At 70.6% G+C, this 112,166-nt stretch carries 107 protein-coding genes, 1 tRNA gene and 4 pseudogenes (2 of these 112 running past the window's edge); 63 read left to right on the top strand and 49 right to left on the bottom strand.

All coding sequences use genetic code 11. From position 1 onward, the window contains the following. Positions 1–1,002, bottom strand: the 5' portion of a protein-coding gene (gene selD / locus ACQEXA_RS47740; RefSeq protein ID WP_432924335.1) for a selenide, water dikinase SelD. Its footprint begins 21 nt before the window's first position; the window shows 1,002 of its 1,023 coding nt (coding positions 1–1,002); the start codon lies at positions 1,000–1,002; the stop codon falls past the left edge of the window. A 209-nt stretch (positions 1,003–1,211) separates the two neighbouring features. Between selD and ACQEXA_RS47735 the strand changes: the two genes are divergently transcribed. From ACQEXA_RS47735 to ACQEXA_RS47705, 7 genes and pseudogenes are all read left to right on the top strand, one after another. Continuing rightward, positions 1,212–1,304 (top strand) — tRNA-Sec (locus ACQEXA_RS47735). A 78-nt stretch (positions 1,305–1,382) separates the two neighbouring features. Next, the gene (locus ACQEXA_RS47730) at positions 1,383–1,556 is read left to right on the top strand and encodes a hypothetical protein (protein WP_432924337.1); all 174 of its coding nucleotides are present in this window, start codon (positions 1,383–1,385) and stop codon (positions 1,554–1,556) included. Between the two features lie 434 nt (positions 1,557–1,990). Then, positions 1,991–2,299, top strand: a complete 309-nt coding sequence (locus tag ACQEXA_RS47725) for a hypothetical protein (RefSeq protein ID WP_433132987.1) — start codon at positions 1,991–1,993, stop codon at positions 2,297–2,299. A 200-nt stretch (positions 2,300–2,499) separates the two neighbouring features. Further along, positions 2,500–2,661 (top strand): annotated as a pseudogene (locus tag ACQEXA_RS47720) (WhiB family transcriptional regulator); the annotation flags it as partial. A 226-nt stretch (positions 2,662–2,887) separates the two neighbouring features. Next, positions 2,888–3,817 (top strand): helix-turn-helix domain-containing protein, encoded by a 930-nt coding sequence (locus ACQEXA_RS47715; protein WP_432924341.1) that lies wholly within the window; start codon positions 2,888–2,890, stop codon positions 3,815–3,817. An 80-nt stretch (positions 3,818–3,897) separates the two neighbouring features. Next, a complete protein-coding gene (locus ACQEXA_RS47710; protein WP_432924342.1) occupies positions 3,898–4,059 on the top strand; it encodes a hypothetical protein in 162 nt (53 codons plus the stop codon). Then, entirely contained in the window at positions 4,056–4,664 is a 609-nt protein-coding gene (locus ACQEXA_RS47705) for a hypothetical protein (RefSeq protein WP_432924344.1), read from the top strand. The genes ACQEXA_RS47710 and ACQEXA_RS47705 overlap by 4 nt, the downstream gene beginning before the upstream one ends. 52 nt (positions 4,665–4,716) lie before the next feature. On the opposite strand, the pseudogene ACQEXA_RS47700 reads toward ACQEXA_RS47705, so the two are convergent. The 3 genes and pseudogenes from ACQEXA_RS47700 to ACQEXA_RS47690 form a co-directional block, all read right to left on the bottom strand. Further along, positions 4,717–4,830 (bottom strand): annotated as a pseudogene (locus tag ACQEXA_RS47700) (DUF6233 domain-containing protein); the annotation flags it as partial. 336 nt (positions 4,831–5,166) lie between these two features. After that, positions 5,167–5,421, bottom strand: a complete 255-nt coding sequence (locus ACQEXA_RS47695; protein WP_432924346.1) for a GntR family transcriptional regulator — start codon at positions 5,419–5,421, stop codon at positions 5,167–5,169. 203 nt (positions 5,422–5,624) lie between these two features. Further along, a complete protein-coding gene (locus ACQEXA_RS47690; protein ID WP_433132985.1) occupies positions 5,625–5,759 on the bottom strand; it encodes a hypothetical protein in 135 nt (44 codons plus the stop codon). A gap of 473 nt (positions 5,760–6,232) precedes the next feature. Between ACQEXA_RS47690 and ACQEXA_RS47685 the strand changes: the two genes are divergently transcribed. After that, positions 6,233–6,712: a hypothetical protein gene (locus ACQEXA_RS47685; RefSeq protein ID WP_432924349.1), complete on the top strand. Its 480-nt coding sequence runs from the start codon at positions 6,233–6,235 to the stop codon at positions 6,710–6,712. 450 nt (positions 6,713–7,162) lie between these two features. Here ACQEXA_RS47685 and selB read toward each other — a convergent pair whose 3' ends face one another. The 6 genes from selB to ACQEXA_RS47655 form a co-directional block, all read right to left on the bottom strand. Further along, positions 7,163–8,995, bottom strand: coding sequence for a selenocysteine-specific translation elongation factor (gene selB, locus ACQEXA_RS47680; protein WP_433134769.1), 1,833 nt, complete (start codon positions 8,993–8,995; stop codon positions 7,163–7,165). Further along, complete coding sequence (selA, locus tag ACQEXA_RS47675) at positions 8,995–10,383, bottom strand: L-seryl-tRNA(Sec) selenium transferase (RefSeq protein WP_432924351.1); 1,389 nt, start codon at positions 10,381–10,383, stop codon at positions 8,995–8,997. Before selA ends, selB begins: the two co-directional genes overlap by 1 nt. Before the next feature lie 108 nt (positions 10,384–10,491). Next, positions 10,492–10,842 (bottom strand): ANTAR domain-containing protein, encoded by a 351-nt coding sequence (locus ACQEXA_RS47670; protein ID WP_432924353.1) that lies wholly within the window; start codon positions 10,840–10,842, stop codon positions 10,492–10,494. Between the two features lie 183 nt (positions 10,843–11,025). Then, positions 11,026–11,718: a hypothetical protein gene (locus ACQEXA_RS47665; protein ID WP_432924355.1), complete on the bottom strand. Its 693-nt coding sequence runs from the start codon at positions 11,716–11,718 to the stop codon at positions 11,026–11,028. Positions 11,719–11,925: 207 nt separating this feature from the next. Continuing rightward, on the bottom strand, positions 11,926–12,294 hold the full coding sequence (locus ACQEXA_RS47660; protein ID WP_432924357.1) for a DUF6343 family protein: 369 nt from the start codon (positions 12,292–12,294) through the stop codon (positions 11,926–11,928). A gap of 360 nt (positions 12,295–12,654) precedes the next feature. Beyond that, positions 12,655–13,245, bottom strand: a complete 591-nt coding sequence (locus tag ACQEXA_RS47655) for a hemerythrin domain-containing protein (protein WP_433132983.1) — start codon at positions 13,243–13,245, stop codon at positions 12,655–12,657. A 1,305-nt stretch (positions 13,246–14,550) separates the two neighbouring features. Between ACQEXA_RS47655 and ACQEXA_RS47650 the strand changes: the two genes are divergently transcribed. Genes ACQEXA_RS47650 through sbnA form a run of 5 tightly spaced genes read left to right on the top strand, consistent with a single transcriptional unit; the run spans position 14,551 to position 23,628 of the window. Next, positions 14,551–17,154 (top strand): Pls/PosA family non-ribosomal peptide synthetase, encoded by a 2,604-nt coding sequence (locus tag ACQEXA_RS47650; RefSeq protein WP_432924361.1) that lies wholly within the window; start codon positions 14,551–14,553, stop codon positions 17,152–17,154. 13 nt (positions 17,155–17,167) lie between these two features. Beyond that, positions 17,168–20,440: a non-ribosomal peptide synthetase gene (locus ACQEXA_RS47645; RefSeq protein WP_433132981.1), complete on the top strand. Its 3,273-nt coding sequence runs from the start codon at positions 17,168–17,170 to the stop codon at positions 20,438–20,440. Positions 20,441–20,481: 41 nt separating this feature from the next. Further along, positions 20,482–21,489 carry a TauD/TfdA family dioxygenase gene (locus ACQEXA_RS47640; RefSeq protein WP_432924365.1) on the top strand — a complete coding sequence of 336 codons (1,008 nt, stop codon included), beginning with the start codon at positions 20,482–20,484 and terminating at the stop codon, positions 21,487–21,489. After that, the gene (gene sbnB, locus ACQEXA_RS47635; protein WP_432924367.1) at positions 21,486–22,565 is read left to right on the top strand and encodes a 2,3-diaminopropionate biosynthesis protein SbnB; all 1,080 of its coding nucleotides are present in this window, start codon (positions 21,486–21,488) and stop codon (positions 22,563–22,565) included. The genes ACQEXA_RS47640 and sbnB overlap by 4 nt, the downstream gene beginning before the upstream one ends. A 37-nt stretch (positions 22,566–22,602) precedes the next feature. Further along, positions 22,603–23,628, top strand: a complete 1,026-nt coding sequence (gene sbnA, locus ACQEXA_RS47630; protein ID WP_432924369.1) for a 2,3-diaminopropionate biosynthesis protein SbnA — start codon at positions 22,603–22,605, stop codon at positions 23,626–23,628. Positions 23,629–23,703: 75 nt separating this feature from the next. Here sbnA and ACQEXA_RS47625 read toward each other — a convergent pair whose 3' ends face one another. Then, positions 23,704–24,456: a helix-turn-helix domain-containing protein gene (locus ACQEXA_RS47625; RefSeq protein WP_432924371.1), complete on the bottom strand. Its 753-nt coding sequence runs from the start codon at positions 24,454–24,456 to the stop codon at positions 23,704–23,706. A gap of 244 nt (positions 24,457–24,700) precedes the next feature. Here ACQEXA_RS47625 and ACQEXA_RS47620 point away from each other — a divergent pair, with 244 nt between their 5' ends. From ACQEXA_RS47620 to ACQEXA_RS47610, 3 genes are read left to right on the top strand one after another with little or no spacing between them, the layout of a single operon-like run. Then, complete coding sequence (locus ACQEXA_RS47620; protein WP_432938920.1) at positions 24,701–25,369, top strand: DUF4097 family beta strand repeat-containing protein; 669 nt, start codon at positions 24,701–24,703, stop codon at positions 25,367–25,369. Between the two features lie 15 nt (positions 25,370–25,384). Next, positions 25,385–26,347, top strand: coding sequence for an ATP-binding cassette domain-containing protein (locus ACQEXA_RS47615; protein ID WP_432924373.1), 963 nt, complete (start codon positions 25,385–25,387; stop codon positions 26,345–26,347). Beyond that, positions 26,344–27,135: an ABC transporter permease gene (locus ACQEXA_RS47610; RefSeq protein WP_433132979.1), complete on the top strand. Its 792-nt coding sequence runs from the start codon at positions 26,344–26,346 to the stop codon at positions 27,133–27,135. The genes ACQEXA_RS47615 and ACQEXA_RS47610 overlap by 4 nt, the downstream gene beginning before the upstream one ends. Here the strand turns inward: ACQEXA_RS47610 and ACQEXA_RS47605 are convergent. Further along, positions 27,116–27,256 carry a hypothetical protein gene (locus tag ACQEXA_RS47605; protein WP_359392689.1) on the bottom strand — a complete coding sequence of 47 codons (141 nt, stop codon included), beginning with the start codon at positions 27,254–27,256 and terminating at the stop codon, positions 27,116–27,118. The genes ACQEXA_RS47610 and ACQEXA_RS47605 overlap by 20 nt on opposite strands. 34 nt (positions 27,257–27,290) lie before the next feature. Beyond that, on the bottom strand, positions 27,291–28,451 hold the full coding sequence (locus ACQEXA_RS47600; protein ID WP_432924377.1) for a glutathione-independent formaldehyde dehydrogenase: 1,161 nt from the start codon (positions 28,449–28,451) through the stop codon (positions 27,291–27,293). 295 nt (positions 28,452–28,746) lie between these two features. Here ACQEXA_RS47600 and ACQEXA_RS47595 point away from each other — a divergent pair. Then, positions 28,747–29,603: pseudogene (locus ACQEXA_RS47595) on the top strand (alpha/beta fold hydrolase). A gap of 141 nt (positions 29,604–29,744) precedes the next feature. Here the strand turns inward: ACQEXA_RS47595 and ACQEXA_RS47590 are convergent. Next, complete coding sequence (locus tag ACQEXA_RS47590; RefSeq protein WP_432924379.1) at positions 29,745–30,545, bottom strand: DUF429 domain-containing protein; 801 nt, start codon at positions 30,543–30,545, stop codon at positions 29,745–29,747. Between the two features lie 121 nt (positions 30,546–30,666). Between ACQEXA_RS47590 and ACQEXA_RS47585 the strand changes: the two genes are divergently transcribed. Next, positions 30,667–31,503 (top strand): DUF1206 domain-containing protein, encoded by an 837-nt coding sequence (locus ACQEXA_RS47585; RefSeq protein ID WP_433132977.1) that lies wholly within the window; start codon positions 30,667–30,669, stop codon positions 31,501–31,503. A gap of 485 nt (positions 31,504–31,988) precedes the next feature. Then, positions 31,989–32,822 (top strand): LuxR C-terminal-related transcriptional regulator, encoded by an 834-nt coding sequence (locus ACQEXA_RS47580; RefSeq protein ID WP_433134767.1) that lies wholly within the window; start codon positions 31,989–31,991, stop codon positions 32,820–32,822. A gap of 39 nt (positions 32,823–32,861) precedes the next feature. Here ACQEXA_RS47580 and ACQEXA_RS47575 read toward each other — a convergent pair whose 3' ends face one another. Continuing rightward, the gene (locus ACQEXA_RS47575) at positions 32,862–34,913 is read right to left on the bottom strand and encodes a SpoIIE family protein phosphatase (protein WP_432924385.1); all 2,052 of its coding nucleotides are present in this window, start codon (positions 34,911–34,913) and stop codon (positions 32,862–32,864) included. 599 nt (positions 34,914–35,512) lie between these two features. On the opposite strand from ACQEXA_RS47575, the gene ACQEXA_RS47570 reads away from it, so the two are divergent. The 4 genes from ACQEXA_RS47570 (at position 35,513) to ACQEXA_RS47555 (ending at position 38,976) form a co-directional block, all read left to right on the top strand. After that, a complete protein-coding gene (locus ACQEXA_RS47570) occupies positions 35,513–36,694 on the top strand; it encodes a PP2C family protein-serine/threonine phosphatase (protein WP_433132975.1) in 1,182 nt (393 codons plus the stop codon). 261 nt (positions 36,695–36,955) lie between these two features. Next, positions 36,956–37,615 carry a phosphoribosyltransferase gene (locus tag ACQEXA_RS47565; RefSeq protein WP_432924391.1) on the top strand — a complete coding sequence of 220 codons (660 nt, stop codon included), beginning with the start codon at positions 36,956–36,958 and terminating at the stop codon, positions 37,613–37,615. A gap of 105 nt (positions 37,616–37,720) precedes the next feature. Further along, a complete protein-coding gene (locus ACQEXA_RS47560) occupies positions 37,721–38,398 on the top strand; it encodes a dienelactone hydrolase family protein (RefSeq protein WP_359392675.1) in 678 nt (225 codons plus the stop codon). Between the two features lie 128 nt (positions 38,399–38,526). Beyond that, the gene (locus ACQEXA_RS47555; protein ID WP_432924393.1) at positions 38,527–38,976 is read left to right on the top strand and encodes an SPW repeat protein; all 450 of its coding nucleotides are present in this window, start codon (positions 38,527–38,529) and stop codon (positions 38,974–38,976) included. Between the two features lie 68 nt (positions 38,977–39,044). On the opposite strand, the gene ACQEXA_RS47550 is transcribed toward ACQEXA_RS47555, so the two are convergent. Further along, positions 39,045–40,169, bottom strand: a complete 1,125-nt coding sequence (locus ACQEXA_RS47550; RefSeq protein ID WP_432924395.1) for an MGDG synthase family glycosyltransferase — start codon at positions 40,167–40,169, stop codon at positions 39,045–39,047. A gap of 309 nt (positions 40,170–40,478) precedes the next feature. On the opposite strand from ACQEXA_RS47550, the gene ACQEXA_RS47545 reads away from it, so the two are divergent. From ACQEXA_RS47545 to ACQEXA_RS47535, 3 genes are read left to right on the top strand one after another with little or no spacing between them, the layout of a single operon-like run. Then, positions 40,479–41,318, top strand: a complete 840-nt coding sequence (locus ACQEXA_RS47545; protein ID WP_432924397.1) for an SDR family NAD(P)-dependent oxidoreductase — start codon at positions 40,479–40,481, stop codon at positions 41,316–41,318. A 7-nt stretch (positions 41,319–41,325) separates the two neighbouring features. After that, the gene (locus ACQEXA_RS47540) at positions 41,326–42,252 is read left to right on the top strand and encodes a DMT family transporter (RefSeq protein WP_432924399.1); all 927 of its coding nucleotides are present in this window, start codon (positions 41,326–41,328) and stop codon (positions 42,250–42,252) included. 45 nt (positions 42,253–42,297) lie between these two features. Next, the gene (locus ACQEXA_RS47535) at positions 42,298–43,128 is read left to right on the top strand and encodes a polysaccharide deacetylase family protein (RefSeq protein ID WP_432924401.1); all 831 of its coding nucleotides are present in this window, start codon (positions 42,298–42,300) and stop codon (positions 43,126–43,128) included. Positions 43,129–43,345: 217 nt separating this feature from the next. Here ACQEXA_RS47535 and ACQEXA_RS47530 read toward each other — a convergent pair whose 3' ends face one another. Beyond that, positions 43,346–43,924, bottom strand: a complete 579-nt coding sequence (locus ACQEXA_RS47530; RefSeq protein ID WP_359392665.1) for a TetR/AcrR family transcriptional regulator — start codon at positions 43,922–43,924, stop codon at positions 43,346–43,348. A 269-nt stretch (positions 43,925–44,193) separates the two neighbouring features. Between ACQEXA_RS47530 and ACQEXA_RS47525 the strand changes: the two genes are divergently transcribed. Genes ACQEXA_RS47525 through ACQEXA_RS47510 form a run of 4 tightly spaced genes read left to right on the top strand, consistent with a single transcriptional unit; the run spans position 44,194 to position 49,025 of the window. Continuing rightward, on the top strand, positions 44,194–44,766 hold the full coding sequence (locus ACQEXA_RS47525; RefSeq protein ID WP_432924403.1) for a (2Fe-2S)-binding protein: 573 nt from the start codon (positions 44,194–44,196) through the stop codon (positions 44,764–44,766). After that, a complete protein-coding gene (locus ACQEXA_RS47520; RefSeq protein ID WP_433132973.1) occupies positions 44,763–45,755 on the top strand; it encodes an FAD binding domain-containing protein in 993 nt (330 codons plus the stop codon). The genes ACQEXA_RS47525 and ACQEXA_RS47520 overlap by 4 nt, the downstream gene beginning before the upstream one ends. After that, entirely contained in the window at positions 45,752–47,890 is a 2,139-nt protein-coding gene (locus ACQEXA_RS47515) for a xanthine dehydrogenase family protein molybdopterin-binding subunit (protein ID WP_432924407.1), read from the top strand. Before ACQEXA_RS47520 ends, ACQEXA_RS47515 begins: the two co-directional genes overlap by 4 nt. Next, positions 47,883–49,025: an XdhC family protein gene (locus ACQEXA_RS47510; RefSeq protein WP_432924409.1), complete on the top strand. Its 1,143-nt coding sequence runs from the start codon at positions 47,883–47,885 to the stop codon at positions 49,023–49,025. Before ACQEXA_RS47515 ends, ACQEXA_RS47510 begins: the two co-directional genes overlap by 8 nt. 634 nt (positions 49,026–49,659) lie before the next feature. On the opposite strand, the gene ACQEXA_RS47505 is transcribed toward ACQEXA_RS47510, so the two are convergent. Further along, a complete protein-coding gene (locus tag ACQEXA_RS47505) occupies positions 49,660–49,953 on the bottom strand; it encodes a hypothetical protein (protein ID WP_432924411.1) in 294 nt (97 codons plus the stop codon). Between the two features lie 360 nt (positions 49,954–50,313). Here ACQEXA_RS47505 and ACQEXA_RS47500 point away from each other — a divergent pair, with 360 nt between their 5' ends. The 4 genes from ACQEXA_RS47500 (at position 50,314) to ACQEXA_RS47485 (ending at position 56,997) form a co-directional block, all read left to right on the top strand. Beyond that, positions 50,314–50,532, top strand: coding sequence for a hypothetical protein (locus ACQEXA_RS47500; protein ID WP_359392653.1), 219 nt, complete (start codon positions 50,314–50,316; stop codon positions 50,530–50,532). Between the two features lie 262 nt (positions 50,533–50,794). Beyond that, entirely contained in the window at positions 50,795–53,164 is a 2,370-nt protein-coding gene (locus ACQEXA_RS47495; protein WP_432924413.1) for an FUSC family protein, read from the top strand. A gap of 309 nt (positions 53,165–53,473) precedes the next feature. Further along, positions 53,474–54,343: a DMT family transporter gene (locus ACQEXA_RS47490; RefSeq protein WP_432924415.1), complete on the top strand. Its 870-nt coding sequence runs from the start codon at positions 53,474–53,476 to the stop codon at positions 54,341–54,343. Positions 54,344–54,576: 233 nt separating this feature from the next. Next, positions 54,577–56,997 (top strand): SpoIIE family protein phosphatase, encoded by a 2,421-nt coding sequence (locus tag ACQEXA_RS47485; protein ID WP_432924417.1) that lies wholly within the window; start codon positions 54,577–54,579, stop codon positions 56,995–56,997. A 75-nt stretch (positions 56,998–57,072) separates the two neighbouring features. Here the strand turns inward: ACQEXA_RS47485 and ACQEXA_RS47480 are convergent, their stop codons facing one another. Next, positions 57,073–59,148, bottom strand: a complete 2,076-nt coding sequence (locus tag ACQEXA_RS47480) for a SpoIIE family protein phosphatase (protein WP_433134765.1) — start codon at positions 59,146–59,148, stop codon at positions 57,073–57,075. A gap of 481 nt (positions 59,149–59,629) precedes the next feature. On the opposite strand from ACQEXA_RS47480, the gene ACQEXA_RS47475 reads away from it, so the two are divergent. Further along, the gene (locus ACQEXA_RS47475; protein ID WP_432924419.1) at positions 59,630–60,592 is read left to right on the top strand and encodes an NAD-dependent epimerase/dehydratase family protein; all 963 of its coding nucleotides are present in this window, start codon (positions 59,630–59,632) and stop codon (positions 60,590–60,592) included. A gap of 85 nt (positions 60,593–60,677) precedes the next feature. Here the strand turns inward: ACQEXA_RS47475 and ACQEXA_RS47470 are convergent, their stop codons facing one another. After that, a complete protein-coding gene (locus tag ACQEXA_RS47470) occupies positions 60,678–60,851 on the bottom strand; it encodes a hypothetical protein (RefSeq protein WP_432924421.1) in 174 nt (57 codons plus the stop codon). A 36-nt stretch (positions 60,852–60,887) separates the two neighbouring features. Next, entirely contained in the window at positions 60,888–61,418 is a 531-nt protein-coding gene (locus tag ACQEXA_RS47465; RefSeq protein ID WP_432924423.1) for a hypothetical protein, read from the bottom strand. Between the two features lie 286 nt (positions 61,419–61,704). On the opposite strand from ACQEXA_RS47465, the gene ACQEXA_RS47460 reads away from it, so the two are divergent. The 4 genes from ACQEXA_RS47460 (at position 61,705) to ACQEXA_RS47445 (ending at position 64,359) form a co-directional block, all read left to right on the top strand. Next, positions 61,705–61,899, top strand: a complete 195-nt coding sequence (locus ACQEXA_RS47460; protein WP_359392639.1) for a DUF2795 domain-containing protein — start codon at positions 61,705–61,707, stop codon at positions 61,897–61,899. A gap of 193 nt (positions 61,900–62,092) precedes the next feature. Further along, entirely contained in the window at positions 62,093–62,950 is an 858-nt protein-coding gene (locus ACQEXA_RS47455; protein ID WP_432924425.1) for a fructosamine kinase family protein, read from the top strand. A gap of 78 nt (positions 62,951–63,028) precedes the next feature. Then, on the top strand, positions 63,029–63,823 hold the full coding sequence (locus ACQEXA_RS47450; RefSeq protein WP_432924427.1) for an N-formylglutamate amidohydrolase: 795 nt from the start codon (positions 63,029–63,031) through the stop codon (positions 63,821–63,823). Positions 63,824–64,146: 323 nt separating this feature from the next. After that, complete coding sequence (locus ACQEXA_RS47445) at positions 64,147–64,359, top strand: hypothetical protein (protein ID WP_432924429.1); 213 nt, start codon at positions 64,147–64,149, stop codon at positions 64,357–64,359. A gap of 90 nt (positions 64,360–64,449) precedes the next feature. Here ACQEXA_RS47445 and ACQEXA_RS47440 read toward each other — a convergent pair whose 3' ends face one another. The 3 genes from ACQEXA_RS47440 to ACQEXA_RS47430 form a co-directional block, all read right to left on the bottom strand. Beyond that, positions 64,450–64,716, bottom strand: coding sequence for a DUF5133 domain-containing protein (locus ACQEXA_RS47440; protein WP_432924431.1), 267 nt, complete (start codon positions 64,714–64,716; stop codon positions 64,450–64,452). 131 nt (positions 64,717–64,847) lie between these two features. Beyond that, positions 64,848–65,288 (bottom strand): Lrp/AsnC family transcriptional regulator, encoded by a 441-nt coding sequence (locus tag ACQEXA_RS47435; protein WP_359392628.1) that lies wholly within the window; start codon positions 65,286–65,288, stop codon positions 64,848–64,850. Between the two features lie 43 nt (positions 65,289–65,331). After that, positions 65,332–66,681, bottom strand: coding sequence for a transaminase (locus ACQEXA_RS47430; protein ID WP_432924433.1), 1,350 nt, complete (start codon positions 66,679–66,681; stop codon positions 65,332–65,334). A gap of 305 nt (positions 66,682–66,986) precedes the next feature. Here ACQEXA_RS47430 and ACQEXA_RS47425 point away from each other — a divergent pair, with 305 nt between their 5' ends. After that, positions 66,987–68,189 (top strand): hypothetical protein, encoded by a 1,203-nt coding sequence (locus tag ACQEXA_RS47425; protein WP_432924435.1) that lies wholly within the window; start codon positions 66,987–66,989, stop codon positions 68,187–68,189. A gap of 775 nt (positions 68,190–68,964) precedes the next feature. Then, complete coding sequence (locus ACQEXA_RS47420) at positions 68,965–69,303, top strand: anti-sigma factor antagonist (RefSeq protein ID WP_432938925.1); 339 nt, start codon at positions 68,965–68,967, stop codon at positions 69,301–69,303. Between the two features lie 277 nt (positions 69,304–69,580). On the opposite strand, the gene ACQEXA_RS47415 is transcribed toward ACQEXA_RS47420, so the two are convergent. Further along, the gene (locus ACQEXA_RS47415; protein ID WP_432924437.1) at positions 69,581–70,012 is read right to left on the bottom strand and encodes a MarR family winged helix-turn-helix transcriptional regulator; all 432 of its coding nucleotides are present in this window, start codon (positions 70,010–70,012) and stop codon (positions 69,581–69,583) included. Positions 70,013–70,210: 198 nt separating this feature from the next. Between ACQEXA_RS47415 and ACQEXA_RS47410 the strand changes: the two genes are divergently transcribed. From ACQEXA_RS47410 to ACQEXA_RS47385, 6 genes are all read left to right on the top strand, one after another. After that, entirely contained in the window at positions 70,211–71,377 is a 1,167-nt protein-coding gene (locus tag ACQEXA_RS47410; protein WP_432924439.1) for a PP2C family protein-serine/threonine phosphatase, read from the top strand. 210 nt (positions 71,378–71,587) lie between these two features. Continuing rightward, positions 71,588–72,487: an STAS domain-containing protein gene (locus ACQEXA_RS47405; protein ID WP_433132971.1), complete on the top strand. Its 900-nt coding sequence runs from the start codon at positions 71,588–71,590 to the stop codon at positions 72,485–72,487. Further along, the gene (locus tag ACQEXA_RS47400; RefSeq protein ID WP_432924443.1) at positions 72,484–72,903 is read left to right on the top strand and encodes an STAS domain-containing protein; all 420 of its coding nucleotides are present in this window, start codon (positions 72,484–72,486) and stop codon (positions 72,901–72,903) included. Before ACQEXA_RS47405 ends, ACQEXA_RS47400 begins: the two co-directional genes overlap by 4 nt. A gap of 47 nt (positions 72,904–72,950) precedes the next feature. After that, entirely contained in the window at positions 72,951–73,343 is a 393-nt protein-coding gene (locus tag ACQEXA_RS47395) for an anti-sigma regulatory factor (RefSeq protein WP_359392868.1), read from the top strand. Next, positions 73,343–74,413, top strand: a complete 1,071-nt coding sequence (locus ACQEXA_RS47390) for a SpoIIE family protein phosphatase (protein WP_432924445.1) — start codon at positions 73,343–73,345, stop codon at positions 74,411–74,413. The genes ACQEXA_RS47395 and ACQEXA_RS47390 overlap by 1 nt, the downstream gene beginning before the upstream one ends. Then, positions 74,410–76,167 carry a PP2C family protein-serine/threonine phosphatase gene (locus tag ACQEXA_RS47385; RefSeq protein ID WP_432924447.1) on the top strand — a complete coding sequence of 586 codons (1,758 nt, stop codon included), beginning with the start codon at positions 74,410–74,412 and terminating at the stop codon, positions 76,165–76,167. The genes ACQEXA_RS47390 and ACQEXA_RS47385 overlap by 4 nt, the downstream gene beginning before the upstream one ends. A gap of 50 nt (positions 76,168–76,217) precedes the next feature. On the opposite strand, the gene ACQEXA_RS47380 is transcribed toward ACQEXA_RS47385, so the two are convergent. Next, the gene (locus tag ACQEXA_RS47380; RefSeq protein ID WP_432924449.1) at positions 76,218–76,688 is read right to left on the bottom strand and encodes a MarR family winged helix-turn-helix transcriptional regulator; all 471 of its coding nucleotides are present in this window, start codon (positions 76,686–76,688) and stop codon (positions 76,218–76,220) included. Positions 76,689–76,991: 303 nt separating this feature from the next. Between ACQEXA_RS47380 and ACQEXA_RS47375 the strand changes: the two genes are divergently transcribed. Continuing rightward, a complete protein-coding gene (locus ACQEXA_RS47375) occupies positions 76,992–77,426 on the top strand; it encodes an ATP-binding protein (RefSeq protein WP_432924451.1) in 435 nt (144 codons plus the stop codon). Positions 77,427–77,441: 15 nt separating this feature from the next. On the opposite strand, the gene ACQEXA_RS47370 is transcribed toward ACQEXA_RS47375, so the two are convergent. The 8 genes from ACQEXA_RS47370 to ACQEXA_RS47335 form a co-directional block, all read right to left on the bottom strand. Further along, positions 77,442–77,687 carry a hypothetical protein gene (locus tag ACQEXA_RS47370; RefSeq protein WP_359392606.1) on the bottom strand — a complete coding sequence of 82 codons (246 nt, stop codon included), beginning with the start codon at positions 77,685–77,687 and terminating at the stop codon, positions 77,442–77,444. A gap of 152 nt (positions 77,688–77,839) precedes the next feature. After that, complete coding sequence (locus ACQEXA_RS47365) at positions 77,840–78,343, bottom strand: ATP-binding protein (RefSeq protein ID WP_432924453.1); 504 nt, start codon at positions 78,341–78,343, stop codon at positions 77,840–77,842. A gap of 17 nt (positions 78,344–78,360) precedes the next feature. Then, the gene (locus ACQEXA_RS47360; protein WP_433132969.1) at positions 78,361–78,735 is read right to left on the bottom strand and encodes an STAS domain-containing protein; all 375 of its coding nucleotides are present in this window, start codon (positions 78,733–78,735) and stop codon (positions 78,361–78,363) included. Between the two features lie 367 nt (positions 78,736–79,102). Next, a complete protein-coding gene (locus ACQEXA_RS47355; RefSeq protein ID WP_433132967.1) occupies positions 79,103–79,468 on the bottom strand; it encodes a PRC-barrel domain containing protein in 366 nt (121 codons plus the stop codon). A gap of 87 nt (positions 79,469–79,555) precedes the next feature. Further along, positions 79,556–79,942, bottom strand: a complete 387-nt coding sequence (locus ACQEXA_RS47350) for an STAS domain-containing protein (RefSeq protein WP_432924457.1) — start codon at positions 79,940–79,942, stop codon at positions 79,556–79,558. After that, on the bottom strand, positions 79,939–81,045 hold the full coding sequence (locus ACQEXA_RS47345) for a cobalamin B12-binding domain-containing protein (RefSeq protein WP_432924459.1): 1,107 nt from the start codon (positions 81,043–81,045) through the stop codon (positions 79,939–79,941). The genes ACQEXA_RS47350 and ACQEXA_RS47345 overlap by 4 nt, the downstream gene beginning before the upstream one ends. Then, positions 81,042–82,706, bottom strand: a complete 1,665-nt coding sequence (locus tag ACQEXA_RS47340; RefSeq protein WP_432924461.1) for a SpoIIE family protein phosphatase — start codon at positions 82,704–82,706, stop codon at positions 81,042–81,044. The genes ACQEXA_RS47345 and ACQEXA_RS47340 overlap by 4 nt, the downstream gene beginning before the upstream one ends. Positions 82,707–82,842: 136 nt before the next feature. After that, positions 82,843–83,316, bottom strand: coding sequence for a hypothetical protein (locus tag ACQEXA_RS47335; RefSeq protein WP_359392593.1), 474 nt, complete (start codon positions 83,314–83,316; stop codon positions 82,843–82,845). Between the two features lie 348 nt (positions 83,317–83,664). Here ACQEXA_RS47335 and ACQEXA_RS47330 point away from each other — a divergent pair, with 348 nt between their 5' ends. Then, entirely contained in the window at positions 83,665–83,895 is a 231-nt protein-coding gene (locus ACQEXA_RS47330) for a DUF397 domain-containing protein (RefSeq protein WP_359392591.1), read from the top strand. A 98-nt stretch (positions 83,896–83,993) separates the two neighbouring features. Beyond that, positions 83,994–84,914, top strand: a complete 921-nt coding sequence (locus tag ACQEXA_RS47325) for a helix-turn-helix domain-containing protein (RefSeq protein ID WP_432924464.1) — start codon at positions 83,994–83,996, stop codon at positions 84,912–84,914. 55 nt (positions 84,915–84,969) lie between these two features. Here the strand turns inward: ACQEXA_RS47325 and ACQEXA_RS47320 are convergent, their stop codons facing one another. Beyond that, positions 84,970–85,788 (bottom strand): SAM-dependent methyltransferase, encoded by an 819-nt coding sequence (locus ACQEXA_RS47320; protein WP_432924466.1) that lies wholly within the window; start codon positions 85,786–85,788, stop codon positions 84,970–84,972. Positions 85,789–86,017: 229 nt separating this feature from the next. Here ACQEXA_RS47320 and ACQEXA_RS47315 point away from each other — a divergent pair, with 229 nt between their 5' ends. Continuing rightward, the gene (locus ACQEXA_RS47315) at positions 86,018–86,839 is read left to right on the top strand and encodes a transposase family protein (RefSeq protein WP_433132965.1); all 822 of its coding nucleotides are present in this window, start codon (positions 86,018–86,020) and stop codon (positions 86,837–86,839) included. Positions 86,840–86,954: 115 nt separating this feature from the next. Here ACQEXA_RS47315 and ACQEXA_RS47310 read toward each other — a convergent pair whose 3' ends face one another. Beyond that, a complete protein-coding gene (locus ACQEXA_RS47310; protein WP_433132963.1) occupies positions 86,955–87,713 on the bottom strand; it encodes a transposase in 759 nt (252 codons plus the stop codon). Between the two features lie 138 nt (positions 87,714–87,851). On the opposite strand from ACQEXA_RS47310, the gene ACQEXA_RS47305 reads away from it, so the two are divergent. After that, a complete protein-coding gene (locus ACQEXA_RS47305) occupies positions 87,852–88,883 on the top strand; it encodes a hypothetical protein (RefSeq protein WP_433132961.1) in 1,032 nt (343 codons plus the stop codon). Between the two features lie 127 nt (positions 88,884–89,010). On the opposite strand, the gene ACQEXA_RS47300 is transcribed toward ACQEXA_RS47305, so the two are convergent. After that, complete coding sequence (locus tag ACQEXA_RS47300; RefSeq protein ID WP_433134763.1) at positions 89,011–90,417, bottom strand: IS1380 family transposase; 1,407 nt, start codon at positions 90,415–90,417, stop codon at positions 89,011–89,013. A gap of 237 nt (positions 90,418–90,654) precedes the next feature. Between ACQEXA_RS47300 and ACQEXA_RS47295 the strand changes: the two genes are divergently transcribed. The 3 genes from ACQEXA_RS47295 (at position 90,655) to ACQEXA_RS47285 (ending at position 92,822) form a co-directional block, all read left to right on the top strand. Further along, positions 90,655–91,677 (top strand): zinc ribbon domain-containing protein, encoded by a 1,023-nt coding sequence (locus ACQEXA_RS47295; protein WP_432924474.1) that lies wholly within the window; start codon positions 90,655–90,657, stop codon positions 91,675–91,677. 303 nt (positions 91,678–91,980) lie between these two features. Beyond that, entirely contained in the window at positions 91,981–92,361 is a 381-nt protein-coding gene (locus ACQEXA_RS47290; RefSeq protein ID WP_432924476.1) for a DoxX family protein, read from the top strand. Next, complete coding sequence (locus ACQEXA_RS47285; protein ID WP_433132959.1) at positions 92,358–92,822, top strand: peroxiredoxin; 465 nt, start codon at positions 92,358–92,360, stop codon at positions 92,820–92,822. The genes ACQEXA_RS47290 and ACQEXA_RS47285 overlap by 4 nt, the downstream gene beginning before the upstream one ends. A gap of 153 nt (positions 92,823–92,975) precedes the next feature. Here ACQEXA_RS47285 and ACQEXA_RS47280 read toward each other — a convergent pair whose 3' ends face one another. The 6 genes from ACQEXA_RS47280 to ACQEXA_RS47255 form a co-directional block, all read right to left on the bottom strand. Further along, positions 92,976–93,491: a YceI family protein gene (locus ACQEXA_RS47280; protein ID WP_432924480.1), complete on the bottom strand. Its 516-nt coding sequence runs from the start codon at positions 93,489–93,491 to the stop codon at positions 92,976–92,978. Between the two features lie 295 nt (positions 93,492–93,786). Continuing rightward, the gene (locus tag ACQEXA_RS47275; RefSeq protein WP_432924484.1) at positions 93,787–94,437 is read right to left on the bottom strand and encodes a DUF4360 domain-containing protein; all 651 of its coding nucleotides are present in this window, start codon (positions 94,435–94,437) and stop codon (positions 93,787–93,789) included. 535 nt (positions 94,438–94,972) lie between these two features. Next, positions 94,973–95,644 (bottom strand): hypothetical protein, encoded by a 672-nt coding sequence (locus ACQEXA_RS47270; RefSeq protein ID WP_432924486.1) that lies wholly within the window; start codon positions 95,642–95,644, stop codon positions 94,973–94,975. Between the two features lie 152 nt (positions 95,645–95,796). Then, positions 95,797–97,680, bottom strand: coding sequence for a hypothetical protein (locus ACQEXA_RS47265; RefSeq protein ID WP_432924488.1), 1,884 nt, complete (start codon positions 97,678–97,680; stop codon positions 95,797–95,799). An 80-nt stretch (positions 97,681–97,760) separates the two neighbouring features. Further along, entirely contained in the window at positions 97,761–97,979 is a 219-nt protein-coding gene (locus ACQEXA_RS47260) for a hypothetical protein (protein WP_432924490.1), read from the bottom strand. 207 nt (positions 97,980–98,186) lie between these two features. Further along, positions 98,187–98,405 (bottom strand): hypothetical protein, encoded by a 219-nt coding sequence (locus tag ACQEXA_RS47255; RefSeq protein WP_432938929.1) that lies wholly within the window; start codon positions 98,403–98,405, stop codon positions 98,187–98,189. A 227-nt stretch (positions 98,406–98,632) separates the two neighbouring features. On the opposite strand from ACQEXA_RS47255, the gene ACQEXA_RS47250 reads away from it, so the two are divergent. Both ACQEXA_RS47250 and ACQEXA_RS47245 read left to right on the top strand, forming a co-directional pair. Next, entirely contained in the window at positions 98,633–99,025 is a 393-nt protein-coding gene (locus tag ACQEXA_RS47250) for a helix-turn-helix domain-containing protein (protein ID WP_359399728.1), read from the top strand. 151 nt (positions 99,026–99,176) lie between these two features. Then, positions 99,177–99,437, top strand: coding sequence for a hypothetical protein (locus ACQEXA_RS47245; protein ID WP_359399725.1), 261 nt, complete (start codon positions 99,177–99,179; stop codon positions 99,435–99,437). A gap of 60 nt (positions 99,438–99,497) precedes the next feature. Here ACQEXA_RS47245 and ACQEXA_RS47240 read toward each other — a convergent pair whose 3' ends face one another. Continuing rightward, positions 99,498–100,028 carry a hypothetical protein gene (locus tag ACQEXA_RS47240; RefSeq protein WP_359399722.1) on the bottom strand — a complete coding sequence of 177 codons (531 nt, stop codon included), beginning with the start codon at positions 100,026–100,028 and terminating at the stop codon, positions 99,498–99,500. A gap of 241 nt (positions 100,029–100,269) precedes the next feature. On the opposite strand from ACQEXA_RS47240, the gene ACQEXA_RS47235 reads away from it, so the two are divergent. Then, on the top strand, positions 100,270–100,770 hold the full coding sequence (locus tag ACQEXA_RS47235; RefSeq protein ID WP_432924493.1) for a hypothetical protein: 501 nt from the start codon (positions 100,270–100,272) through the stop codon (positions 100,768–100,770). Between the two features lie 281 nt (positions 100,771–101,051). Here the strand turns inward: ACQEXA_RS47235 and ACQEXA_RS47230 are convergent, their stop codons facing one another. After that, positions 101,052–101,987: a LysR family transcriptional regulator gene (locus ACQEXA_RS47230; RefSeq protein WP_432924495.1), complete on the bottom strand. Its 936-nt coding sequence runs from the start codon at positions 101,985–101,987 to the stop codon at positions 101,052–101,054. 136 nt (positions 101,988–102,123) lie between these two features. Between ACQEXA_RS47230 and ACQEXA_RS47225 the strand changes: the two genes are divergently transcribed. Then, the gene (locus ACQEXA_RS47225) at positions 102,124–102,339 is read left to right on the top strand and encodes a hypothetical protein (RefSeq protein ID WP_359399713.1); all 216 of its coding nucleotides are present in this window, start codon (positions 102,124–102,126) and stop codon (positions 102,337–102,339) included. A 136-nt stretch (positions 102,340–102,475) separates the two neighbouring features. Next, positions 102,476–104,209 carry a phospholipid carrier-dependent glycosyltransferase gene (locus ACQEXA_RS47220; protein WP_433132957.1) on the top strand — a complete coding sequence of 578 codons (1,734 nt, stop codon included), beginning with the start codon at positions 102,476–102,478 and terminating at the stop codon, positions 104,207–104,209. 1 nt (position 104,210) lies between these two features. Here the strand turns inward: ACQEXA_RS47220 and ACQEXA_RS47215 are convergent, their stop codons facing one another. Beyond that, positions 104,211–105,635 (bottom strand): M1 family metallopeptidase, encoded by a 1,425-nt coding sequence (locus ACQEXA_RS47215; RefSeq protein WP_433132955.1) that lies wholly within the window; start codon positions 105,633–105,635, stop codon positions 104,211–104,213. Between the two features lie 162 nt (positions 105,636–105,797). Here ACQEXA_RS47215 and ACQEXA_RS47210 point away from each other — a divergent pair, with 162 nt between their 5' ends. Then, positions 105,798–106,694, top strand: a complete 897-nt coding sequence (locus tag ACQEXA_RS47210; RefSeq protein WP_432924501.1) for a Gfo/Idh/MocA family protein — start codon at positions 105,798–105,800, stop codon at positions 106,692–106,694. A gap of 148 nt (positions 106,695–106,842) precedes the next feature. Further along, positions 106,843–107,809 (top strand): annotated as a pseudogene (locus ACQEXA_RS47205) (ATP-dependent DNA ligase). A gap of 48 nt (positions 107,810–107,857) precedes the next feature. Here the strand turns inward: ACQEXA_RS47205 and ACQEXA_RS47200 are convergent. The 3 genes from ACQEXA_RS47200 to ACQEXA_RS47190 form a co-directional block, all read right to left on the bottom strand. Beyond that, positions 107,858–108,229, bottom strand: a complete 372-nt coding sequence (locus tag ACQEXA_RS47200; RefSeq protein ID WP_433132953.1) for a DUF6479 family protein — start codon at positions 108,227–108,229, stop codon at positions 107,858–107,860. Between the two features lie 127 nt (positions 108,230–108,356). Continuing rightward, complete coding sequence (locus ACQEXA_RS47195; protein ID WP_433132951.1) at positions 108,357–109,664, bottom strand: MFS transporter; 1,308 nt, start codon at positions 109,662–109,664, stop codon at positions 108,357–108,359. Between the two features lie 328 nt (positions 109,665–109,992). Then, the gene (locus tag ACQEXA_RS47190) at positions 109,993–110,736 is read right to left on the bottom strand and encodes a cache domain-containing protein (RefSeq protein ID WP_432938931.1); all 744 of its coding nucleotides are present in this window, start codon (positions 110,734–110,736) and stop codon (positions 109,993–109,995) included. A 506-nt stretch (positions 110,737–111,242) separates the two neighbouring features. On the opposite strand from ACQEXA_RS47190, the gene ACQEXA_RS47185 reads away from it, so the two are divergent. Further along, positions 111,243–112,166: the 5' portion of an ABC transporter substrate-binding protein gene (locus ACQEXA_RS47185; protein ID WP_432924506.1), read on the top strand. The gene runs 276 nt beyond the window's last position; 924 of the gene's 1,200 nt are visible here — the first part of the coding sequence; its start codon is at positions 111,243–111,245; the stop codon falls past the right edge of the window.

Raw genomic sequence — 112,166 nt, 5'->3', positions numbered from 1 at the left:
CGACCCGCGCCGGACCAGTTCCCCGACCACCGGCGCCCCGGGCACCTCCCCGGCCACCAGCAACCCGCCGGAGGTCTGCGCGTCGGCAAGGAGGAGCCGGGTGTCGGCGTCCGTACCCCCGAAGTCCGTGAACGGGGTCACCCATTCGAGGTTCCGCTTGGTGCCGCCGCTCACGTACCCGTCCCGTACGGCCTCCCGTGCGCCGTCCAGATACGGAACGGCGGCCGTGTCCACCACTGCGGTCACCCCCGATGCCCGCGCCAGCTTGTGCAGATGGCCGAGGAGCCCGAATCCCGTGACATCGGTGGCGCACACCGACCCGGCCGCCAGAGCCGCGGCCGCGGCATCGCGGTTGAGGGTCACCATGGTGGCGATCGCCTGCTCGAACCGCTCCCCCGTGGCCTTGTGCCGGTTGTTGAGCACGCCCAGGCCCAAGGGCTTGGTGAGCGACAGCGGCGTTCCGGGCCGGCCCGCGTCGTTGCGCAGCAGCCGCGCGGGGTCCGCCAGTCCCGTCACGGCCATGCCGTACTTGGGCTCCGGGTCGTCGACGCTGTGCCCGCCGCCCACATGGCAGCCGGCCTCGGTGGCCACGTCCAGACCGCCGCGCAGCACCTCGCGGGCCAGGTCGAAGGAGAGCACGTCGCGGGGCCAGGCAAGAAGATTGACGGCGAGCACAGGGCGGCCGCCCATCGCGTACACATCGGAGAGGGCGTTGGCGGCGGCGATGCGGCCCCAGTCGTACGGGTCGTCCACGACGGGGGTGAAGAAGTCGGCCGTGGACACCACCGCTTGGGCGGGGGCACCTTTCTGGGCGGGCAGGGCGACGACGGCCGCGTCGTCGCCGGTGGCCAGACCGACGAGAAGCGGCGTGTCGCCCGAGGCGGGCGAGAGAGTCAGTCCGCCGAGCACGTCCTCCAGCTCACCGGGCGGGATCTTGCAGGCGCACCCGCCTCCGTGGGCGAACTGCGTGAGCCGTACGGGTGTTTCGCGCGTGGTGGTCATTGCGGGGTCTCCAGGAGGGGGTGTCGGGTGCGGCCGCACAGCTGTGCGCCGTGCGTGGAGGGGGATCGCCGTACGGCCTCGTCGAACCTGTCGCGATCCGGTCCCGTCCGGGATCTCGGCCCGGTCTTGTCCGGGATCGCACGGCCGTGTCGACTCGGCGGTGTGGCCGACGAGTGCTGCGGAGCCTTTCGGGTAGCCTCACCAGCGGTGGAGGCGTGTGGGTGCCTGGTGGCCCTCCCGGTCTTCAAAACCGAGGTGCCCGAGGATCTCGGGCAGGCGGGTTCGATTCCCGTCCGCCTCCGCTCTCTAGCCGCAACAATGCAAAGCCCGGCCAAACATGGGCCCAACGAGACTGCCTCCACTCCCCTACCCTCCCCCTCATGGCGAGCATCAGACCGCGTAAACGCAAGGACGGAACCGCGATCTACCAAGTCCGCTGGCTCCAAGGCGGCCGAGGCGGCGACTGGGAGGGCGAGAAGTTCGGCGACGAGGAGTCGGCCGAGCAGTTCAAGAGACTCGTCGACGCACACGGCCAGCAGTGGCCGCCCGGATAGGTCAAGGGCAAGGGCTTCGTCGAGGAGCCGGTCCAGCCGGGCGATATGCCTCTCGCCGACTGGGCGCACCGCTGCATCGATCGCCTTACCGGCATCGCCGAGCGGACCCGCGGGGACTACCACCGCGACGTGGACAACCATTTCTCGATCATCCGCCACACCGAGCCCGCTGGCCGCGTTGTCGACGCCACCATCTGCAATCTGACTGCGGATGACGTACAGGACTGGGTGCGCGCGGAAGAGGCCGGCGAGCGCGATGCGGACGACCCGCAGAAGTGGAAGCGGCGCAAGTCGCGCCCGAAGAGCATCGCGAACCGTCATGGGCTGCTGTCGAGAATCGTTCAGGTGGCCGTCGAGGCTGAGCCGCCGCTGCGGTCCAAGAGCTGCTGCCGAGGGACGCGGCTGCCCCGAGTCGACGATGGCATCGATGAAGAATGTGCTTCCCCGAGCACGACGAGTACGCGCGTATCGCAGCCGAGATCGCGGATCCTCATGCCCGGGACCTCGCGGACTGGCTCGTCGGCACCGGAATGCGGTGGGGCGAGGCAACAGCGCTTCAAGTCACGGACGTCAACCTGCACCGGAACACCGTGAGCGTGCAGCGCGCTTGGAAGCGGGAAGCACCCGGCGAGGGAGGACCGTCGTATTTCCTCGGCCCGCTGAAGACCAGGTTCCGCGAGCAGGCGAAGAGGATCACCACGAACTCCGTGGAGAACGGGCAGGGCGACAAGCCTCTGTCATAGCGCACCGCCGACTGCATCGCCCACTTCGAGGGCCTCGGCGTCACCGTCGAGCAGTTCGAGGACAACCGCAACCGGCCCTCGGGCAAGTGGACGAACCTCGATCTCGGGCAGCTCCAGATCATCGCCGAGTCGGTCCGCCGCGGTGAGGTCACGGTCGACGAGGAGTTCCCGCAGCAGCGCGTCACGGTCGGCGAGATCCCGCCGTTTGCCACGGCTGGCCGCTACAGCAGCAGTGCGGACAATGGGCCCTTGAAACCCGGCAACAGTGGGGCGTGTGGGGCGGTCTGAGCGAGAACCAGCGCCGCAAGATCCTGAAGCGGCGCGGCGTCCGCCTCCTCGAGGCCCCGGACGGCAGCGGATGACCGACGGCGGCAGCGCTCGCCGCGCCCGGACGCCGCCCTCCTCGACGTCACGGCGAACAAGCACACCGACGCCGATCTGAAGGAGCACCGGCGCCGCAAGGAGCAGGCCCGCCGCGACGAGTACGTCCGCTAGCCGCCCACCGTCCGGGGCGGCCGTACAGCGGGCGCCCCGGGCCGACCGGACCTTGCCAGATCGGTTCCGCAACATCACTAGAGAAGCCTCGAGTTGAGCACTGACGACCGCGTGCAGTCCGTCCGCAACGCGTGGACCAACGCCCTACGGGCCGAGGTGCTGCGCGTCGGCCGGACCATCCCCGAGGTCGCGCGCGCCGCCGCGGTCGGCATGTGGATCGCGACGTACACCGACGCCGACGGCTCCAACGCGTTCCCCGCACGGGACACCCTCGCCACCCTGTCCGGCCGCTCACAGGAGACCGTCACACGCGCCGTCAAGGTGCTCATGGGGGTTGGGCTGCTTACCCGGAAGCGCCGGTCGAACGCGTCCACGGTCTACCAGTTGCTCATCCCCACCGGCCGCCCTGACTGGGCGGCTCACATCCATCACATGACCGACACCCGGCAGCGCCGCGCCCGCCAATTGGAGAAGGAGCGGCTCGTCGCCGCACTCACCCGGACAGCGTCCGCGGACGCCTTCCGGACAGCGTCCGCGGCGGGGGTCTACCAAGTACCCCCTACCTACGGTAGGGACCCACTCCCTGAGCACGACTCGGCTGATCACTCACCCAAGCCACAGACGCACGCCGGCGAGGCAGCGAAAGACGACGAGTCCTCGAGGGGTGAAGGCCCGGCGGACACCGCGCCGGCCGAGCAGCCCGCAGCCGCGCCCGCGTTCGGCCGCTGCCGCGAATGCCACATCCCCCTCATCCGCCCCGTCCGCGACCTCTGCCACGGATGCGAGCGCGCCCACACCGACCACGAGAGGCACAGCGCATGGCCGCATACCACCGCCTCATGGCCGAGCAGTGGCCCACCGGCACATTCGGCGACGCTCTGCCGCCTAAACCGCCACCACCCGAACCGCTGCACTACGTCCCCAGATGGACACCCGACGAGCAAGCCCAACACCGCGCCGACCTCGAACACGCCCTCGACGGGTGGCACTGGGACAACGACCCCCGACACCTCCGCCTCATGACCGACCATCCAGACCAGACAGCCGCATGACCGCCGCCGCACCCGGTTACGGCCGCCCACGCGCACAGAGAGGAACAACACGTGATCGCTGTCCTCGCGTTCGTCGCCGTCGTCATCCTCACGGCCGGCATGCCCCTCGCCGCCCCGGCCGTACGCCGCCGTATCGGTCCCTCGTGGGCCCGAGGCCCCATCCGCGCCCGCATCTACTCCCGCTTCCGCACCCGGAAGGACACCACCACATGAGCGACGTCTGCACTGCCACGCTCGCCGCCGGGGACCGCGAACCGCTCCGCTGCACCCGCCCGGCCGGGCACCCGACCAACCACGTCGGGCCCAAGCTGGGACCGGAGGGGTCCACGTGTTGGTACGACCAGGCGATCGGCGCCACTCCGCACAAGAAGCCGAAGAGCGCCGACCGCCACACGGTCGACACTATCGACAGCGACGCCCTCGACGCCCTGTACGACCGGCTGGAGCGTGCTGGTCACGCCGTCCGCGAGAACTACCGAGCCTGCGAATCCCTGCTCGAGCAGCTCGAAACGGAAACCAGGGCCAAGCATCGGGCCGTTGCCGCCCGGGACATGGCCGATGAGGGCATGGAAGCAGCCCGGAACCGTGCCGAGCAGGCCGAGGTCGAGCTCGAGCGCATTCGGGACCTGCTCCGCTCGGAGAACGACCGCGCCAACAAGGCCATCAAGCGGGAGGCCGTCCTCGAGGGGGAGATCGAGGCGCAGCGGGCCGTCATCGCCCGCGTGCGGCGCTTCGCTTTGCGGTGGGCCACCCTCCGCACCCACGACAGCGCCGAACTGCGCGCCGAACTCAACGTCACCGAGCAGCCCACCACCTGAGCGGCCTCGCGCGGCCGCGCGAGGCGCGCATGTCCCCGCTCGGCGCTGTGGGTCAGTCGAGGATTCCGAGCTCCGTGTCGGGCCGGCAGAACGGGCACGCCTCCACGGCAAGGTCCAGCAGCGCGACCTGCGCGTCGCGCGCATCGATCGGCTGCGCCGCACCCGGATGCGGGCAATCGTCCCATGTGGATCAGGACGCGCTCTGGGCCTACCACCTGCGTCCGCTGCTCAATCGTGAACCCGGTCGATCCGTCCTTCCCGGCGGCCCGTGCGGTGAGCAAGGCCCGCCCGGACCGGACTGCCCGGACGGATACTCACTACAGGCGCCGAGCTGGGACCCTGACGCCCTGGTCTGCCGGCGGAACGGCGCGCCCGATCCCAGCCCGAGCAACGGCAACGGCGGTCTGTTGTCGATCGGCCTCATTCCACCCCGCCGCGAGTACGCATGACGTCGCCTCCTTCCGCCTTCGCGTGGAAGGAGGCGCTTTCGTCATGTCCGGAGTCACTCGGGCGGCGGCAGGGCGATCACGAACACGCCCTTGCCCTGCACGCCCTGCACCAATCCCTCGGCCGCAAGTAGCTCGAGCGCGCTCTTGATGGTCCGCCGCGACACCACGCCTCCAGTCTCGGCCTCCAGCTCGGACTGGGAAGGAAGACGCCGGCCCACCGGGATCTCGCCGCGCCGGATGCGGTCGCGCAGCACGTTGGCGAGCTGCGCGTACATCGGCGTCATGGCGTCCCGGTCAAGCTCGATCATGCATCGACCGTAAGAGGACAGCCTAGCCTGGCATAGATCTACCTAGTCCGTCTGAGGACGTGCTAAGAGGTACTAAGTTGGCGTATGGTCACAGCATGTGAAAGCCCCCTCGGCCTGGCACGGCCTCGGGGGCATGGCGCCGACTGGTTGGAGTCGACATGCCAGAGCGTACAGACACCGCCCCACCTGGGGGGAGAGCAGCGCTACCCCTTCCGGGCGTAGGCGACCTGAGCGAGCAGCAGCAGCGCGGTGCCGAGTGCGTCTGGTGCAGGATCACCCTCACCGCCGAGACGGCCGTCGACCTCGGCGAGCGCCGCATCCGGGTTGGGGGCAGTCATGTCACCGCGTTCCCACGTGGCTGCCGCCCCTGCACCGCAGACGCCGCATACCGCGCACTCTTCGACCACACGCAGGTGAACCGGTGCGAGCACTGCGCCGACGACGCCGGCAGCTGCGAGACGCATATCGCGCTGCGCCGCCTGATCCGGGAGGGCCGCCGATGAACATCTGCGCACGCTGCGACAAGCCGATCAAGCCCGGCGAGGAGCGCACAACCGAGGCCATGCCCGGGGCGAGCGCCGCCGGGGCTGACGTCCAAATGCACACGGATTGCGAGCGCCCTCCCGTCGTGGCGCGCCCTCGAACCTACCTCCCGCAAGATCGAAAACCCTTTCCCCACGTGCGGCCAGTTGGCCGGTCACGTTCCGTGACGAGTTCTTGATCAAGATGTTGCCCCTGCGGCCAGCCGCAGAACGTATTGTTTCCGCTGCCCATACCGTGCCGGCAGTACACCATCTCAGGAGTTGTCGCTGTGAGTTCTGCTGTGCCTGTCGACGGACGTTCCGACTTCGACTTCATCTTCGGCCGCTGGCGGGTACGCAACCGCAAGCTGGTGGACGTCACCGACCTCGCCTGCGAGCAGTGGACCGAGTTCGACGCTACGGCGACCGCGGAGCCGATCCTCGGCGGGCTGGGGCACGTTGACCGCATCTGGACCGATTCCTTCGAGGGATTCACGCTGCGGCAGTTCGACCCGGATGCAAAGGTATGGCGGATCTGGTGGGCCTCCAGCGGTCGGCCGGGGCACCTGGACCCGTACGTCGAGGGCTCCTTCACCGACGGCGTCGGTCAGTTCTTCTGCGACGACGTCCTCGGCGGGCACAAGGTCAAGGTCCGCTTCCAGTGGACCGCCCATAATCCGGATGCCCCGCGCTGGGAGCAGGCGTTCTCGTACGACGGTGGAACCACCTGGCGCACCAACTGGATCATGGATCTCACGCGGGTCGCATAGGCAACTCTTCACACCCAGTAACCATCCGCGGCCAGATGCTTCCCCGCTAACTGGCCGCCGATAGGGAATTTCAACTGGCCGCTGTCACACGAAGTCGGCGAACGGGGCACCGATGTGCTTTCCCGCGACGGCGTGAGGGTTCCGTGTAGGTGAGCGATGCCAGCGGCGGACGGCCGCGGGCTCAACGTCGAGCGGGTAAGCGGGGGTTGCCCTCCCCCTCGATGAACGGCCCAGCCCGTCATGTCCCCCAAGCGATGGGTGATGGGTCGCGGCGCCCCCGCCTCACGCGGGGGCGCTGTCGTTTGCGGTCTATTGCACTCACCCGCCGGGAGACATGGGGGACCGCCTCGCCGACGCTTGGCCGCGGCCAAACGGAGCCAGACTCAGCAGCGTTGAGCGTCAGCGAGCGACATCGAATGTCACCTATTTGCCCTGATTCTCGGAGTCTTCTCAGGTCGCAATAGGGTCAATAGACGGGTTCGATTCCCGTCCGCCTCCGCTCCCCGCATCGGAACGGCACCGCCTCCGCTGGTCGTCCACTCGCTCCGTGTATCCCCTGGCGTCCAAGAATTCGAGCAGCGGCACGGCGACCCGGCGAGTGGTGTCCAGGGCCCGGCGGGCCTCGCTGAGCGTGAACGGCTGCGGCAGCCGCCGCAACACCGCCGCGGCCTGGTCGCCCGCTTCCGGAAGCAGCACGATCCCGTCGGTCACCATGAGCAGCGCTCCCGCGGCGACCGCGGCGGCCAACGCCTTTCGGTTGAGCCCCAGTTCCTTCAGCCGATCCGCCTCCGGCGCCCGGAACGGAGCCTGCGACAGGTCGCACCGTACCGCCTCGACGGCTGCCGCCAAGGGCGGCGGGAGGGTCGGTCTGAGACTGCTGGGCCCGTACAACCTGCCTTGCCTACACACCAGTTCGGATGGGCCCGGCAGGCCGGCGAGCGCGTCGACCAGGGACCGGTCTGGCAGCCCGAGCAGCCTGCGTGCCGCCTCGGCCGGCAGGCCCGGTTCCAGCGGGTGCTGCTCGGCGTACCGCTCCGCTTCCGCCCCGAGGCGCTCGCGCAGTTCCGCCCAGTGGACCTCGTCGGCCAGCCAGTCCCCCGCCACGGGCATGGTGGGCACCGGCACCCCCATCGCCGACAGCTCGGAACTGCGGACGAGTCGCCGCCGCCGCAGTTCTCCGGCGCCGTCCGGCCGGCCGGTCATGTCGGCCAGCTCGGCCGCCCTGGCCCGCCCCGCGCCACGGCGGGTCAGCCGCGGCGGCTGCACATCCAGCACCGTCACGCCGCAGGGCATACGCCGGCCGCCCGGCTCCCGCAGGACCGCCCGGTCTCCTACGCGCAAAGGCAGTGCCTGGCGCAGCGTCAGTCTGGCGGTGTCCTCGCCCAGCGGACGGACGGCCGCCACGACGGCGCAGGTGCCGATGTGCAGAACGACCGTGCGGGGCAGCTCGCGGGCCGGTTCACCGGCGATCCGGACGTCGATCACCTCGGTGACCAGCCAGCGGTCCGGTGTCAGCAGAACCTGCCCCCGGCGCACGGCGCCGTCCACGGAGCCGTGGAGGTTCACCGCCACCCGTGCCACTGCGCGGACGTCGGCCCGCTCCTCGTGCAGGCACTGCAGACCACGCACCCTCAGGACGGCCGATCCGTCCCCCGTCACCAGTCGGTCGCCTACGCGCAGCGTGCCCGCGCCGAGCGTGCCGGTCACCACGGTGCCGTGGCCGCGTACCGTGAAGGCGCGATCCAGCCACAGGCGCACGTCCGCATCGGCGGGCGGCTCGGGCAGCGAGCGGGCCAACCGGTCCAGCTCTGTGCGCAGTTCGTCCAGTCCGGCGCCGGTCACCGCGCTCACCGCGACGGACGGCACCTTGCCCAGGGACGTGTCGGCGATGCGCTCGACGGCGTCGGCTCGCACGGGCTCGGGGTCCGCCAGGTCGGAGCGGGTCACCGCCAGCACGGCGTGCCGCACCCCGAGCGCGTCGAGGACCGCGAGGTGCTCCTGCGACTGTGGCTGCCAGCCCTGGTCGGCGGCCACCACGAACAGCACGGCGGGCACGGGGCCCACGCCGGCCAGCATGGTCGCCACGAACTTCTCGTGGCCGGGTACGTCGACGACGGCGATGTGCTCCTCGTCCGGGCCGAGCCGGGTCCACACGAACCCGAGGTCAAGGGTCAGGCCCCTGCGCCGCTCCTCCTTCAAGCGGTCGGGTTCCATCCCGGTGAGCGCACGGACCAGGGCGGACTTTCCGTGGTCGACGTGCCCGGCGGTGGCCAGGACCCGCATCACGCCTGCCTCTCCGCGGTCGCCCGCACAGCCTCGGCGAGCCGTTCGTCGTCCTCGGGGGGCACGGCCCTCAGGTCGAGCAGGCACCGCCCCGCCTCCAGGCGACCGACCACGGGGGTGGCGCCGGTACGCAGGACGGCGGCGTAGGGCTCCGGCAAGGAGACCGCGGCGCTCGGCAGGGTCACACCGGGCGCACCGCCACCGCCCACCGTGGCCAGGCTCTCGACGGCCCGTGCGTCGATGCCGTCGCGGCTCAGAGCAGCCACGAGCCGGTCGGCACGGCGCACGAGCCCGCCCGGGTCGGCGGCCAGAGCGGTGGCCGTCGGGGGCGGCGGGCCGGTGAGTGTCGCCTCCAGCGCGGCCAGGGTCAGCTTGTCCACGCGCAGGGCGCGCGCCAGTGGATGGCGCGACACCGTGCGGACCAACTCCTCTTCGCCCAGCAGCAGTCCGCACTGGGGCCCGCCGAGGAGTTTGTCGCCGCTCGCGGTGACGAGTGAGGCACCGGCCCGCAGTTGGGTCTCGGCGTCGGGCTCCTCGGGCAGCGATGGATGGGGAGCGAGCAGGCCAGAGCCGATGTCGGCCACGACCGGGGCGCCCAGCGCCGCGAGTTCGCCCACGTCGGCGGCCCGGGTGAACCCGGTGATACGGAAGTTGGAGGGATGCACCTTCAGCACGAAACCCGTCTCCGGGCCGATCGCGGCGGCGTAGTCGGCCGCTGTGGTGCGGTTGGTGGTGCCGACCTCGCGGAGCCGCGCCCCGGTGGACACCAGCAGGTCCGGCAGCCGGAAACCGTCCCCGATCTCCACCATCTCGCCCCGGCTGATGACGATCTCCTTGCCGGCGGCGAGCGCGGTGGCCACCAGCACGAGAGCGGCGGCGCCGTTGTTGACGACATGCGCGGCGGCCGCGGACGGCACCCGGTCGCACAGTGCTCTCAATGCCGTACGACCGCGGCGGGCCCGTACGCCGGTCGGCAGGTCCAGCTCGACGTCCGTGGGCCCGGCGGCCTCCTGAACCGCCTGCCGGGCCGCGGCCGACAGAGACGCCCGGCCGAGGTTGGTGTGGAGCACGACGCCGGTGGCATTGATCACCGGCCGCAGCCCGCCGGGGGTACGGGGCAGCAGGGCGACCGCCGCGTCCTCCACCTGCTCGGGCGGGATGCGACCCTCCCGTGCCTGTTCCTGCGCCTGCCGGACCGCCGTCTTCACCAGGTTCGATCCCAGCCGGACCACCGCCTGCGACAGCCGCGGATCACGCAGCACGGCGTCGGTGCGGGGGATCCGCCGCCGCACGTCGGCGTGTTCGTGACGCCGGGTGGGAGTGGCGGTGTCGGATGCGGCCGCCGTCGCCTCGTCCCCGGTCCTCACCTGTGTGACCCGCTGCTCCATGCAGCCCCTCCACTCCGGCACGGCCGTTCCCTGTGCGGGGACACCTCATCGTCTCTCAGTGCCCGCGAGCGGCCGTTCGACACGCCGGGACCCCGAGGGTCGGCAAGGTCAGCGCTCGGTGCCGGAGGAGATCCGGTATCGGTCGAGGGCCCGCCTCAACTCGTCCCGTTCCTCCTGCGGCAGTTCGCCGCCTTGGGCGAACGCGAGGAGGTGTTCCGCGACGAGCCGGAGCTTGGTGTTGGTGCGCTGGGACACGTCCCTCAGGACCCGCCAGGCCTCTTCGGGCGAGATCTTCCCCAGGACGACGACGACACCGATGGCCTGGTCGACGAGGGCGTGCGAGGTGACGGCGTGCCGCAGTTGTTCGACCTCCGTCCGCATCCGCTCGCACTCCCCCGCCAGACCGGGGGCCTGGAGTGAATGCTGCGGCCGGTGTGTGAACCGTGCGAAGAAGGCCATGAGTCACCTGGCTGAGCGAAGGAGGCGTGTCGGGCACCATGCCCCGGTTTCTCCTCTCCACCTTCTCGCAGGTGGCCCGCGAACACGACCCAAGCTTGCGCTACGTCTGTTTCTCGCCGGAGCAATCCGGGGCATTTCCCGCTGTCGATCAAGCACGAAGGGGGGCCGCGGGACTCCGTCGGGTCAGCGTTCTGCCGACGCGGCGCCGCGCAGTGTGTCGTTCTGGCGCTTCAGGGCCACCGTGGTGGTGACGCGCACGACGCACGGCCTCCGGGGAGTCGAGCCGAACCCGAACCGGACGGGCGGTTCGACCGGCGCGAGGAGCCCGAGGTCCTCCCCCTCGTACCGCGCGTGGGCCGCGACGACGGGATGCAGGTCCTTCGCGCCGTACCACTCGTACCGGCCGGCGCCCGCGCTGCCGCAGATCCGCACACCCGGCAGTGCCCGGGCGAGCACCGCCATACAGGAGATCCATCCCGGACGGGCCGCCAGCGGGGCGGGCACGGCTCTGAGCAGGAATCCAGGGAGGCCTCTGCGACCCGTGGTGAAGCGCAGGGTCAGGGTGGACGCCTCGACCGCCCAGTCCTGCTCTGCGACATCCACCCTGACGGGCACGACCCTCACCTCGTCGAAGGCATAGGTACCGGCGACGAACGTCGCGATCAGCGGGGTCGGGGCCAGCAGAACGCGGTGCCCGTCCGGCCGCTCGAGCATCACATCGGCGAATGGGCCGAACGGCGCCCGTGGCCAGTACCCAACTACCGCGCGTGTACCGGACGACGTGCCGATCCCCGCGATCCAGCCGTCGAAGCGCAGTCGTGTACGACCGGCGGACCGCCTGCTCACCCTGGTCGTCACCGGCGGGCCGACGCCCATCACGGTTGCGCCTCACACGCCCGGTGCGCCGACGCCCATGATGGCTGCCCCTCATACGCCCGGTGCGCCGGCGGACGGCCCGGTGCCGACACGCCGTCGGGACGTGAATGTGCGTGCACGGCCAGGCGCGCCGCTCTGCGCGCCGGCCCGGTGGGGTCTCCGGTCCTTCTCCGGTGCCCGTCCACCGTCGAGGTCGTGGCCGTCCGGTCAGCCGTGGCCGACCCGTTCACGCCGCAGGCGGCGTCCCACGACCCATAGATCCAACACCGCCGCCACCGCCAGGGCCGTACAGATCGCAGCGAGCACGATCAGCACCCCGCGCCCCGGGGACGAGCCGGCCGAGGACTCGACGGCCCACCACCAGAGCAGGGCGGCCCCCACGGCGAAAACGGCCAGGAAGACACCACTGAGCGCCTCACGCAGGCGCAGCGCGCTGCGGGCGGTGCGCGGCTCCGACCCCGTTCTCACCGGACGTCGCGCGGCCCTCGACGAGGATCTCGGCACCGGACCGGGACCGGCGGGCGGGTGAGTCCGCTCGGCGGCGTGCCGGGCACGGCCGCCTGGTTCATCGCTCATGACACACTCCGCTGCACGTCACTTGTGTGCACGTTGCTCGTGCTCAACGTTGCCGGCGGAACCACCGCGCCACGGCGGACGGCGTCCCGCGCGGCACCGGACACCCGTGTTGCAGACGCAGTACGGGTCGGCCTCCTCGGCCACACCGACCGTCCAGCAGCCCGGTGTGCCGACGGCTTCGGCTTCGGCACACCCGCCTGGCTTGTGGAGCCACGGGGCGTCACGGGCTGTGGCGAGACCGCGGTACGCCGTCCCGCAGGTCCACCCCTCACCAGGTCTGCCCTTGATCATGCTGATCGCCTCCTGCTCGCTCCGGAGCCCCCTCGGCCTGCCGCAGCGGGCAGCGCCGGGCACGCCGCTTCAGGTGCTGCGGGAGGAGCGAGTGGTGAGTGCGTCCTTCACCCGGTCGATCATCGAAGCGAAGGGGCCGGTCATCCACTGGGCGGCGCGCGAACCGGCCGCGCTCGGGTGCGGATGGGTGGGTGCCATCTTCTCGGCGGCTTTCAGCCTGGTGCCCATCCTCTTGAGCCGGTCCTCGTCGCAGGCCGCCCGCACGGCAGGGAACTCCTCCTGCTCCTCGTGCTCCGCGTGGTCGATCACCGACTGTTCGAAGGCGGCGAACTCCGCGTCGAACTCGGAACTGCCGACATCCATCTTCTCCAGCCGGGCGAGCACTTTGTTGGCCTCGGCCTCCTCGTCGTTGCGGGCTTCCGCCTCGGCCTCTCCGGCGGTCTTCTCCGTCACCGGCCGCAGGATCATCTCCTCGGCGGTCTCATGGACCGCAAGCAGAGCCCTCAGCTCGTCGAAGTACTCCTGCTTCTGCTCACCCTGCGAACTCTTCACCTCGCCGAACAGATCACGGATCCGGGCATGCTGCTCCAGCAGGATGCGCACCACGTCGCCCTCAGGGAGCTTCGCGGCTTCCTCGCGTTCCTTCGTCGCACTTCCCACGGTGCCGGCCTCCTCATCGTGCCGAAGGTAGGTTCACGGCCGAGTACCCCACCGGATCGGGTCGTAAGGCAAAAAACGGGACGCCCGGCTTGTCAACTCGTGACGCGTGCCGGAGGCGACCGCCTGGGACCTCCCCCGCCCCACCGACGGCGGCCCCGCCCGGGGAGGGCGCCTCGGTCCGTACGCTCACGGACAGCACCTCATGCGCTCCTGAGCAAGACACACCCCTGGTCCGCGCCTGAGGGCCAGCCGCACCGACGGTGCCGGCGTGCGGCGACCGGTCCTGGATCATCCGAGAGGGGAGGCCGGCCCCTGCGGGCGGACGTCCGCGCAAGGAAGATCCTCCCGCCGACCCAGGGGCGGTCGCCGCACCCGTCGAGAACGCCCGGACCGCTCGGGACGGGCGCGCGCCGGCGTGGTCCCGGCGCCCCGCCGCTCACCGTTACACCCCCGGCCGCCACGCAGGGGCGTATCTTGCACACCCCACCGCGTTGTCGATAGCCTAGAAAGCTTTCCAGGCCATGGGTCTGGGCCGAATAACGGCCATCCGCGCCGGGAATGAAAAGACTGCCATGTGTGCCGGGACCATGATGGGTACGGCGCTCTGGTGGGAGCCACGGGGACGCCTCGTGCCGGGTGCTGAATCCGGGAAGGACGGCGTGAGGCGCGCCGATTCGCCGTCGGAGAGGACCGCTGTTTACCCCTCCCTTCACCGCCGAAAACCTGGACGGACGCGGAATCCGCTTCTTCCCGCATGGAACGAGGAAAACGGGTCGCGATCGCGGGAGTCGCTGCTGTGCGTCCCGTCCGGGTCATCGCCGACGACCTGAGTGAATTCGCCGTACGCGAGTGCCTGCTCAGACCTTCGGCACAGACGGCGTCACAAAAGCACAGCCTTCGCCGGGATGCGCGGCCATCGCAACCTGCGCAGCACATGTACACGGCACACGCAACCGATGCGGCCCGGACACCGGATCTCCCCCGGAAACCGCCGTGGCACCGAACCGGACGTCGCGGACGGGATCGAGCCCTCGTCCTCACGGGTGAACCTCCGTCCGGGTGACTTGTCGGCCCACCCGCGGAAGAAGAAATCCCGCCGGTCCGGGCGCGCCGGGCGGGACGTTGCGACGCGAGCCGAGTGGCAACCCGACGGTTGGCGAATAAAACTGAAAGGCGTGGTTTCGTGATCAGGTGAGAGTGCGCGACTTCGTGGCTTCTGGCTCTCTCGGCTCGGACTTGGCCGAGCCCGAGGCACCGGAGCGTCCACTGGCCGATGGTTGCCGAAATCTGTTTCGAGGAGCTCGAATGGCGGAGAAGTCTGCCGAGGTCACGATGTGCGAACCCGACGAACCAGCGGTCGCCGTGTCCGATGACGCCGCCTCGGCCACGCAGGACACGGAGAGGAAGTTCGCCGAAGTACTCGCCGATCTCGTGAGCAGCGAACAGGTTTCGAGCGACAGTCACTTCTTCAACGATCTCGGCGCCAACTCGATGGTCATGGCTCAGTTCTGCGCACGGATCAGAAAGCGGCCGGATCTGCCGTCCGCCTCCATGAAGGACATTTACCGGTACCCCACGACCCGAAGCCTCGCCGCGGCTCTCCTGGACGGCCATCCCGCTTCTGGCGCGGTATCGCAGCCGACAACCCCGTCGGTGGCCGTGATGTCGGAGACGAAGGCGCCCTCGGCCGGCACCTCGGCCTATGTCCTGTGCGGAACACTCCAGCTGCTGGTGTTCCTGGTGTATTCCTTCGTCACCGGGTTGGTCGCCGCCCGAGGCTATGAGTGGGTTTCCACCGGTTCCGGACTCTTCGACACGTACGCGCGGTCTTTCGTGTTCGGCGGCATCAGCTTCGTCGTGGTGTGCACGTTCCCGGTCGTGGCCAAATGGATCCTCATCGGACGCTGGAAGCCCCGCGAGTTCCCGATCTGGAGTCCGGCCTATCTGCGATTCTGGATCGTCAAGGTACTGCTCCACGCCAACCCGATGATTCTCTTCATCGGGAATCCGCTGTACGTGCTGTACCTGCGGGCGCTCGGCGCGCGGATCGGCAAGGGGGTCACGATCCTCTCCCGCCACGTCCCGGTCTGCACCGACCTGCTCACGATCGGCGCCGGCACGGTCATCCGCAAGGACTCGCACTTCCTCTGTTACCGGGCGCACGCCGGCCAGATCCAGACCGGCCGGGTCACGCTCGGCCGGGACGTGTTCATCGGCGAGAAGACCGTGCTCGACATCGACACCACGATGGGTGACGGAGCGCAGCTCGGACATGCATCGGCTCTGTACCGCGGCCAGGTGATTCCGGACGGCGAACGCCACCACGGGGTCCCGGCACAGCCGACGGAGATCGACTATGTGAGGGTCGAGCCGGCCCGGTGCGGCACACTGCGCCGGACCAGCTTCGGCTTCGCCACCCTGCTTCAGCTGTTCTTCCTGTACATCCCGCTGGCTGTCGGCGGCGTGTACATGCTGTTCGTGGAGGTTCCTGCGGTGGGCGACCGACTGGACCCGGACACGGACGGATTCACGCCGTCGGAATTCCTGATCGACGCGTTGACGCTGTCCGCCGTGCTGATCTTCGGCTTCCTGGTCGTGGGCCTCGCCGGTCTGTACACCCTCCCACGCCTGGTGGGTCTTGCCGTCAAGCCCGACAAGGTCTATCCGCTCTACGGCTTCCAGTACGCCGCGCACCAGGCGGTCTCCCGCATCACGAACATCAAGTTCTTCGCCTGGCTCTTCGGTGACAGCTCCTACATCGTCCCCTATCTTCGCGGCCTGGGATACGACTTGTCATCGGTGGAGCAGACCGGTTCCAACTTCGGCACGGATGTGCACCACGAGTCCCCGTATCTCGTTTCCGTCGGCAGGGGAACGATGGTGGCCGACGGGCTTTCCGTCATCAATGCGGATTACTCGAGTACGTCCTTCAAGGTGTCCCGGGTGTCGATCGGAGCGCACAACTTCGTGGGAAACCACATCGCTTATCCCGTGGGTGGCAGGACCGGTGAGAACTGCCTACTGGCAACGAAGGTGATGGTTCCCCTCGACGGTGAAATCCGCGAAGGGGTCGGGCTGCTCGGCTCGCCGCCCTTCGAGATTCCCCGGTCGGTGGAGCGCGACTCCCGCTTCGACCATCTGCGGACCGGGGACGAACTACATCGCAACCTGTCCTCGAAAAATCGCTACAACCTCCGCTCGATGGCTTTCCACCTGCTCCTGCGGTGGCTGCACACCTTCTTCCTGACGGCGCTCGCACTTGCTTCTGTCGGCATGTACGGCGTCATCGGACATGTGGTGATCGCCGCATACCTGGCGATCACGCTCGGATTCACCGCCCTCTATTTCACCCTTCTGGAGCGCTGCCTCACTTCATTCCGCTCGCTGCGCCCCCAGTTGTGCTCCATCTACGACCCGTACTTCTGGTGGCACGAGCGCCTGTGGAAGGTTCCGGACGAATACCTCAACGTCTTCAACGGCACCCCCTTCAAGAACGTCATCTGGCGACTGCTCGGTGTCCGCATCGGCCGCAGGGTCTTCGACGACGGCTGCCATGTGACCGAGCGGACGCTCACCTCCATCGGCGACGACTGCACGCTCAACGCCGGGACGAAGATCCAGTGCCACTCCCAGGAGGACGGCACCTTCAAGTCCGACCACATCACGGTCGGTGCGGGTTGCACCCTCGGAGTCGGCGCACTGGTGCACTACGGCGTGACCATGGGCGACGGCGCCGCACTGGCCCCTGACTCCTTCCTCATGAAGGGCGAGGAAGTCCCCTCGAACGCACGGTGGGGCGGAAACCCCGCCGTCGAGATGACGCATGCCCCCGCAGGAATCCGTGGCATCGCATCGGCATCGCCGGCACTGACGTCCACGGCGGACGACCCCGCCGTGGCAGGGAAATGAGGAAGCCCCTCCGATGGGAGTGCACGTGCAGACTGACCGGGAGTTCTGGAGCGGTGTGCTGACCGCCGGTGGCTTCACCGCGGTTCCGCGATGGGTGGCGGAGCCGGTGGCGGGGGTCGCCGAGTACGAGGCGCCGGTGCCGGACGACGTGGCGGCCGAGGTGCGGGACCTGGCGCGGCACCTTCAGGTGCCGCTGAGCGCCGTCCTGCTGGCCGCGCACGCCAAGGTGCTCGCCGCGCTCTCGGGTGAGCGGGACGTGGTGACGGGTTACCACGTCGCCGGGACGGGGCGCGGGCCGCTGCCGTGCCGTCTGACGGTCCCGTCCGGGTCGTGGCGCCTGCTGGTGTCGAGCGCGCATCACATCGAGTCGGAGTTGCTCGCGCACCGCGAGTACCCGGTGGACGAACTGCGCCGGGAGTCGGGGACGACCGGGCCGTCGTACGAGGTCGTGTTCGACCCCGCGGGAGGTGAGGGCGGCCTGGTCGACGACGCGGCGCTGGACGTGGGCTGGTGTGACCGGGACGGGCGGCCGGTGCTGCGGCTGCGGTACCGCACGCAGGTGCTGGACGCCGAGTCCGCGGACCGCATCTGCGGCTACCACCTGACCGCGCTGGCCTTGATGACGGCAGATCCGGACGCCGACCACACCCGTCAGAGCCTGCTGTCGGCCGAAGAGGTGCATGACCAGCTCGAGGGGCTCGCGGGACCCCGGCGGGACCTGCCTCGGATGCGGGCACACGAGCTGTTCGAGCAGCGGGCGCGGGAGCATCCGGAGGCCGTCGCTGCCGTGCACGGCGATCGGGCGTGGACGTACGGGGAGCTCAATGCGCGCGCGAACCGGCTGGCGCGGGCGTTGCTGGCGCAGGGCCTCGACCGGGAAGCCGTGGTGGCGGTGGTCACCGAACGCAATCTCGACTGGCTCACCGCGGTGCTGGCGGTGTTCAAGGCCGGAGGCGTCTACCTGCCGATCGAGCCGCATTTCCCGGCCGGCCGTATCTCGGCGACCCTGTCCCGTGCCGGGTGCAAGCTGGTGCTCACCGAGCCCGGCAGTACGAAGAACCTCGACGAGGCCCTGGCCACCCTGCCGGGGATCGAGCGGCTTCCGATCGAGGCGGCGTGCGCGGACGGCCACGGCGACACTGATCCCGGGGTGGAGGTCGAGGCCGATCAGCTCGCCTACATCTACTTCACCTCCGGCTCGACCGGCGAGCCGAAGGGGGCGATGTGCGAACACGCGGGCATGCTCAACCATCTGTTCGCCAAGATCGACGACTTGGGCATCGATCGGGGGCAGGTGGTCGCCCAGACCGCCCCCCAGTGTTTCGACATCTCACTGTGGCAGTTGCTGGCCCCCCTGCTGGTGGGCGGGCAGACCCTGCTGGTCGAGCAGGCGGCGATCGTCGACGTGGAGCGGTTCGTCGACACCGTCGTCCGCGGCCGCGCCGCAGTGGTCCAGGTCGTGCCCTCCTACCTGGAGGTCGTGGTGTCGTACCTGGAGCAGCACCCACGCGCCCTGCCCGATCTGAGGTGTGTGTCGGTGACCGGCGAGGCGTTGAAGCACGAGCTGATCGAGCGCTGGTTCAGGCTCCAGCCGCGGATCAAGCTGGTCAACGCCTACGGACTGACCGAGACCTCGGACGACACCAATCACGAGATCATGGAGGGCGTGCCGGACGGCGACCGGGTGCTGCTCGGACATGCGGTCAACAACGTGCGCGTCTACGTCGTCGACGAGCAGCTGTCCCTGGTGCCGCTGGGCGCTCCCGGGCTGATCGCGTTCTCCGGGGTGTGCGTCGGGCGCGGCTACATCAATGATCCCGAACGCACCCGTGCCGCCTACCTGGAGGACCCGTACCGGCCGGGCGAGCGGCTCTACCTGGGGGGTGACTGGGGGCGCTGGCACCCGGGCGGCAAGCTGGAGTTCCTCGGCCGCCGGGACAGCCAGATCAAGATCCGTGGTTTCCGTATCGAGATCGGGGAGATCGAGAACACCCTGCTGCGGGTTCACGGGGTGCGAGACGGTGCGGTCGTCGTCGCCGAACGGGCCGGCGACAGCAAGCACCTCATCGCGTTCTACACCGGCCGGCGCCTGCAGGTGGAGGAACTGCGCCAGGCGCTCGGTGCCGCGCTGCCGGGCTACATGGTCCCCTCCGCCTTTCACTGGCAGCAGGGCCTGCCGCTGACCGGCAACGGGAAGGTCGACAGGAAGGCCCTGACCGCGCTGGCCGAACAGGCCGGGACGGGACCGGGCCGCGACACCGGCGGGGAGCAGCATCACCTGCCCCGTACCCCGACCGAGCGGAAGCTGGCGGCCGCCTGGGCCGAGCTGCTCGGCATCCCCGAGCACCACATCGGCAGGCAGGACCACTTCTTCGACTCCGGCGGCACCTCGCTGTCGGCCGTGAAGCTCACCATCGCACTGGACCGTGCGGTCTCCCTCAAGGACATCACCCGCAATCCTGTGCTCGCCGATCTCGCCGCGCTGCTCGACGGCACGGCCCAGCAGCAGGCGGAGCTCTTGCAGCCCCTGTCCGTGCAGGACGGCGTACCCGAGTCCGCCCTCGTGTGCTTCCCGTACGCGGGCGGCAACGCTGTCAACTACCGGCTGATGGCGCGTGCCCTGACGGGCAGCGGGACCTCGGTCTACGCCGTGGACCTGCCCGGTCACGACCTGGCCGCCCACGACGAGCCGTTCGCGCCGATGACGCAGGTCGCGGAGCAGGTCGTCACCGAGATCGTGCGGCGCGGGCTGACCAGGGTGGTCCTCTGGGGCCACTCCTCAGGAGCCGCGCCGGCCCTGGAGACGGCGCGCAGACTGCGGCAACGGGGAATCGACGTCCCGCGGGTGTTCATCGGCGCCCAGATGCTCGGCACCGCCGCCGACCGGCGTGCCGCGGTCACCGAACTCACGCGGCGGAGCAGCGCCGAGATCGCCGCAGACCTCACCACGGACAGCGGCTACACCGAGCTGGGTGAGCTGAGCGCCCAGCACGCCGAGCATCTCGGTGCCGCCTACCGGCACGACTGCGTGTCCGCCCACCGCTATTTCGCCGACGCCCTCGAAAGACCGCCGGCCGTGAGGCTCTCCGTTCCGGTCACCGTGGTCATCGCCGCGGACGACCCCTACACGACCGGATTCCGCGACCGGTACCGCGACTGGGAGCACCTGGCCGACCACGTGGACCTGCACGAACTCGCCGACGGCGGCCACTACTTCCTCCGCACCAGGCCGAACGAAGCAGCACAGGCCGTCCTGGGAACAGCCGAACTACTCGCGTCCTCTTGAGCCTCCACGAGCCTCCTGAGCGGCAACCGAAAGGAAAGCAGATGTCGTCCTCCTCATCCCTGGCCCCCGTGCTCGAGGTGGAGCTGGAACCGGACAAGCCTCCGATCATCCGTGTGGAAACCCCCGCAGATGCCTCCGGCTGGGCTGCCGAGTACCGCAACACCCTGCGCGCGCAGATCACCGAACACGGGGCGGTCCTCGTCCGTGGGCTGGGGCTGCGGGACGCGGATCAGGTCCGCGCCGTCTTCGCGGCACTGGCCGGTGACCTCATGACCGAGACGGAGGCCTTCGCACCGCGCACGTCCTACGGCCCCGGGCTGTACTCCTCCGCCACCTGGCCGGCCAACCAGCCGATGTGCATGCACCACGAACTGAGCTACACGCTGGAGGTTCCCGGCCTGATGCTGTTCGCGTGCCTGACCGCGCCCGGCGAGGGCGGGGCGACCGCGGTGGCGGACGCGGAGCGAGTACTGCAGGCGCTGCCCAGCGCGGTCACGGAGCGGTTCGAACGTGAGGGCTGGCTCCTGACGCGCTCCTACAATGAAGAGATCGGGGCTTCGCTGGAGGAGTCGTTCGGCACCGGGGACCCCGAAGCCATCGAGCGCTACTGCGGCGCACACGGCATCGACTTCGAGTGGCAGTCCGACGGCTCCCTGCGCACCCGGCAGGTCCGCAGTGCCGTGGTCCGGCACCCCCTCACCGGGCGCCGCTGCTGGTTCAACCAGATCGCCTTCCTCAACGAGTGGACGCTCGCCCCGGAGGTCCGCGAGTACCTGGTCGACATCTACGGCCAGGACGGGCTGCCGTTCAACACCCGCTTCGGGGACGGCACCCCGGTCGGCGAGGACATCGTCCGCATGCTCAACGAAACCTACGAGGAGCACACGCGACGTGAGCCCTGGCAGGACGGCGACCTGATGCTCGTCGACAACGTACGCACCGCACACAGCAGAGAGGCATTCAGCGGAGAGCGCGAGGTGCTGGTCGCCATGGCCGACCCCCGGCGCCTGACCGACGGATACCCGACCCCGGAGGCGAGCCGGCGATGACCCGCACACCCTCCCCCGCCACCCAGCAGTCCACCTCGAACGGGGCCCCGGCGCCGACCTTCGCGGTCATCCCTGGCGCCCAGGTGCAGCAGGCGCTCCGTGGACGCGAGAAGCAGATCATGGAACTGATCGAGATCGCCTACCGGCTGCACGGCGCGGGGGACTCGGTCAATCCGCCGTCGTACTTCCTGCGCTTCCCCGACCGCCCCACGTCCCGGATCATCGCCCTGCCGGCCTCCATCGGCGGGTCGGTGCACGTGGACGGCCTGAAATGGATCTCCAGCTTTCCGTCCAACGTGGAAGCCGGACTGCCCAGGGCCTCCGCGGTGCTCATCCTCAACGACCATGACACCGGGTACCCCTTCGCCTGCATGGAGAGCTCCATCATCAGCGCCACCAGGACCGCGGCGTCCGCCGCGCTGGCGGCCGACTGGCTCAGCCGCGGCAGACCACGCCCCGCCCGGGTCGGATTCATCGGCACCGGTCTGATCGCCCGCTACATCCACACCTTCCTGACCGGCACCGGCTGGACGTTCGAGAGCGTCGGCGTACACGACCTCTCCGCGGACAGCACCGCCGGCTTCTGCGGCTATCTGCGGCAGGCGGACAGCGCGGAGGACACCGGTCGGGTCACCGTCCACGACACCGCCGAGGAGCTGATCCGCTCCAGCGACTTGGTGGTCTTCGCCACCATCGCCGGAAAGCCCCACATCACCGACCCGGCCTGGTTCAGCCACCATCCCGTGGTCCTGCACGTGTCCCTACGGGACCTCGCCCCCGAGATCCTGCTCGAGTCGGCCAACTTCGTCGACGACGTCGAGCACTGCCTCAAAGCCGACACCTCCCCCCACCTGGTCGAGCAGCTCACCGGGAACCGCGACTTCCTGGACGGAACCCTCAACGACGTCATGACCGGGCGCGTGACCCCCCCAGCCGACCGGCCAGTGGTCTTCTCGCCGTTCGGGCTGGGCGTTCTCGACCTGGCAGTCGGCAAGTACGTCTACGACGAAGTCGCGCTGGCCGGACACCTCCACCTCATCGACCACTTCTTCCACGAGCTGCGCCGATACGGCTGAACGCCTGTCCCCTCGGCTCCGGCACCAGGAGGCCACCGTGCCCGTCATCTCCGCTCCCTATGCCTTCAACGAAAGCCAGCTCTACGTCGACCTCGAGTCGATCTTCGGGCGCTCCCTCTACCTGAAGTGCGAGGGTTTCAACTTCGCCGGCTCGATCAAACTGAAGGCCGCGATCGAGATGGTGGAGACCGCCGAGCAGGACGGAATACTGAAGCCGGACTCGGTACTGGTCGAGTCGTCCTCGGGAAACCTGGGCGTTGCGCTCAGCATGATCGCCGCCAGCAAGGGCTACCGGTTTCTGTGCGTGACGGACTCCCGCTGCAACCTGTCCACCCGACTGCTCATGGAGGCTCTCGGCAGCGAGGTCCACATCATCGCCGATCTGGACGCCAACGGAGGCTTCCTCGGCGCCCGCATCGACTACGTACGCGCGCTGTGCGAATCCGACGACCGGTACGTGTGGCTCAGTCAGTACACGAACCCCGGCAACTGGCAGGCGCACTATCGCAGGACCGCCCCGGAGATCGCCCAGAACTTCCCGCGGCTGGACGTGCTGTTCATCGGTGCGGGCACGACCGGGACCCTGATGGGCTGCGCCCGGTTCTTCCGGCACTGGCACCGGCCGGTGCGGATCGTCGCGGTCGACAGCGTCGGCTCGGTGAGCTTCGGCGGCGAGCCGGGCCGCCGGATGATTCCCGGCCTCGGCATGAGCATGCCCCCGCCCCTGCTCGACGAATCCTACGTGGACGAGGTCATCAGGGTCGAGGAGGCGGACACCATCCGGACCTGCCACCGCCTGGCCAGACGCGGGTTCCTGTTCGGCGGCTCCACCGGGACGGTGGTCAGCGGCGCGATGGACTGGCTGGCCCGGCACGACTCACGCCGTCTCACCGCGGTCGCCATCGCCCCGGACCTCGGTGAGCGCTACCTCGACACCCTCTACCAGGCCAACTGGCTGGAGGACCTGTACGGCGAGCACATACTCGACTCCGAGGAGATCACCGCCGGCTCCCGCAGAGCCGAGCCGAGGCCACGGGCGTCAGGGCGCCGGCGCAAGCACTAGACGCCGTCCTGGTCGGTGCGGCGGCCGTGGCAGATGGACGCGTCGGCGACGCCGACGAAGGCGAGGGGCTGTCCATCAGCGATCCGAACTCGGCTCCGCCGCGCCGCCCGAGGTCGATTCGGGTTTCGTGTGGAGGACTTCGCGCGCCTGCTCCGCGGCGCGGGTGATGCTCTCGGAGACGAAGTCAAGGAAGCGTGCGATGTTCTCGAGGCGGGTGCCGGCCGGGGTGCCCGGGCCGAAGATGTCGACGCCTTGCCGTGCTGTTTCGACGAGCTGGGCGGTGCTGCGGGCGCTGGCCATCATCGACTGGTACCAGATGTCGTCGTCGACGATGTAGCGCTCGCGGCGGCGTTCGTCGCGTTCCCGGCGGATCATGCCCTGCTCGTCGAGGAACGCGACCGCCTTGGAGACGGACGCCGGGCTGACCTGGAGACGCTGGACGAGTTCGGACGCGGTGACGCTGCCCGTGTCGCTGAGGCAGATGCAGGCCATCACCCGGGCCATCATCTTGGGCGTGCCGGACTGTATGAGGACGGTGGTGAACACCTCCTCGTACTCGCGCACCGCCTCGGCGTCACGCCCGTAGGGCTGCGGGGGCGTCGTCGAGTCCCGGGGCGCGGTCTGTCTGCGGCGGTGGGCGCGGTGTTCGGTGGCGCGGTGAGCGAGGTCGGCGCGGTAGCCGGCGGGGCCGCCGTTGCGCATGACCTCGCGGGTGATGGTCGAGGTCGGGCGGTCGAGGCGTCTGGCGATCTCCGCGTAGGCGAGGCCGTCGGCCAGTCCCAGCGCGATCTGCTGGCGTTCCTGCTGGGTGAGTCTGCCTCCCGGCATCGCGGGTCTCCTTCGTGGTCCGTGGTGACTCCACTATAGCGTTCACTTTCCATCCATTGCAACGACCAAAGTGAGGGTTGTTGCATTAGATTCCGAACCATTGCAACGATTTCTAGGCCTTCACTTGCATTGATGTCATTCTTACGCAACAGATGCGTTGCCACTTCAGTGAATGCAACGTAGCGTTTCTGGCGTCGGAAACAGCGGTCCAAAGGAGCGCACGATGCAGAAGAAGGAGAGCACCATGCAGAGGTTCGACACCCCCGCCCCGGTCTCGGCCGTCCTCGACATCCCCGCGGGACACATCCGGTTCATCGCCGCCGACCGGGCCGACTCCATGGTCGAGATCCTGCCCGCGGACGCCTCCAAGAGCCGCGACGTGAAGGCGGCGGAGCAGACCACGGTCGAATACGGCGACGGTGTTCTGCGGATCGAGGCCTCACCGGCGAAGAACCGGATCCTCGGCGCCTCCGGATCCGTCGAGGTGACCGTCCATCTGCCCGCCGGCTCCCGTGTCGAGGCGAAGGCGGCCGCCGCCGAGTTCCGGGGCGTCGGACGGCTCGGCGACGTCGACTACGAGGGCGCGCAGGGCTCGGTCAAGCTCGACGAGACCGCGAACGCCCGCCTCACCCTTCAGGCCGGCGACGTCTCGGTCGGTCGCCTGGGCGGCCCCGCGGAGATCAGCACCCAGAAGGGCGACATCCACATCGCCGAGGCCGTGCGCGGCACCGTCACCCTGCGCACCGAGCACGGCGAGATCTCGATCGGCGCCGCCCCCGGGGTCTCCGCCTCCCTGGACGCCGGCACCGCCTACGGCCGGATCCACAACGCGCTGAAGAACGCCGAAGGCACCGCCGGCCTGGACATCCACGCGACCACCGCCCACGGCGACATCACCGCCCGCAGCCTGTAAAAGGGAGAGCTCCTCATGACCAACCCGGCCATCGCGGCGAACGGGCTGCGCAAGTCCTACGGCGACAAGGTCGTGCTCGACGGCGTCGACCTGACCGTCCCGGAAGGAACGATCTTCTGCTTGCTCGGCCCGAACGGTGCCGGCAAGACCACCGCCGTCAAGATCCTCTCCACCCTCATCTCCCCCGACCCCACCAGTGGCCGGATCCACGTCGGCGGCCACGACCTCGCCACCGACGCGCAGGCCGCGCGCGCCGCGATCGGCGTCACCGGACAGTTCTCCGCCGTCGACGGTCTGATCACCGGCGAGGAGAACATGCTCCTCATGGCGGACCTGCACCACCTGTCCAAGCGCGAGGGGCGGCAGGTCACCGCAGAACTGCTGGAACGGTTCGACCTCACCGAGGCCGCGAAGAAGCCCGCCTCCACCTACTCCGGCGGCATGAAGCGCCGCCTCGACATCGCCATGACCCTGGTCGGCAAACCGCGGATCATCTTCCTCGACGAGCCGACCACCGGCCTCGACCCGCGCTCCCGGCACACCATGTGGCGGATCATCCGCGAGCTCGTCTCCGGCGGCACCACGGTCTTCCTCACCACCCAGTACCTGGAGGAGGCCGACGAACTCGCCGACCGCATCGCCGTGCTCAACGACGGCAGGATCGCCGCCGAGGGCACCGCCGAGGAGCTGAAGCGGCTCATCCCCGGCGGACACGTCCGGCTCCGCTTCACCGACCCGGCCGCCTACCAGTCCGCCGCCCTGACCCTGCCCCCCGTCACCCGGGACGACGAGGCACTCGCGCTGCAGATCCCCAGCGACGGCAGCCAGCGCGAGCTGCGCTCCATCCTCGACCGGCTGGACTCCGCCGGCATCGAGGCCGACGAGCTGACCGTGCACACCCCCGACCTCGACGACGTCTTCTTCGCCCTGACCGGCGGCGCCGGCGTCCCCCACCAGTCCAAGGAGGCTGTCCGATGAGCTCTCTCGCCCTCGCCGTACGCGACTGCTCCACGATGCTGCGCCGCAACCTCCTGCACGCCCGGCGCTATCCGTCCATGACGCTGAACCTGCTGCTCACCCCGATCATGCTGCTGCTGCTCTTCGTCTACATCTTCGGCGACACCATGAGCGCGGGCATCGGCGGCGGTGGTCCGGACCGCTCCCAGTACATCGCCTACATCGTCCCGGGACTGCTGCTGATGACCGTCGGCAGCACCGTGGTCGGCACCGCGGTGTCCGTCTCCAACGACATGACCGAGGGCATCATCGCCCGCTTCCGCACGATGGCGATCCACCGCGGTTCCGTGATCGTCGGACATGTCATCGGCAGCGTGCTGCAGTCGATCATCAGCGTGGTCCTCGTCGGCGCCGTCGCCGTGGCCATCGGCTTCCGCTCCACCGATGCCACTGCCCTGGAGTGGCTCGCGGCGTTCGGACTGCTCGTGCTCTTCGCCATGGCGCTCACCTGGATCGCCGTCGGCATGGGCCTGGTCAGCCCGAACGCCGAGGCCGCCGGCAACAACGCCATGCCGCTGATCCTGCTGCCGCTCCTGTCCAGCGCCTTCGTCCCCATCGACGCGATGCCGGGCTGGTTCCAGCCGATCGCCCAGTACCAGCCGTTCACGCCCACCATCGAGACCCTGCGCGGCCTGCTGCTCGGCACCGGGATCGGCAACAACGGATGGCTCGCCGTCGTCTGGTGCCTGGGCCTCACGGTGCTCGGCTACCTCTGGTCGACCTCGAAGTTCAACCACGACCCGAAGTAACCGCCATGACAACGCGGGCCGCCTCCCGCACCTCGTACCACCCCAGGGCGGCGTACACCGACACCGCGTCGGAGTACGCCGCCCCGTTCGTGCGCCAGGAGGGCAGCCCGAGCGCGGTCACGCGGACCGCTCCCCGAGCCGCCGATGCCGGCCCGTCAGCCGGAGCCGTTGGGATGCAGGACCACCTTGGTCCAGCCGTTGTCACGGTGGTCGAAGTGCTCGTAGCCCGTCGGTGCCTCGTCGAGCCGGAGTTCGTGGGAGACCACCCAGCCCAGCTCGGCCTTGCCGCCCGCGATCAAGTCGCGCAGAGCCCGGTTGTACTTCTTGACCGGGGCCTGCCCAGTGCCCATCTTCTGACCCTTGAACCACATCAGGCCGTAGTCGGTGGGTATCTTGCCCTGAGCTTCCAGCTCGTTCTGCGCCTCGGCCCCGCCCGGGTCCTCGGGGATGAACACGCCGACCACTCCGATGGCGCCGGTGAACCGCACCGCGTTGATGAGCCCGTTGAGAGTGAGGGACGCGTCCTCGTGGCCCTGTGTGTCGTGCGCCTGGTACCCGACGCACTCGCAGCCGTTGTCGGCGCCCAGGCCAAGGGTGGCGTCCTTGATGACCTCGACCGGGTCCTGCTCGGCGAAGTTGATCGGGATGGCACCGATCTCCTCGGCCTTGCGCAGCCGGTCCTCATGGAAGTCGACCACCCAGACCCGGCCGGCACCCTTGAGGATCGCCGAGTACGCGGCCATCAGCCCTACGGGACCAGCGCCGTAGACGACGGTCTGGTCCCCGGGCTTGACCTCGGCCATCTCGGTGGCGTGGTAGCCCGTGGGGAAGATGTCCGCGAGCATCACGTAGTCCTTCTGGCGTTCGGCCGCGTCCTCACCCAGGCGAAGGGCGTTGAAGTCCCCGTAGGGCACACGGAGGTACTCGGCCTGACCTCCCTGGTAGGGACCCATGTCCGCGAACCCGAACGCGGCACCGGCCGCGGACGGGTCCGGCTGCATGGTCAGACAGTAGTTCGTCAGGCCTCGTTCGCAGTTCTTGCAGAACCCGCAGGCGATGTTGAACGGCAGGACGACGTACTCGCCGACCTGGACCTTGCGGACCGCCAGCCCGACCTCGACCACCTGACCCAGGTTCTCGTGTCCGAAGACCCTCCCGGGCTCGAGCGAGGTCCGGCCCTCGTACATGTGCAGATCCGAACCGCAGATGTTGGTAGTGGTGATCTTCACCAGGATGTCGCAGGGGTGTTCGATCTTGGCATCCGGCACGTCCTTGACGGCGACGTTCCGGGGTCCTTCGTATACCGCTGCCTTCATGGTGTCTCTCCCAAGCTGCAAGGAGGGGGCGCGGACTTGTGGCCTGCTGGGGCCGGTCGCCCTCGGCGGCGGCGCTCCCGTCCCACGGACCGCGCCAGGACCCGCCGGGTACCCGATCGGCCGCGCTCCCACACGCCGCCGCGGGGCCATCACCGGCCCGGCGCACCGGGCGCGCATCGGGCCGCAGACCGCCTGTGTCAGCGCCCCATGGCCGCCCGGGTCGGCGTCCTGCTCGCCGCGCACGCCGGCGAAAACCCATTGCCGCCGTCCGGGCGCCGCTGAGAGTGTCGGGGCCATGCCCACCTTCTCCGCGCACGACGGGACCAGGCTCGCGTACCACGTGTCCGGAGACGGCGTCCCCGTGGTGTGCCTGCCCGGCGGCCCCCAGGACTCCGCATACCTCGGCGACCTCGGAGGCCTGTCCGCGCACCGGCAGCTGATCATGCTGGACATCCGGGGAACCGGCGGGTCGGCGACCCCCGAGGACCCCGTCTCCTACCGCTGCGACCGGCTCGTCGACGATGTGGAGGCGCTGCGCCGGCACCTCGGCCTGGAGCGGATGGATCTGCTCGCCCACTGCGCCGGAGCCAATCTCGCGGCCCAGTACGTGAGCCGCCATGCGGAACGGGTGGACAAGCTCGTACTGGTCACGCCGAGCGTCAGGGCCGTCGGGATCACGATCACCACCGAACTCCGGCGCGAGACCGCGCTGCTGCGCAGCGACCAGCCGTGGTTCCCGGGCACATTCGCGGCCCTCGAAGCGATCCTTGCGGGCCGGGGCACCGACGAGCACTGGCAGGCCCTCGCGCCGTTCTCCTACGGCCGTTGGGACGAGACGGCCCGCGCCCACCGGGCTGCCGAGGACGAGCAGCTGGCATGGAGATCGTGGCAGCGTTCGGTGCCGAAGGTGCCTTCGATCCGGAGGCCACCCGTGCCGCCCTCGCCCGGTTCACTCCACCGGTGCTGCTGCTGGCCGGCGAGGTCGACACGGGAGCCCCTCCCCGTACGACGGCGGAGTTCGCCGGGCTGTTTCCGAACGCGCACTGCGTCGTCCAGCCCGGAGCGGGCCACTTCCCGTGGCTCGACGACGCGGCCACGTTCGTGGCGACGACCACGGCGTTCCTCGGGCAGGGGACCACTCGGTCCCGGTGACCCGCTTTGCCGCCACGCCTCCGTGCCGCCGAACGGCCGCCGCCCCGTAGCGGCGGCTGGTTCCTCAGCGGCGCCTTCGCTAACAGTCCATGGGGTGGGGACCGCAGGCCCGGTCGTCCTGCCGCCGCCAGGACGTGGCCCTCAGCGGGACCCCGTCCGCAAGGCGGCAAGACCCGCGTCCGGCAGATGGATCCACCCCTCCTGCCGAGCCACCGCACGCTCGTCCGGAGTGTGCGGCCACACGGTGCCGCCGCACTGGACGGCGCGGGCGACCAGGGCACAGACCAGGGCGTCGAGATGGTCATGGCTGTCGGCGCACCGCGCACGCACCTGCTCGGGCAGCGGCAGCCCGAGGCCCGCCTCGACCGCTGCGACGATGTGCTCCCGGACGACCCGCGCCTCGGGCGCCCCGCTCTTGTAGCTGTGGGCCGGGCGGATCCCCCAACGCCGCAGTGCGGCCGCCGGGTAGACCTCGGCGACCGGTCCTGATCCGTCACGGGGCACGGTGACGCCGGCCGCCGCCAGCGCGTCCAGCAGATAGGCCGCCCGCAGCGCCACCACACCCAGCAGGTCGGTGGACACCGACAGCGGTGGCCGCATCGACGTCGCCTTCCAAGTGAGGTCGTCGGTCAGCCGGAAGCGCAACGCGTCCAGACCTGGTCTTCCGTCCGCACGAGCCTCGAACCTCACCGGTGGCGGCAGCCGTACACCCTGGTGATGGGCCGCGATGGTCGCGACGAAGTCCGACGGCCAGCCGAGAGGACAGTCCAGTCCGGTCTTGTCGGCCGCCCGGACGATCGCCAGCAGTTCGTCGTCCCCGTCGGGCACCACGAACTCCACTGCCACTTCACCCCTGGCGCCCCAGACCGTCCGGCACACAGCGGTACGCCGTGCACTCGCCGCCAGGTCGACGCCGACCGTCACCACCTGCCGCCGCATCATGCCGAAATCCTTCCGCAGCCCGCGCTCGTGTCGACTTTTCCCGCTGAGGCACACATGCCCAGCGGGTGAACCGTGCGCGTGTCCGCCGGTTGCCGGGGCATCCGGGTTCCGGGAGGTCGAGATGAAAACGAGTGCCATGGGCCCGTCCGGCCGGATGGCGGCGCGACGTGCCGCGAAGGGCTCTGTGACACGGGGCGCCGCCCGGGCCGGGCTGACCGCACGCGGGGTGATCTACCTGCTGATCGGCGTACTGGCGTTGCGGATCGCCTTCGGTGACAGCAAGCAGCAGGCCGATCGCGGCGGCGCCCTCGCCGAGATCGCGCACGAGCCGTTCGGCGCCGTCCTGCTGTGGGCGCTCGGCATCGGGCTCGCCGGCATGGCGCTATGGCAGCTGTCCGAGGCGGTGTTCGGCTCGGTCGGGCCGGACGGCGGCAAGGCGAAGCAGCGACTGCCGGCGCTGGTCCGGTGCGTGTTCTATGCGTTCGTCGCTTACTCCGTACTGCTGTTCGCCGCGGGCGCCGGAGACGGCGGCGGGTCCAGCGACGAACAGTCCCGGGACGTCACCGCCAAGGTCCTCGGAATGCCCGCCGGCCAGTGGATCGTCGGGATCGCCGCGGCCTGCGTCATCGGGACCGGCGTGTGGATCGGGATACGGGCCGTGCGGCGGGACTTCCACGAGGACCTGAAGCTGGGCGAGATGTCCCGGAGGGCCCGGCGGCTGGTCGACATCACCGGTGTGGGCGGCGGCGTGGCGTGCGGACTGGTGTTCGCCGCGGCGGGGGCCTTCGCACTGCGGGCGGCGATCAGGTACCGGCCCGACCAGGCCAAGGGACTGGACGACACACTCTGCTCGTTCGCCGGCACCCCGTTCGGGCCATGGCTGCTGGCGCTGGTCGCCGCCGGCGTCGCTCTGTTCGGGCTCTTCTCCTTCGCGCTGGCGCGCTGGTCCAGGCTCTGAGCCACGGCTTCGTCCGGTCCTGGGGCACAGCTGCCTCCGGGCCCGCCGGCACGTCTGCGCCGTACCGCGGGGAGTCGCCGACCGTACGGGCCGCCGGTCCCCTGTGCCGGCGGCCCGCACGGGATTCACCGGGCGAAGCCAGGAACGGCCGCCCGAGACTGTGGTGTCGGTCCGAAAAGGGCGCCCCGCGCGGGCCCTGACGGCACCGCGGAGAACCCGGCCACGATGCGCGGGAGCGCGGCCATGCACCGGCTCATCGACCTCGTCGTCCTCGACGAGCGATGGCGAGTCACGGTCTACACGGTTACCCGGTGCCCTCGGCCACGGCCACCCCAGCGCCGGGGCGGCGGAGTCCATCCGAGAACATGACGCGCGTCGGTTGAAGTTTGCGTCAGTCGGGCCTTGCGCTGCTATGGGTATAACTGCGTACGCGGACGGGTGGAGAGGGACAAGTGACGTACGGGCGGGGCAATGCCTATGAGCGCATGTTGTCGGTGGCCGTGGCAGCGCTGCACGAGCGTGACCCGGACCGGCTGTGGCCGCTTTTCGCCGAAACCCTGCCGGGCGTGTGCGGTGGCGAAGCCCTGATCTACAAGCTGGACGAGTGGAACGAGAGCAGCGGCACGGTGGGCCTGCCACCCGGCGGGGCGGCGTTCGAGCTGCTCGATGAGGAGTCCATGGGACTTCTGCGGACGGGCTACCCCTTCGCACAGCACTACGCGACGGAACACGAGCGGGCGCCTGTCACGGCCCGTCAGGTCGCCGGGACCCGATGGCCTTCGAGCCCGACCGCACGTTTGATCGGCGAGCTCATGGACGTGAACCATGTTCTGGCGATCCCGCTGCCCGGGTCGAGCACGCCGGTCACCGGATGCCTCATCTACCGCTCCGGCAGGGACTTCGACGACGACCACATACGCCTGGGCCGGCAGATGCAGCCCCTCCTGGCCGCCGTCGAGCAGCAGCGGCGGCTATTGCAACGCTGGCAGCGGACGGTGGTCTGGGCGGACACCGCGGGTGCCCCTGACGGACCCGCCCAGGACTGCGATCTGACGCCCCGGGAGACCACCGTCCTTCTACTCCTCACGGACGCCCTGACCGCCACGGCCATGGGGCGCCGTCTCGGGATCTCCAGCCGTACGGTCCACAAGCACGTCGAGAACATCTACCGCAAACTCGGCACACGCGACCGCATCAGCACAGTGCTCCGCGCCCAGCAGCTGGGCCTCGTGCCCACGCCTGCCTCGCCCAGGCCTCTGCGCCGCGGGCAAGGACCCGAAGCCGGAACGTCGTCCGGGACCGCCGCGTTCCTTCCCTAGCGACCGTGCCGCCCCGCCCGTGTCGCGGACGCGCATGCGCTACTGGGCACGGGCCACGAGGAGGGCCACGTCGTCGTGGTCGTCCGGGTGGCGGAGCCCGTGCAGCAGGAGGTCGCAGGTCTCTTCCAGCGGACGGGAGGGTTCGTCCAGGAGGCTCAGCAGGAGGTCGAGGCGGTCGTCGATGGGGTGGTGGCGGGTCTCGACGAGTCCGTCGGTGTAGAGGATCAGCAGATCGCCGGGGCCTAGGTCGACGGTGGTGGTCTCGAAGGGGACGCCGCCGACACCGAGCGGAGCTCCGGGCGGAAGGTCCAGCAGGGTGGGTGCGCGTCCGGGACGCACCAAAGCGGGCGGCATGTGTCCTGCGTTCGCGATGTGGCACTGCCTTCGCTGCGGATCGCACACGGCGTAGACGCAGGTGACGATGTAGTGCTCCAGATCGCAGGTGATCTTGTCCAGGTGCTGGAGCACCGCGTCGGGGGCGAGGTCGAGGTCCGCGTAGGCGCAGGTGGCGGTCCTCAGCCGGCCCATGGTGGCGGCCGCGTCGATGCCGTTGCCCATGACGTCGCCGACCACGAGCGCGGTCTTGTCCTCGGCCAGGGGGATGACGTCGTACCAGTCGCCGCCCACCTCGCTGGTGGCCTGGGCGGGCTGGTAGCGGGTCGCGAGTTCCAGACCGTTGTGGTGCAGCGGGTGGTTGGGCAGCAGGCTGCGCTGGAGGGTGAGGGCGGTGTTGCGCACGCTCTGGTACCACCGCGCGTTGTCGATGGCCACGGCGGCGCGACCGGCCAGCTCACTGGCGAGTACGACGTCGTCGTCGTCGAACGGCAGGGGGTTGCGGGTGCGCTTGAGGTCGAGGGCCCCGAGCACCTCGCCGTGGGCGATCAAGGGCACGGCGAGGTAGGAGTGGACGCCGGCGCGAGCCAGCAGCGAGGTGCCCTCGGGGTCACGGGCGATGCGCATCAAGTCGTTCTCGCCCACGTGCCGCACCAGGACCGGCCGGCCGTTGTGGACGCACAGGGTGACCAGTCGGTCGCTGTCGTAGGTGGCCAGGTCACCGGGCGGATCGGCGGCACGGAGGGCCACGGTGGGGTGCGCCGCCTTGAAGGCGAGAGCGCGGAAGAGCTCGGGGCCGCTGCCGGGTGTTCCGGTGCGGCGGCAGGCGAGGGCCGAGTCGAGCACGTCCACGGCGACGATATCGGCGAGCACGGGGGCCGCGATATCGGCCAGTTCGCGGGCGGTGCGGTCCACTTCCAGGGTGGTGCCGACGCGGGCGGAGGCGTCGGCGATGAGGGCGAGACGGCGTCGCGCCCGATCGGCCTCGGTGGCTGCCCGATGGCGCTCGGTGATGTCCACGACCGAGATCGCGCCGCCAAGAATGCGTCCGCCCGGGTCGTCCAGCCGGTAGAAGGAGATGGACCAGGCGTGGTCGTGGTCGGGATCGGCGGGGGTGCGGCCGACGGAATACTGGTCGAGGATCGGGGTTCCGGTGGCCAGCACCTGGTGCAGGGCGGACACGATGGTGTCGATGTCGGGGATGGACAGGGTGTCTTTCAGATGGCGGCCGATGTGCTCGTGGGCGGGCAGGCCGTCGATACGCTCCAATGCGGGATTGATCAGAAGGAAGCGCAGCTCGGGGTCCAGGAGGGCGAGGCCGATCGGAGACTGGTTCACCAGCCGCTCGCACAGTGCCAGGTCGGTCTCCACGCGCTGGAGTGTGCGGTGGTCGGCGGCGATGCCCAGGGCGAAGACGTCCCCGACGTCGTTCAGCAACCGCATGTTGCGGAACTCCATCAGCCTGGTATGGCCGTCCTTGTGCCGGATGGGAAAGGCGCCCGCCCAGCTGCGGCCGGTCTGCATCACCTCGGCGAACAGGGTGAGGACCGCCTGGAAGTGCTCCGGCTGGATCAGCAGGCGCGCCGCGTAGCTCCCCAGGGCCTCTTCCGCGGTGTAGCCGAACAGTTCCTCGGCCTGCGGGCTCCAGAACACGATGCGCCCTTCGGAGTCCAGCACCACCGCCGCGACACTGAGGAGGGCCAGCAGCCCGGTCGCCCCGGACTGGTCGCCGTTCACGTGGAAGGATTCGGTTTGCATCCCAGATCTCCCTCCGTGTGCCGACATGAACCGCGGGCGGGATCCGCCATGTTCCATGGCCGGCTTCCGGTCGTTCCATGCTGCTTTTCGCCGAGTACCCAACCCAGCCCGGATGCGACTCGTTGACATGCACAGGTGGTCCGCCGGACGCGGCCCCCCGCGGTGGACGAAGAGGGCGGCAACCGGCCGGTCACGGCCGCGCACGGTCCGTCGCGGTGGCGGTCGAGGTCCCGACGACGGTTCTCGGCTCCCGGTACCGATGCGGCTGTGCAGTGCTTTGTCGCTCCCCCCGCTCACCACCGCAGTACGTGCACGCCGCAGTACGTGCACTGCGGCGTGCGGGACCTACTCTGCGTGATCTTTATATCGTAGGATCGAACCAAAGATCCTGACATTCCCTTGCGGAGCAATGACCGGGTCGATCTGACGGACCGCATCAGGCCGGTTGTGTTGGACCATGCCCTGCCAGGAGTTCTTGTGCACAGGCCGAGTGAATGGATCCGCCGGGGCTCTACCCGGGCGCCGGGCCGTGCGACCACGTGCGCCCCGGGTCCCCCGAGGCCTGTTCCGATGTGGGCTCGCCCCCTGCGGAGCGACAGGTGATCGGGCCTGGCCGCCGTCGCGCCGAGGACCGCCGTACGCCCCAGCCGAACAACTCGGGCATGCAGGTGCCGGCCCCGCCCGCATGGATGCGCTGGCTGCCGGCCATGTACGTCGCCATCGTCCTGGCCATCGAGCCGGTCACTCCCGTGCAATGGCCGGTGAGTTTCCTGCTCATCGCCCTTCCCCTGGTCGCCGCCTTCGCCCACTGCCCCACCACGGTCGCCGTCGTCACGGTCTGCGCCATCGCCCTCGAGGCCCTCCTCGCCGGCACCCCGTGCTGTGCGGGCCGCTCGGTGGGTTTCCTGTGGGAGCGCCACTATGTGGCCGCGTACATCTCCACCGCCCTGATCGGCGCCCTCGGCGCCATCGTCGCCGCCCACCGCACCCGCCGGGAGCGAGCCCTCGCCACGGTGCGCGCCGTGGCCGAAACCGCGCAACGGGTCCTGCTGCGCCCGGTCCCCCACCGCCTCGGCCAGGTCTGTGTGGAAACCCTCCACCTCTCCGCCGCCGCGGAGGCGAACATCGGCGGGGACCTGTACGAGGCCGTGCCCACCGCGCACGGGGTCCGCCTGCTCATCGGTGACGTCCGGGGCAAAGGCCTGGTCGCCGTGGAGACGGCGGCAACCATGCTGGGCGCCTTCCGCGAGGTCGCCCACGACGAGCCGGATCTGGCCGCGGTGGCACACCGGGTGGAGACGAGCATGGCCCGCCGAGCCGCCCAGCTGCCCAGCAGCGAGATGGCGGAGCGCTTCGTCACCGCGGTGTTCGCCGAGATCCCCGAGGACGAACCCGTCGTGCGCCTGGTCAACTGCGGCCACCCACCACCCCTGCGCATCGGCCCGGGCGGGGTCACCGAGCTGGAATCGGCCGATCCCTCGCCCCCCATCAACCTCGGCGTTCTGATCGGTGACCACTACCGCGTGGAAGTCGAGTCCCTGCGGCCCGGCGACCAACTACTGCTCTACACCGACGGTGTCACCGAGACCCGCGACCCCGACGGAAACTTCTACCCCCTGATCGAACGCCTCCGGGAATGGGGCGCGCTCCCGCCCCGTGAACTCCTGGACCACCTGCACCAGGACCTGCTCGCCTTCAGCAACGCACATCTGGACGACGACACCGCCGTACTCGCCGCCTACCGCCTCCCCGACCCGGCGGACCAGCTGATCCAGCTCTGAGGTCTGCCGAGCCGCCCGAGCGGTCCCAGGTAGTCGACAGGGAAAGCGGCCAGCGGCCGCACGGCACCGTCCACCCGAATTCGAGCGCAGATTCGGCGTCTGTGTCGGCACGCTGGGTACCCGCGCTCGTTGAAGCACATCTTGCGTGGGTATAGGGCGAAGTAGGCACCCATGGGTGCTCCGTCCGCGACGGCTGGAGTCGACCACCGTGTACGCAGGCCCCGCAGGCCCGCGCCAGGAGGCGAGGAAGGGAGCAACGCCGTGCGTTACCGCAACCGTCGGCAAGCCGGACAGGAACTGGCCGAACGGCTTCTGGAGTGGGCCGGCAGCGGTGATCTCACCCACGTGATCGTGCTCGCGCTGCCACGCGGCGGTGTTCCGATCGGGGCGGAGATCGCCCGGGCCCTGAAGGTCCCCCTGGACGTACTGGTCGTCCGCAAGATCGGCGTGCCCGGTGCTCCGGAGATCGGCATCGGCGCGATCGTCGACGACGATCCGCCGCTGTTCGACGCCGTGGGCCTGGAGGCGATGCAGCTGGACGAGCACAAGCTCGGTTCGGAGGTCGCCGGGGAACGGGCCGAACTGTACCGGCGCGAAGGTCTCTACCGGGCAGGGCGCCCCGCGCCACACGTCACGGGACGCACCGTGGTACTCGTGGACGACGGACTGACGACCGGCATCACAGCTCGGGCGGCACTGCGCCATCTGCACCGCGAGGCCCCGCACCGCCTCGTCCTCGCCGTCCCCGTGTGCAGCCGCTACGCCGCGCGGGAGTTGCAGGAAGAGGCCGACGACGTGATCTGCCTGCACCAGCCGCAGCACCTCGGGTCGGTGGGCGAGTGGTACTCCGACTACGAGCAGGTCTCCGATCAGGAAGTGCTCGAGGCGCTCAAGAAGCTGCGGGACCTCCACCCGGCCTGAGCCCGGGACGTCGCGGCCGGTGGTGGACCGTCGGAGCGCGCGTGTCGGCCCACCCTGGGTACCCGCAGTAACCGGATATCAAACAGCCACGGGGAGATGAACAGGATGATCTCCGAGTTGGTGATGGTGCCCACCGAGGAAGCGGTGCTCACGGGTGACCTGGTGGTGCCCGGGCACGTACCCGCGGTGGTGCTCTTCGCACACGGCAGCGGCAGTTCCCGGCTCAGCGTGCGCAACCGCGCGGCCGCAGCCGAGCTGCACAAGATGGGACTGGGCACATTGCTGCTGGACCTGCTCTCCGAACGTGAAGAGCGCGAGGACGCGGCGACGGCCCAGTACCGCTTCGACATTCCTCTGCTGAGCCGGCGCCTGGGCGCCGCTCTCGACTGGCTGGCGCAGGAGCCCAACACCAGGGGCCTTCCCGCGGGCCTGTTCGGGGCCAGTACGGGGGCGGCCGCGGCGCTGATGGCGGCGGCCGAGCAACCGGAGCGGGTGTATGCGGTCGTCTCCCGGGGCGGGCGGCCGGACCTGGCGGGCGACGCCCTGGAGCAGGTGACGGCACCGGTCCTGCTCATCGTCGGGGGCAACGACGAAACGGTCCTGAATCTCAATCAGGAGGCCGCCGCGGCGCTGTCGGCGCCGCACGAGATCTACGTGATACCGGGTGCAACCCATCTCTTCCCGGAACCCGGCGCCCTGGAGCAGGTCGCCGAGGCCGCCGGGCGGTGGTTCCTGGCCCATCTGCCCCAGCGGGAAGGCCCCGAGGGGCGGCAGCCGGGGTGACTCTCCCGACGCGTTGCCTCCGCCGCCCTGACCGACTGGAGCAAATGCCATAAAGGATGAATAAATCACCCATATTGGGGAATTCGTTGCCTAAGGGAATAACCTCTCATAGAGGGGAGACGGCAGCGATGTCGTATCCGCGGCAGTCCACCAGTGCAATGGGCACGCATCCCGAACTGGCAGAGATGCGGGAACGGCTCGAGCGCACGGCCTCCAGCGGCTCGGCGATCGCCATCGAGGGACTGATCCTCCTGGCGGGCGTCTACGCCGCGATCTCAGCTTGGGTCGTGCACTTCTCGGCCTCTGAGCGCAATCTCACCGTCAGCAATCTGATCGTCGGCATCACCCTCGCCCTCATCGGGCTGTGCCTGACCATGGCACCGGAACGCATGTTCCGCGTGGCGTGGGTGGTCGCGCCGCTCGGCGTGTGGCTTCTGATCTCCCCCTGGGTGGTCACCGCGGCCCACAGCGCGACGGCCGGCATCATCTGGAACAACTGCGTCCTCGGCGCGGTGACGCTCCTTCTGGGGCTCGCCGCGATGGGGCTGACCATCGGCGTAGCCCGCCGCGGTCGGTGAGCCCGGAGAACCTGCCGAGAGCCGGCGGGACCTCCCGCCGGACGCAGGACGTCCTTCGGTTCGGCTGATCAGGCGGCCGTGTCGATGACCGCCAGCAGCCGTGTCAGGACATCGTCCCGGAAGAGCGCGCGGCCCTGAGCCGCACGGCGCTTCCGGTCGGGACCGGCTACGGCGATTCGCCCCAGCGCGTCGAGCAATTCACGCTCGTCGACCGCGAGGTCGGAGAGGCCGAGTGCGGCCATACGCCGTACCCCGTCCGCGCCATGGCCGGGCAGGGGCCGGTACCCCACGACCGGAAGCTCCGCGGCAAGGGCCTGTACCGCGGTCTGCCCGGCGGCGTTGTCGACCAGAGCCCGGGCTGCGTGCAGCAACCCGGGCATGTCGGCGCTCCAGCCCAGGGCGAGCACTCCCGCGTCGCCGGACAGGGTGCTGCGGAGCCGCTCGTTGCGGCCGCACAGGACCACAGGAAGGAAACCGCGCGCGGCGAGCAGCCGTGCGGTGCCGGGGAGGCGGGAGCCGGCTCCCCAGGCGCCCGCGGAGAGAAGCACCGGCGGGCGTCCGGGAGCGTGCCGCTCGAAGCGTCGTGCCCACAGGGCCGCCGTGGCCGCCGGCGCGAAGAACTCGGGTGCCACGACGGGTCCGGCCGCGTCGGCGGATACGGAGATGTCCTGACGCACCTCTTCCGCGGCCTGGTCCGTGACGCACAGATACCTGTCGTTGCCCTCGTGGAGCCACTGCCGGTGCACGGCGAAGTCGATCAGGACGACGACGCTCGGCACCCGGAGCCGACCCTGGGACCGCAGATGACCGGTCAGTTGCGCGCCGACGTGGAAGACGGGAACCACCATGTCCGCGCGGGTGTCCTGCACCAGTGCCATGAGGCGGTCGCCGGCGAGCCTGGCCAGCGGCACGCCACTGGGCCGACGGCCGGTCCCGCGCCGCAGGAACACGCGATAGACCGCCGCGTACGCCCAGGGGAAGCTCCGTACGGATGCCTGGTAGCCGCTGCGCAGGCCCATTCCCAGGCCGGGCGGCAGCAGACCCAGGACGTCGACCACTTGTGCCTCGTGACCGCTGCTCCACGCACGGCGCGCGAGTTCGGCGGCCACCGTGTCGTGTCCGGACCCCATGCTCGCGCTGACGATCAGCAGCCGCCGGGAGTCACGCCGGGCGCGCCGGGCAGGCTCAGCCACGGCATGCGGGAGAGGCTGCGGGGGCGGCCGATCGTGGTGCGATCCCATCGGCGGAGCCGCGCCCGTCACCTGTCGTCGGCGGACAGGTCGCGTCCGCTCGCGTCGCCCACTGTGGCGACGCAGGGGAAAATGCACATATCAGTACTGATTGTCCCTGTCCATCCATGTCCAAACGCCTCCGACCCCCTGCCGAGTTTCGGAGTGTGGCGATCGGGATACCCGCCGTCCGCACCCTTGGCTCGAACCCAGGAGCAGTCGCCTTCCGCCCGTCACTCCGGTGTCCGCCAGTCGCAGCTGAGGTCAGCCGCCATGTCTCATGCTCCCTCCCGTGTTCGATCCACTTCCGCCTTCCCTGTGGACGCGCCGTCCGAGACGGGCAGGCGTTCCGATGGCCGGTCGGTTCGGCGGGGTACGGCACTGGTGACCGGCGCGTCCTCCGGCATCGGAGCCGCCGTCGCCGGGCGCCTCGCCGCAGAGGGAGGGTGGCGGCTGGTGCTGAACGGGCGCGACATGACCCGGCTGACCCGTGTCGCCGCGCAGACCTCCGCGATCGTCTTCCCCACGGATCACACCACGCCGGGTGCCCACCGCCGACTGGCCGAGTTCGCACTCGACCGCCTGGGCCGGGTGGACCTGCTGGTGGCGTGCTCCGGCATCGGCTGGGCGGGCGACTTCGGCAGCATGCCGGCCCGCGACATCGACGAGGTCATCGGCGTGGATGTGCTCGCCACGATGCACCTCATACGGCAGCTTCTCCCCCACATGGTGGAAGCCGGCTCCGGACGCGTGGTGATCATCGGATCCTTCGCGGGCACGGTGGGCGTACGCGACGAGGCCGTCTACTCCGCGGCCAAGGCGGCACTCGGCACCTTCGCCGACGCCCTGCGGTACGAACTGCGCGGCACGGGTGTGGGCATCAGCCATGTGGTCCCCGGTGTGGTGGACACTCCGTTCTTCGATCGGCGCGGGGTGCCCTATCTGCGGTCGAGGCCGAAGCCGGTGCCGCCCGAACGGGTGGCGGAGGCCGTCTGGTCGGCCGTGTGCCGGGGCCGGGACGAGGTTTTCGTACCCGGTTGGCTGCGCCTGCCCGCGCGAGTGCGCGGCGCGGCACCGGGGCTGTACCGGCGGCTCGCCGCCAGGTTCGGATGAGTGACGGGTGAGCTGGCTGACGGTCCTCCTGGCCCTGCTCGCGGCGCTCTGCAACGCCTCGGCGTCGGTCCTGCAGCGCCGGGCCGCGACGGACGAGCCGGAGAGCGGCAGAGGGGTGCGCCAGGCGGCGCGGTGGCTGGCCGGGGTACTGCGGCGGCCGCACTGGCTGGCGGGTGCGGGCATGCTCGCCCTGTCGACGGTGCTGCAGGCCGCCGCGCTGGCCGTGGGCAGCCTGTCCCTGGTCCAGCCCCTGATGGCGAGTGAGCTGCTGTTCACCCTGGCCGTCGGTAGCGTGGTCTTCCACCGGAACCCCGACCGTCGCACCTGGCTGGCCTTCGTGGCCCTCGGCGTCGGTCTGGCCCTCTTCCTCGGTACGGCGAATCCCTCCCCCGGCCGGTCCACGGCCCTGCCGGGGCGCTGGCTGCCGGCGGGATTGTCGGTGCTGTGCGCCGTAGCCCTGTTGGTGGCCGTGGCCCGCCTGTGCAGGGGCGCCCCGCGCGCCGGGCTGCTCGGGCTCGCGTCCGCGGTGTCGTTCGCCGGCACGGCCGCGCTGCTGAAGGAGGTCACGGGAAGAGTCGGGCAGGAGTCCGGCACCGTGCTGGCGCAATGGCCGCCGTACGCGACGGTCGGCGTCGGGGTGGTCGCCTTCCTGCTGTTGCAGAGCGCGTTGCGGGCCGGAACCCTGGCGGCGTCCCAACCCGCCCTGACCCTCGGCGACGCCCTGACCAGTGTGGCGCTGGGGTGGGCGCTGTTCGGCGAGCAGATCGCCCTCGGTGTGCGGATCCTGCCGGAACTCGTCGGTGTGGCGCTCATCGGGGCCGGAAGCATCGGGCTGGCGAGAGCCCCGTCGGTCAGCGGCGCCTGGGACTCGGCGCCGGGAGGCCGCAACGGCGCGGACCCCGGCACACAGAGACCGGCACATCAAGGGTCGTGAACCGGCCACCCCCGGACCGCGACGCCGAAGGAGGCGGACTCACCCATGCCCCATCCCCCCGGCCATTCCCCCGCCATGCGTGCCGGCATGGCCCTGGCGCCGTTCGCCGCGGTCGCGGCCGCGCACATCGGTCCGGCCGTGACCTGGCTGCCCGGCCTGCGGCGCCGCTGCTTCCCGCGGCTCGCCGGTGTCGGCCGCCCCGGGCACATCGCCCTCACCTTCGACGACGGTCCGGATCCGGCGTCCACACCGCGCTTCCTCGACGCGCTGGACGGTCTCGGCGTGCGGGCGACCTTCTTCGTGCTGGGCTATGCCGTCGCGCGGTACCCGGCACTGACCCGTCAGACCCTGGAGCGCGGACACGAACTCGCCGTGCACGGCTGGACCCATGACCGCCCGTGGCTGCCCTCCCCCGGACGGGATACGGCCGACCTGCTGCGCGCGGTCCATGCCGTGCGTGCCATCACGGGCAGTGCGCCGCGCTGGTACCGCCCGCCCTACGGCATCCTCACCTCGGGGCGCTGGGCGGCCGCCCGGAGGGCGGGGCTCGAACCGGTGCTGTGGACCGCCTGGGGCAGGGACTGGACCGCCGACGCCACACCCGACTCCGTACGCGCGGTCGCCGAAGCCGACCTGCGGGGCGGCGGCACCCTGCTCCTGCACGACTCCGACCGGACCTCGGCCGCCGGCTGCTGGCGCGCCACACTCGGCGCGCTGCCGGGGATCGTGAACACCTGCCGTGACGCCGGTCTGACCGTGGGTCCGCTCGCCGAACACGGCACGGGAACCGGCAGAGCGCGCGTGAAGAACCACGGTGCCTTCGCGGTCGCCGTCGGCAGCGGCCGGCCCAAGCCGGTCGGCTCCGGGGAGCCGTAGCCCGGAAGCCACCGATGCGAAGGGTGCGCCAGCGATGTCCGGAACGGCGCGCCCGTGATGGTGCGGGGGCACCCGAGTCGCCCGCACCGGCGGGCGCGCCGCATTCATGCCGTGGCACCCGTGTCGCCCGCACCGGCGGGCGCGCCGCATCCATGCCGTGGGCGCAGGCGAAACCGGCCATCTGCCCTCGCGCTTGAGCACGGCGGGGGCGCGCTGCTCAGACCCGGGGCGCCCCCCCACGCAGTCCGTCCATCACGAGGTCCAGCAGCCTGGTGGCGCGCGGCTGCCAGTCCGTGCGGGGATCGATCTGCCAGAGGCCGGCAATGGCGAGGAGGAAGTCGTCGGAGGTCACCCCCGGACGAATGGTGCCGGCCTCCTCGTTCGCGCGGAGCAGGAGTTCGGCCGCGGAGGTCACCGGTGTGTGGCCCGGTTTCGCGGGGCTCCCGGGGGCGCTGGTGGCCTGCCGGATGGCATCCGCCAGACCGGCCTTGGCCATGGCGAACCGGGCGAGGCGGTCCATCCACTCGCGCAGCGCCTGGTCCGGCGCCCGGGTCGCCAGCAGCTGGGCCGCGCTGTCGGCGACCTGCTGCGTCTCGTACCGGTACACCTCGAGGACGAGCGCCTCGCGATTGGGGAAGTTGCGGTAGAAAGTGCCCTGCCCGACGCCCGCCTTCTTGGCGATCACGCTCAGGGGGGTGTCCGCACAGCGCGTCAGCTCGGTCACGGCCACCTCCAGGATGCGCTCGCGATTTCGTTGCGCGTCCGAGCGCAGAGGCGCCTCCTTCTTCCGCTGCACTCGCCCTCCTCGCAGGTCCCCGGGCGAACCCTGCCTTGCTAAGCGGACAGCTGTCCGCTACGTTTCTCATTACCGGACGACTGTCCGCTTAGCTCCACCATAGCGTCGGACACGGCCGAGGCCGCCTGCCGGTGGCCGCCCATCGGCGTCGTCCCCCCGCATCCTGCACGCATCGCAAGCGATACCGCTACGTACAGCGCCATCCCCCCCGAGTCGTCTGCCTGCCGGACCGCCCCCACGTGCCCCTGATACGGGAAAGAAGGCTGATCATGGCCCCAGCCCCCTTGTCGACGTACAGCGACATCACCTTGAACATCAACGGCGAGAAGTACGCGCTGTCCGTCGACCACCGCACCACCCTGCTCGACGCACTGCGCGAGCGCCTCGATCTGACCGGCACGAAGAAGGGCTGCGACCAGGGACAGTGCGGTGCCTGCACCGTACTGGTCGACGGGCGCCGGGCCGTCTCCTGCCTGCAACTCGCGGTGGCCGCCGAGGGGCGCGAGATCACCACCATCGAAGGCGTGGCCGACGGCGAGCGGCTCCACCCCGTTCAGCAGGCGTTCCTCGACCTCGACGGCTACCAATGCGGTTACTGCACCCCCGGACAGATCTGTTCCGCGGTGGCGGTGCTCAAGGAACACGCCGAGGGCTGGCCCAGTGCCGTCACCGACGACGTCCGGCCCGAAGCGGGCCCACCACCGCTCACCGACGACGAGATCAGGGAGCGGATGAGCGGCAACCTGTGCCGCTGCGGCGCGTATGTGTCGATCGTGCAGGCGGTCGCCCGGGCGGCCGCTGCCGGCGCGGAGGCGCAGGACGCGGCGGAGGCGGCGGCATGAGGGAATTCGGCTATCAGAAGGCGTCCGACGTCGCCGGCGCGGTGGCCCTGCTCGGTGACGATCCGGACGCGCGCTTCCTCGGCGGCGGCACCAACCTCGTCGACCTGATGAAGACCGGGGTGGAACGGCGCGCCCGGCTGGTGGACGTACGCGAACTCCCCCTGGACCGGATCGAGTCGACGGACGACGGCGGCCTGCGCATCGGCGCCACCGTCACCAACGGCGATCTCGCCGCCCACCCCGAAGTACGGCGACGGTATCCGGCGTTGGCACAGGCGGTGCTGGCCGGTGCCTCCGGGCAACTGCGCAACATGGCCACGGTCGGCGGGAACCTGCTCCAGCGCACCCGCTGCGGCTACTTCGCCGACGTGACCAGGCCGTGCAACAAGCGTGTCCCGGGCAGCGGCTGCCCCGCGGTCGAGGGCGAGCACCGCAACCACGCGATCCTCGGTGCCTCCGAGCACTGTGTGGCCGTCCACCCCTCGGACATGGGCGTGGCGCTGACCGCCTTCGACGCCGTCGTCTCCTACGAAACCGTGGACGGGCCGGGCGAGTTGCCGCTCACCGAGTTCTACCTGCCGGTGGGCGACACCCCGCACCGGGAGACCGCGCTGCCACTGGGAGCGCTGATCACGGGCGTCACCCTGCCGCCCGCTCCGGTCGCCGCTCGATCGCGCTACCGCAAAGTGCGGGAGCGTGCCTCGTACGCGTTCGCGATCGGCTCGATCGCCGGTGCGCTCGACGTCCGGGACGGTGTCGTGCAGGACGTACGTCTGGCCTTCGGCGCCGTGGCGTCCCGGCCCTGGCGCGCCCGGACGGCCGAACGCGTCCTCACCGGCGCGCCGGCCGACGGCAAGGCCTTCGCCGCCGCCGCGGACGCCGAACTGACGGCGGCCGAGCCGCTGCCGCACAACGGATACAAGGTGACACTGATGCGCAACCTCGTGGTGGCCGTGCTCACCGAACTCGCCGAGGAGGCGGACCGATGACGACCCTGACGACCGGGACCGCGACGGCCAAAGCCTCCGTCGGGACGGCGCACGTCCGTGTGGAGGGCCGGGACAAGGTCACCGGGGCGGCCCGCTACGCAGGCGAGATCCCCTTCGCCGAACTCGCCCACGGCTGGCTGGTGCTGTCCACTGTCGCCCGCGGCCGCATCCGCTCGGTGGACACGGCTCCGGTCCTCGGTATGCCGGGTGTCCTCGCCGTGCTGCACCACCAGAACGCCCCGCGCGTCGACAGCGACCACACCGGTCTGCTGGGGGTGGCGCCGGAGCCGACCTCGGCCCTCTTCCAGCACGACCGGGTGCCGCACATGGGCTGGCCGGTGGCGCTTGTCGTGGCCGAGACGTCCGAACAGGCCAGGGAGGCCGCCGAGGCGCTCGTGGTGCACTACGCGCAGGAGCCGCACGACGTGGCGTTCAGCGGCGGGCACCCGGATGCGTACCCGGTGGACGGCCATATGCCGGGGGTGACGGAGCGAGGGGACCTCGACGGCGAACTCGCGGCGTCCGCCGTCGTCGTGGACGCGGAGTACACCACGCCGGAAGAGCACCACAACCCGATGGAGCCGCACGCGGCGATGGCCCGGTGGGACGACGGGCGGCTCGAAGTCGTGGACTCCAACCAGGGAACCACCTGGGTCGCGGACGGACTCGCCAAACTGTTCTCCCTCGACCCGGCCGCGGTGCGGGTGCGGTCCGAACATGTCGGCGGTGGCTTCGGGAGCAAGGGCGTCCGCGCCCACCAGGTCGCAGCCGTGATGGCCGCCACCGTACTGCGGCGCCCGGTACGCGTGATCATGACCCGTCGTCAGATGTTCTCGCTCGCCGGGTACCGCAGTCCCACCACCCAGCGCGTCAGGCTCGGCGCCGACCCCGACGGACGGCTGCGCGCACTGGAGCACAGCTCCCTCAACCTCACCTCGACCGTGCACGAGTTCGTCGAGCCGAGCGCCGGGGTCGCACGGGTCATGTATGACGCCGACGCCCATCACACGGCCAACCGGGTGGTACGACTCGATGTGCCGACACCGACGTGGATGCGTGCGCCGGGCGAGGCACCGGGCTCGTTCGCACTGGAAGCGGCACTCGACGAACTCGCCGAGAAGTGCGGGATCGACCCGATCGAGCTGCGCGCCCGCAACGAACCCGAGCGAGGTCCTGTGTCCGGGCTGCCGTTCGGGGGCCGCAACCTGCTCGCCTGTTTCCGGGAGGGCGCCCGCAGATTCGGCTGGGCGGACCGGGACCCGCGTCCCGGCCTGCGCCGCGACGGGCGCTGGCTGCTGGGCACCGGCACGGCGGCGGCCTCCTTCCCCGCGGGAGCGGGACCGTCCACCGCGGTCGTGACGGCGGAGGCGGACGGCACCTTCACCGTGCGGATCGCCGCTGCGGACATCGGAACCGGGGCCAGGACCGCGCTCACCCTGGTCGCGGCCGACGCCCTGGAGGTGGTCCCGGACCGTGTCCGGGTCCGGATCGGGGACAGCGACTTCGGGCCGGCGATGATCGCCGGAGGGTCGATGGGCACCCGCTCCTGGGCCTGGGCGGTGACGGAGGCCGCGCGCGAGGTGCGGGAGCGACTCGCCCTCGGCACCGCCGTCCCCGCGGAGGGCATCACGGTGCGGTCGAACACGTCCGCGGCCATCGGCGCCCTCACGCCGAAGGAACGGCACTCCTTCGGAGCGCAGTTCGCCGAGGTGGCCGTCGACACCACCACGGGAGAGGTACGCGTACGACGCATGCTCGGCGTCTTCGCGGCGGGCCGGATCGTCAACCCGCTCACGGCACGCAGCCAGTTCGTCGGCGGGATGACCTGGGGCATCTCCATGGCACTGCACGAGGAGGCGGTCAGGGACCTGGCCTCGGGCGGACACGTCGGAGCCGATCTCGCGGGCTACCACGTCGCCACGCACGCCGACGTACCGCACCTGGAGGCGCACTGGCTGGAGGACCCGGACCCGGACGACCCGGTCGGCATCAAGGGCATCGGGGAGATCGGCATCGTCGGCGCCGCGGCGGCGATCGCCAACGCGGTCTGGCACGCCACCGGTGTACGCCACCGGAATCTGCCCATCCGTCCCGACCGTGTTCTGTCGGCCGGCGCGGGAGCGCCGCATGCTTGACATCGCCGGGCAGTTGAGCGGCTGGATCGAGGAGGGCCGGGACTTCGCCGTCGCCACCGTGGTGGCCGTCGGCGGCAGCGCGCCGCGCGGTCCCGGCGCGGCCCTCGCCGTCGACAGCGAAGGCACGGTCATCGGCTCTGTGTCCGGCGGCTGTGTCGAAGGGGCGGTGTACGAGCTGTGCGTCCAGGCGCTGCGGGACGGCGAGACGGTTCTGGAACGCTTCGGCTACAGCGACGAGGACGCCTTCGCCGTCGGGCTGACCTGCGGCGGGGTCATCGACATCATGGTCACTCCGGTCGGCACGCAGTCACCCGCACGGCCGGTCCTGCAGTCGGCGCTGGCGGCAGCCGTACGGCATGAGCCCGCGGCTCTCGCCCGAGTGGCCCGGGGGCCGGCCGCCTTGCTCGGCAGGGCCGTGCTCGTGCGCCCCCACGGAGCGTACGAGGGCCATCTGGGCGGGCGGACGGAACTGGACCGGACCGCGGCGGCCGAGGCACGGGCCATGCTGGAGGCCGGGCGCACCGGCACGGTCGAGCTTTCGCAGGACGGATCGCACTGCCCGGGCGGCCTCACCCTGCTGGTCGAGACGCATGTGCCCCCGCCGCGGCTGATCGTCTTCGGGGCGATCGACTTCGCCGCCGCGCTCGTGCGTGCGGGCAAGTTCCTCGGCTACCACGTGACCGTGTGCGACGCCCGGCCGGTCTTCGCCACACGGGCCCGATTCCCCGACGCGGACGACATCGTGGTCGACTGGCCGCACCGCTACCTGCGGCGTACCGCGACCGACGGGCGCACGGTGCTGTGCGTGCTCACCCACGACGCCAAGTTCGACGTACCCCTGCTCAGGGCGGCGCTGCGGATGCCGGTCGCGTTCGTCGGCGCCATGGGCTCACGTCGCACCCATGAAGACCGCAACCGGCGGCTGCGTGAGGCGGGGGTGAGCGAGCGGGAGCTGTCCAGGCTGCGGTCGCCGATCGGCCTCGATCTGGGTGCCCGGACGCCCGAGGAGACCGCTCTGTCGATCGCGGCCGAGATCGTCGCGGCCCGGCGGGGCGGCACGGGCGTCCCGCTGACCGGCTCCGGGACGCCGATTCACCATGGCGCGGGAGAGCGGGGCCGCGTCGCGGCCGCCTGAGCGGCAGGACGGTCCCGGCCCGGGCACGGGTCGACGGACTCGAGTGGCCCTTTCGCGGCTGGACGCCCACGTTCTGACGGCCTGTATGCCAGGTGCCCACCGCCACCTGAGTGCCGATGACCGAGGCGGCCTCGACCTCGGCTCGTGAGGCACCAGCGGTCCCTGAACGTCCGGTCGGGTGACGCCGTCCGCCCCTGTCTCGAATCCGGCACCCCTGGGCGCCGCGCTCGCTGGGCGGGGCCCAAGTGGAGCCTGCACCATGCGCAGGAGGGGCCGGGCACCGGCACGGACCAGGTGCCCGCCCGCCTCGGCCGTAAGAGGGATCGGTCCCGCCGGAGCCGGGGCGTGCCCGTCCGGCAGGTCCCGGCTCGGATAGCTTTCGGGAGCCGACCGGAAAGTACGCATGACCTACCGTCAGCTGTACTGACCGGACACCGCCGTGCCGGCGCCACCCGTCCGACGCCCTGCTCCCGGTCGCCGACACCAGGCACGAACCGGCCGGCCGGGCTGGGCAGCGGGGGCTCCGGTACGCCCCGACAGCGCATGGTCCCCTGCGCTGTCGGGGCCGACGGGCGGCGGCTCCTCCTCCTTCGCCAACTGCTCGGCGCTCTTCCGGACTTGCTCGACGCAAGGGCTACGGTTGCGTGCTGGCGGAGGCCGACGTCGAGTCGGCTCCCTTCTCCTTCGCCGCCTGAAGCGCCTTCAGGTAGTCCTCCGGGGACAGCGCCTTGCACTCCGGCGTGCCGTCGTCCGCGGTGTCGTTCTTCCTGGCCACCAGGGCGTCCGTGCAGGCGGCTATCTGCTCCGCGCTCGCGGTCTCGGCAGCAGTGGAGGTCGGCTTCGCGGACCCGTCACTGCCCGAGTCCAGGGCGGAGCAGCCCGTCAACGCGAGCACGGCGACGACGAATACGGCGGCGGTGTGGCGCATGGTCTTCCTCAAGTAGCGGGCAGTTCGGTCAACGTCGGGGACGGGGTGTCGAGGGCCTGGATCACGGCGCCGGGCATCCCTCCCGGCAGGGCCGCGAGGGCACGGCAGAGCTGCCGCCTGGGCCGGCGGCGTATGCCTGAGTGACCTCGTGGTCACGTAGGGGAACGGCCGGACTTTTGCATTCCAGGCGCGCCGCGTCAACCGCTCCTTCACAATTAGGCCGCGTCGTTACGGATCAGCGCCCGAGCGGGCAGCGAAGCGGCCGGAGCCGGCCAGCCGGACACCCGCCCGCCCGAGCTGCGAGGGCCCGCCCGGGCGCCGCGGGATGCGGGCCTGCCCCTGACGGGTGAATCTGGGGGTATGGCCGAGCGTCGCGTGATCGTTTCCCCGCCCTCCGAGACCGGCGGCCGGCGTGTCCGGGCTGACGGCGAAATCCTGGGCATGGCGTACGGCCTGCACGATCTGGCGGTGCTCCTGCAGCGTGCCGGGCTGGAGGGCTGGGACGAACTGGATGTCGCCGAGTCACCCCTGATCGAGTGGCACGGTGGTGGACCCGAGGTATGGCCGAGGAGCGGCTGAGCGCGGCCGACCCAGTCCGTACGGCTTACCGCGGTGGCGGATCGGTCGTGCTCCCGGGTGCCTCACCCGGCGGCGGCTGAAGGGGCGACGAACGCCCTCGCCGTGCCGTGCCGCAGCGCCGCTGGGTGAACTCGGCTGCGCGAGGGCGCCGGCGAATCCGGGCGGCCATCCGCCCGGGACGACCACCCGGCCGTCGGTCTCGTCCTCGCCGAGGAGCCCGGATCCGGGGCCCTGGCGGGGCGGGGACGGGAGGTGTGGGCGCATGCGGACACCGGGCCGCGTCCGGCTGCGGCAGGCCCCGGCCTGGCTCCGTGCGCACGATCCAGAGCTCGCGGCGACCCGCCGGGCGGTGCGCACGGCGCTCGTGATGCCGGGCCTGTTCGCCCTGTGCGGCGAGGTGATCGGATCGCCCGCCATGGCGACCTTCGCGGCGTTCGGTTCCTTCTCGATGCTGCTGCTCGTCGAGTTCACCGGCCCGATGGTGCAGCGGCTGCGGGCCCAGCTGGGCCTCGCGGTGGCCTGGATGGTGCTCATCTGCCTCGGCACACTCGTGGCCCGTGAGGTCTGGCTCGCGGTGGCCACGATGGTCCTGGTGGGTTTCCTGATCCTCTTCTCCGCCGTGGTCAGCTCCGTTCTGTCGGGGGCGACGACGGCACTGCTGCTGGCCTTCATCCTCCCGGTCACCTCCTCCGGGACCCTGTCGCAGCTGCCCGAGCGGCTCGCCGGGGCGGGCCTGGCGGCCGCCGCGTCCCTACCGGCGATCTCCCTGCTGTGGCCCCGCCCGGCGGCCGACCCCCTGAGCGCGCCCGCCTCGCGTGTCTGCCGCGCGACCGCCGCACAACTGCGCATCGACGCCGCCCGGCTGGCGGGCGGGCCCAACGCGCCGGGCGTCCCGCAGTGCCGGGCCGCGGCCGAGGAAGCCGCCGCGGCCGCCGGCGAGCTGCGCCGCGCGTTCGATGCCACCCCCTACCGGCCCACCGGGCTGTCCGCCGGCTCCCGGGCCCTGGTCCGCCTCGTCGACGAACTGACCTGGCTGTGCGCCATCGTGGCGGACAGGCCGCCCCCGCACGAGGACCTCCCGGCCTGCGACCCGGCGGCCCATCGCGTCCGCCGGGCCGGCGCCGAAGTGCTGGACCGGGCCGCCGAACTGCTGGACGCGCCGCGCGAGCCCCCCGACGCTCTCCAGGCAGCCAGGACCCGACTGCGCTCGGCCCTTGCGGACATGGAACGCAGCGCCACTACCCGACTGCCCATGCGGCGGCCCAGTCCGGCCACCGCATCGGCGGTCCGTGCCTTCCTCGGCACCCTGGACCTGTCGTTCCGCGCCCAGGAACTGGGGTTCGCGACGCTCCAGATCGCCGGAAACGTGGACCTGGCGGCCGCCGCCGAACGGCGCGGCTGGGCCGAGCGTCTCCTCGGCCGCGATCCTGGCGCATTGGGCGGCCCTCTGGCGGCGGCGCACGAGCGGGCGGCCGCGCATCTGCAGCCGCACTCGGTCTGGCTCCACAACAGCCTCCGGGGCGCGCTGGGCCTCGGCGCCGCGGTGGCCCTCGCCGACCTGGCCGGTATTCAGCACTCGTTCTGGGTGCTTCTGGGAACCCTTTCCGTACTGCGTTCGAACGCGCTCAACACCGGTCAGAACGCGCTGCGCGCCCTGGGCGGTACCGTCGCCGGCTCGCTCATCGGGGCCGGGCTGCTGCACCCGTTCGGGCACCACGGCACACCTCTGTGGTTCCTGCTGCCCCTCGCCGTGCTCGTTGCCGGCATCGCGCCCACGGCCATCTCCTTCGCCGCCGGACAGGCGGCCTTCACCATCACCCTCGTCATCCTGTTCAACATCGGACACGACCCCAACTGGCACATCGCCCTGCTGCGGGTCCAGGACATCGCTCTCGGCTGCGCGGTGAGCATGGTGGTCGGCCTGCTCTTCTGGCCGCGCGGTGCCGCGGCCGCGGTCGACCGGGCCCTCGCCACGGCGTACACGGACAGCGCCCGCTATCTGGCGGGCGCGGTGCGGTACGCCGTCCGCCGCTGCGGCCCCGATCCCGCACCGGCCGACGCCCCGGTGCGCCTGGGCCGCCAGGCGGCCGCCGCCGCCCGCAGACTCGATGACGCCTTCCGCGGCTACCTCGCCGAACACGGCGCGAAACCGGTCCCCCTGGCGGACATGACGACCCTGGTTACCGGCATCGTAGGACTGCGCCTCGCCGCGGACGCCGTGCTGATGCTGTGGCAGCGCGACGGACAGCCGCACACGGAGGCGGACCGGGCCGACGCCCGCCTCGTCCTGCTGAACACCGCGAACCATGTGTCCGACTGGTACCGGTCCCTGGCCACCGGCCTGACCATGCACACATCCGTGCCCGATCCGCTGCCGCGCAGTCCCGCCGCCGAGGCACGCCTGGTCGCGTCCCTCCATCAGGACCTGACCGACGACCGCGGACAGGCCACCGGCACCGCCGTGCGCATCATCTGGACCTCCGACCACCTCGACGTCGCCCGCCGCCTCCAGCCCAGCCTGGCGGCGGCAGCGGCGGCCGCCGGTCCGGACGGAACCACCGGCACATCCCTTGCCCGCCGGTGGCGCCGCCGAGCCGGCCCACGGCGCGATCACGATCCCGGGGAGCGCTGACACCGCAGGCAGGGCCGAAGGGCGGCAGCCCGCCGGCCGCGGCGCGTGTCGCGGATGCCTGCGGCCGCCGCGTGTCCCATCCGTGGGCGTCCGGGGCGGCGCTCAAACGCGGGGACCGGACCTCGCCGTCCGGTGATCCAAAGGGTGCGCGAAGCCACGGCGGCCGTTCCCCTCCGCCGCGCTTCCGGCGTGGCGCTCGTCCGGAGGGAACAGCACCCGCCCGCCGGTGGCGCACAAACTGCGCGAAGCCACAGCCGTACGGGACCGCCTTCGGCGGCGGTGGCAGGCGGCTGGGGGCATGCTGGAGAAATGATCGTGCTCGCCGCGTTGTTCGCCGTCACCGGCGCTGCCAGCAATGCGATGGGTACGGCCTTTCAGCGCAAGGCGGCGTCCACCGTCTCGCGTGGCGGTGGGCTGCGGCTCGTCGTCGCACTCGCACACCGCCCTGCCTGGCTGATCGGCATCGGCGGGGTCATGGGGGCCGCTCTGTTCCAGGCGCTGGCCCTGCTGAACGGCCCCATGGCCCTGGTGCAGCCGCTCTTCGTCCTCGAACTGCCCTTCGCCCTGCTGATCGCGGCCCCGCTCATGCACCGCCGGCTGCCGCCCGCGGCCTGGTGGGCGATCACGGGGGTGGTCGGGGGGCTCGCACTGGTCCTCGGATCCGCATCCCCGGCCGGCGCGCAGAACCAGGCGTCCATGATGCGCTGGCTCCCGGTCCTGGTGATCTGCCTGGGAGCCATGGCGGCGGCGGTCGCCGTGGCCCGCCCGGGCCGCCCTCCGCTGTTCCGGGCCGCCGTGCTGGCCACGGCCTCGGCCATCGGCAACGCCCTCACCGCCGCGCTGCTGAAGTCGGCCACGGGGAAGTTCGCCGAGGGAGGTCTGCCGGCCTTTCTGACGTCCTGGCAGACGTACGGCTTCGCGGTGACCGGTGTCTGCGCGATCCTGCTGCTCGAGAACGCCCTCCAGGCGGGCTCGCTGGGCGCGTCCCAGCCCGCGCTGACCATCGGGGACGCCACGGTGAGCCTGCTGATCGGCATCACGCTGTTCGAGGAGCGGATCCGGACCGGCTGGTGGGTGCTGCCGGAGTTGATCGGGGTCGCGCTCATCGTGTGGGGGGTACTGGGGCTGAGCCGGGTGGTCGGCGCGCAGGCGGCGGCCGCCGCCGGCGCACGGAGCTGATCTGCTTGAGGCGCCCCGGCCGTCGGACCCGTGGTGCTCACCGCGTCAGGCTCGCCGCCCTTCCTGGCGGCTCTCCTTGCGTCAGTTGAAGCGCCATTCGAGGCGCCACTCGAAGGTCGCGCCGAACTCGGCCCCCTCCGGACACTTATGCCCCACTTGTCTTACCCTGGACTGATACCAGGTGGGGACTACAGGTATCTGTAGGTGACATCCTTGGTATGAATTGAGCTGGAATGACTGATCCTGAGTGGAACGTCGGTCACAGCGGAAGCGTGTCCGATGCGGTCACGGCCACCATCAGCCCGGGAGGCACCATCACGGGCTGGAGCCCGGCGGCCGAGCGGTTGCTGGGCTACCGTGCGGCGGAGGTCGTAGGCCACACCGCGACCGATCTGCTCGCCGCCCGCGGGCCGTCCGACGCAGCGGGGCTCTCCCTGATCGGCTCCCAGGAGTGGAGCGGCACCGCGGCGCTCCGGCATCGCGACGGTCACCGCGTGGCACTGACCCTGCACGCCTACCCGTCGCTCGACGGCCGAGGCCGGCCCCAGGGGTTCGTGGTGATCGCCGCGACCGGCTCGACGGAGGCGCAGCGCGATCAGAGGATGGTGGCGTGGGCCTTCGCCCAGTCCTCGATCGCCCTGTCCACCTTCACCACCGACACCCGCTCCTGGCAGCTGAACGCCATGGCGTCGGGAAGCCCCCGCGGTGACGACGGTGAGCCGGGCCCGTCGCCGTACACGGATCTGCTCGACGGCAGCCGCGCCGACGAAGGGTTCCTGCGGTGTGTGCAGCAGGTCGCGGAGCGGGCGGAGCCGATGCGCTACGAGCGACACATCCCGGGGCCGTCCTCCACCCGGGAGCAGGCCTGGGTCATCGAGCTGTGGCCGGTGCGGGACCCTGTGACCAACCGCGTGTGCGGTGTCGGCACCGCGACCTTCGAGAGCAGCCAGCACCATACGGCCCGGCAGCGCCTGGCGCTGCTGAACGAGGCGGGCACCCGCATCGGCACCACCTTGAACGTGACCCGTACCGCCGAGGAACTGGCCGATCTGGCCGTGCCGCACCTCGCCGACTTCGTGAGCGTGGACCTGCTGGACACCGTGACGCGCGGTGAGGAGCCCGTTCCGGGACCCGTCGACGCCTCGGTCGGCCTGCGGCGCGTGGCACACCAGTCCGCCCGACAGGGGGTGCCCGAAGCGGCCGTCGCACTCGGCGCCATCGATACCTATCTCCCGCTCTCACCCCCCGCCCGGGCCCTCCGCACCGGGCGGCCCGTGCTCAGCGCGAAGGGGGATCCCGACTTCAACCAATGGATCGCCGTCAACGAGAGGCGATACCGCAGTGTGCACGCATTCGATTTCCACTCGGTCATGTCCATACCGCTGCGGGCGCGGGGGATCTCGCTCGGCGTGGCGGTCTTCGCCCGTCTCAAGGACTCGGTCCCCTTCGAGCCGGACGATCTCATCCTCGCCGAGGAACTGGCCGGCAGGGCGGCGGTCGGCGTGGACAACGCGCGCCGCTACACCCGCGAGCGCACCAACGCGCTCACTCTCCAGCGCAGTCTGCTGCCCCGTGACCTCCCCCATCAGGCGGCCGTGGAGGTCGCGTACCGCTATCTGCCGGCCGGCAATGGCGCCGGAGTGGGCGGTGACTGGTTCGACGTGGTGCCCCTGTCCGGTACCCGGGTCGCCCTGGTCGTCGGCGACGTGGTCGGGCACGGCATCCACGCCTCGGCCACCATGGGGCGGCTGCGCACGGCCGTGCGCACCCTCGCCGATGTGGACCTTCCCCCCGACGAGCTCCTGACCCATCTCGACGACCTGGTCAGCCACCTCACCACCGACAACGAGAGCGTCGTCGGGGACGAGCCGCTGACCGGCGGGATCGGCGCGACCTGTCTGTACGCCGTCTACGACCCGGTCTCCCGCGTCTGCACACTGGCGAGCGCGGGCCACGTCCCGCCGGCCGTGCTGCTGCCGGACGGCACGGTCAGCCTGGTCCGGCTCACTCCGGGTCCGCTGCTCGGTGTCGGGGGCCTGCCCTTCGAGTGCACCGAGCTGGAGCTGCCGGAGGGGAGTCTGCTCGCCCTGTACACCGACGGGTTGGTCGAGTCCCGCGACCGTGACGTCGGCCTGGGGCTCGACCGGCTGTGCGAAGCCCTGGCGTCCCCCGTCCTCTCCCTGGACGAGGCCTGCGACCACCTCATCGAGGCGATGCTGCCGCAGGGCCCCGTCGACGACGTGGCCCTGGTCCTCGCCCGCACCCGCGCCCTGCACGCCGACCAGGTCGCCGCCTGGGCGCTGCCGTCCGACCCCGCGGTCGTCGCCGACGCCCGGGCCCAGACCACCCACCAACTCGCGCTCTGGGGGCTGCAGGACGCGGCCTTCGTCACCGAACTGGTGGTGAGCGAGCTGGTCACCAACGCCATCCGGTACGGCGAAGTGCCCATCGGGCTGCGGCTGATCCGGGATCGCACGCTGATCTGCGAGGTCTCCGACGCCAGCAGCACCGCGCCGCATCTGCGCCGGGCCCGCGTCTACGACGAGGGAGGACGCGGCCTGCACCTGGTCGCTCGGCTCACCCAGGGCTGGGGCACCCGCCAGACCCCCACGGGCAAGACCATCTGGGCCGAACAGGTCCTCCCGGTCGGCTGACCGGCGGCACGGCGCGGTCCGCAACCGTGACGGATCCTGCCGGAGGTTGCCGGCGTCCCGGCCCCGCAGGGGTACTTACTCCCGCCCCCGGGCGATCAGCAGAGCGACGTCGTCCTCCCCGCCGGGCGGCCGGAGGATGTCGAGCACCCGGTCGCACGTTTCCCCCAGCTCGAGGCCTTGCGTGGCGGTGAGGGCGTCGAGGAGGGTGCCGAGGCCGGTGTCGATGGGATCACTGCGGGTCTCCACCAGGCCGTCGGTGTAGAGGGCGAGTTGGTCGCCGGGACGGAAGGCGATGGTGGCGGGCTCGAAGGGGACCCCGCCCACACCCAGCGGCGCGCCGGTGGGCAGCTCTAGCAGTTGTGCGGGCCAGCCGGGGCGGAGCAGGGCCGGCGGCAGATGGCCGGCGAGGCAGATCCGGCAGGTGCCGCGGTGCGGGTCGTAGACGCAGTAGATGCAGGTGGCGATGGTGTGCCCGACTCCCTCGGTCAGATGGTCGAGGTGCTGGAGGACCTCGGCGGGGGCGAGGTCGAGTTCGGCGAAGGCGCGGGTGGCGCTGCGCAGTTGGCCCATGGTGGCGGCGGCGCTGACACCGCTGCCCATGACGTCACCCACGACGAGGGCTGTCTTGTCGCCTCGGAGGGGTATCGCGTCGAACCAGTCGCCGCCTATCTCGCTGACCGCGCCGGCGGGCTGGTACCGGCAGGCGACCTCAAGGCCCGGCAGCCGCGACGGGGGCTCGGAAAGCAGGCTGCGCTGGAGGGTGAGGGCGGTGTGGCGCTGGGCTTGGTACCAGCGGGCGTTGTCGATGGAGACGGCGGCGCGGGCGGCCAGTTCGCTGGCGAGGACCGCATCGTCCTCGGTGAACGGCGCGGAGTTGCCGCTGCGTCTGAGGTCGAGGGCGCCGAGGACCTCGCCGCGGGCCACCAGCGGCACCGCGAGATAGGAGTGCACACCGGCCTCGGCGAGGAGTGAGACCGACTCGTCGGGGCGAGCGATACGTATCAGGTCCTCGCTGGTGGTGCGGGCCACCATGACCGGCCGGCGGGCGTGCAGGCAGTCGGTGATCAGCCGGTCGCCGCCGAATAGGGCCGGGTCCTCGGGCGGGTCCGCCGTCTGAGTCGTCGGGTCGGGGTCGGCCGAACTGACCGCGAGAACGCGGAGGCGGGCGGAGGAGGCATGGAGCGCGGCCCGGTCGTGGAAGGCGCCGTCGAGTACGACCACGGCCGCGACGTCGGCGAGACCCGGCACGACGAAGTCGGCGAGTTCGCGGGCCGTCTGCTCCAGGCCGAGGGTGGACCCCACGGCAGCGGACGCCTTGGCGATCAGCGCCAGACGCTGGCGGGCCTGTGCCGCCTCAGCCGCGACTCGGTGGCGTTCGGTGATGTCGACGACGGAGCCGGCCATGCCGAGGATGCGCCCGCTCGAGTCCTCCAGCCGGAAGTAGGAGACCGACCAGGCGTGGTCGTGGTCCGGGTCGGCGTGGGTCCGGCCGACGACGTAGCGGTCCACGACCGGCTCGCCGGTCTCCAGGACGCGGCGCATCCGGCTCTCTATGGCCTCGCCGTCCATGTGGGTCAGGACGTCTCGGACCCGGCGTCCCAGATGCTCGGCCGCAGTCCGGCCGTGGATGCGTTCCAGGGCGGGGTTCACGGTCACGAACCGCAGGTCGGGGTCCAGGACGGCCAGCCCGATCGGCGACTGCGACACCAGACGTGCGGACAGCGCGACGTCCCGTTCGAGCCGCAGCACGGTCTCCTGGTCCGCGGCGAGGCCGAGGGCGTAGCTGTCGCCGAGGTCGTCCAGCAGCCGCATGTTGCGGAACTCCACCAGGCGGGTGCCGCCGTCCTTGTGCCGAATGGGAAAGGCACCGGCCCAGCCGACGCCTGATTCCATGACCTCGGCGAACAGCTTGACCACCTCGCCCCAGTGCTCTTCGTGCACCATCAGGCGAGCCGCGAACTCCCCCAGCGCCTCCGCCGGGGTGTAACCGAACAGCTCCTCGGCCTGCGGGCTCCAGAACACCACCCGCCCCTCCGCGTCGAGCACCACCGCGGCGACGTTCAGCAGATCGAGCAGGCTGCTGGGCGGCGCCGCAGGGCCGGTCGTCGGCCGGCCCGCACCTTCGCGGAAAAAAGAATCCGCCTTGCCCATGAACCGATTGTCCTCTACCAGCCGGTGCCACGGCTCGAACCCGGTCGCATTGGTGCACACACCGGCTCCTTCCACAGCCTTGCCGGAGCGGGGCGCCGCACGGGAAACCGATCGGTCCAGGCGGGCGTCACCCCCGTCGGAAGAGGATTCCCGCGCACCGTCCGTACCGGATGCGGCGATCGGCCGCGTCCGGCCGGAGGTTCGCACGGGGCACCGGCCCGGTGCAGGACGTGCAGGGCGTTCGCCAGGGGGTGTGCCGGCCGGGTTCCAGGCGGTCGAGGAGGGTGTGGAGGGCCGCACCCGGCCCGGTCCGGGTCGCGTCGGCCAGGGGTGCGGGTCACCCGTACGCCCTACACCACCGAGCCCCGGGCGTCCGGGCGACGGACGCTGATCGAGGTACCAGGCACGCTCTGACCCCGTCAGCGGTCCGGCGCGGAGAGCAGGAGCCGCTGCGCGGTCGCCACGGTGGAAGGAGATCCGGATGGGCGGCCCGTTGTCACGGAACTGGGAGCATGCGGTCGTCACAGGTGGCGCCGGATTCGTCGGTTCGCACCTGTGCTCCACCCTGCTGGACGCAGGCTCCGTGGTCACCTGCGTGGACGACTTCAGCACCGGCCGGCGCGAGAACGTGTCCGCCTTGCTCGACCGACCCGGATTCACGCTGATACAGGCGAACGTCGCCGAGGGATTCACCGTCGACCGGCCGCCGGATCTCGTACTCCACTTCGCCTCCCCGGCCTCCCCCTCCGACTATCTGCGACTGCCGCTGCACACCATGGACACCGGCAGCATCGGCACGCGCAACGCCCTGGATCTCGCCCATCGCTCGGGCGCCCGTTTCCTTCTCGCCTCGACGTCCGAGATCTACGGAGTCCCCCAGCAGAACCCGCAGGACGAGCGGTACTGGGGCCATGTGGACCCGGTGGGCCCACGGAGCGTGTACGACGAGGCGAAGCGCTTCGGGGAGGCGCTCACCACCGCTCACGCCGAAGCCAAGGGCACCGACACCTGCATCGTGCGGCTGTTCAACACCTACGGCCCGAGGATGCGCGCACACGACGGGCGGGCCGTGCCCACCTTCATCCGGCAGGCACTGGCCGGTGACGCTCTCACCGTCACCGGCGACGGGCGGCAGACCCGGTCGCCGTGCTACGTCGACGACACCGTCCGGGGCGTCCTCGCGGCGGCCGCACACGCGATGCGCGGCCCGGTCAACATCGGCAATCCCACCGAGATCACCGTGCTCGACCTCGCACGCCTTGTGATCGGCCTCACCGGCTCCCGGTCGGAGGTCCGCTTCATCGCACGGCCGACGGACGACCCGGCCGTACGCTGCCCCGACATCACGCTGGCCCGCGACAAGCTCGGCTGGGCACCCCAGGTGGACGCCGAGGAAGGCCTGCGCCGCACGATCGACTGGTTCCGCATCAGCGTCGGCCGCTGATCCCCGCTCGAGCCTCCGCCACCGGGCCGAAGACCGCGGCGGAGGACACCGGGGGCATGCGGTACATCAGCGACCGCCCGCGGCGTCAGCCCCGGCCGTCCCCCGCCGAACCGACCTCCTCCTCGTCGTTCGAGTCCGATTCGTCCTCGGGGTACCGCTCGCCCTCGGCCGCCGAGGGTGTGGGGCCGGGCGGCCGGCTCCTCTCGTCCTCTGGAAGCCACTCCCTCTCGGCCCGGGAGGGAGGAGTGCTCTCACTCATCGGGTCACCTCCTGCGGGAGACCGGGGCCGCACGCGTCAGACGCCCCGGAACACTTCGTGCGCCTGCCGGACGCGCAACTCCTCCAGCGTCCGGACCTGCCGCTGGGCCCGTTCCAGCAGTTCGTCGAGCTCGTGCCGGTCCAGACGCTCGTCGTCCTCCGCGACCTCGCACAGCGTGCGCCAGCCCGCGGCCTTTCCCTCGACACCGAGCCGGAGGAACTCGAGTTCGAGCACCGAGGTGAGCGGCGAACGGCCGATGAGGCGGCCGTTGCTCTTGAGGCGGCCGACCGTCTCCATGAGCCGGCCTGCCCAGACCTTGTACTGACGCGCCGGGACGCCGAGCCGCTTCATGATCGCGAGCAGACCCTCCCGGTCCTCGCCGATGTCGGCGGCGATCGGTTCCAGTGCCCTGCCCAGCGGCGTACCGCTGTGCGCCCGGACCATGTACTGGGCTCGCCTGGTGCCGACGGTCGACCCCGCCAGATGGTCGTTGAGGTAGATCCCGAGCAGATCCGTTCGGGTCCGCCGGGCACGTCCCGCGGCGGTCCTGCCCGTCTGTGTCGTCATGGGTCGTCCCCTTCCCTGGGCGTGCCGCCCGCCGAACGGGCTGGACCGCACGGGTACCCATGGCGCGCACGCCCCACCCACCCGGCACATGCCCGCGATCCGGGTCGCCCGGGCTCCGCGGCTGAGGGGTGGAGGAGGGGTCGCTAGGGCGTGGAGGACGAGAAGCACCCCGGAAGACTGCGGGGCGGTCGTCCGAATCGCCTGGCAGGGGCGTGGGTACTCGGGCTCCGGCGCTCAACTGGCGCCACTCAACCGGAATCAGAACTCGCACGGCCTTGGAGGAGCCATGGCATCTGTCAGGCCCAACGATCTGCAGAAAGCACTGTCCGGCGTGGAGTACCCGGCCGACACCGAGCAGCTCAAGCAGGTCGCGCAGAGGAATCACGCGCCCAAGGAGATCACCGAGCGCATCTCGCACCTGGAGAAGAAGCAGTTCCAGAATCCGGCCGAGGTGAGCAAGGCGGTCTTCCAGGGCGAGTGATCCCACATCGGGACGCGGCGGCCGGGGCCACCCCCCGGCCGCCGTCCGCGCCGTGTGGCCGCCGCTCGCTTCCCCATGCGCACTCTCGGCAGATCCACCGCGCCACGCTCTCCTGCCGAGCGGCGGCGAAACGCCGTACCGTGTCGTCCGGCCTCCCCCACCGGTTCGGGAGGGAAGCGACGAGGTGCTGACCATGACCGAAGGCCCGGGGCCCGCGGCGGCCCGGCTCATCGGCAGGCCGGTGAGCGATGAGCGTGCCGTGACCGCGGCGCTCTCCGAAGTCACCCTCGACGGCGGGCCGGTGGTGATGGTCAAGCGCGGCGACGCCCCCGGGGCGGTGCGGGCCGAGGCGGCGGGACTGCGCTGGCTGGCGGACGCCGCGGCGGTCCGGGTCCCCGCGGTTCACGGCCACGACGGGCAGTGGCTGGTGACGGACCGCGTCCAGCCGGGCCGGTCGAGCGCCCGGGCAGCGCTGCGCTTCGGCCGCGGCCTGGCCGCTCTGCATGCCGCGGGCGCGCCCGCGTTCGGCGCCCCGCCGCCGGACGGCCCGGAAGACGCGTACATCGGTCTCGCCCCCATGCGCAACGTCCCAGGCGACGAGTGGCCCGGCTGGTACGCCGAGCACCGGGTGCTGCCGTATCTGCGCCGCGCGGTGGACGACGGCACGCTGCGCCGCCCCGAGGCGGTCGTGGTCGAACGCGTCTGCGAGCAGCTGCCCGGCCTGGCGGGACCCGCCGAGCCGCCCGCCCGGCTGCACGGCGACCTGTGGAACGGCAACGTGTTGTGGGGCGCCGACGAGGACGTGTGGCTCATCGACCCGGCCGCGCACGGCGGGCACCGGGAGACCGACCTGGCCATGCTCCATCTGTTCGGCTGCCCGCATCTGGACCGGGTGCTGGACGGCTACCAGGAGACGGCACCGCTCTCCCCCGGCTGGCGGGGCCGGATCGCCCTGCACCAGCTCTTCCCCCTGCTCGTGCACGCGGTGCTGTTCGGCCGGGGCTACGCCGAACAGGCGATGACGGCGGCCCGGACCGCGCTGTCACGCTGACGGGACGCGTTCCGACGAACGGCCGCTGTCGGCGCCCGGGGGTACGGTCACCTGGTCACCGCATCAGAAGGAGCCTCCGTGTCCCGCGCCGTCCCCTCGTTCGAGCTGCTGCCCGGTGCCGATGAGTCGCCCGTGATTCTTCATGTGCCGCACTCCGCGCGCGAGATACCGCCGGACGTACGCGAGGGCATCCTGCTCGACGACACGGCGCTCGCCCGGGAACTCGACCACATCACGGACGCGCACACCGCCGAGCTGGCCGGCCTGGCCGCGGCCGCCGCCACGGTCGCTCCCTGGCGGTTCGTCAACGGACTGTCCCGGCTGGTGGTCGACCCCGAGCGGTTTCCCGACGAACGGGAGGAGATGCGCGCCGTGGGAATGGGCGCCGTCTACACCCGCACCACGCACGGCCTACCGCTGAGGCCGGCCGACGCCGATCCGCAGCCGCTGCTGCGGCGTTACTTCCACCCGTACGCGCAGGCGATGACGGCGGCGGTCGCGGACCGGCTGGCCGCCACCGGGCGAGCCGTCGTCCTGGACGTGCACTCCTACCCCACCTCCCGCCTGCCCTACGAACTGCACGGCGACGGCCCGCGACCGCCCGTCTGCCTGGGCACCGATGCGTTCCACACGCCTCCCCAACTGGCCGCGCAGGCCCGCAAGATGTTCGAGGAGTTCGGGGGCACGGGGGTGGACAGCCCGTTCTCCGGAACGTACGTGCCCCTGGAGTTCTACGGCACGCAGTCCCAGGTCACGGCCCTCATGGTGGAGATCCGCCGTGACACCTACATGACCGAACCGGGTGGGGCCACGGGGCCCGGGCTCGTCCCTCTGGCGTCGGCACTGGCCGCCTTGGTCGACGCCGTGTCCTGACCACCGTCCGGTATCCGCGTGCGCCCCGCAGGCGGCAGCGCCGTTCGCACCCCGGCGTCGCACCCGCCCACTTCGGTCACATCGCGCGGGTCGAGACGCCCGGGCCGATCTCCGCCGGCGCGAAGCCGATGAGGCGCCCTCCCCCGCCCCATCCATTGCTCAAGGTAGCCGCTCGGTCGCGAAGTGTACCGAATGTCCCCGATATTCACCTCCCGGGATGCGCGCGGCGTCATCTCGATGAAAGGTGATGTGAAGGGTGGTGCCCCACCCGCACGACGATCTGCGGGTGCCACCACTGCGGATCGACTCGCGTAGGAGACATCATGTCGACGTCACAGCCCGATGCGTCACGTCGTCCGTCCGATGACCAGGCCACGCCGGACGAGCTGCTGCATGTGGCTCCGGAGAAGCTGGAGCTGTCACCGGCCGACCTGGTCCTCGCCTCGGGCAGGGACATCACCCCCAAGGCCCTGGCATGGGCCGAGCGCAAGCTGGCGTCCGAGGGCAAGGCCGCACTGGACAAGCTGCTGCCGTGACGCTCCCGATCCGGAATCACCGCGCCGAAGTCAGCAGCACTCCGGTGCGCTGATTCCGGATCGGTGGCGTCCGGCCAGGGGGTCGCGCCCTCAGACCGCCACCGGCAGGCCGTTCTCGCCGTCCGACTTCCGGGCGTCTTCCGTCGCCGTATGCGCGCGAGTCGCCCCGACGAGCAGCGCGTCCGCGGCCGCAATGGCGTCGTGCACGCTCTTGGTTCCCATCATGATGCACAGCGTGTAGCTGACGTCCTCCAGCTCTCGCACCTGCTGGGGCGTCTCACTCTCGGCAAGCGCGATCCGCAGGGACGCGTACCGGGTCAGCAGCCCTCTGACGACTTTGGCATCCGGAAGGAGCACGGCCAGGCCCTCTCTCTCGTTGTGCCAGCCAAATGCCCCGTCACAGCCGGGACATGCACAACTACAGTCGCAAGAGTGAACTTTGGCACGATCCATACGCTCTCGAGCCGGCGTCACCCGGCTGTCCGCCGTCAGCCGACGTGCCAGAGGAACCGGTGGGTGTGGATGCCGAAGTAGGGGAACGAACGGACCCCTTCGACGCCTTCCGCCGCACGCACCACGTCGTTGACGAAGTCGAGCAGTTCCCTGGGGCCGGCGCAGACGACCTCGACGAACAGGTCGAACCCGCCCGATGTCAGCACCGAGTAGACGACCTCCTCGTGGGCGGCCAACTCGTCCGCGACGGCCCGGGGGTCGCCGTCGACGGTGACGCCGAGCAGGGCCATCGCCTGGCCGCCCATCCGCATCGGGTCGGTGACCCCGACGACCTGCACGACCTTGGAGTCGATGAGCCGTTGCAGACGCTGGCGTGCCGCGGAGGCGGACAGGCCGACCTTGGGCCCCAAGTCGGCATAGGCGATACGGCCGTCTGTCTGCAGCTCACGCAGAATGGCCCGGTCGATCTCGTCCACGCTGTCCCTTCCCGGCAGTCGGTGCCCAGCCTACCGACGTGGATCAGCCGACCAGTTCGGACAGAGCGGCGTCGAAGACCTCGGTGTGGGTGTCGACGTCCTTGTCGGTGGTCGCCGGGCACATCAGCGCCATGTTGTGGAACGGGGTGAGCAGCACACCCCGGTTGGCCAGATAGAGGTGGAGGTAGTCCTCGAGCTCGGTGTCGGAGGCCTCCGCGGACTCCGTACCGGTGCGGGGGGCCGGGTCGGCGAAGCGGTATTCGGTGCGGGCGCCGAGCCGGCTGACCGACCACGGCAGGTCCCACCGCTCGATGCCGGTCCGCACACCCGCCTCGAAGCGCTTCGACAGCTCGTCCATCCCGGCGAACGCCTCGTCGGTGAGGATGTCTTCGAGGGTCGCCCGGGTGGCGGCGACCGACAGGGCGTTGCCGGCCAGGGTGCCGCCGACTCCACCCATGTCGACCAGGTCCAGATCCTCGCGGGCCAGCAGTCGGTCCGCCAGCTCGGCGGACAGTCCGTACGCACCCGCCGGAACACCGCCGCCGATCGCCTTGCCGATGGTGAGCATGTCCGGCTCCAGCGCCCAGGCGGCGGTGCAGCCACCCGGGCCGGCCGAGAACGTGTGCGTCTCGTCGTTGATCAGCAGAGTGCCGAAGCGCCTGGTCAGCTCGCGCACGCCGGCGAGGTAACCCGGCTCGGGAAGCACGATGCCGATGTTGGTGAGCGCGGGCTCCATCAGAACGGCGGCCACATCACCGTGCGCGAGCTCGCGTTCGAGCCCCTCCAGGTCGTTGAACTCGGCGACCCGGCTGGTCAGGGTGACATCGCAGGGGGCGCCGACGTTGCCGGGACGGGCGGTGCCGTGCCCGTCGGGGCCCACCACGATGAGCGACTCGTCGACGCTGCCGTGGTAGCTGTAGCTGTTCACAAGGATCTTCGGCCGGCCGGTGACCGCACGGGCGAGCCGGATCGCCCAGCGGTTGGCGTCGGTCGCGGTCAGCGAGAAGCTCCACCGCGCCAGCCCGAAGCGACGGGTCAGCTCCGCACCCACCCACTCGGCGTCCTCCGTGGGGAGCATCGCGGTCGCGCCGCCCAGGTCGGCGAACCGGCGGTGGACGGCCGCGGTGACCGCGTCCGGGGAGTGTCCGGCCATCGCCCCGGTGTCGCCCAGGCAGAAGTCGATGTACTCGTGGCCGTCGATGTCCGTGACCCGGGCGCCGCGGGCGCCGGCGAGATAGCGCGGGAAAGCGCCCGCGTTCTTGTTCATCCAGGTCATCGGCACCCGGCCGAAGAGATGGTCGGCGCGCTCGTAGGCGGCCCGCGAGCGCGGGTTCCGCCGCTCGGCCTCGGCGCTCTCACGGGCGAGGAGCTGACGCAGTCGGGCGCGGTCCATGGGTACCCCTACTTCCGGTGAGACGAGATGACGGGACTGTACGGCGGAAATAAGCGCCAATTCAATGCTTCACGAAGGAATCGTTTGTCTGAACATTCGAATCGAGCGCCACTTCCATCTGGACCTGCCACTCAGAAGCCGAACGGGAACGCCGACCGGGCCACTCGTGTGGATGTGGTGTACATCGTCCGCGGCGGGAAATACGGTGAGACGAGCGATCTTGACCGATCGCGCCTCCGGGTTCCCGTGATGTGCGCGGACCATACTGGGAGGCGCTCCCCCGTCCCCTTCCCGCAGAGTGACCCATGGCAAAGTCCCCCACCGTCCGCGCCACGGCTCCCGGCACTGTGTGGCCGGCACGCGGGCGACACCTCGGCCCGGGTGCCGAGGACACCGTCCGCAGGCGCCTGCGCGAGCTCAAGAGCAGGGCGGTCATCCAGGACCATCTCGAATTCGACGGCTCCGGCGGTGATGACACCGAGGCCGCGGTCGTACGCGCCTTCGAGGCCCGCTGGCTGGTCGCCGACGACGTCGTCGTCAGGGCCCGCCTGAACGTGGGGGCTCCCCATGGCAACGACGGTGCGCAGGACTGGGTGCTGATGGCCGAGGCGGACCGGCCCTGGGACCTGGAGTGGCCGTCACCCGCCACCGTCTTCTGGCCAGAGGACGCCGACGCCCCGTGGGATCACGACGTGGTTCCCGGGCTGTGCTTCCGCGAGATCAATCCCCTGCCCACGGACGACCGGGCGTTGCGCCGCCTGCTCAAGGAGTGCGCGCGCACCTCCTGGAGCATCCATGTGGTCGTCCACGAGGCGATGACCACCGATGAGCGCGGGCTGCGTCCGCTGGCCTCCCTGCTGCCGCCCGGCCTGCGGCACCGCGTCGTGGAGCACCGAGCCGCGCCGGAGCAGTTCCAGGTGGTCAACTGGGCCCTCCATGACCTCGGAGTGCGGGTGCCCCGCGGTGGTGCCGTGGTGCTCCCCGCGACACCGGCCGGCCCCGACGGGGACTTCAGCGTCCGCTCGGTGTTCCTCGACGGTTCGGTGCCGGTGGAACTCGTCGACACCGTGCGGCGTTTCGCCGAGTCGCCCGCCCCGCTGCCGGAGGGCGCGGAGGAAGCGCTGTCCAGACTGCGTGAGCAATGGCATCTGACGACCGTGGAGGAGGAGCTCGCCCTGGCGCGCCGCCAGGTGGCCGCCTACGCCGAGGCGCTCGACGCCATGACGAAGTCACGGGACCTGTACCGCGAGGCGGCCGAGCTCGCCCATGAGGCGCTGGCGACCTACCGGGAGTCCTTCGGCGCCCTACCGGCGCCGCGTCAGGAGCCGCGTAAGAGGGAAGGTTTCTCCTTGCGTTCGCTGGCCAAGCCCCTGGAACGTGTACGGGACGGTGCGAAACTGCTCCGGGCGCCCGGCGCGGAGGACCACACCCCGGACGCGGCCGAGGCGGAGGAGCCCACTCAGGACGGCTTCCCCGCGCGGCTCCCGCAGGCCCGGGACCAGCAGTAGCCGGGGCCGCCGCACCGGCGCCCGTGAACCAGACGGCGGGGCACGACCGATTCGGCGCGGTGCGGCGGCCTGGACCTTTCGGATCGTGCCGGTCTCCGGCCGACCTCTTTCTGAACCACCGAAGGCAGCCGTCACCCCGGCCGGTGCTCGGGATCATGGCGCTCGCCGGTGCCGGCAAGCGCCAGTCCCGTCACAGCGACGAGCAGGGGGACGAGGGCGACGACCGCGCAATCGCGGCCCGCGGTCCTGCGGCCGAGCGCACTTCCAGGAGTGCACCTCCAGGAAAGAAGACCGGCCCCGCCGAATGCCGGGGGAAGGCATCGGCGGGGCCGTATGGCTCGGGGCTGCCGGGGGGAGGGCACCCACGAGCGGTCTGCGGTGCTGGTGCCCGCCTTCCCTCGAAGTATGCGCCACTTTTACGTCCGAGTTTTCATGCCGGCGATTCCGTGTCGTCCGTGTCGCGTCCGGGCCTGCGTGCCCGAGCCTCGGCGTCCCGCGTCCGCGGTGCCCGAGTCCCCTGTTTCCTGGGGTGGGTTCGCCCCGGGCGGCGGCCACGGAAAGGGATCGCGATCGACAGGTGTGGTGCGCGGCCAGGGGGGTACTAGGTGCCGGAATCGCCGCCGGGCACCGCTCCGAAGGCGAGACGTTGATCACTTCCGGAGCGCGGCCCGCGGTGCATCGGGTGCCCGCCCCGGGGTAGGCGGAGCCCCGCACGCCGTAAGTATGGGAGGACATTGTGTCGGCTGAGCAGACCCCCCTGTCCATCGATGTGACGATGCCTCGGGAGGATGTCGCGCTGATCAACGTGAAGGGATTCCTGGACGTCGACACGGCGACGGAGTTGCACCACCACCTCGCCAACCAGATGCACCACGGCCGGCAGCACCTGCTGCTCGACCTCTCGTCGGTGCCGTTCATGGACTCGTCGGGCATCAACATCATTCTGCGGGCCTACAAGGAGACCCGACAGGTCGGCGGCTCCGTGGGCCTCATCGATCCCGCCCCGGCCGTCCAGCGAATACTCGACCTGACCGGAGTGAGTCTCACCGTCCCCTCGTTCAAAACCGCCGACGAGGCGCTCGACGGGATGGACGACGCACTCACCCGGCCTTAGCGGGCGAGGGAATCGGAAAGGCTCCGGCACACCCTGCCGGGGGCGCGGCGCAGACCGCCCGACCCCGCCGGTCCCGGCATGGGCATTCGCCCTTGCCGGCGGCCTGTTCGGCAGAACACTTGCCGTTTGACAACTGTAGCCATCAGGCAACAAAGTGTGGGGGCATCGAAAGCACGGAGGGAACTGGAATGTTGCGGTGGGCGGAGCCGGCTGCGCGCGCCGACCGACCGTGGCACGCGCCGGGTGCCCTCGTGCGGATCAGTTGTTCTGCCCCGCCTCACGCCGTGCGGGCGTCGGGCCCGTCGGCCTCGTGGAGCTCCGCCGCCGCTGCGGCACAGAAGGCCTCGAGGCCCTGCAGCAGCGCCGTCCGCTTGGCCGCGGGCATCTGGGCCAGCACGGACTCCAGCGCCCGCTCGCGCCGTGACCGCAGCTCGGCCAGGAAGGTCCTGCCGCGACGGCTGAGGTACAGGCGCAGCTCGCGCCTGCTGATCGAGCTGGCCGCACGCTCCACGTATCCGACGGCCTGCAGCCGGTCGCAGAGTCTGCTCGTGGACGGCGGGGTCGACCCGAGAGCGTCGGCGAGTGTCCGCAGGTTGATGCCCTCGTTGTGTTCCAGAATAAAGAGAACGCGCAACTGGGAGGCGGAAACCGGGGCCGTCGAAGCCCGTCCCCACAGGATTTCCAGCAGCTCGGCCGCCTCTGAGGTCACACGCGCCACCTCGCTCGGCTCCGGGCGCGGGCTGGAGGAAGTCACTGTCTCACTCTCCCAGACTTCTCGGCTGCTGTCGGCCTGCTGGGCCCACAGCTCACAGATAACGATAGATACGGACACCGGCGGACGGGTGCACGACCCCTCCAGGGCATGGGTCCGGAATCGTACTAGCGGAAGAATGGCGTATCCGACATCGTGAACAGATTCGTCGCAACCGAGAGGGCGCTCCGGAACGCGGCTCCCCACCGGTTGGTGGACGCACTCCGGGAAGCGCTGCGCAGTCAGTACGCGGCTGAGTCCGTCGAACTCCTCATGGCCGACTACGGACTCACCGTCCTGCAGCGCGTCTCCGTGCATCCCCACTGCTCCGACCCCCTGCCGATGCACGACAGCACGGCCGGCCGTGCCTTCGGGGCGCAGGACCCCGTCGTCGAGGAGACCGGCGACCTGGTCCGGGTCTATTTGCCGGTGACCGTCCGCGGGGACCGGCTCGGTGTGCTGAGTGTCACGCTGCCGTCCGAGACCGCGGCAACGACGCTGCCCGAGCTCACCGACATCGCCGATGTACTGGGCCACGAAGTGCTCGTGGCGGAGCGGGACACCGACATCTACCTGCAGGCCAGGCGGCTGGACCGGCTGACGCTCGCGGCCGAGATGCAGTGGCAGCTGCTGCCCGGCCGCTCGTGCTCCCGGCCCGAGTACGCGCTCGGCGCCCAACTCGAGCCCGCATACGCGATCTTCGGAGACAACTTCGACTGGTCCGCGGGCCCCGACCGGCTGATGCTGTACATCACCAACGGCATGGGCGAGGGCATCGAGGCCTCACTGCTGACCAACCTGGGGATCAACGCGCTGCGCAATGCGCGCCGCGCCGGAATCAACATCGAGGACCAGGCAGCCCTCGCGGACCAGGCGGTCTACGCCCACTACCGGGGCGCCTTGTACTTGTCCGTGCTCCTGCTCGACTTCGAGGTGTCCACCGGCCGTGTGAAGGTCGTCGACGCCGGCTCGCCGCAGATGTTTCGGCTGCGCGGCAGAAGCGTCGAAGCGGTCGACGTCGACGCCCAGTTGCCCCTCGGGATGTTCGAGGAGACCGACTACGTGGCCCAGGAGATCCAGGTCGAACCGGGCGACCGGCTCGTCTTCGTCAGCGACGGGGTCTACGGGGCCATCGCACCGGGAGGCGAGACGTACGGCGAGAAGACGCTGGCCAAGGCCATAGCCGCCACCAGGCTGCTGCCTGCCGCGGATGTGCCGCGCGCCGTACTGAGGGAGCTGTCGACTTATCGCGGCGGCCCTGACACGCAGGACGACGCACTCGTCGTGTGTCTGGACTGGTTCGGGCGGCAGGGTGCCCCGTAGGGTCGTCGTGGCGCCCGGCTTCGCGCCGTACGGTCTCAGGCCGTGTGAACAACGACAGCCGGTGAGGTCCCTCGTTCGTTGGACGATCTTCCGGACAGTCATGGGTGTCAAGCGCTGTCTCCGATGACTACAGTTGTCGCGCGACAATGAACCGCGCTCTCCGAGGAGGCTCCCTGGCAGCCGGGGGAGCAGACGCACAAAGGAGACAGAGTGACGGACCAGGAGTCGGCAGCGAACCGAGGAACGTCGGAACGGGTCATCGGGGACTTCCTCCAGCGCCGCCGAGAGCAGATCTCGCAGCGCTGGGCCGACGAGCCACTGTTCCGGACGGTGTTCACGGTCTCCCGCGACGAGGCGGTGGAGGCCGCCGGCGCCCTGGTGGAGGCACTGGCCGCGGTGGCCGCCTCCGGGCGGAGCGAGGACCTGCGGGCACCGGGCTTCACAGGGGTGCGCGAGCAGCTCATGCGGATGGCGGTCTCGCGGGCGCGTGCCGGTGCCACGCCCGCCCGGATCGCCGACGAGGTGGCGGCTCTGCGCCCCTCGATCACCGATCTGCTGATCGCCGACCTGGCCGGGTCCGACGGCGAGACGTCCGGACCGCATGTGACCACGCTCACGGTGCTGCTGGGCACCTTGCGGCTGGCCGTCATGGAGACGGTCCTCAGCTCGGGTGAGGAGATCATCGAGCGTCAGCGCCTGCAACTGCTCGAAGTGGCCACGCCCGTCATCAAACTGTGGAACGGTATCGTCGCTGTCCCACTCATCGGTACCCTGGACAGCGCCCGCAGCCAGGTGGTGATGGAGAGCCTGCTCGACGCCGTCGTCGCCCAGCAGGCCCGGTTCGCGATCCTGGACATCACCGGGGTTCCGACCGTCGACTCGCTGGTGGCCCAGCACCTGATGAAGACCGTCGCGGCGGCGCGCCTGATGGGTGCGGAGTGCATCGTCTCGGGCATCCGGCCGGCGATCGCCCAGACCATCGTGCACCTGGGGCTCGACCTCGGCTCGGTCGTCACCCGCGCCAGCCTCGCCGACGCCCTGGCCTACGCCCTCCACCAGCAGGGCGCCGTGATCGTCGACCGCGCGGGCGACGGAGGAGGCCCGCGATGAACGGCGGCTTCGACGGACCGGTGGGCCCCCACGTCCCCGTCCTCAAGCTCGGCGACGTGCTGCTCGTCACGCTCCACGGCGAACTGCACGACAAGGCCGCGGAACAACTCCAGCAGGACATCGGCGATGCCATAGCGCGCAGTTCGGCCGCCGCCGTCGTCATCGACGTCTCCGGTGTCGAGATCGTCGACTCCTTCCTCGGCCGCGTCTTCTCCGAGATCGCCGCGAACGCCAGGCTGCTCGCCGCGGACACCGTCGTGGCCGGTATGCGTCCCGCGGTCGCCATCACCCTGGTCGAACTCGGCCTCACCCTGCCCGGACTGCGCACCGCGCTCGACGCCGACGAAGCCCTGCGGATGCTGACCCGGGCGTCCATTCCCCTGTCCCACGGTCCAGGACGCCAGGAGAACGCGTGACGGAGACATCGGGCCGCGTCGCCGCATCCCTGCCCATCCGCTCGGACATGGATCTGGCATGGGTACGGCAGCATGTGCGGCAGGCGGCCGCCGAGCTCGGCTTCGGCCTGGTGGAGCAGACCAAACTGATCACCGCCGCCAGCGAGCTCGCACGCAACACGCTCATCCACGGCGGCGGTGGACGCGTCGAGTCCGTCTTCCTGGACAACGGCCGGGCCCGCGGTCTGCGGCTGACCTTCAGCGACGAAGGACCCGGTATCGCCGACGTCGAGCGGGCGCTGACCGACGGCTACACCTCGGGCGGCGGCCTGGGACTCGGGCTGGGCGGGGCCCGGCGGCTGGTCCAGGAGTTCTCGATCGACACCCGTCCCGGCGGTGGCACGTCCGTCACCGTCGTCTGCTGGACCGCCGCGACGCCCCGTCCCCGCGAGGAGGCGTGATGGCCCGCATCCGGGACGTACCCGTGCACGACCCGACCCGGGTCCGCGACGCCCGGGTGGCGGCGAAGGAGGCCTGCGGCCAGGCCGGGTTCCACCCGGACCGGGCCGCTGCGGCGGAGCTCGTCGCCACCGAGCTGGCCACCAATCTGCTCAAGCACGCAGGCGGCGGACAGATCCTCATCGAGACCGTCGACTCGGATCCCGAACCCGGCGCGTCCGCAGCCCGGCCCGTGCTGCAGATCGTCGCGATCGACCACGGCCCGGGCATTCCCGACCTCTCGGCCGCGCTGGGCGACGGATTCTCCACCACGGCGTCGCTGGGCGCGGGCCTCGGTACGTGCCTGCGTCTCGCGGACGACTTCGACCTGCACAGTTCGCCCGGACGCGGCACCGTCGCCCTGGCCCGGATAGCGCCTTCACCCAAGCCCCGGACGGGCCCACAGGGCCGGCGCGGCCAGGCGCCGGTACGGACGGGAGGAGTCAACATCCCGCTGGTGGCGGGCACTTCGGGCGATGCCTGGGCCTGTGTGTGGTCCGGTGACCGGGTCACCGTGCTTCTCGCCGACGGGCTGGGGCACGGTCCCGCCGCCGCCGAGGCCTCCGACGCCGCCGTCCGGGAACTGCGTCTGAGCGCCCATCTGACGCCGCCGGAACTGCTCGAGGTGCTGCACGGCACGCTGCGCGCCACCCGGGGCGCGGCCGTCGCCGCCGCCCAACTCGACATCGCCACGGGCCGTCTGGAGTTCTCCGGCATCGGCAACGTCGGGGCCCGGTTCCGCCGCGGCGACAGCTGGCAGCACTTGCTGTCGCATCCCGGCATAGTGGGCGCCCACCGACCGGCACACATCCCCCACCAGCGCCTCGCCTGGTCCCCGGACTGCCTCCTGGTCCTGCACAGCGACGGCTTGCCGAGCCGGTGGTCCCTTCGTCCGGACGTGTCCACCACGGCCCTGGACCCGGGGGTGACGGCAGCCCTGATCGTGCGTGACGCCAGCAGTTCCGCCCGGCCCGTCCGCGACGACACCACGGTGACCGTGCTGTCGCCCACACCGTCGGATCGTGAACCATGACCCACTCCTGGCAGTTCAGCACCGTCGTCGATGCCGCCCGGGCGCGGATCGCCGTCGCCCGGATCGCGGCCGAGCACGGTGTGTCCGTCCTCGACCGCACCCGTCTGGTCAGCGCGCTCACCGCCCAGCTGCGCCAGTGCCTCACCAAGGGCGGCTCCTGGCGGCTCACTCTGCGGTCCGCTCCGCCGTCCAAGCGCGGAGAGCAGCCGCAGCTGCGGATCAGCCTGCGGCCGGGCACCGACGACGGCCCCGGCGTCGACGCCACGTGGCGGGCCGCGGTTCCGGCCGCGGAGCGGGACGGCCGCCGGAGCACGGCCGTGGTGCAGGCCGACCCCGGTGCCCTCGCCGAGGCGCTGTTCAGCGCGGACGACGACACGGCGGGCATCCTGGACGCCCTGACGGAGCAGGAGGCCCTGGTCGCCTTCCACCGGGAGGAACTGCACCAGACCAACCAGGGCGTCCTCGCCCTGCACGCCGAGCTGGACGCCGCCGGTGCGGCCCAGCAGGAGCTGTTCGCCGCGGAGCGGGCGGCCCGTACCGAGGCGGAGGTGGCGCGCCGCCGGCTCACATTCCTCGCCGACGCCAGCGCGGCGCTGACGGCGTCCCTCAACCACGGGGAGATCGTGCGGCTGCTTCCCGGGCTGCTGACCCCGAGATACGCGCGAACCGTCGACGTATGGCTGCTCGGCGACGAGGAGCACGGACATGCCCCGCGTCCCGCCGCGGCGGTGGTCGCCGCGCGTACCGGCCGCCCGCAGTACGCGGCCGACCACCCCGGCGGACTGCGCGGAGTCGACGACCGGCCTCCCTCCGCCCTCCACCCCCGCGTCCCCCTCCTCTGCATTCCCCTGTCCGCCCGCAGGTCGACGCTGGGCGTGCTCATCCTCACGCCGCCCGGCGGCCGGTGGGAGCCGGACGACGCCGTGATGCTGCTCGAACTGGCCCGCAGAACCGGCATCGCGATCGACAACGCCCAGCGCTTCGAACACAACCGCGACATCGCCGAGACGCTGCAGCGTGCGCTGCTCACCGACCTGCCCAGCACCCGGGGGCTCCGGCTGGCCGCGCGCTATCTCCCGGCGACCCACGGTCTCAACGTCGGCGGTGACTGGTACGACGCCTTCCGCCAGCCCGACGGGAGCCTGATCACCGTCATCGGCGACGTCACCGGACATGGACTGCGCGCGGCGGTGATGATGAGCCAGCTGCGCACGGCACTGCGCGCGTACGCCGTGGACGGCGGCAGCCCGGGCCGGCTCCTCACCCGCCTGCACCTGTTCCTGCACCATCTGCAGCCGGATCTGTACGCGACCGCGGTCATCGCCCGTTTCCGCCCCGGCGAGCAGGTGCTGACCTGGGCCGCCGCCGGGCATCCGCCCCCGGTGCTTCGCACACCCGACGGCACGGTGCACACCCTCGACGCCAAGCCGGGTGCCATGCTCGGCATTCCGCTGCAGCAGGACATCGAGGACCACACCGCCCCACTGCCGCCCGGGTCCACCCTCGCCCTGTACACCGACGGCCTGGTGGAGCGCCGGGCCCAGGGCATCGACCCGGGCATCGAGCGCCTCACGGTGGCGATGGCCGGGCTCACCGTGCCGGATCTGGACGGCGATCTGGAATGCGCCGCCGACCGGGTGCTCGACCCGATGCTGCGGGACTCCGAACGCGACGACGACGTGTGCCTCCTGCTGTGCCACGTCAACAGCGAGTCGGGGAACGTGGCGGTGCCGACCCGGGCGGGACGCCCCTGAAGGCGCGGCGCCCCCGGCCGTCCGCCCACCCCGTACCGGCCGCAGGACCGCTAGGCGTTCCAGTCCCCTCGCGTGTCGTACGCCTCACGGAAGGCGTGCAGGCCCTGCTCCAGGGAGGTGCGCGCGGCGGGCGTCATCGCGGCGAACACGGCGGCGAGGCTGATGGATCTGCGGTCGGCGACCTCGGCGAGCACCCTTTGTCCCTGTGAGGTCACCCGCAACTGCAGCTCCCGCCGGTTTCTGGGATGGATCACCCGCTCCAGCAGCCCCGCGGCCTCCAGCCGATCGCAGAGCCTGCTGGCCGCGGGCAGCGCGATGCCGAGGGTCTGGGCCAGCGCCGTGAGATTGAGCTCCGCATGGTGCCGGACGGCCATGAGCGCGTTCAGCTGGTGCCGGGACAGACGCGGTGTGACCGCCTCTGCCGCCGAGGTCCACAACCCCACCAGTCTCTCCACCGCGTCCGCGACCTGCCGGGCCCGAGCCGTATGACTGCCGCCCGCCCCTTCTTCTGTCTCCGGCACCTCACGGTCAACTCCCACTACGCTTTCCCCGCCTGCCCCGTGCTCCGACTCGGACCGACACAGTCGATCCGTTCGGCGCCCCTACCCCGGGCTCCCCGGAGTACACGGCCGACCCAGGCCTTCTTGACGGGATCTCTGCACCGTGCACCGAATCTGAACATATCGGGACCAACGGGCCAACCTTTCGGTCGTCCCGCAGGCGTAGCCGACGTCTTTCTGGCAACCGTCATAGAGGGGGCCGGGCAAGAGCGCGACGAACGACGACAGCCTGCCGGCCGGAGGGCCGGCCGGGGGAAGGACGGCATGGCAACCGAGCCGCGTTGGGACGACAAGGCCTGGCCCTTCGAGACGGTCGAGAACCTCACCCGCGAGTACGAGGGCGGACTGCACGACGTGACGGAGGCACGACTGTCCGCCGAGGAGTTTCTGCGCCGGCTGGCGCAGGCCTCGCCTCCGACGAGTCCGGAGCACTGGAACGACATCCTGCTGGTGGTCGACGAACTCGCGGCCAACTGCGTCCAGTACGCTCCCGGCCCCTTCACCCTGCAAATGCGGCAGACGTACGACGGGGTCCATGTGACGATGCACGACACGAACACAACGCCTCCCAAGCCGCGTCCCTTCCGCCTGGGCCGCCCCGGCGGCATCGGCTGGCACCTCGTGCACACGCTGTGCGACCAGGTGAGTGTCGTCGTCCGGCCCGGCGGCAAGGACGTGCACGTCTTCCTCCCCTGGTAGGAGGGGGCACCGTCGTCATGCGGCTCGCCGCACCCCGGGGTCACCCGGCGTGGTGCGGCCGGTCTGCTCCGCGACAGTCCCGGTCGGGACCTGCGGACCGGCGTCGGGAGAGGGATCGGGCACCGCGCGCAGAGTGCGGGCATGCCGCGCGCCCTTGGGTTCCGGTGTGCTGCCCGGACCGAGCATCCGTTCCTCGTACCGTCCGAGAGCCAGCACCAGGCACAGCATGGACACCGGGATGAGCAGAGCTGCAATGATCACGGGGGCTCCCTCCACGGGCCTTCCCGATCCGCGTTGCCGCAGATCGCCCGGGGAAACGCCGAAATCCCCGTCTCATTCGGCGGATATCCCTCATCCTGTGCGCGAGAGCCCCGGATCGGCGCTCATGACCGCTCAGGTCTCGGGCGGGCCGCTCAGACGAGCGGCACCAGCACGCTCACGACCTTGCCACCGCCCGTGCACCGCTCGATCCGGACGTCTCGCGCCAGCCTGATGATCAACGGCCATCCGTACCCGCCGACGCCACCGTGTCCCGAGGGAAGCGCGCCGGAGCCGAAAGCGGCTGACGGGTACTCCGCACTGCGGTCGTGCACGGCGAGCCGGACACCCTCGCGTGTGGGGGTCGCCTCGAAGGCCACGAGGCCGCCGCCGTGGCGGATGGCGTTGGACACCAACTCCGACGTGACGAGCATCAGGTCGGTGACGGCTTCCTCGCTCGGGCCGAGGGTCGGCGTCTCCCCCACGACCGCCAGCACATGCGCGCGCGCCGACGCGGCACTCGTGACCCCGGGCATCGGCGGCACCTTCGGAGCCTGACCCGCGCAGTCGGCCGCATACGCGTGGTGGGAGCACGCGGGCGCGCTCAGGCCGTTCTTCTCCTCGCCCTCGTGCATCGCCTGCGGATGTGTGCCGTGCACGGGACGCTCGGCCGGTATCATCGCTCGCCCGGCCGGACGGGCAGGTCCAGCGCCGCGTGGACGTCATCGGTACGGATGAAGTACCCGGCGGTGCCGGTGACGTCGAACAGCCTGCGGACGGTGTCACTGAGCGGGCCCGCCACCACCATCAGCGCGCCGCGCGCCAGGTGCGCCCGCTGGGCCTGGAGCAGTACGTGCAGGACGGACGAGTCGGCGAAACGCAGACAGGACAGATCGACCACCGTACGGGAGACGGGCGCCCGGTCCGGGACACGCAGCGCGTCCGCCAGCCGCGGCGAGTTCTCGTGGTCGATGTCGCCGCTGACCCGTACCACCCGTGTGCCGGCGGCCGGATCATGGGTCACGGTGACGTTCTGCGGATCCTCGGACATCGGTGTGCGCTCCCTGGAGTCCCCTGTCGTCCCGAGGCCCATGGCGGCCCGGCGTTCTCGTCCTGTCCCGATACCCCCCGGGCACCGGAGCCGGGAACGGCGAGCGCGGCCGTACGCAGTCCCACGGCGTCGTTCCCGAGCGGATCCCCTGCCGTCGGGGCGTCGGCTCTCGGTCTGCGGACGCCGCCCGCCGGGAGGCCGGCGAACGGCCGCCCTGCGGGCGAGCTTCGTTGTGGCGTGGTCTTGTTCGTTCATCGTTACTCGGCTACCCGGCCGCATCCGAGCCATGAGTGCCACGGCGCGGCGGTCGCCCACAAGAGCGACGCCGTGCCCGGCGGCACGGCGTCGCGGGGGTGGCCGGGTGCGGTCACTCGGCATGCCTCGGCGGCAGACCGCGGTAGTAGTCGTCGACCCTGGCCAGATATTCGGGGTCGAGCGTTTCGCGGTCGGTACGGAAAAGAGGTGCCGCCTTCACCTCGTCCTTGGAGCACGACAGCGTCACCTGCCGCGCCTGGGTGTCGATCCCGGTGACGACGCCCGCGGGGATCAGCACGCTCTTGCCGAAGACCCACACCCCGGTGTCGACGATCAGATGCCGCATGGCCGGACCGTCGGACTCCCGGTCGACATGTCCGACGACTCCGTCCGTGGCCTCCACGGTGAAGCCCGTCAGGTCCTGTCCTTCGGTGTATCCGCTTCCCGGTTCGTAGGTCCACGGTCTCTCGATGGTCACGAAGCTCCCTTCCTCGGTGGGTCTGGAGCTGCGAATACCCTTGTCCTCGGCGGCCATTCGAGCGGCGGCGGCCCTCGGACCCCCGTGTCAGCCCGCTCCCGGCCCTTCGCCGGCCCGGCCCTGTTCACGGGGTGCGGTGAGATGTTCGAGAGTTCCCGTGACCTCCAGCAGTCGCTGGAGCGTGGGAGGACGCTCGTCCAGACGGAGACCGACGCCGGCCGTGTCCGTGAGGCGGCGAATCATCAGCAGGGCCGACAGCCCCATCGAGTCGACGTCGCCCAATCGCCCGAAGTTCAGGTGCAGTTCGGGCCGTGCGGTCCCCTCGCCCGCAGGCCACCCGTCGAGTTGCCGCCCGACGGCGTTCACCAGTTCGTGGTACGACTCGTAGTCGAGGTCTCCGTCGACGCGTACCACGACCGCGCTGGGGCCGGTCTCGACCGTCAGTGTGAGGGAAGGCGTCCGAGAGGTCGTCATCTGAGCTTTCCGGGGCGGGGGACGTTCGCTGTTGCCGGTCGGGCCGGCACGGCGTCCTGTGCCAGGCCGAGGAAATGACGGGCCCGCGGGAAGTCCCGCAGCCTGGTGGTGAGGAACGTCAACGGCATCAGGGAGTGGGCAGGCACCTCGCGCGCCGTGAGGATGTCCGCGGTCCAGCGGATGAACCTGACGAACAGCTCGGCGTCGTCCACGTACAGAGCCGCGGCGAGGTGATCGACGATATGGCCGATGTCCTCCGCGGTGTGCTGCCGCTGCCGGTCGCTGTAGGTGCGCATGGGCGGGAACCGGTCCTCCAGGTCCGCCAGCGTGTCCGTCATCAGGTCCACCTGGCCGCGCACGACCAGTGTGTACTCCTGGTCGGCCAGGTGAGGCAGATCGTCGACGGGCTGGCGGGCGGCGAGCGGATCGGGCTTCCGCAAGCCGCTCTCGAGTATCGCGGCGGCCTCGCGCGCGTCCCTTGCCCAGCCGTCGGCGCCCAGCGCCCGCGCGTACTCCCCGTCGGGGCCGAAGGCCGCGCCTCCGACGATGACGGGCACCGAGGTGGCCTGGACCGCGGTGACCGCGGCGTGCGCGGTGGGCAGGTGGGTCGGGAGCGAGGCGGACAAGGCGACGACGTGCGGGCCCGTCCGGTGCAGATGGCTCATCAGGTGCGCGGTCGGCACATGGGCACCGAGGAAGTCTACCTTCCAGCCCCGAAGCCGCAGCACCTCCGCCAGCAGCCGGACGGGAAGGGCGTGCCATTCCCCGTCCACGCACGCCACCATGACGCGCGGCCGGGCGCGTTGCTCGACCCGGTGCTCGGGGCGGTGGGCCAGCGCGGCGATGACACGGTCGTGGACCGCGGTGGCCGCGTGCTCCTGCGCGACGCTCAACTGCCCGGCGGCCCACTCGGTCCCGACCCTGGCCTGCACCGGCGCGATCAGGTCCAGCAGGGCGCCCTCCAGGTCGAGGCCGTCCTCCAGTGCGGCGAGGAGCACGTCGCAGGCGCCGTATTCGTCGCCCTGGCGGACGGCGTGCCACAACCGGTCGCGCACCACGTCCGGTTCGCCCGCAGCGGCCGGCTGGATGGGGGCGGTGCTCACGCGGTGTACCTCCCACGGGTGTGGCCGTCGACCGCGCTGAGGTGTGCGTGGTGCGGGGCGGTCACGGCGACCACGGCCATGTCGTCGTGCCGGCCCCGGCCGACCCACTGTGCGGCCAGCATCTGCACATGCTCCACCACCGCTTCCGCCGGCATCCCGGCGCACTCGGCCAGGGCCGACTTCAGGCGGTCCAGGCCGAACAGCTCGTCCTGCCAGGGTCCTCCCCTGGCTTCGATGATGCCGTCGGTGAACAGCAGGCAGGTCTCGCCGGGCGCGAGTTCGAGGTGTGCGGTGGTCGAGGTGATGTCGTCGAAGACGCCGACCAGGGTGCCGCGGCTGTCCACCTCCTCGACGAGTCCGCCCGCCCTGACGACGAGAGGGGCGGGATGTCCCGCACTCGTGACGCGCATCCGCACGGTGCCGCCCCGGCGGGTCACCGAGGCCAGCGCGAGCGTGGCGAACCGTGTGTGGTGCGAGTTGATCAGGGCCCCGTTGAGCAGGCCGAGGACCTTCTGGTGGTCGGCGGCCAGGGGAAGCAGGGCCTGCAGCGTGTTGCGGATCTTTCCGGTGAGTACGGCGGCCTCGAGTCCCTTGCCGCAGACGTCGCCGAGGATGACCAGCGACTCGTCCTCCGCGCCGGCGCCGGGGTGGACGTCGTAGAAGTCGCCGCCCACGCGTTCGTCCTGGCTGTAGGGCCGGTAGCCGCCCGCGAACTCGACGCCGTGCACGGTGTGCAGTCGCGGCGGCAGCAGATCGCGCATCAACGTCGTGGTGATCGCCGCCTGGTCGGCGTACATCCGCGCGGCGGAGATGGCGGCCCCGGCCCGGGCCGCGAAGAGCCGGGCGAAGACCTCCTCGTTCTCGCTGAACGTCGTCCGGTCCTCGGACCGCAGAAGGATGAGTGCCCCGGCGGGTACACCGTGCCCCGGCAGCGGCGACACCACCACGGAGCCGACAGGCCCGGCGAAGTCCGCGGGCACCGCCCAGTCCGGCAGCGTGGCGGGATCTATCCAGCGGGAGGGCACGGGCGGAAACCCGCGCAGGGCTTCGCCCAGTCCCGGCACGTCCTCCGGATCCGTTCGTACCGTCTCGTGTCTGACCTCGCCCCCGGGGCCGCAGGAGGTGACGGGGTAACCTCGGCCCCGGCTCGGGGCGACGGTCACGGCCGCGTCGGCGAGGTGCTCCACGGCCAGCCGGGCGGTGGCTTCCATGCACGTCTCGACATGCAACGAAGCCAGCAGGGTGCTGGAGGCCCGGGCGAGGAAGGCGGTGCGTTCGCGCTCGTTCTTGAGCGCCTGCTCGGCGAGCCGGCGGTCGGTGTCGTCCACCAGCCACCACACCACGAGGTCGTCACCGGACGGTGCGGGGTGAGCTTCGAACGAGCGCTCACCGACGTGTCCGAGGATCGCGGTGCCGTCCGTCACCGGCCCAGCGGCGGCGGGCGAGGCGAAATCGGTGTGCGCCTCGGAGAGCCAGGCGGGTACGACGTCCCGCAGAGGTGAGCCGCGTACCGCCCCGGGGAACAGGGTCGCGGCGACAGCGTTCAGTTCCACCACGCGGCCGCGTGTGTCGGCGACGACGACCGGGCAGGGGGCGGCTCCCCATCCCGCGCCGAGGACGACGTGATGGGTGTCGAGGGAGGACTGCCGAGAAGCGTCCACTGACCATGGGCGCGCGTACGGGCCCGTCCCTTTCTGACTGGTGCTGCACAGCAATCATTGCCGTACGGCAACCATCTCGCGCCGAGCGGCCGTCTGGCAAGCACCCATCGGGCCCCGCGGTGAACGCGCCTTCGACTCAGGCCGCCAGCGTGGACGCCAGTTCGGCCGCCGCTTCGACGAGTTCGATGTCAGGTTCCTCGAGCAGCTCACACAGGGCACCGCGCTCGGCGCGCACGGCCTTGCGGGCCTCTCGCTCCCAACCCACGTAGTTGTGGTGGTAGTTGAGCAGCTTGGGATAGGCCGAGGCCGTACTCTCCCACTGGCGGGCGTCGGCGATGCTCTTGAGCAACCGGACGATCTGCACCCGGCACGTCACCTGCGGAAGCCTGGCCAGCTCCCACAGGAAGGGGACCGTGGCGGCCGTGGCCTGGTCGACCACGAAACCGTATTGGCAGATTCGTTCCCGCAGGCCGCCGAGTGCCTCCTTGGCGGTGGGCTCGTCACCCCAGGCGAGGTCCTGGAGCAGGACCGGGATGTCCTCCGCCGAACCGCTGGAATCCTTGATGGCGCTCCAGGGCACATGCCCCAATTCGCTGAGTGGTGTGGTCATTTCCGCTCCCCACAAACAGTCTGGGGCCAAGCCCCGGTCGTCCGCCGCGGCACAGCGGCACTCATGGCGTCGCGACCCGAAGGCGGCCATCTCCGATCAGGGAGCGGCCAACCCGGAAAGGGACCCGGCACTCACTGCGCAGTAGTGATGACACGGCGTCTCCTTGATGCGGCGTCAGCATGCGGCGTCACTGCTGGGATTGACGCCCCCGCTATTATCCACGCAGTCAGCGCCGTCATGCAATTGCATGGGAAATTGCATGATGGGTAGGAGACCAGAGGGCCCCTGTCGCACGGTCCTCTCCTCCGTGCCGCCGGCCCGTGGTGGAACGTCAGCAAGGAGACAGTGGTGCCTTCAGTGCCAAACGGAGTGCGGGCGAGCGCTTTGGACGCCCGCTGGATCAAGAGCCGGCACAGCAACGCCGAGGGCAACTGCGTCGAGGTGGCCGCCCTGGCCGACGGGGCGGTCGCGATGCGGAACTCGCGCGACCCCGACGGGCCGGCGCTCGTGTACACGCCCGCCGAGGTGGCCGCCTTCCTGGCCGGCGCGAAGAACGGGGAGTTCGACCACCTGGTGTGACCCCGTCACATTCGAACCTGTGCTGCCGGCACATGCGGGAAAACCCGGCGGAGTGCGATAATGCAGACCTGTCGTCTGTCGGCCAGCTGGGAGCCAGGATGTCCGCCGAGTCACACCGCCTCTCCCGCCTCGAACCGTATCTCGACCGGACAGAACCCGCTCCGACACTCCTGAAGATGCTGGTGGGAGTGCAGTTGGCCGGTATGCGCGAGGACGCGGGCGTCTCCCAGGAACAAGCCGCGCGGGCGCTCGGATTCAGCCCCGCGAAGCTGTCGCGCATCGAGGCAGGCAAGGGCCGCAAGCCGCCTACGGAAGCCGACGTGCGCGCGCTGCTGCAGCTGTACGACGCCGACGACTACGAGGCCTCGGTGCTCGTCAGGCTGCTGCTGCGCGCCGGTGAGCCCGGCTGGTGGCAGCGCTACGACAAGCGGCTGATGCCCGAGTGGTTCGACCGCCTGGTCGGGCTGCAGGAGGCGGCCGCCGCCATCCGCACGTTCGAGATCCAGTACGTGCCCGGCCTGTTGCAGACCGCGGCGTACACCCGTGCCGTGGTGGAGCGCGGGCTGCCGACCGCATCGGCCGCCGAGGTGGAGCGCAGGGTCGAGCTGCGGATGCGGCGGGGGCAGCTGCTGCTGCGTCCGGACGCCCCTCAACTCTGGGCGATCCTCGACGAGTCGGTCCTGATGCGGATACTGGGCGGCCCCGAGGTGATGCGAGAGCAGCTCGAGTATCTCGCCGAGATGGCTGAGCGCCCTCATGTCACCCTGCAGATCGTGCCCTTGGACGTGACGAACGCGTCGGCTCCGGCGATCCCCGTCACCTATTTGCGCTTCGGCGGCCTGGATCTGCCGGACATCGTCTATCTGGAGCACATCAGAAGCGCCAACTTCCTCGAGGACCGCGACGAGACGGAGGAATACCGGGTGGCCCTCGACCGGCTCGCCGACGAAGCCCTCGACCCCCGTGAGTCATTGGCCCTGGTACAGAGAACGCTGAAGGAGCGCTACTCCGACCGATGAGGTGAGCCGGGCCAGGCTTGTGGCAGGGCGGCCGTGGGCAACCGCCCAGCCAGCGTCAGCGGAGGCGCCCGACCCCGCCGAACTCGATCCACTCCTGAGTGAGCTGACGAGGTGCCACCTCGGAGTCGGGCCGCCAGGTGGACACCTCCACCAGACCCGGTTCCAGGATGTCCACCCCCTCGAACCAGCCCGCGACGTCCTTCTCCTCACGTACGCGTCCCCAGTGGCCCTGGGTAGCCTGGTCCATGAATCCGGTGACGAAGTCACGCACCTCGGGGTCCTCGCTGACCAGCTGACACATCACCATGAAACTACCGGGCACGAGCCGTTCGGAGACACGACGGACCACGGCAGACGGTCCGTCCGTCTCACTGTCCGGAATGCAGTGCATCACCGAGTTGAACAGCACGGCCACCGGCTTCGAGAAGTCGATCAGGCGCTGGGTCTCCGGGTGAGAGAAGATCGTCTCCGAGTCCCGCATGTCCGAATGGATGACGGCCGTGCGCTTGTCCTCCTCGAGCAGGGCCCGGCCATGCACCAGAACCATCGGGTCGTTGTCCACGTACACCACATGGGTGGTGGGGTCGACGCGCTGTGCGACCTGGTGGACGTTGTCCTGAGTGGGCAGGCCGGATCCGTGGTCGAGGAACTGCCGGATGCCGTGCTCCTGCGCCAGCGTGCGCACGACCCGCTGCAGGAACCGCCGATTGTTCAGCGCGAGCGCCCGCGTGCTGGGCACGACCTTGTCGAGCTCCTCGCAGGCTGCCCGGTCGGCGGCGTAGTTGTCCTTGCCGCCCAGGTAGTGGTCGTACATTCGGGCGGCCGTCGGCACCGTGGCGTCGATGGACGTGGACAACTGCCTGCCAGACTGCATCGTTCCCCCAGATCCGGGCCGCGCCGTCGGAACCGGCTCGGCGGGCACTTCATCCTAACGACGTGGTGCGCGACAGCGGGTGCGGCTGGACCGTGACGTAAGAAGAGCCGTACGGGTTGGGAAAGTTGTGAAGCGATCCTTGTCCCGTACGGCTCTTTCGCATCGTATCTGTACCGGCATCTCGCGGAATCAACTCGGCAAGATCATTGCTGAGTTGGCGGGACCGTGGATGGCGCGTGAGGATGCCCGGCTGCGTGAACGTCGAGGTCATGAGCGTCTGCGGGCCGAGGGCGGAGGGCCGGACCACATCCTGGTTTTCACCGATCGGGTGATCGCCACCCTGGTCATCCTGCGGTTTCAACTCCCGCACGCGGCCCTCGCCGTCTTCTACGGTGTCGACCGCTCGACGATCACTCGTGCCGTCCACGAGATCCGGCCCTTGCTCGCGGCCCGTGGGTTCGCTGTGCCAGGCGAGTCCGGGCTGCGGCTTCACACCCTGGCCGATGTCTTCGCCTACGCCAGGACGCATGGGGCCGAGCTGCGGATCGACGGGACCGAAGTCCAGGTGCGCCGCCCGCGGGCGAACCGGCCCGGACGCCGGGCCTTCGTCTCCGGCAAGCGCAAGCAGAACACCAAGAAGGCCACCGTGATCAGCGACGATGCCGGCCGCACCCTGTGGACCGGGGCGATCCGCCCCGGTCGCATGCACGATCAGACCGCACTGAAAACCGAGGGGATCTGGGATCTGTTCGTCCAGAACCCCGAGGTGAAAGCCCAGGTCGACGCCGGATACCGGGGCCTGGCGAAGGACTTCCCCAAGCAGGTGACCGCCCCGCCGAACAAGCCCGGCAAGAACGCCGGCGCCGATGAAATCGCTGCCTGGGAGGCAGCACGCACGGCCCAGTCCTCCCGCCGAATCCCGGTCGAGCACGCCAACGCCGAGCACAAGCAGTGGCGCCCCCTCCAGCGATACATCGGACGCCGCGAGTACTACGCCGAGACCCACCTCGCCATCGCCGGCCTGGTCCCCGACCGCACCGCCATGCGGTAGTCACCCACCAGCCAACCCGCCAAGCCAGGACGCCCAGACCTCAGTCGCGCACCACGTCGTAAGAGATATCCCGTAATGCGGTTCGGTGCGTGCCTCACCACCTCCGGGGCTTCAGTTAGCTGATGTCGATCTTGAGGTTGTGAAGCGCCGCGACGCCGGCGACGGCGTGGTTGATGGCGTCGCCGCGGCGGCGGCATTGCCGCAGGATTTGATGGTCTTTGAGGCGTGCGATGGTGTGTTCGGCTACTGCTCGCCGTTTCCGGAACCGTTTGTAGGTCCGATCTTTGATGATGCGGCCGTCTGGTCCGCGACGTGGTGTTCTGATGTGAGCGCAGCCGCGGTAGCCGCCGTCGCCGGCGAGCCGCGGGTGAGCTGGAAGGGTATGGCCGAGAGTTTCCCGGAAGACGACGATGTCGTTGCGGTTCCCTGGCCATGCGTCACCGAGTGCGACGATGCGTCTGTCCCGGGCCCGGCAGACGACCTGCACGTTGACGCTGCGCCGGTAGTTCTTGCTTTTCGCGGTGTGGTCGTGGACGGGGATGAGGGTGCCGTCGAGGACCCACAGCTCCCGCCGGTCACCCGGGGGCGGCCCCAGGAGTTCCCCGAGGAGCGGTGCGAGACGGGAAATCACGCGGTGCACGGTGGAGTCGGTTGTCCCGAACAGTGACGCCAACTGCTGCCTTGTGAGGTTGGTCCGGTAGGCGAGGACGAGCAGCAGGACCCGGTCGGGGAACGGAAGCGCCCAGTTCCGGCCGTGGCCGGCGTCTGGGTTCCGCTCCCACAGCTGCTCGAGGAGGTGCTGCATCTGTGGCCCGGTGAGCCCGGTGAAGGCGCGGAGTTCAACGCTCGTGCAGCGGGCCGGAGTCAGGCGCATAAGGGCACCTTAGAACGCCAAGCACGTCCGTCGCCCAGCCGTTGTCAGTGGGCGTCTGTAGCTTTGGCGTTGCTTGCCGGAGCTGCCAAGTTCCGGACAGGTCGTCGCCGTTGCCGTAGACAAAGGAGGTGGGATGCCGTGAGTGCAGAGCTGCTCGACGCTGCACCTGCCTGTGACGTGTCTGCCCGCCGGTTCCGTGGGAAGAACAAAGGCAAGCGGTGGACGCGTGGCGAGGGCACCGGGCTCGCAGTAATCCGGCTGCCGCTCGAGGTGAGCCAGCTCGACAGCCGGCATCGGGTGGAGCAGCTGTATTGGGCGATGTGGTCGGTCAAACGCGCGCTACAGCGCGATGCCCGGGCCGCGGTCGACGCGTACTGGGCCGGGGACGTGCGCCGCGATGTCGACGCGAAAGGGTGGCGTGTCGAGCTGGGCCTGTCCCGCGAGGGCATGGAACGCCGCGGGTACCGGCACATGGAACGCTCCCGGCATCTGGGCCGGCACGTCACCAAAGCTCTGGTGATGCATCAGGCCGACGAGGTGTGGGAAGGCGTCAGTCGGCACCTGTTCCCCGATGAGTCCGGTCGCCGGTTCGGGCGGCCGAGGACCGGCACCTGGTGGGACTACACCCGCATTCCCGGCCGTGCCCGCTCGCACACCACGGCCCGGAAGTGGGAGACGTTCCCTCTGCACGGCACCCTTGCCGGGCATCTGGACGCCTACCGGCACTGGGACCTCGACCAGGCCATCATCACCCCGGAGCAGGCAGCCGGGCTGGGGCCGGCCACGAGTGTTCTCGCGCAGCCGCGGCGCATGCCCCAACCCACCAGGCCCCGCCGAGTGGAGACCGGCGAAGTCACCGCGAAGGGAAAACCAAAAACCCGGGCTGCGACATGGTGGGACCACACCGGCCCGCTCGCCCTGGTGTTCACCGGCGGCGCCCACTCCCAGCGCGGCGACCTCGTCCTGCCCGTGCGGCTGCCTTCCGGTGCCGGCCGCTGGCCGCGGCTGGTGCACTTCTTGAACAATCCGACGACGTGGCACACGGTGGACCTGGTCCGCCGCCGAGACGCCTCGTCTCCTGGTGGGTGGGCGTACGAGGCGCACCTGATGGTCCTCACCAGCGGATACGCGTCCCCAGCCACTAAGCCTCGATCCACCGGTCGGCTTTGAAGGGGTCTTTTGAGGTTTCGAGGGTCGGGCGTTGGGGCTGTGACTGGACGTGGGCAGGGGGTATTTGCTGGTCTGCCCAGCGTTTCCACGGTTCTGCTCCGGTCGGGCCCCTGGCGGGGCGGGATGGTCAGTGACGTCGGGCCGCCTCGGGTGGCGGGTGGACGGTGTCGAACAGTCGTGTCCAGGCGTGCTGCCAGGGCCATCGCTGCGGTAGGTGCAGGGTGAGGCGGCGGGCGGAGCGGGCGATCCTGGCGGGGACGTGGACGAGGTGGGCGCGCAGGGTGGCGGTGGTGGCTTTGGCGTGGAAGGCGGAGGTCAGGGCGCCGGTGGCCCGCAGCAGGTTGTAGGCCATGGCCCACAGGGTGAGCCAGGCGGCGTTGGCGTGGAAGTGCCCGGACGGCAGGTGGGCCAGGGCGGAGTTCTTGCTGTCGGCGATGACCTGCTCGACGACGGCGTGGTGGCGGTGTTCCCGCTCGGCCTGGAGGGTGGGGGCGGGGTTGTCGGTGAAGAACGGGTGGTAGCGCCAGGCGGGGAAGAGTTCGCCCTGCTCGCCGATGGTGTTGGGTTTGGCCAGGTCGCGGACCCGGCGCACGATGAGGCGGGCGGTGACCCGATCTGCTTTCTTCCGGCCGGCGAACGCGGTGTAGGCGGGTATCTCGGCGACTTCGGCGTCCGAGATGAGCTCGCCGCTCTCCGGGTCGGGCACGGCGGTGGGGTAGGTGATCTGCTGCCAGGCGGTGTCGTCGATGGCGGCGATGGCCCGTTTGATGGAGGGGTTCATGCCGGTGGTGAGGGAGAAGCGGGCGCCGGCCCGGCGGCAGGCGGCGATGACGCCGGCGTTGTAGAACTGCGAGTCGGCGCGCAGGATGCGCAGGCCTGTGCAGCCGGCCTCACGGGCGGTGGCCAGTGCCTCGCTGACGAGTTTCGGGGCGCCGCGGGAGTCGGCCGCTTTGCCGCGGCGCATCCGCACGGTGGCGATCACCGGTCGGGAGGTGGGGGTGCAGATCGTGGCGAGCAGGGGGTGCAGGGTGCGGATGCCCTTGAACCGGCCGTACTCGCCACCCTGCTTGGTGCGGCCGTAGACGCGTTTGTGAGTGGAGTCGACATCGATGAACGCCTTCTCGCCCGCGCCGGGCAGCAGCGGGGTGTTCGCGGCCAGCGCGGCCAGGAACTGACGGTGCACCGCGTGCAGTTGGAGGGCATGACCGTGGGTGAACGAGCGCAGGAACGTGCCCAGAGTGGACGGGGCACGGATACCTGCGAACAGCAGGGGCATCGCACCGTGCCGCAGCACGTCCAGGTCGTCGATGCTGTCCGCGCCCGCGGCCATGCCGGCCACGATGCTTCCGACCTTGGCGTCCGCCGCGGCACCCGCCCCGTTCTTCGCCCCCCTCAGCTTCACCTTGTCCGCCGTCAGACGGGCAAGCCCGCACCGCTCAGCCAACCGCATCACCGGGACCAGCCCGGCATACGCGACCAGATTCGCCTCATCGAACGCGGCGGACACCGCCGAAGTGGCATGGGAAGATTGCATCTCGCGGATGTACTCCGATTCTGTGGACATGGAACCCTAGGAAGTCCCATCGTCCCAGCTCAGAGGGCATCCGCGTCTTCATGTCCAAGCCCTGGACCGGCTATTGCCCGGTGGATCGAGGCTAAGGCGAGGCGGGCTGCTGCAGCCGACCTGAACCGGGTCGGTGGGATCGACGGCAACGTCTCCAACCTGTCCGTCGTCTCCTTCCCAGATACCTTCGACCCCGCAGACGGCGCGGTGAGCTCGACCAGGGTCGAGCTCACCGATGACGAGCTGGCCGCACTCGAAAAGGCCCGCCGCAAGGAACGGGGCCGCAAACGTGCCCTCGACCGGTCCCGCCGCGCCACCAACCCAGGCCAGTACGCGCCGTCGAAACGCCAGCAGGCCCGAGCCGCACGACGCAAGAGCGCCGGACTCCCGGAACGGCACGTTCACGTTCCGGGCGGCGCGCGGGCGGCGAACAAGGCCGGAGTGCCAAAACAGGCGTACCGCAGGGACACCCTCTCGGTCGGCTACCGCCTCAACCGGGCCAGGCTCGCCGAGGCCGCGGCCACCACCGCCGCGGCGAAAGACCACCAGGCACGTCGCACAGCCCAACGGATCGTTGGCGCTCATGGTGCCAACCTGACCGTCGAGGACTGCGACATCCGCACCTGGTTCCGGCTGTGGGGCCGCGCCCTGCAAGCCACCACACCTGGCCGGCTCATCGCCGCGATCGGCAAAGAATGCGAGAAGACCAGCGGCCGCCTGCTGCGCGCGTCGACCTTCACCACGAAGCTGTCCCAGACCTGCCTGTGCGGCGCCCAGGTGCGGAAAAGCCTCGCCGACCGGGTCCACACCTGCACCTCCTGCGGCCTGGTCGCCGACCGCGACATGGTCTCCGCCGCACTCGCCGCGCACGTCCGGCTCACCGATCCAGACGATCCCAGCACTGCGGGCCTGGACACCGTCCAGGCCCGCACCACACAGATCTTGTTCTCACCAGGGCTGCAAGAAGCCCTGTCGAGTCAACCGCAGCGCGGTGCCCGCCCCAGCAGGGGCCGCACCCACGCGGCAGCCCACGGTCCGGGAATCCCCGGCCGGCAGGCCTCTGCTCGACGAAACACCCCCGACCGGCACCGGCCCACCCCGAATGAGACCCGACCCGCGAACCAGCGGCACAAGGACCACGTCGGAACAGCCGCCCACACAGGAAACACCGCAGCCCGCGGCGGTATCCCTGCGCGGGAACTGATCGGGTGGCATCCCAATACGGGATGACTCTTAGGGAACCGGGGTTTGCCGCTGCCAGTCCCCGAACGGAGGACATGCGATCCGGCCTCCGCGCGGCATGATCCTTAGCCGACAGATCGTCATATCTCGTCCGCTGCACTCCACTTCGCGGCAGCCATGAACCATCGCGGCGGCAACTCGGTTGTTCCTCATTGGACTTGATCAGGCGCGTCCGCGCACCCGACCACACCGCCGTCCCGACGCGCCGTGCACCTTCGTTCATGCGCCAGTTCAGTCCGAGCCCGTTCTACCGTCCAGTAATATCTGCCCGCAGGCCCCTAAGGAGGAACCGTGTCCCGGTCGGAACGCTCACCCCTGCTGCTCGCGGGCCTGTTGGCCACCGCGGGTGTCGGTCATTTCGTCTCGCCACAGCAGTTCGACGCGATCGTCCCGCGCGCTCTGCCGGGGCCGGCCCGGGCGTGGACCTACACGAGCGGTGTTGTCGAACTCGCGCTCGCCGCCGGCTTGGCGCTGCCCCGTACGCGTCGTGCCGCCGCTCGGGCGGCCGCAGCGTTCTTCGTGGGAGTGTTCCCGGCCAATGTGCAGATGGCCGTCGACTGGCGGGACCGTCCCACACCGCTCAGGGCCGCGGCGCTGGCGAGGCTTCCGCTGCAGGTGCCTCTCGTCCTGTGGGCCCGCGGCATCGCCAAGAACACGGAGGCCACGGCATGACCGAGCATATCGAGGTGGGCACCGAGGTCGAGGACTTCGTGCTGCCGGACGAGTCCGGCACTGGGCGGCGACTGTCCGAACTCCTTGCCGAGGGGCCCGTCGTACTGTTCTTCTACCCCGCCGCCCTCAGCCGGGGCTGCACTGCGGAGGCATGCCACTTCCGGGACCTGGCCGCCGAGTTCGCGGCCGTCGGCGCGCGGCCGGTCGGCATCAGCGGGGACTCGGTCGAACGGCAGCAGGAGTTCGCCGGACGCCACACGCTCGGCTTCCCGCTGCTGTCGGACGAGGACGGAAGGGTCCGGGAGATGTTCGGCGTCAAGCGCGGATTCTCGGTCGCCCCCACCAAGCGCGTCACCTTCGTCATCGACCAGGACCGCACGGTGCTCGAGGTGGTGCGCAGCGAACTGCGGATGAGCGCACACGCCGACCGGGCGCTGGCCGCCCTGCGCGCCCGTAAGTAGTGACGGCGCGGCGGGTCGACCCGCCGCGATCGTGCCGAGGGGCCCGGACCGCATGGAGACCAGCGGTCCGGGCCCTTCGCCGTACTCAGGCTCCGACGTCCCGGACAGGGCTGACACCCGGTCTCGGCCCCGGCACGCTCCCGATCGCGCGGGTCACGCCGTGACCCGCGTGAAACGCAGGCTCGCGTCGACGGTGGTCAGACCGCGCAACATGCCCAGTTGATTCCAGACCAGACCGAAATCCGTGCGGTCCACGGTGAACTCCGCCTCGAGCGTGACCGTGCTCGCGTCGGCGTGTGCGACACGCGCTGTGAAGGACTGCGGCCGGCTGACCCCTCGCACGGTCAACTCACCTGCGATCTGTGCGGAGTCGCCCGCACGCGACTCGGCCCCGCGTACCGCGAAGGTGATCTCGGGGTGGTGCTCGGCGTCGAAGAAGTCCGCCGAGCGCAGGTGCTGGTCGCGCTTGGCGTGCTTGGTGTCGAGGGAGGCGGCGTCCACAGCGATGGTGCCCTGGACGCTGCCGTCGGGCTTCACCTCTCCCTGGCCGTTCACGGAGGTGAAGGAGCCCTTGACCGTGACCAGTCCCCACATCGTCTTGTGCTGTACGGCGACGGTGGAGGCGGTCCGGTCGAGCTGCCACTGTCCGGTCTCGACGGCGACGGTCATGAGTGTTCTCCAGAGAAGAGGGGTGCACGGGCGACGATTATGTCGTCCAATTTTGGATGACCTCACGCTAGCCCGTTCTCCAATTTTGGACAACTGCTCATCCAAAATTGAACGGCTCTCCGTGCGGGAGATGCCCGCCGGGCGCGGCTGGGAGGGTGGCGGTCCATGGTGAGCCGCTGCCACCACTCGGCGGGCGCGGTGAGAACTCCGTCGGGGCCGGCTGCCAGAGGCCCCGCCGGCCCGTCGTTCCGTCACCGGCCCCGAGGGAGCCGGTGACGGCGCGCGGGCGGGTGCCTCAGGACTTGGGGCACTCCTTCCAGGCCAGGTGGTAGACGGTGCTGATGTCACCGTCCGTCGAGTCCATGGTCATGAAGCTCGTGCTGCCGGGGGCCGATGTGCCCGCGTTGACACGGAGTTCGGTGTTGATGTTGAAGTTCCGCTGCACGCCGCAGGGCGCCCACACCAGCTGCGCCCAGTCGGTGACGTCCGTCGACTGCCAGTTGTCGTTGTACGGGCCGCCGAAGGGGTGGGTGATCGCCGCCGTGCTCGACGATCCCTGGAAGTAGTACGAGGCCTTCTCCGTACTGCTGGCGCCGGGCTGAAGGGAGGCGAAGCCGCGGTAGTCCGCGCTGGCGATCGCGTACGTGAAGCCCTGTGGCACGTGGACGATGAGGTTGAGCTGACAGTTCTTGCGGAACGCGGTGGGGTCGGAGTTGCCTCCCACCTGGGCGAGGTAGTCGCTGTAGGTGACCGTGAAAGCGGTGTTCTCGGGCGAGACGGCGACCGCGGCGGTGCCCTTCGGGCAGCCGGATCCGTTCACCGTGGCGATCTTGATGACGATCTTGTCCGGGGGCGGGTCGACGATCCCGGAGGAGGGGTCGTGCGCGGGCAGTGCGGTGGTCAGGAGCGCCGCTATCGCGCCGCCCAGGAGCAGTCCACCAGCCATGGTTCTCCCATCCGTTGCATCGGTGTACCGACGGCGAGCGCCGTCGTGTGTTGGGGGGTGCGGCCCCACCGACATGCGGGGGACCGTCGCTGACCAGTGCGTTGGATCAGGTATCTGGCGATACGTCATGGGCATGTCAAAACTGAACATGCACATATCCCCCAGGCTGTGAAGGAGCTGTGAATTCCGGGGGCGACGGCATCGTACGCACTGCGGCGCACGTCCGGTACGACCATCTCCGGCCAATCCCCGCGACCGCGCCGGGACAGGCGACCCGAACCGGCTCATGACCCCTCCCCCGAGCGGGGCGTCATGCCGACCGCCGTACCACGCCCGGCTCCTCGGCCGACGCGCTCACCTACGGCCTGCCCGACGCGATCCGTCCGGCCGGCGGACGACGAGGGGCGCAACCCCCACGGCTCTGCACCCTCGTTAGCGCTTCCGGCGCCGTTGTCTTCGCTGCCTGATCGCCCGGCGCACAGGTGAAGGCCCGCCGTCCCGAAGGGAGTGGGACGGCGGGCCCAGGCCGGCCCGGTCAGTGGGCGGGCCAGCCGTCCAGGTGCCGGTGGAGGGTGACATTGGGCCGCTCCGGGCCCTTGGGGGCCTTGGCCACCGCGTCGCGGAGCACCGCATTCACCTCCGCGGCCAGCGAGTCCGCCTGCGCCCTGAGGTCGGCGGCGGAAAGCGTCGAACGCGTCAGGTCGTCAAGTCGCCGGTGGATGTCCGCCAGCCGCCCCTGGGTCGCGTTGTCCAGCGTGAAGGGGCGGGGCGTGGACACGACGAACTGGTAGGCGCCCGCGAGGGTCTGGCAGCCGTTGCAGTACTGGTTGATCGCGTCGCCGCGATTGATCGCGTTCAGATGCACGCGCTCCCCGGCCATCGTGACGATCTGGAACGAAAACGCGACCGAACGGCAGTGGTCGTCGACCGAGCAGCCCACCCCGAGGGCGGTCGCCTGGTTGCGCACCGTCCCGGCTCGCACCGTGCCGAACTGGCGCACCGTGAACGAGTCCTTGACGTCTGTGTGATGAATGAAACCGGCACGGCTGTACAAATGGTCGATAGCGACCGCCGAGTGCGCCGCCCCTGCCGCCGCCTGCGCGGGCACGGCGGTCGCGAGACCGGCCGCTCCGGCGGCCAACAGCCCCACGCGGACGGCGCGTTGGGTGAGGACGGAGTGTGTTCGGGGTTTACGGTGCTGGTTCACATGGGTCTCCTGCGTCAGTGATGTCGTCGGACGGTGCTCCCCCGGACGCGGGGGTGCGAGGCACCCCCGGCGGGCGGAGCGGCGGAGGGACCGGCCCCGGGCCCAGTTACCGGGGCCGGTCCGCTCACCCCCCGGGCCGTCGCCCGGGGTGATCAGGAAGCGCTGGACGGGGGTGGGCTCTCCGGCGGCTGGGTCGTACTCATCGATGGGGACGGACTGCCCGAAGGCGGCGTACCGGAGGGCGAGGCGGACCCGGAGCCCGCGGATTCGGAGGCCGGCGGCTGCCCGCTGTTACCGGGGCTGCCGGTCGGCTGGCCGACCGGGCCCGTTGAGGTGGCCGACGCGCTGGACTTGGGGCTCGCGGAGCCCGAGGGGCTCGCCGAGGCGCTCGGGGTCGCCGAGGCGCTCGGGGTCGCGGAGGCGGACGGCGTGGTCGAGACGCCGGCCGACGGCGAAGCGTCGCCGGGATCCGGTGTGCTGGCGCGGCGGGCCGGCGGAGCCGAAGTCGACACTCCGGGCTGCAGTATGGGAGCGATCGGCGGCTTCTTGGGCAGCGGCTCCGGGGTCATCCCCGACACCCATGCGTAGCTGAGGCCGCCGAGTCCGGTCAGGAGCACCGCGCACAGCGCCAGACGCAGGTACGGCCGTCCCGCCGTCGACCTCACGGCACCCCGCCACAGACGTCCGCCGACCTTCACCGACAGATAGACCACGCCCGCCATCGGGCACAGCAGCATGATGCAGCCGACCACGCCCATGAGGCCCGCCGCGATCTCTCCCTCCGCGAACGCGCCACCGGTGCCGGTGATCTGCTCGGTCAGCGAGCGGATCATCGTGGCGGCGATGCGCGGCAGGTTCCACAGCGCGTAGCCCAGCTCGCCGATGAGCAGCGGCACCATCGTCAGGACCCAGGTGGCGACGATGACCCGCGAGGACTTCTTGAGTTCGGCGACCTCGGCGCGGGCCTTGAGTCCCTTCGGGCCCGGGACCAGGCTGATCAGGATCGGCTTGATCTTGCCGTACAGGTCGGGGACCCCGGCGAGGTCGCCGAGGATGTAGTAGCCGTCCAGGCGCACGGCGGGCATCAGCTGTTCGAGGATCTCGAAATGGCCGAGATAGACGGCGGCGAGGAAGAACGGCTGACCGCTGACGGCGTAGGCGCCGGCCATGGCCAGCATGAAGACGACGTTGAAGTAGATGCCGCCCAGGTCGGTGCGGAGCCTGCCCCCCTTGCCGATGCGGTAGACGTCGGTGACGTCCGTGTACATCGAGGGCCAGATGAGAAAGAGTCCGCAACCGATACAGCCGGGCCGGGCGCCTCCGTAGCGGCATGCCGAGGCGTGGCCGAACTCGTGGAACACCAGGGATGCCACGGTCAGCACGAACACGACCAGCAGCAGGACCGGCTGGTCGAGCACCTCGAGCACGGGTGTGATCGCGCCGAAGAAGGCGAACAGCCAGACGTCCAGGACGGCGACGCCGGCGAGGACGACCATCACGACCAGGGGGTTGTGCAGCCAGGCCAGCGCCTTGGCGATCTTCGCCACCCGGCGTTCGTTGAAGATGACCCGATGGCCCTTGAGTACGAGGAGCAGGTCCGACCGGGGTGCGGAGACCTGGTCGTCCTCCTGGCCCTCGGGGACCGTCACACCGAGCGGTTCGAGCTTGTTCTCGACCAGATAGCGGATGTTCTCCGCGCTGACCTCGCGCCCGAACCGCGCGCTGACCCGGTGGGCGATCGTCTCGATGTCGCGGCTGCCGTCGATCGACGACGCGACCAGGTACAGCAGTCGCGACAACTGAACGACCTGCCCGTCCCCCCGACGGGCGATGTACTTGGGCTCGGTGAACCCCGACCCCTGGTATTCGCCGTGCAGTTGAAGCCCAGCGCTCAGCCGGGGTACGACCGGCTGGTACAGGTCGACGACCGTCAGTTCGCCCGTGGCGAACTGGCCGTAAGTCATCGGCAATCCTCCGGGACCCGGCACCGGGCCGGTGTCGTGGAGTGCCGCGGCGTTCTCGCCCAGCAGCGTCATGTGCGCCCTTCCTCCCCCCGGGGTGCGGACCGCGCCTGCCCCTGGCGCGGTCCGCGGAACGTACGGTCGACGTACGAGGGTTACTGGTTGATCGTGATGGACTGCACGGCCTGGGACTCCGCGCTCGACCACGCGGAGTGGTCGTTGATCGCCTGGGACTGGTTCTGGGCCCACACGTTGGCGATGTGCTTCTTCACGTTCACGGTCTTGTGGAAGCTGAACTTCATGCGCCCCAGGGCCTCACGGCCCGGCAGCAGCTCCGCGGACTCGGCGTCCAGCTCATGGGCGCTCATGCTCATGGCGTGTCCTTTCCAGAAGGCATTCGTTGACATGCTGGATGAGCCGGGCGGGCATGGATCGCCGCCCGACAGACGGCTGGTGATATTCCGTCGGATATCGGTGCCCCAGTGGTGGTACCGCCGCGGCGGGCGGAGGTGTGGTGATGCGTCGCCGCGGCGGTACCGGGTGCCGCACGGTGCCGGGGCGTCGGTCCGTACGGCACCGGCTCACTGGTGGATGTTGATGGACTGGCAGGCAGCCGACTCCGCCTCCGACCACGCGGAGTGGTCGTTGATCGCCTGGGACTGGTTCTGGGCCCACACGTTGGCGATGTTCTTTTCCACGTTCACGGTCTTGTGGAAGCTGAACTTCAGGCGCCCCAGGGCCTCACGGCCCGGCAGCAGCTCCGCGGACTCGGCGTCGAGCTCACGAGGATCCATCATGATCGATTCCCCCTTGGGGTTCGAGAGGTGTATCCGCTGGACGCGGTCAGGTCCCCCCGGTAGCGTCCAACTTTGTCGGACGTACTGTCCAACGAGATTGGACACTAGGGGCCGCGGCTTGAGTTACGCAAGCGGTTCAAGGGAACACCTTCCGTAACTCACTCAAGTGGCCCCTAGAATGATCCGACCCGGAAGAGTTCCGCCTGGCGGCGAGCAGGAAGTGACCATCGGTGGCCAACGCACTGCAGCAGATCATCCGCGACCGGCTGGACAGCGAGCGCTGGTCGTACGGCGACGTCGCCCGCCGCGGAGGCATCCCCCGCTCGACGGTCCACCATCTGGCCACGACCGATCACATGGCCCGTATGCCCCAGCCGGCCACCCTCGAAGGGCTCGCCCAGGGCCTGGGGCTCCCGCTGGACACCATCCGCCATGCCGCCGCGGAGGCCTGCGGCATCCACCTCTACGCCCCCGTGGCCGAGTCCGTACCCGTGTTCGACGCCTCGGGTGACCCGGAAGTAGACGTGCTCATCGCGAGTGTGCAACGGCTGTCCGCGGAGGACCGCAAACACGTTGCGGCGCTGGTGGAGTCGCTGCTCCACCGCGGTTCGGACACTCCCTGACGGCCGGCACCACTACGGAGAGCGCACAACGCACCACAGGCCGCTTGCGCTAAAAGAAGCCACTTCGGCCCAAACACGCATGATCCGCCGCTAGTCTCTCCTCCAGCCTGGGCCCCATTGAGCCGCACTCCCAGGCCCTATGGGGGAAACCTTGCTCTTCGTACACGGCGGGCCCACTACCGCCATCGTCAAGGGACCGACGGGAGAATCCGTGGTCCTGCTCTCCGGCGAGCTGCCCGCCGACCTGACGGACGCCTCCATCGGCGAGCTGCTGGACCTCGCAGCGGCGGTACTCAGCGAGGAAGAACTCGCTCTCTTCGAGCAGTGCCTCGCCATGCTGCGCCGGGGCGAGGGCCCCACTCCGCAGCGCATCGAGATCAACGGCGCCGTACTGACCGTCTACCGTGAGTGACACCTGTCCACGCCGCGCGCCGCCTGGACCCCGCGGCGGCTGCCCTCTGAGCCCGACGGCTCAGTTCTGCCCTCGCTCCGCCTGCTCGTGCAGGTAGGTGGCGATCTGGCCGGCCAGGCCCTCGGACGCGCCGTCCGTCCGGGTACCCGAGCCGGGCAGGCCGTCCGGCGCCGTCATATCACCGGACCACAGATACCGGTCGGCCCAGTCGTCGTCGGACTTCAACTGCACCTGGATGTCGACAAGATTCAGGGAGCATTCGGGAGCGGCGGCGTACAGGACGGCCGTCGCACGGCGCAGTGGATACAGGTCGAACCCCTCGATGAATTGCGAGTTGCGCCAGTCGATGAATGCGCTCTCCCCATCGGGGCCCGTACGAATGTCCAGTTGACCGTCTTCGAGATGCAGTGCGACGGGTTCCGCCGTGCGGTTTTCGACGGTCACCCGGAAGCGGAAATAGATCAGTCCTTCGGCGGCATCGTCGCGTCCACGCGGCGGCTCGGCCTTTTCCAGGGAGTGGACGCGGACATACAGGCCGGCATGCTCGTCTTCGCATTCCTGCCAGTCGCCGATCACATTGGGCTCGCGCACGCTCCACCTCTCCACTTCCGCGCATGATTCCTATCTGCGCGCGCAACAAAGTGTCAAATGCGGGGAAGGCTCTCTGGCCAGCGGATTTCCCGGACTTGATCACCGATCAAGCCCTGCGCAGCAACGATCCGCCGACGGCCGCCAGGCGCGACACGACACACGTGTCACACATCACGTCCGCGTGCCCGCCGAACGGGGGTCCGGACACTTGTTCACGGCGACGGCTGGCACACTGCACGCCATGGCCCAGATCACGCCCGCTCGTGCTCTCCTGCTGCTCGTCGGCGGGCTTGTCTGTCTGATCGCCGCGAGCGGGGCGCTGATCGGCGCGCTCTTCGGCGGCGCCCGGATCGCCCTGGTCACCGCGGTGGGCGCGGGCGCGGCAGGCGCACTCGTCTCGCTCGCCTTGCGCCGGCGCGCACTGGCGCAGTTCGCGGCGGCGCGGCGTGAGGCCGGATCGCGCGGCTACGCCGAGGGGATCGCCCACGGAGTGCTCCTCCATGTCGCCGCGTACGAGGCGGCGGTCTTCCCCCGCACCGGCCCGACGGGGGTGACCCATGAGGAGCGGGCCGCCCGGCGCACCGTCGCCTACCGGATGGCCGCACTCGACGAGGTGCCCCGGCTCGTCCGGGAGGCGGCCGCGGACGCACTGGCCGTGCTCGACGCGTCCGACCGCACCGGCGCCGAAGAGGCTCTCGCCCAACTCGCCGTGGTGGTGCGGCAGGAGTACGCGCGTCCCTGAAAGGCCGCGGAACACATCTGGCTCGTCATGCGCATTTCCCGAGCGGATGGCATGTCCCCGCGTGCGGCGGGTCGAGAAATCCGACACGCCGGACCTGAAACCAAAGCGGACGACCACCCAAATGGCCGACTGGAGGACGCACGTCGCATTCCGCGGCTGAAGCAGCAACTGCCCATTGGGTCACCGGAATCGGGTTCTTCAGACCTGCGTTCGACAACACCCCGACGGGTTCGGGCGGTGCAGCGCATGGCTCCGTCTGCCATTGCAGAGCCGTACCCCGGTCACCGCCCGTCGCCGAGCGCGACCGCCGGTACGCCGACCGTCGTCGACGCGAGTTCCCGCAACTGCGCGAGGGCCGCAGCGACGGCCGGGCGAGAGCTGCCTCCTGCGCGCACGCAGGTCAGGAGCTTGCGGTGCGGGTCACCTGTGCAGCGGACACGGGTGACGGGCAGGTGTGAGGGCAGCCCGGCCAGGCGCGGGATCAGGGCGACGCCGAGTCCATAGGCGACGAGGTGGGCCGTCACGTCCCAGTCGAGCGCGTGGTGGGCGATGTCGGGCGTGAAACCGGCCGCGCCGCACGCGGACAGCACATGCGGCCGGCAGGGGCTGTCCGGTACCGGCGCTATCCAGGGTTCGAGTGCGGCCTCCGCAAGGTCGACGCACGCGCGGCCCGCCAGTTCGTGGCCTTCCGGTACGACCAGGTCGAACGGGTCGTCCATGAGCGGCCGCTGGTCGAACCTGGCGTCGCCGTGCGGCGGGTTGCGCGGCGTCACCTCCACGACGGCGAGGTCGGTCTCGCCCTCGAAGAGGAGATCGAAGCTCTCCGGCACGCCCGCCTCCCGGATGTACACGGACAGCCGCGGATGACATGCCCTCAGGTGCGCCGCCATGGGCGCGAGGAGCACCGAGACGGCCACGGGAAAGCCGCTCACCCGCAGTGGACCGGCCACATCGCCCTCCTCCGCGCGCAGGTCGTGTTCGGCCTGCTGCCAGCGGGTCTCGATGGCGTCGGCGTGCTCCAGCAGACCACGGGCTGCGGGTGTCAGCCGTACGCCGCGGCCGTGCGGCTCCAGCAGATCGACGCCGAGCTCACGGGACAGCTGGCGGATCTGCTGGGAGGCGGCGGACGTCGTGAAGTGCAGGGCGCGCGCGGCGGCGGTCACGGTGCCGTAGTGTGCGACGGCCCGAAGGACATGCAGTCGGCGCAGATCAATCATGAAGTCCACGCTTCACGGTTCGGTCGAGCAAGTCAACGTGGACATGAACGGCGGTGTGCGCACACGCTGGTGGCATCGGCACGGTTCCGCGCCGACAGCAGCACAGTTCCGCCCAGACAGCAGAAGGGAGACTGCGATGACTTGTGCGCCCGCACCGGCCTGCCCGTACTGCGGATGGCCCGACCTCGCCGAACCGTTCCAGGTGGTGTCCCGGCACACCACGGCCGCGGGGAGCACGATCTGGACCCGCTGCGGATGCGGCTCGCTCCAGGTACGCCTCGTCGACGCCTGCGGAACGCGCGTCGTCTCCCGCAGCCGGCCCGCACTGTCCGTTCCGGTCGAACCCGCGTGACGGCCCCGAGGACGCCGCGGGAATTCCGGCACGCCCGCCGTTGAGCAAGTTCCCGCCGCGCCGACGTAGCACATGACATGGCAGCATTCGTGGGCGCCGGGGGCACGGGCGGGACGTACATCGGGGAGCGCGGACGATGAGAGACGATCAGCAGTCGCTCCTCACCGCCGGCGACGACGGACGTCCGGCATCCGCCGGCATCCGGGCACCCGGTCGGCCCTCGCCGGAACGGAACGGCGCCCGCCGCTGGGCACGGCTGCGCCGGCACCGGCGGCCGCTGCTCGTGGCGGCGGTCGTCGCCCTGCTGGCACAGATGGCGTTCGCCATGGTCACCACCGCCGTACAGCAGACCCCCACCATCGACGAACCCGTGTACGTGGGCACGTCGGTCGTCTACGTCCGCGAGCACAGCCTGCGGTTCAACCCCGAGCATCCGCCGCTCGGCAAGCTGATCATCGCGACCGGCACGGTGCTCGCGCACCCGCGTCTCGAACCCGGTTTCCGGGGTGACCAGGGCCGGTTGGGGCGGCGACTGCTGTACGAGTCGGGCAACGACCCATGGCGGGTGATGTTCTGGGCGCGGCTGCCGGTGATGATCACGACGCTGCTGTTCGGACTGGTCGTCTTCGCGTTCGCGCGGGACCTGATCGGCGCCGTAGGCGGGCTCGCGGCGCTCGCCCTGTACACGTTCTCGCCCGACCTGATCACGAACGGGTCCTTGGCCACCCTTGACGTCCCGGCGGCAGGGTTCACGGTGACGGCGGCCTGGCTGATGTGGCGGGCCCGACGGCGGCCCCTGCCGTACCTGCCGCTCGCCGGGCTGGCCTCGGGTGCGGCCGTGGCCACGAAGATGAGCACGCTGCCCGCGGTGCCCGTCCTGCTGGCGCTGGCCGCGTGGTCCTCCTGGCATGCGAAGGGAAGCGCAGCACCTCGCTCGCGTCGCGTGGCGCACGCCCTGTTGGCGTCTGCCGGGGTCGCGGTCGTCCTGGTCGGCGTCGTATGGGCGGCCTATCTCGCGGTCGATCCCCGGCTGCGGTGGAGCGCACCGGCGAACGTGCCCGCCGTGCACGGACTGCGTGCCCTGCTGATCGACTGGCTGCCCTTCCCCGACGCGTACCGCGACGGGATGCGCATCCAGTTCGGCTTCGAGAGTGCGACCTGGCACGGCTATCTCTTCGGCCGGCTCTACACCGGCTCCCTGTGGTACTACCTTCCGGCCGCGCTGCTGGTGAAGACGCCGCTCGGGATGTCGGCGCTGTGGCTCTGCGGCGCCCTGACACTGATGGCGGTGCCGCGACTGCGCGCCGCCGTCCCCTATGTGCTGCTGCCCCCGGCGGTGCTGCTGGCCGCGGCCATGCAGGGGTCACGCGATCTCGGCGTGCGCTACGCCATCTTCGTACCGGTGTTCCTCGCCATCGCCGCCGCCTGTGTGCTCGCCCTGCGGCGGCGATGGTCGTACGCCGTGACCGCGGCGCTGATCCTGTTCGTCGCGGTCAGTTCGCTGCGGACGTATCCGTACTATCTGCCGTACTCCAACGAGGCGTTCGGCGGTCCCGCGAAGACGCACCTGCGGCTGCACGATTCCAACGTCGACTGGGGACAGGACCTGGGCCGGCTGGCCGACCGGCTGCACGAGCGCTATCCGGACGACAGGGACGTCTGGCTCGTCTACAAGGGCAGCGGTGTGCCGTCCTGGTACGGCATCCACGGGCGCAACCCGCTCAAGGTGCCCCCGAGCCGGGTGCACGGGCTGCTGGCCGTGTCCGACACGTCGATCGCCAAGGCCGAGGGCAGGCTCGCAGAGCTGATCCGCACGAGCAGGGCGATCGACGACGTCGGTCATTCCGTCACGATCTTCCGGCGGCCGTAGCTCACGGCGCGGACGGCTTGCCCGTCGTGCCGATCCAGGTGTGGAACAGCGCGTCCAGGTCCTGACCGGACAGCCGCTCGGACAGCCGGACGAACTGGGCCGTCGTCCCGTGCCCGCCCCGGTGGTCGGCCGCCCAGGTACGCAGGATGCGGAAGAAGGTGGCATCGCCGACGGCCGTGCGGAGCTTGTGCAGGGCCATGGCGCCGCGGGCGTAGACGGGCGTGTCGAAGATGTGGGCCCCGCTGCCCGGGTTCGCGGGCGGGAAGGCCCACAGGCCGTCGCTCGCCGGACGGGCGTACAGGGCGTCGAAGGTCTGCTGGGCGCTCTTGCCGCCGTGCTGCTCGCTGTAGAGCCACTCGGCGTAGGTCGCGAAGCCCTCGTTGAGCCAGATGTCCTGCCAGCGGGTCAGGGAGACGGAGTCCCCGAACCACTGGTGGGCGTTCTCGTGGACGAGGGTGCTCAGATCGGGTGCCCTGTCGTAGACAGGGCGGGTCTGGGTCTCCAGCGCGTAACCGACCTTCGGGGCCCTGTCGACGATGGCTCCGGCCGCACGGAAGGGGTACGGGCCGAAGACCTTGCTCTCCCAGGCGAGGACGGACGGCAGCTTCTTGAGGACCGGGGCCGCGGCGGATGCCTCGCGCGGGTCCACGGCGTTGTACACCTTGATGCCGTCGCGGGTGGTGTACTGCTGGACGTCGAACTTCCCGACCGTCGCCGTGGCCAGGTACGCGGCCATCGGTTCGGCCTGGCGCCAGTGGAAGGTGGTGTGGCCGCCGACGGTCCGCCGGCTGAGGAGGACACCGTTGGAGACGGCGGTGCGGCCCTTGGGCACCGTGACGGTGATGTCGTACGACGCCTTGTCCACGGGGTGGCTGTTGGCGGGGAACCAGGTCATGGCGCCCTGCGGCTCGTTCGCCACGAACGCGCCGTCGTCGGTGGGGATCCAGCCGTCCAGCGAACCGTCGGGGTCGGTGACCGGCTTGGGCTTGCCCTGGTAGTCGACCGCGACACGGAAGTCCTGGCCGGCGCGGAGCGCGTGCCGGGGGGTGATGACGAGTTCCTGCCCGTTCCGGCGGAACGACGCCTTGACGTGGTCGACGCTCACGCCGGTGACCTTGAGTCCCATGAGGTCGAGGTCGAAGCGGGTGAGGCGCTGGGTGGCGCGGGCCCGCAGCACCGCCTTGCCGTCGAGGTGGCCGGTACCGGTGTCGTAGCCGAGGGTCAGGTCGTAGTGGCGTACGTCGTAGCCGCCGTTGCCCTCGAACGGGAAGTACGGGTCGCCCGCCCCGGACGCGCCCGCGGTGCCGGCGACCGCCGGGCCTCCGGCCGCGATCAGCGCGGCGAGGGCGACGGGGACCGCTGTGGCGACGGCCTGCCGGGGAAGAACGGTGGTGCGTCTGACGGTCTTGCGTCGGGGTGGCGTCACGGTGACTCCTGTGGCCGGGGATGATCAACAGCGGCCAGCCTAGGCCGCCGCCCCGTCGCACAGGCACCTTTGTTCGGTCAAGTTCCTTGATGGCGTGGGACGTTGTTCCGGGCGGGAATGCGCATATGTTCAAGGCCTTGCAGTCGTGATGGAATTCCCTCCATGACGGACATCTCGCTGCATGCGTGGACCGGTGAGCCGGTGCGGGTCGGACTGGTGGGGGCGGGACCCTGGGCGCGTGCCGTGCACGCACGCGTGCTCGCGGCAGGGCCGGAGACCCGGCTCACCGCCGTGTGGGCGCGCCGCGAGGAGGCGGCCCGCGAGACCGCGGCCCCCTACGGCGCGGCCGTCGCCACCCGGTTCGAGGAACTCCTCGACGCATGCGAGGCGGTGGCCTTCTCGGTTCCGCCCGCCGTGCAGGCGGAACTGGCGGGCCGAGCCGCCAAGGCGGGCAAGGCACTGCTGCTCGAGAAGCCACTCGGGGAGGATCTGCGGTCGGCGCGACAACTGGCCGACGCGATCGAGGAAGCGGGCGTCGTCTCGCAGCTCGTCCTGTCCAATCGCTACCACCCGTCCGCCCGGGAGTTCCTCGCCGCGGCGCGGGGCCTGCAGGTCGCCGGTGCGCGTTCCAGCGGGCTGAGCGGCGCCTTTCTGGGCGGGGACTTCGCGACCCCGTGGCGCCTGGAGCACGGGGCTCTGCTCGACGTGGGTCCGCATCTGCTCGACCTGCTGGACGCCGCGATCGGTCCCATCGCACACATTCGGGGCGTGGGCGATCCCCGCCGCTGGATCGAGCTGACCTGCGAGCACGAGGGCGGCGCGGTCAGCCAGTGCTCGCTGTCCGGCTCGGTGGACGTCCCGCACGGCGGGACCCGCATCGAGCTGTTCGGGCCGCAGCCCCCTCTGGTGTACGACACGGCCGGACTCGACTACGAGGACGCCTGGCCGGTGCTGCGCCGTGAGTTCGCCACCGCCGTGCGCACCGGGGTGCCCGGCGAGCTGGACGCCCGGCGCGGACTGCGGCTGCAGGAGCTGATCGCGCTGGCCGCATCGGTGTGACGGGCCGCGCGGCACCGATCACGCGGGAGGCGTACGGGCGTCGGGGCCCCTGACGGGCACCGGCCGCTGGTGGGAGCACGGGCGCCGTTCAGGGGAAATCGCCCGGCCGGGACGCGTGAGGACGTGCGGCTCCGTCCACAACTGACCCGTGAGACTGCCGCTGATCGCCCCGATGCCCGCCACCCCCGGCACCCTGCCGCCCGCCCGGCAGGACGCGGAGTGGGCGTACGAGACCAAACAGGACGGCCAGCGGGCGGTGGTCTATCTCCCCGGCGACGGCAGCGTGGAACTGCGCGCGGTCGGGCGAGATCATCACCGGCGCCTACCCGGAACTGCGTCCGCTGGGCGGGGCTCTCGGGACCACACCCGCCGTACTGGACGGGGAGGTGGTGGCACCGGACGAGCAGGGGCGCGGCGACTTCCAGCGGCTGCAGTCCCGGATGGGGCTCGCCCACTCCCCCGCGCTCGCGGCGCGCCGTGCCGCTCGGACGCCCGTGCACCTCGTGCTGTTCGACGTGGTGTTCTTGCGGCACGACCTCACCACGCTGCCGTACGCCCGCCGGCGTTCCGAATTGGAGGCCCTCGCCCTGACCGGGCCGCACTGGTCGACGCCGGGCGCCCTCGTCGGACACGGCGCGCAGGCCATGGCGGCGATCCGGGACAACGGCCTGGAGGGGCTGGTGTGCAAGAGACTCGACTCGGTCTATGAGCCGGGGGTGCGTTCCCGCTCCTGGATCAAGATCCGGAATGTCGAGGCCGTGGATGTGATCGTGGGCGGCTGGCTGCCCGGGCAGGGGAGACTGTCGGGGCTGCCCGCGGCGCTCCTGGTGGGTCAGCGGGACGCGACGGGCCTGCTGCGCTATGTGGGCCGGGTGGGCACGGGGTGGACGGAGGCCGAGCGGGCCGAACTCGCCCGGCTGCTGAGGATCGTGGAAGCGCGTGTGTGCCCTTTCGACCGCGACCCCCGGTTGCCGGGGGCCCACTGGGTCCTGCCGAGGCTGGTCGGCGAAGTGCGCTACAGGACGCGCACGCGGGCGGGTCTGCTCAGACAGCCGTCATGGCTGCGTCTGCGCCCGGACCTCGCCCCTGAGGACTCGGCAGCGGATCTGCCGTGAGGGGCTCGGGCCCGGACGCAGACGTCCGTTCACTCGGCGGCCGGCGGTTCACACGTGGCCGGGGCCGCCGCTGCCGAAGGCACCGCTGGAGCCGGGGAGCCAGCGCTTGCGATGCTGGTCGTCGCAGCGTTTGGACGCCGCGTGGTGGAGCTGGTACGGCATGAGCCGTTCGCTCTCCTGAGTGGCGTGCGGCACCTCTTCGGGCTCCCGCACTTCCCTTTCCTCGTGAACCGCTCCGCCGTCGGGCAGATGGGGCTGCTCCTCCGGCTTCGGCGGTGCCGGTTCCCGGTCTCGTACCCGCATACCCAGCTGTACGGCCCAGATCAGCGCCCCCGCGACCACCATGCCACCGATAAAGGCGTAGAACACGTTGAGTTGTTCCTGCGATACAGCCAGTATCATATAGCTCGCCGTATTCATGCCATGACCATACCCCGGTTGAATTCGAATGGCTCCCCGGAGAATTCCACAAAGAATCGGGATTGCCCCGGGACCGGTAATCGGGCGCAGGTGGGCGCATGTTCCGGGGAGCCGTGGGGTGCGGTGGTCAGATCCGGTACTCGCGCAGGGCCGGGGTGACCATGGCCAGGACCAGGGTGGCCGCGATGACCAGGAGTCCGCCGCCCGCGATCGCCGTACGTGTGCCGAGGGCCGAGCCGGCCGTGCCGTGCAGGACGTCCGCGAGGCGCGGACCGCCCGCGACGACCACCGTGAAGACGCCCTGCATCCGGCCGCGCATCTCGTCGGTCGCGGCGGACAGCAGGATCGCGCCGCGGAAGACCATGGACACCATGTCGGCGACGCCCGCGGCCGCCAGGAAGGCCACCGCCACCCACAGGCTGCTGGTCAGTCCGAGACCGGTGATGGCCGCGCCCCAGGCGATGACCGCCGCGATCACCATCAGGCCGTGACGCCGGGCGCGCGAGAACGTGCCGGACAGCAGCCCGCCGAGCACCGCGCCGATCGGGATCGCCGCGAAGAGAAGCCCGAGCGCGAGCCCTTCCCCGTAGGACGCGTAGGTCTGGGCGGCGAGTTGCGGGAAGAGCGCGCGGGGCATGCCGAACACCATGGCGATGATGTCGGCGACGAAGGACAGCAGCAGGACCTTGTGCAGCGCGATGTAGCGGAAGCCCTCGGCGATCGCCTGCCAGCCCGCCCGGCCCACTGCCGCCGCCGTCGGCGGCAGGGCGGGAAGCCGGAAGACCGCCCATACCGTCACGCACAGGGCCAGGGCGTCGATCAGATAGAGCGCGGACAGGCCGATGACGGGGATGAGGGTGCCGGCGAGGAGGGGGCCCGCCACCAGGCCGGTCTGCATGACGGTGGAGCCGAGCGCGTTCGCCGCGGGAAGTTCCTCCGGCGGTACCAGGCGGGCGATGGAGGCGCTGCGGGCCGGGGAGTTCAGGCCGAAGAAGGCCTGCTGGAGGGCGAGCAGCACGATCAGGACGAGGACCGAGTCGAGGCCGACGAGGGCCTGGACCCAGAAGAGCACGGACGTCACGGCCAGGCCTGCGTTGGTGAGCAGCAGAAGCTTGCGGCGGTCCATCCGGTCGGCGATCGCACCGCCCCACAGGGCGAAGACGGCGAGCGGGAGGAGGCCGGCGAGGCTCGCGTAGCCGACCCAGGCGGAGGAGTCCGTGATGTCGTAGATCTGCTTGGGTACGGCGACCGCGGTGAGCTGGCTGCCTACCGGGGTGACGATCGTCGAGGACCATAGGCGGCGGAAGGCGGGGCGGCGCAGCGGCCGGGTGTCCATCGCCCAGCGGCGCCAGCCCGCTCTGACGGATCGGTCTCCGTCCGGAGCCTCGCTCTCCGATGCCGTTCCGCTGCCGGTCGTACTCTCACTCGTGTCCACGGACTTCCTGACTGTCTCGTAGCTGCCTGGTACACCTTTCGATTCAGGGTTCACTATCACCGATCAGCCCGGGGTCCTGGTAGCCGGGCTGCCCCGCCGTCCCGGGCGCCGATGATCGATGTGCCGCGGGGTCGGTGCCGCCCTCGGCCGGTCGGCGTGCGGTTCTTCTTCTGCCGCGACTGCTCGAGCCGGCGGAATTCCGGCAGGCGGTGTGAGTATGTCGACAACGCGGGCAGCGGCGCGCCGGCTCATTCACCCGGGGAAATTCCGTGACCGACTCACAACACCCGTGGACGCGGTGCGGCGCGATGCGCGGGGAACGCCCCGGTCACTCCTCCGCCACGACGAGGACCAGCGGGAGGTCGTCGCAGGGGACCAGCCGCAGCCCGGCGTGGCGGCCCGGCCGCGCCCCTGCGAGCAGCGCGCCGAAGTCCGGGCCCTTGGTGAGTGAACCCGCCAGATGGGCGGGGTCGGCCGAGGCGGCCACCCGGCCGCGGGCGTTGACCAGGTGGGCCGGTCCGGGCAGCCCCTGGAGCAGCGGCATGACGGCCGCCTCGAAGTGGCGCAGATACACGTCCGCCGCGGCGACCCCGGCGAACCGGCCCTCGACGTGCACCGGCGCCGACAAGGTGAGGCTGTACTCGTCGGAGCAGAGGTAGTCCACGTAGGGTCCGGCGACCGCGCGACGGCCCGTGTCGCGGGGCAGTGCGAACCAGTCCCAGTGCGTGTAGTCGGAGTACGCGGACTGCCGGGGATCGAGGTCGAGCAGCAGCGGCCGTACGGCGCCGTCGGAACCGGTCTGCCACCACTCCAGCCAGGCCGGTACATCGGTGAGCAGCCCCGGAGCCACGACGAACCCGACACCGGAGACCAGCTCCTGCCGGGCCAGGTGCAGATGGAGTCCGGGGCGCAGCGCCGCGAGGTCGGCGCTCACCGGGCGGCGGCCCTGGGCGGAGACCCGGGTCAGCAGCGCCGTGGTGGCCTCCCGGGTGTCGGCGACGGTGTCGAAGACGGCCTCCAGGGTCCGGCGCACCCGGGCCGCTACACCCGCCTCCGTGGCGGGGTCGAACATCGCCGTCGCCGCCGCGGCAAGGCGGCCGCCGTCTCCCACGGCTGCGCCCGCGGCAGCCGGCAGGGGGTACGGGAGGAGACAGGGCGACGATCCGGGCTGCTGCGGGGAGTGGGACATGGCGGCGACGCTATACGTCCGGTTCACTTCACCGCATCTTGACTCTCCGTCAACTGTCCTTCCACAGAACGAAGTTGATCCTTCCATCGACTGTTCGTAGGGTGATGGCCACATCGTCCGCCCGAAGTCCCCACCCTGTCCCCCGGGCGGACCCCCGGGTCAGCCGTGGCCCACCCGCCGACCTGGAGCGTTGCCCGAGCGCGCCACCGAGATCCAAGGCGTCCGGAGGGCTCCGGTCACCACGCCGTCCCGACGCCGGGTGCCGTTCGCGGCCGTACGCCGCGCCCTGCACCCGCGCCGCATCCTGCACGTCCCGCACAACCGCCGTCACCCGCCGTCACAACTTCACCCCCTTTTCCTCCCACTTCCCCACACCGTGGAGCTTCCCTATGCGCCCGAACAGATCCCTCAAAGCGGCGGCCGTCGGCTGTGCTCTGCTGCTCGTCAACGCCTGCGGGATGTTCGCCGACTCGAGCGCGCCCTCCTCGTCGGGCATCAATCCGCCGGACCTGAAGGCCCAGTCGAAGCTCGGCCGTACCGAGGGGTTGCTGAACCTGATCTCCTGGGCGGGATACGTGGAGGCCGGATCCTCGGACCCGAAGGCCGACTGGGTCACCCCCTTCGAGAAGCAGACGGGGTGCCAGGTCCACAACAAGGTGGCCGCCAGCTCGGACGAGATGGTCAAACTGATGAAGACCGGCGCCTACGACTCGGTCTCGGCCTCGGGTGACGCCTCCCTCAGGCTGATCGCGTCCGGCCAGGCGGCGCCGGTGAACACGGATCTGGTGCCCAACTACAAGGACGTCTTCTTCGGGCTGAAGAACCAGAGCTGGAACTCCGTCGACGGCACCGCCTACGGCATTCCGCACGGCCGTGGCGCGAACCTGCTGATGTACAACACGAAGGAGGTCTCGCCCGCGCCCATCTCGTGGTCCGCTGTCTTCGACAACGCCTCCCGGTACAAGGGCCATGTCACGGCCTACGACTCCCCCATCTACATCGCCGACGCGGCGCTGTATCTGCGGGAGACCAAGCCGGGGCTGGACATCGAGAATCCCTATGCGCTCGACCAGGACCAGTTCGACGCGGCCGTCGCCGTGCTGAAGAAGCAGCGGGCCGATGTCGGCGAGTACTGGAGCGACTACCTCAAGGAGATCTCCTCCTTCAAGAGCGGCGACTCGGTGATCGGCACCACCTGGCAGGTCATCGCTAACCTCGCCCAGAGCGAGGGCGTCAAGGTGCAGGCGGTCCTGCCGCAGGAGGGCGCCACCGGCTGGTCCGACACCTGGATGCTCTCGGCCAAGGCCAAGCAT

Origin of the sequence: Streptomyces sp. CA-106110, assembly GCF_050936285.1 — a bacterium.
Classification (GTDB): Bacteria; Actinomycetota; Actinomycetes; order Streptomycetales; family Streptomycetaceae; genus Streptomyces.
Note: the sequence above shows the minus strand (reverse complement) of the source record. Positions and strands in the feature narration are given on the sequence as shown.

Coding starts and splice junctions, on each gene's coding strand:
- ACQEXA_RS47485 (WP_432924417.1), top strand. CDS start 54,577: ATGACTGATCCTGAGTGGAACGTCGGTCACAGCGGAAGCGTGTCCGAT.
- ACQEXA_RS47375 (WP_432924451.1), top strand. CDS start 76,992: ATGGCAACCGAGCCGCGTTGGGACGACAAGGCCTGGCCCTTCGAGACG.
- ACQEXA_RS47225 (WP_359399713.1), top strand. CDS start 102,124: ATGACTTGTGCGCCCGCACCGGCCTGCCCGTACTGCGGATGGCCCGAC.
- ACQEXA_RS47510 (WP_432924409.1), top strand. CDS start 47,883: ATGCTTGACATCGCCGGGCAGTTGAGCGGCTGGATCGAGGAGGGCCGG.
- ACQEXA_RS47425 (WP_432924435.1), top strand. CDS start 66,987: ATGGCAAAGTCCCCCACCGTCCGCGCCACGGCTCCCGGCACTGTGTGG.
- ACQEXA_RS47725 (WP_433132987.1), top strand. CDS start 1,991: ATGTGCTTCCCCGAGCACGACGAGTACGCGCGTATCGCAGCCGAGATC.
- ACQEXA_RS47445 (WP_432924429.1), top strand. CDS start 64,147: ATGTCGACGTCACAGCCCGATGCGTCACGTCGTCCGTCCGATGACCAG.
- ACQEXA_RS47265 (WP_432924488.1), bottom strand. CDS start 97,680: ATGACGCTGCTGGGCGAGAACGCCGCGGCACTCCACGACACCGGCCCG.
- ACQEXA_RS47310 (WP_433132963.1), bottom strand. CDS start 87,713: ATGCGCCTGACTCCGGCCCGCTGCACGAGCGTTGAACTCCGCGCCTTC.
- ACQEXA_RS47555 (WP_432924393.1), top strand. CDS start 38,527: ATGTCGTATCCGCGGCAGTCCACCAGTGCAATGGGCACGCATCCCGAA.
- selA (WP_432924351.1), bottom strand. CDS start 10,383: ATGGAGCAGCGGGTCACACAGGTGAGGACCGGGGACGAGGCGACGGCG.
- ACQEXA_RS47420 (WP_432938925.1), top strand. CDS start 68,965: ATGCCTCGGGAGGATGTCGCGCTGATCAACGTGAAGGGATTCCTGGAC.
- ACQEXA_RS47495 (WP_432924413.1), top strand. CDS start 50,795: ATGCGGACACCGGGCCGCGTCCGGCTGCGGCAGGCCCCGGCCTGGCTC.
- ACQEXA_RS47600 (WP_432924377.1), bottom strand. CDS start 28,451: ATGAAGGCAGCGGTATACGAAGGACCCCGGAACGTCGCCGTCAAGGAC.
- ACQEXA_RS47575 (WP_432924385.1), bottom strand. CDS start 34,913: ATGCAAACCGAATCCTTCCACGTGAACGGCGACCAGTCCGGGGCGACC.
- ACQEXA_RS47665 (WP_432924355.1), bottom strand. CDS start 11,718: ATGGGCGTCGGCCCGCCGGTGACGACCAGGGTGAGCAGGCGGTCCGCC.
- sbnB (WP_432924367.1), top strand. CDS start 21,486: ATGACCCGCACACCCTCCCCCGCCACCCAGCAGTCCACCTCGAACGGG.
- ACQEXA_RS47455 (WP_432924425.1), top strand. CDS start 62,093: ATGACCGAAGGCCCGGGGCCCGCGGCGGCCCGGCTCATCGGCAGGCCG.
- ACQEXA_RS47610 (WP_433132979.1), top strand. CDS start 26,344: ATGAGCTCTCTCGCCCTCGCCGTACGCGACTGCTCCACGATGCTGCGC.
- ACQEXA_RS47640 (WP_432924365.1), top strand. CDS start 20,482: ATGTCGTCCTCCTCATCCCTGGCCCCCGTGCTCGAGGTGGAGCTGGAA.
- ACQEXA_RS47360 (WP_433132969.1), bottom strand. CDS start 78,735: ATGTCCGAGGATCCGCAGAACGTCACCGTGACCCATGATCCGGCCGCC.
- ACQEXA_RS47335 (WP_359392593.1), bottom strand. CDS start 83,316: ATGACCACACCACTCAGCGAATTGGGGCATGTGCCCTGGAGCGCCATC.
- ACQEXA_RS47300 (WP_433134763.1), bottom strand. CDS start 90,417: ATGCAATCTTCCCATGCCACTTCGGCGGTGTCCGCCGCGTTCGATGAG.
- ACQEXA_RS47320 (WP_432924466.1), bottom strand. CDS start 85,788: ATGCAGTCTGGCAGGCAGTTGTCCACGTCCATCGACGCCACGGTGCCG.
- ACQEXA_RS47585 (WP_433132977.1), top strand. CDS start 30,667: ATGAAAACGAGTGCCATGGGCCCGTCCGGCCGGATGGCGGCGCGACGT.
- ACQEXA_RS47475 (WP_432924419.1), top strand. CDS start 59,630: ATGGGCGGCCCGTTGTCACGGAACTGGGAGCATGCGGTCGTCACAGGT.
- ACQEXA_RS47500 (WP_359392653.1), top strand. CDS start 50,314: ATGGCCGAGCGTCGCGTGATCGTTTCCCCGCCCTCCGAGACCGGCGGC.
- ACQEXA_RS47210 (WP_432924501.1), top strand. CDS start 105,798: ATGACGGACATCTCGCTGCATGCGTGGACCGGTGAGCCGGTGCGGGTC.
- ACQEXA_RS47670 (WP_432924353.1), bottom strand. CDS start 10,842: ATGGCCTTCTTCGCACGGTTCACACACCGGCCGCAGCATTCACTCCAG.
- ACQEXA_RS47660 (WP_432924357.1), bottom strand. CDS start 12,294: ATGAGCGATGAACCAGGCGGCCGTGCCCGGCACGCCGCCGAGCGGACT.
- ACQEXA_RS47280 (WP_432924480.1), bottom strand. CDS start 93,491: ATGACCGTCGCCGTCGAGACCGGACAGTGGCAGCTCGACCGGACCGCC.
- ACQEXA_RS47385 (WP_432924447.1), top strand. CDS start 74,410: ATGACCCACTCCTGGCAGTTCAGCACCGTCGTCGATGCCGCCCGGGCG.
- ACQEXA_RS47200 (WP_433132953.1), bottom strand. CDS start 108,229: ATGAATACGGCGAGCTATATGATACTGGCTGTATCGCAGGAACAACTC.
- ACQEXA_RS47650 (WP_432924361.1), top strand. CDS start 14,551: ATGGCGGAGAAGTCTGCCGAGGTCACGATGTGCGAACCCGACGAACCA.
- ACQEXA_RS47645 (WP_433132981.1), top strand. CDS start 17,168: ATGGGAGTGCACGTGCAGACTGACCGGGAGTTCTGGAGCGGTGTGCTG.
- ACQEXA_RS47260 (WP_432924490.1), bottom strand. CDS start 97,979: ATGAGCATGAGCGCCCATGAGCTGGACGCCGAGTCCGCGGAGCTGCTG.
- ACQEXA_RS47325 (WP_432924464.1), top strand. CDS start 83,994: ATGTCCGCCGAGTCACACCGCCTCTCCCGCCTCGAACCGTATCTCGAC.
- ACQEXA_RS47560 (WP_359392675.1), top strand. CDS start 37,721: ATGATCTCCGAGTTGGTGATGGTGCCCACCGAGGAAGCGGTGCTCACG.
- ACQEXA_RS47490 (WP_432924415.1), top strand. CDS start 53,474: ATGATCGTGCTCGCCGCGTTGTTCGCCGTCACCGGCGCTGCCAGCAAT.
- selB (WP_433134769.1), bottom strand. CDS start 8,995: ATGCGGGTCCTGGCCACCGCCGGGCACGTCGACCACGGAAAGTCCGCC.
- ACQEXA_RS47515 (WP_432924407.1), top strand. CDS start 45,752: ATGACGACCCTGACGACCGGGACCGCGACGGCCAAAGCCTCCGTCGGG.
- ACQEXA_RS47395 (WP_359392868.1), top strand. CDS start 72,951: ATGGATCTGGCATGGGTACGGCAGCATGTGCGGCAGGCGGCCGCCGAG.
- ACQEXA_RS47520 (WP_433132973.1), top strand. CDS start 44,763: ATGAGGGAATTCGGCTATCAGAAGGCGTCCGACGTCGCCGGCGCGGTG.
- ACQEXA_RS47580 (WP_433134767.1), top strand. CDS start 31,989: ATGTTGTCGGTGGCCGTGGCAGCGCTGCACGAGCGTGACCCGGACCGG.
- ACQEXA_RS47625 (WP_432924371.1), bottom strand. CDS start 24,456: ATGCCGGGAGGCAGACTCACCCAGCAGGAACGCCAGCAGATCGCGCTG.
- ACQEXA_RS47465 (WP_432924423.1), bottom strand. CDS start 61,418: ATGACGACACAGACGGGCAGGACCGCCGCGGGACGTGCCCGGCGGACC.
- ACQEXA_RS47190 (WP_432938931.1), bottom strand. CDS start 110,736: ATGTTCGACCCCGCCACGGAGGCGGGTGTAGCGGCCCGGGTGCGCCGG.
- ACQEXA_RS47590 (WP_432924379.1), bottom strand. CDS start 30,545: ATGATGCGGCGGCAGGTGGTGACGGTCGGCGTCGACCTGGCGGCGAGT.
- ACQEXA_RS47505 (WP_432924411.1), bottom strand. CDS start 49,953: ATGCGCCACACCGCCGCCGTATTCGTCGTCGCCGTGCTCGCGTTGACG.
- ACQEXA_RS47620 (WP_432938920.1), top strand. CDS start 24,701: ATGCAGAGGTTCGACACCCCCGCCCCGGTCTCGGCCGTCCTCGACATC.
- ACQEXA_RS47690 (WP_433132985.1), bottom strand. CDS start 5,759: ATGACTGCCCCCAACCCGGATGCGGCGCTCGCCGAGGTCGACGGCCGT.
- ACQEXA_RS47350 (WP_432924457.1), bottom strand. CDS start 79,942: ATGACGACCTCTCGGACGCCTTCCCTCACACTGACGGTCGAGACCGGC.
- ACQEXA_RS47315 (WP_433132965.1), top strand. CDS start 86,018: ATGGCGCGTGAGGATGCCCGGCTGCGTGAACGTCGAGGTCATGAGCGT.
- ACQEXA_RS47230 (WP_432924495.1), bottom strand. CDS start 101,987: ATGATTGATCTGCGCCGACTGCATGTCCTTCGGGCCGTCGCACACTAC.
- ACQEXA_RS47535 (WP_432924401.1), top strand. CDS start 42,298: ATGCCCCATCCCCCCGGCCATTCCCCCGCCATGCGTGCCGGCATGGCC.
- ACQEXA_RS47390 (WP_432924445.1), top strand. CDS start 73,343: ATGGCCCGCATCCGGGACGTACCCGTGCACGACCCGACCCGGGTCCGC.
- ACQEXA_RS47695 (WP_432924346.1), bottom strand. CDS start 5,421: ATGATCGAGCTTGACCGGGACGCCATGACGCCGATGTACGCGCAGCTC.
- ACQEXA_RS47705 (WP_432924344.1), top strand. CDS start 4,056: ATGAGCGACGTCTGCACTGCCACGCTCGCCGCCGGGGACCGCGAACCG.
- ACQEXA_RS47470 (WP_432924421.1), bottom strand. CDS start 60,851: ATGAGTGAGAGCACTCCTCCCTCCCGGGCCGAGAGGGAGTGGCTTCCA.
- ACQEXA_RS47480 (WP_433134765.1), bottom strand. CDS start 59,148: ATGGGCAAGGCGGATTCTTTTTTCCGCGAAGGTGCGGGCCGGCCGACG.
- ACQEXA_RS47235 (WP_432924493.1), top strand. CDS start 100,270: ATGGCCCAGATCACGCCCGCTCGTGCTCTCCTGCTGCTCGTCGGCGGG.
- ACQEXA_RS47525 (WP_432924403.1), top strand. CDS start 44,194: ATGGCCCCAGCCCCCTTGTCGACGTACAGCGACATCACCTTGAACATC.
- ACQEXA_RS47615 (WP_432924373.1), top strand. CDS start 25,385: ATGACCAACCCGGCCATCGCGGCGAACGGGCTGCGCAAGTCCTACGGC.
- ACQEXA_RS47430 (WP_432924433.1), bottom strand. CDS start 66,681: ATGGACCGCGCCCGACTGCGTCAGCTCCTCGCCCGTGAGAGCGCCGAG.
- ACQEXA_RS47730 (WP_432924337.1), top strand. CDS start 1,383: ATGGCGAGCATCAGACCGCGTAAACGCAAGGACGGAACCGCGATCTAC.
- ACQEXA_RS47220 (WP_433132957.1), top strand. CDS start 102,476: ATGAGAGACGATCAGCAGTCGCTCCTCACCGCCGGCGACGACGGACGT.
- ACQEXA_RS47275 (WP_432924484.1), bottom strand. CDS start 94,437: ATGGCTGGTGGACTGCTCCTGGGCGGCGCGATAGCGGCGCTCCTGACC.
- ACQEXA_RS47400 (WP_432924443.1), top strand. CDS start 72,484: ATGAACGGCGGCTTCGACGGACCGGTGGGCCCCCACGTCCCCGTCCTC.
- ACQEXA_RS47545 (WP_432924397.1), top strand. CDS start 40,479: ATGTCTCATGCTCCCTCCCGTGTTCGATCCACTTCCGCCTTCCCTGTG.
- ACQEXA_RS47285 (WP_433132959.1), top strand. CDS start 92,358: ATGACCGAGCATATCGAGGTGGGCACCGAGGTCGAGGACTTCGTGCTG.
- ACQEXA_RS47460 (WP_359392639.1), top strand. CDS start 61,705: ATGGCATCTGTCAGGCCCAACGATCTGCAGAAAGCACTGTCCGGCGTG.